The organism is Martelella sp. AMO21009 (assembly GCF_053484295.1).
Window position 1 is genome coordinate 1 of the sequence record NZ_JBAKFR010000016.1, and the last position, 106,558, is coordinate 106,558.

Here is a 106,558-nt window from a genome sequence, read left to right on the forward strand (position 1 = left end):
AAATCACACCAAAACGGAATCCCATACGATTCATTCATCGCGCCTGATGCTCTAACCGCCGCGCCTCCCGCGAGCACCATGCCGCCAGCGGCAAGGCCTGTGCCCACGGCTGCCCCTGCCCCGAGTTGCGGCCCGCCGGAAACGAGACCGGATGCAATGCCGGGACCGAAGATTCCAAGTCCGAGCAGAGACAGTGCCGCTAGCACGATGGCCATGGCCTCGTCGATGGTCGGCGTCGTCCCGCCGAAGCCTGCGGTGAACTGGCCGAACAGCGTCGAGCCAATACCAATGATGACCGCCAGCACCAGCACCTTGATGCCGGAGGAAACGACATTGCCGAGCACGCGTTCGGCCATGAAGGCGGTCTTGCCGAAGAGGCCGAAGGGAATGAGGACGAAGCCGGCGAGCGTCGTCAGCTTGAACTCGATCAGCGTGACGAAGAGTTGTACGGCCAGGATGAAGAAGGCGAGGATGACCAGCGCCCAGGCAAACAGCAGGCAGGCGATCTGGATGAAGTTCTCGAAGAAGGCCCAATAACCCATCAGGTCGGAGATGGAGTCGAGCAGCGGCCGTCCGGCGTCGAGGCCGGTTTGCGCGACGCGACCGGGCCGCATCAGGTCGGCGGCGGAAAAGCCGGTGCCCGAGGCTTTCAGGCCGAGGCCGGCGAAGCTCTCGAAGACGATGCGGGCGAGGTTATTCCAGTTGCCGATGATGTAGGCGAACGCGCCAACGAAGAGCGTCTTCTTGACCAGCCGCGCCATGATGTCATCATCGGCGCCCCAGCTCCAGAACAGCGCGGCGAGCGTCACGTCGATGACGATCAGCGTCGTGGCGATGAACGCCACCTCGCCGCCCAGCAGGCCGAAGCCCGAGTCTATGTAACTGGTGAAGACTCCGAGAAACGAATCTATGACGCCCGTGCCGCCCATGGGGTCACCGCCCCTCGTTCTGTTGCGAGGCAGCAGGCGCAGGCGCGCGGCCGAGGAAGCGATCGCGGGATTCCGCCCAGGCGGCGAGGCAATCCGCATTGCTGGTCGCCGCTTCGCCAAGCCGCTGGCATCGGCGGAGTGTCGTGCGGAGCGGATCGGCCGGCGGATGAAGGAACGGCGCGGCCCTGACCGGCGCAGGTTCATCCTCGCGGGTCATCTGGATCACCGACGCTGTAATGGCGAAGGCGACGAAGATGATCGCTCCGATCCGTGCGAGGTTTCTGCCCTCCATCGCTTCCTCCGTTCCGGCCGCACGCCGTCTCAGTTGTTGCCGTTGAACATCTGCGCGTTGCCGGGCTGGTAGCCCGAACCGGGCGTCAGGAAGCGCTCGCGCTGGATGCGCCCCTGTTCGGCGGCTGTCGCGCGCTCGGCCTCGATCAGTGCTTCCGACCGGCCATTGGCGGACAGCAGAGCCACGAGATCGGAAAGCTGCTGCGATTGGAGGGCAAGAAGCTGATTGCCGGCCTGCGTGGCCTGCAATGTGCCGGTCGCGCCCTGGCTCTGACCGACGAGCGCTGACATCTGCGTGCGGTTGGCGTCGATATTGCCGACGACGCCGGCCTGAACGCGCATCGCGTCCTGCAAGCCGCCCACCGTATTCTCCCAGCGCGACCGGGCGTCAGCGACGAGCTGCGTGTCGGTCACGGACAGCGAGATATCGCCGTATTTCTGCTGGAATGCCTGGTCGATGGTCTGTACGTCGAAAGCGATATTCTGCGCCTGGCTAAGAAGCTGCTGGGTGCGCTGGACATTCTGCTGGAGTTGCTGGAGCGAGGAATATGGCAGGCTCGCGAGATTGCGCGCCTGATTGATGAGCATCTGCGCCTCGTTCTGAAGCGAGGCGATTTGGTTGTTGATCTGCTCCAGCGTACGCGCAGCGGTCAGCACATTTTCGGCGTAGTTGGACGGATCGAAGACGATACGACCGAAGCCGAACTGCGCATGAGCCGGACTCGTCAGGACGGGCGAAATGGCTACGGGCACGGCGAGTGCCAACGCGATCACTGAGGCGCTGGCGATGCGGGGTACGGGAAAGTGTGTCATGGACGAATCTCCTCTTCGTTCGGGCTGGGATCGGGGTCCGTTGCGGTCGGAATGGAATTGTCCGCTTCGGTCTCTGGCGGGGCATCGGGAGACGGAGCGATTTCCCCTGCCGGCGCTTCCGGTGCGAGATTGGTGAGGTTCGGGATCAGGTCGGCCGCCCAGTCGACGCCGCGCTGGCGCAGCCAGGCGGCGAGGAAACCGTCACGCCCATGTTCGGCGACGAGTTCGGCAATGCGGGTCTGATCGGATTTGGCGGACGCGGCGCAGAGCGCGAGCCCGACTTCGGACAGGCCCAACTCGAACAGGCGGTTGCCCCTACGGCTCTGGCAGTAGTAGTCCCGCTTGGGCGTGGCCCGCGCCAGGATCTCGATTTGCCGGTCGTTGAGGCCGAAGCGGCGATAGATGGCGCTGATCTGCGGTTCGATGGCGCGTTCGTTCGGCAGCAAGAGGCGTGTCGGGCAGCTCTCGATGATGGCGGGCGCGATATTGCTGCCGTCGATGTCGGACAGGCTTTGCGTGGCGAAGATGACACTGGCGTTCTTCTTGCGCAGTGTCTTCAGCCACTCGCGGAGCTGGCCGGCGAAGCCTTCATCGTCCAGCGCAAGCCAGCCCTCATCGATGATGAGCAGTGTCGGACGGCCGTCGAGCCGGTCACCGATCCGGTGGAAGAGATAGGCGAGCACGGCCGGGGCCGCGCCTGTGCCGACCAGCCCTTCGATCTCGAACGCCTGCACGTCCGCCGAACCGAGATGTTCTGTCTCGGCGTCGAGCAGCCGGCCATAGGCGCCGCCGACGCAGAACGGACGCAATGCCTGCTTCAGGTCATTCGACTGGAGCAGCACGCTCAGGCCGGTGATGGTGCGTTCCTCGACCGGCGCGGAGGCGAGCGATGTCAACGCCGTCCAGAGATGCTCCTTCACCTCGGGGGTGATCGCGACGCCCTCGCGCATGAGGATGGCGGTAATCCAGTCCGCCGCCCAGGCGCGCTCATAGGTGTCGTGGATGCGGGCGAGTGGCTGAAGCGCAACCGAAACCTCTTCCCCCTCCGTCAACCCCCCGCCCAGATCGTGCCAGTCGCCCCCCATGACGAGCGCGGCGGCGCGGATCGAACCGCCGAAATCGAACGCGAAGACCTGGCTTCGGTCATAGCGCCGGAACTGGAGCGCCATAAGCGCGAGCAGTACGGACTTGCCCGCGCCGGTCGGGCCAACGACGAGGGTGTGCCCGACATCGCCGACATGAAGGGAAAACCGGAACGGGGTCGAGCCTTCGGTCTTGCCGTAGAGCAAGGGGGGCGCATCGAAGTGCTCGTCCCGTTCCGGCCCCGCCCACACGGCACTCAGGGGGATCATGTGGGCAAGGTTGAGCGTCGAGACGGGCGGCTGGCGGACGTTGGCGTAGGCGTGTCCGGGCAATGAGCCGAGCCAGGCGTCGACGGCATTGACGGTTTCGGGCATGGCGGTGAAATCGCGGCCCTGAATGACTTTCTCGACCAGGCGCAGCTTTTCGTCGGCAAGGTGCGGATCGGCGTCCCAGACGGTGACGGTCGCCGTGACATAGGCCATGCCCGCCACATCTTGCCCAAGTTCCTGCAGGGCCATGTCGGCGTCGGCGGCCTTGTTGGCGGCATCGGTGTCGACCAATGCGGATTGCTCGTTGGTCATCACCTCTTTGAGGATCGCCGCGATGGATTTGCGCTTGGCAAACCATTGACGGCGGATTCGGGTGAGCAGCCGCGTCGCGTCCGTCTTGTCCATGAGGATGGCGCGCGTCGACCAGCGATACGGGAAGGCAAGCCGATTCATCTCGTCGAGCAGGCCGGGCGTCGTCGCGGTCGGGAAGCCCACGATGGTCAGGACGCGCAGATGCGCGTCGCCAAGGCGCGGCTCCAGCCCTCCGATCAAGGGTTGATCGGCCAACAGCGCGTCGAGATGCATTGGCACCTCGGGCACGCGCACGCGGTGCCGGTTCGTGGAAACCGCCGCGTGAAGGTAGGTCAGCGTCTCGCCGTCATCCAGCCAGCGGCATTCGGGCATGAATCCGTCCATGAGCGCCAGCACGCGGTCGGTGCGATCGATGAAGCCACGCAGGGCTTCCCACGGATCGACGCCCGTTTTGTCCCGACCCTCGTAGAGCAAGGCCTCGGTGCGGGCCGCTTCCTCGGCGGGCGGCAGATAGAGGAAGGTCAGGTAGTATCGGGACTCGAAGTGGCTTCCGTCCTCCTCGAACTGGGCCTTCCGCTCGGCATCGACCAGGGCCGAGGCCGCGTCGGGAAACGTGCTGTCGGGATATTGCTGCGCCGCCAGCCGAACGGCTTCGACAAAGATGCTCCAGCCGGAACCGAGACGGCGGAAGGCGTTGTTGATGCGTCCGGCAACCGCGACCAGCTCGGCTGCGACGGCGGAATCCAGATCGGGACCGCGGAATTTCGCGGTGCGCTGGAAGCTCCCGTCCTTGTTGAGCACGACGCCCTGACCGATGAGCGCCGCCCACGGCAGGTAGTCGGCGAGGCGCGTGTTGCGATTGCGATATTCGGCGAGATTCATCATCGGTCCGGCTCCTTCAGACCGCCAGGTGACCGGGAAGCTTGAGATGCCGTTGCCCGACCTCGACAAAGAGCGGGTCACGCTTTGCCGCCCAGACGGCCGCGAAATGGCCAATGGCCCAGATGACGATCCCGGCCAGCCAAAGCTGGAGGCCAAGCCCGACAGCGCCGGCCAGCGTCCCGTTCAGGATGGCGATGGAGCGCGGCGCGCCGCCAAGCAGGATCGTCTCGGTCAGCGCCCTGTGGACCGGGACAGTGAAGCCCGGCACGGCATCGAGTTGTTCGAAACTGCCCGCCATCAGACGAGCGCTCCGCCGCCGAAGGAGAAAAACGACAGGAAGAAGCTCGACGCCGCGAAGGCGATGGAGATGCCGAAGACGATCTGGATCAGGCGCCGGAAACCGCCGCCGGTATCGCCGAAGGCCAGCGTCAGGCCGGAGACAATGATGATGATCACGGCGATGATCTTGGCAACCGGCCCTTCGATGGATTCGAGGATGGATTGCAGCGGCGCCTCCCACGGCCTCGACGAGCCGGAGGCGTATGCGGCGGGCGCCACGAACAAGTTGAGATAGGTAACGGCCGCCGCCGTCGCGATATGGCGGCGAAAATGCAGGGCATTGCGGATCATTCGGGATTTCCTTCCGGTTCGGTTGCCAAGGGGATGGGATGCGTGATGCGGTAGTCGCCGTCCGGCCCGAGTCCTTCGACGCGAGCGAGTTCGGCGAGACGGCGCGAGGCGCCACGGCCGGCGAGGACGGCCACCAGGTCGATGGTCTCGGCGATCAGCGCGCGTGGCACTGTGACGACGGCTTCCTGGATGAGCTGTTCGAGGCGGCGCAGCGCGCCGATGCCGGTGCCGGCATGGATGGTGCCGATGCCGCCCGGATGGCCGGTGCCCCAAGCTTTGAGCAGGTCGAGGGCTTCCGATCCGCGAACCTCCCCGATGGGGATGCGGTCGGGGCGCAGGCGCAAAGAGGAGCGCACCAGATCGGACAGCGTCGCCACGCCATCCTTCGTGCGCATGGCCACCAGGTTGGGCGCGGCGCATTGCAGTTCGCGGGTATCCTCGATGATGACGACGCGATCGTCCGTCTTCGCCACCTCGGCGAGCAGCGCGTTGGTCAGCGTGGTTTTGCCAGTGGAGGTGCCGCCGGCAACAAGGATGTTGGCGCGGGTGGTAACAGCATCACGTAGCATTGTCGCCTCGTCGGCGATCATGATGCCGGCGGTCACGTAATCGTCGAGCGTGAACACCGCAACGGCGGGTTTGCGGATGGCAAAGGTGGGCGCAGCCACCACCGGCGGCAAAAGCCCCTCGAACCGTTCGCCGGTCTCAGGCAGCTCGGCCGAGACGCGGGGACCGCGGGCATGGACTTCCACGCCGACACGATGCACGACTAGGCGGACGATGCGCTCACCATCGGCAGGCGACATAGTCTCGCCGGTATTTGCCAGCCCTTCGGAAAGACGGTCGATCCAGATGCCGCCGTCCGGGTTCAGCATGACCTCGATGACGGCGGAGTCTTCAAGAAACCGCGCAATGGCGGAACCGAGCGCGGTGCACAGCATGCGTGCACCGCGTGCGATCGCTTCCCGTTTGTGGTGTGTGGCAGTCATCTCGGCCCCGCTTTCGACGGGGCGCAACAGACGGTCCCCGTATCGGAGTCGATTAAAAGAACTGATTTTTTGCTGGTTCAACAGATATTTACGCGGGTGCGGTCGTCGGCTGCGTTAGGCGGAAAATAGGATGGACAGTTTCATGGAGTGGATTGCGCGAGGTCAGTTCTCACGCGTTTTATTGAACATGTCTCGACCGAACCTTCACGATGAGATTGCGGCGGTAACCACTCTGTGCAGGGCCTTCGAGTTGGGCGAGCTCACGCCTACACTTCTGAAGCAGTCACATCACACTGCATTCCTGATTTCTCCTCTCAGGATCGTCGCACGGGTTCAAACCTCTGAGCCAGCCGACGCGGCCCAACAAAGAGCAATCAGGGAAATTGCCGTCGCACGTCATCTTGCCGACCACAGCGCGTCTCTTGCCATTGACTTCCCGGAGAACACTATTACCTGATAGTTATCATTTGATAGTTATTTGGATGCACAATGGTCGAAGGCGACGCCTACAAACTCCATGAATTGGCCGATCTTGTTCATGCCGTGGCAAGACAGCTTCCCGCGCCAGACAATCTCGAACCGGGACCCTGCACCCCGGTAGAGATCAGCGTGATGCGTTTCGTCGGCAGGAATCCTGGCTCCTCTGCGCGCGAAGTGGCGAATGCCTGCCGCCTGCCGTCCAGCAACTTCAGTCGCGTGCTTAAAGGGCTGGTGGCGAAAGGCCTTCTGGAGAGGAAGTCCGACGAACGGGACGCGCGCATCATTCGCCTCCATCCGACCGTCTTGGCCAAGGAGAACGCAAAGCGCATGCGGGAGGCGTGGAGTGAAGCGCTACACGGCGCGGCGCTCGACCATGAAACGCTCACCAAGGTGACACGAGCCCTCGGACGCATCGAGGCGCACCTCGCCTCCGCCCGGTCGAATGCTGCGTCGGGGGATGGCGCCACACATAAACAGCGCAACGAGCCTGATGAAGACGAGGAAAGGAGAATTGCCGATGCCCCATGATCTTTATTTCAACGAGTCCTCCCAAGGCGTGCAGTCCTCGATCCGTGGTCTATACGGGACACCAACAGCGCCCCTGCCATTTCTCAAGGGCGTCGTAGTGCGCGCTTTTCTGTTAGAACGTCCGCAGGGCAACATCATCATCTACAACGCACCCGGCATTAGCGAAGCCGCAGGAGAAATCCGCGAACTGGGACATCCCGATCGACTCTTTCTGAACCATCACCATGAGGCGATGTACGGCATGCCCGATCTGGATGTGCCCGTATGGGTGCATGAAAGGGACCGTGCGAGAACGGACATGCAGATTGCCGGCACGTTCTCGGAGCGACGGAAGATCAACGATGATCTGGAGATCATTCCGACCCCGGGCCACACGCCAGGCACCACTATGTTCCTCTGGGACAATGGGGAGCATCGCATTCTGTTCCCGGGAGATTCTCTATGGGTTCGGAGTGGTGAGTGGCAAGCTGTCCTGCTTGGGGACAGCGATCGTTCTGCATATCTCGAGAGCCTCGCCCTCCTGAAGGAGGTGGAGTTCGACATTCTCGTTCCATGGGGCGTCGAGGAAGGGGGACCTTACGGCTACGCTGTCTCCCGAAAAGAAGCCACGGATAATATCGATAAGATCATGGCGCGCCTCAGGGCGGGCAAGCGTGCTTGATCGCGGCTGGCTGGAATGATTGCAGTAGGGTCGAAAGCCGACATTATTCACTCTCACGCTCGTCATCGCCCATAGCTGCGCTTTCAGAAGGGAGCATGTCGCGCGACAGTTCCTTGAGAAACCTGTCTCCTGTGGCGAGGCGTCTGCCAAGGGACCGCATGAAGCCGTCGAACCGTACCTCGGCTGCACGGCGGAGGCTGAGGTGCGGCAATTGCAAGCGTTTGGACCAACGCCGCCGTAGGATTTCTCCCGTTGAGCAGTCCTAAAGGGTGTGAAAGGCTTTGGTTACGATAACTCTGAAGTCGCATAACAGTTATCCCTCAGAATTTCGCGAAAGCCCTGTCTTGCGACTGACTTTCCAACGAGCTTCGTAAACACCCGCTCCAGACTTTTGATCCCGTCATTCTGAGTCCAGCGGTGAGAGGCAACTGGTTTCCCACGGAGCGCAAGGCGAAAATAGTCCTGCGACGAAGTCGACAAATATCCGCACCTTCGGCGAGAGATGTCGCGCCGAGGGGTAGAGCACCATTATGGGAGGCCCGTCCGCCGCGACAAACTCTTCGAGCACGGGCCTCAGACGGCCCGAGGCGATAGCCGGCGCCGCGAGGTAAGCGTGAAGCTGAACAAGGCCCGCGCCATTCTCAGCCGCCTCGACGAGCGCCTCGGCGTTGTTGACTTTCAAAGGGCCGGAGACAGGCAAATCATATGATGCTCCGCCAGCCTCCCCGGCGAACCGCCAGGGCGAGGGTCGCGCGCCGGGCGTGGGGACAAACGTGACGCAGCGATGCCGGGCAAGATCCTCAGGCATCTCGGGCGTCCCCATCTCGGCGAGATAGCCGTCGGACGCACAGACCGTGTAGCGCAGAGTCGTCAACCTTCGACCGATAAGGCTGGAGTCCGGCGGCGTGCCGATCCGGACGGCGGCATCATAGCCTTCGGCGACCAGATCGACATGGCGGTCTTCGAAAAGTGCGACGAGTTCAACCTCCGGATGATCCGCAAACAGCCTGGTAAGTGCGGGCAGGATGTGGAGCCTTCCCAGCGCGACCGGAAGGGAGACGGTGAGCCGGCCGCGCGGCAGACCGGCCCTCCGCGACATCGCGTGCTCGACATCTTCGAAGTCGTCGAGAATACGCTGGCAATGCTCCAGGAAAACCTGCCCCTCCTCCGTCAGCGACAGCGAGCGCGTCGTGCGGTGGAACAGGCGAAGCCCGAGATGCGCCTCAAGCCGGGCGACGCTCTTGCTGACCGCCGACCCGTGAACCCCAAGCGTCTTGCCTGCGCGCGCGAAGCTGCCCTGCTCGGCCGTGCGCACGAAGGCGGATATGCTTGCCAGACGGTCCATCGTCGTCTCACCGTTAGTTGTCGGAGGCGTCGGTTACCTTGCCGCCGTAGAGTCTGTCGATCAAAGCGCCGAGCGGCATCCCGGCGGCGATGTCGCGCTCGATCTCTGCTTCGTAAGCGGAGATCGCCTCGCAGCGCGCTACGATTTCCTCTGCCCGTTCCCGCGGCACAAAGCAGATGCCCGTCTCGTCGGCGATTACCAGGTCTCCTGCAGAGACCGTCAGGCCGGCAAGGCGAACGGGGCCGTTGATCTCCTGGGTAATGCTCCGCCACTTGCCGGTAACCGGACTGACGTCGCGGGACCAGATCGGGAAGTCGATGCTTCGCGAGTGGGCAAGGTCACGAACGCCGCCGTCGACCACAGCGCCCGCGAGCCCCTCTCGCTCGGCGATGGTAGCCATTAGGCCGCCCATGTTAGAGATGCCCTTCACGCCCTCGATCAGCAGGACGTCTCCCGGCGCCGCAGCGGCGATCCCGAGAATCTCGGCCATGCGCCACTCGCGATTGACGGCGTTGGCGTGGGCCGAAACCGTCTGTTCGGTGTTGCGGACGGTCACGACGCTGCCGACGATGCGTCGATCGGGCAGCGATGCCCGAAGTACGGAGGTGGGCAGCGCACCGAGCAGCCCGAGTTCGTCCAGCACGTCCGATACGGTGCTCGACAGGTCATCGATGCGCTCGAAACGCGCGATGACTTCCGGCGATACGCGTACCGGCATCTCGTTGGTCGTGATCCACGGAAAGCGTGCATCGCTGTCGTGGCTGGAAATAATATCGCTCATGTCTCAGTTCCTCGCCAATTCTCCGTGTCCCCGCAACCAAGGGAAGAGAGTGCTCTCATGCGCGTCGGTCGGCTGCGGCTGAAACAGGTCGGAGAGCTTCGGCATGTCATCGATGAGGCTTCGATCAATCGCCGCCGCATCCGGAAAATCGACCTCCACCAGATTGCCGCCCGGGTCGAGCAGGTACATCTGGACTTCGCCGCCTGGCAACTCGTAGATATGCGAGCCGAAGGTGTCACGCTCGAAGAGGTCGCGCTCCTTTGCCTTGCGGTAGATCGCATGGAAGCGGTCGAGGTCCATCACCCCGATCCCGAAATGATTGCGCCTCAGGTTCGTCGTTTCGTGCCATTCGGTGATGTGGATGCTGATCGTGCCCAGCTTGAGCCAGACGGTCGGCCCGATCAGCTTGGGATTTGGCATGTGTCGGATAGCATCGGAACCGAACAAGTCGACATACCAATCGATCGACTGCTGCAAGTCCTTAGCCACGACCGCCACATGTGTCAGCTCAACGTCTTCCATACTAAATCTCCTCTCATTACTATCGCAGAATTCGAACGTTTTGTTCAGATGCCCTTGGACAAAAGCGGGGTCAGCGGCGTCAGGATCGGCGGCTCCGCGAGCAGGGTTCCGATCCGGTCGACAATCGTCCTGAAAGGCTCGGCCTCGGCATGGCGCTGCCTTGCTTCCAGATCGTCATACGCCTCAATCAACCAGATTTCGTCGGCACATTCCGGAGAACGCAGCACCGTGTACACACGCGTCCCGCGATCCGGCACGGCAGCGGCGACGAATGGTTCGAGGGCGCGCACCAGTTCGTCCGCCTTGCCTTCCGCCGCCGTGAGCCGTGCGACGAGAACCGTCCCGGCGATCGCCTTGTCGCCGCCATAGGGGCGCACCTTGTCGCCCGGCCGGCGCAGGCGTCCAAGCAACAGCTCGGGCGGGGGCGTCGGACCATCGGCTGCGAAAAGTTCGGGTTCTTCCGTGAACAGGCCGCGAACACGGGCTTCCCATTCATCGAGATAGGCGAGACGCTGCTCTTGGCTGACATGGGCGACCGCCCAGGCAACGAACGGCGCCATCGCGTCAAGCCCGACATAGTTTAGAGCGCCGCTCTGGATCGCCTCGATACGTTCGTAGTGCCGGCTGGGCCCGCCCCCTTCGGAGGCCGCGGCGCCCCGAACGTCACGCCAAGCAGCGCGCGCTTGCCGGCCAGCCCCCCGCGACCGTAATCGCCGATCTCCGGGTGGTCGTTGCTATAGAACTTGTCGTAGACGAGAACCCGGTCGAACCATCCCTTCAAGATGGCCGGGAAATGAAAAAAGTAATAGGGGAACAGAAATATTACCGCGTCCGCCCACTCAAGTTTGGCGATTTCCTGGAGAATGTCGGGCGCGTAGCCATCCTCCTTCGAGGGTTGACGCTGCCGGTTCTGGTAATCGGTTCCTGAGCCGGGGCCGCCGGGCGGCCGGGGTGCCGAAAAATCGGCATCGTCGGTGATCGCCTTGAAGCCCATCGCGTAAAGGTCGGAGACGCGGGTCTGGTGACCTTCATCATTCAGCGATTGTAGGGCGCGCTCAAGCATCGCGTTCGCAAATGAGTTCGCGTCGTGATGAGCATAGATAATGAGAACGTTCATAGGCTGTTGCTCCTCCCGCTATTGGCCATGAGCGGTTATCACTTGCGCTGCCCCGGGAGAGAAGCGTCCTCAATGGCAATGCAGTCGAGCCGAACTTTCCGCAATCGCCGAAAGGGCTGGCCTTTCGAGAGTTTCCGGCACGAGTGACGTGCCGCCGACCGAGCTTCCTTTCCGCCCATCCGAAGCAATATTGCTCACTGTGTCACACAGGGAGGTGGAGATAATGACAGGAAGACATAGCGGGGTAAGTCGAGGCATACCCACAGCGCGCAGCGTCGATCATATCGGTTTGAACGTCGCCGATCTCGACGCGTCGGTGGCCTTCTTCATCGATGTGCTCGGAGCCGAACTGCTTTTCCGCACCGGCCCGTTTGAGGATCCCCACGGGGACTGGATGACGGTCCATTTCGGCGTTCCCGCGCGTGCCCGCGGTTACTTGGCAATGCTTCGGCTCGGTCCGTGGACCAATGTCGAACTCGTTACATTTGAAGCGCCAGGCCTCAGCCGCGCCGAACCGGCCGACGGCGATGTCGGGTCGGCGCATCTCGCGATCTATGTCGACGATATGGACGCCGCGCAGCGTTACCTTGCTGCCCAGCCAGGCGTCCGGCTACTCGGCAAACCGACCGTGCTTGAGGGCGATCTGCCCCATGCCGGCACGACGCTGCTATTCGCCGCAACGCCGATCGGCGTCCGGCTCGAACTGATTTGCCGCGCCGGCCCGCTGCCCTACGAAACCGCCACGAGCGCCCGCCTCGCAGGTCCCGCCGCGCATTGGAACGATTCCGCTGAAACGGAGAACTGAAGCATGCCGATCACCGTACCACAGTTGATGAAGGACGCGCCGATGACGATCGTCTCGTATAAGGCTGATCGCGATGCGCTACGCCAGATTCTTCCGCCCGGGCTCGATCCTCATCCGGAGGGGCGAGTTGTCCTCAATATGTGGGACCAGAACGTTCCGGGCAGCAGCAGCGGTTTCGGCAGCCCGGGACCCGTCAGCGTCACATACCTGGCCATCGAGGTTGAAGGACACGACAGTTGGACAGCGGACGGTACGATATCCGCGCCGGGGCGGTACTTCGCCGGTCAATGGATCAGCGATGCCGACGGCGGCGGTTTCCGCGCCTATGCCAGGCAGGAGGCCGGCGTCGGGGCGCATACGGGTGAGACCATCTATGCCCGCGACGGCGAAGTGCTGACCGCAAAGCTGAATATCGAGGATCGTGAGTGCATCGCGCTCTCCGCCAGCATCGGTGAAGACAAGCTCGGCACCGTCGGCGGTCATTTGAACTATTTTTGCGATCGCAATGCGATGGGCGAAACGGGCAAGCGGGAAATCGCGCACATCGCCGTCCCGTTCGTCTTTGAACTGTTCCCAGCCGAGGTGAAGGAGATCGTCTTTAAGCCCAATGACGTCTTCCGCTTGCTGGGCGGACGATCCGCAATGGACCTCGCCCCACTCATGCCGCTCGCTATGGATTCTGTGATGTACGGTCTTGCCTCCTGGGCGCCATTCCGTGTCGTTGAGACCTGGCCGTCGCGCAGCTGAATAACCCTTTCCGATATGACAATAGGAGGAGATTAGGAATGGAACTGGATCTTTCCGGCCGCGTGGCCGTGGTTACTGGCGGCGGATCCGGTATCGGACTGGCCGTGGTCAAGCGTCTGCTTGGCGAAGGGGCTTTGGTCGCCGCGGGCGATCTCGACGTGACGGGCCTGCGTGACCTTGTCGACCCCGCCAGCCTGGTGGCGGTCGAGACCGATCTGGGATCGGCCGAGGGACCGAAGGACCTCGTCGACGCCGCCAGGCGCAATTTCGGCGGGGTTGAGATCGTCATCAACTGCGTGGGTGTGGCTCCAACCCGTGAAGGATTTCTGTCGCTGACCGACGATGATCTTCAACGCACCATGGACGTCAACTTCATGAGCATGCTGCGCATTTGCCGGGCAGCGTTGCCGGACATGGTCGCGAATGGACGCGGCGCGATCGTCAGCGTCGCCTCGGATGCCGGACGGATGCCCGATCCTTTTTTCGTCGACTACGCGCTCTCGAAGGCGGCGATGCTCAACCTGTCGAAGACGATCTCGATCGAATTCGGTCCCAAGGGCATCCGCTCGAACGTCGTGACTCCCGGCCCGGTGCGGACGCCGATGTGGGACCGTCCAGGCGGATTCGCGGATTCGCTGGCGGAGATGTTCGGGGTTGACCGCGAAGCGGCGATTGAGCGTTTTGCCAAGCAGGAGCGCAAGCTTGCGCTCGGACGGCTTGGCGATCCCGACGAGGTCGCCGCGCTCTGCGTCTTCCTCGCCTCCGACCGCGCAGGATTCACCACAGGCTCTGACTATGGCGTCAACGGAGGATCGATCACCACGGTGTGACACGGACGCGCCAGCGTCGTGCGGAGCCCCTGACGGCGCGTTACTCGCGGGAGCGTTTGCGTCTCGTCAAGGGCGGCGCCGCAGTCGACACGAAGGCGTCAACGCCCGATTCGACAGGGTTTGCCGAGATGCCGGGCAGCTGACACCGAAGGTCTATTCGATCAGCGTTTCATTCCACACTGTCGCGGGTTTGCCGCCGCGCGATTTCGAACCGAAAAGAGGATGCAAATGGACTATATCGACAAGCACGTGGTAATCGTCGGCGGAAGCTCGGGACTGGGACTGGGAATTGCGGCCGCGGCTCTCGAAAGCGGCGCCAAAGTGACCATTGCCAGCAGGTCACAGGATCGTCTGGAGCAAGCGAACAAGGATCTTGGCGGCCGCGCGCGCACGATTGCATTTGACGCCGGCGACGCGGGATCGGCTCAACAAGCCTATGCCTCATTGGGGCCAATAGACCATCTTGTCACGACAGCTGCCGATCTCTCCTACGCGCCGATCGGCCAAATCGCATTGGACGATATTACGAAAATGCTGGCCGGCAAATTCTGGACGCCGGTGCTGGCGGCGAGATCCGCCGCCCCGATGATCTCAGCAGGCGGCTCGATCACATTCTTTTCCGGGCTGGCCGCTTACCGACCACAACCCGGCATGGCGATCGTCGCCGCGCTGAACGCAGGTCTTGAGGGTCTCACCAAAGCGCTCGCTGTGGAACTCTCGCCTTTGAGGATCAATGCGGTCTCTCCGGGTGTGGTCGAAACACCGGGCTGGGCGTTCTTGCCGGCGACCGACCGCAAGTCGTTCTTCGAAGGCCGGGCAAAGACGCTTCCGTCGCGATATGTCGGAACGCCGTCCGATGTGGCCAAGGCGACGCTTGCCCTGATGTCAAATCGCTATGTGACCGGGACCGTTCTGCACGTAGACGGCGGCGGCCGTCTGGTCTGAACCCATAAAGCAAGGAAAGAGAATTGCTCTGAAGTTTCGGGCGGCCGGGCGCGCCGAATACCGGACGCCACGCTCGCCTGCCAATGCCCGACTGCAATGGATGGCCGACAGGCTCGCGACACCGTTCGAAACGTTTCGAACGGCGACGTCCGCCAGCTGGACATAATGCTCATAGGGAAATTGCTTCTTGAAGCAACGTAAGCTGACGAGCCAGTGTCGACAGCACCGTGTTCGGCTACGATCAGCCGGAGGGCGGAACGTCGCCGTTGCCATTGCCGCGATGCAACAACCTTCAGCAAGACACCAGAGTTGCAGATGTGTGCCAGGACTATCATAAACGCACATCCAGGCTGGTTCTGACCGAATGGTCCTGAATGCAAGAACCAAACGGGGCGGCCGTTGCTGCCGCCTCTGGCCCTTTTTCTCAAATAAGGCCCACTGGCGGCGGGATCGGCTGCAGAGCTATGGGTCCGGCAGATAGGCAGCCGCCCCTTCTTGAATGATCTGCTCTTCGCTGAGCAAGCGATGCCAGTGGGAATATAGCACCATCCGCTCGCGCGGCAGGCCGCGTTCATGGCGAAGCAGGCGGTGGATCTTGCAAAACGCCTTGTGTTCGCATCCGCCCCAGAAAAAGGCTGATGACAGATTGGCGGGCCATGTGACGTTACGGACCGCTTCCTCCAAAAGCGAGGTCGTTCCAGCGGGCCTGCCGTGACGGAAAAGCCAGTTGACCGCGATGCCGGGTGGACAGACGAGTTGCTGTACCTCAGCGGGACCCTCGACTTCGATGAACGCTTGGCCAGTCGCCCCCTGATCGAGCGCTTCCATCATGCGCGCAATGCCGGGAAGCGCGGTTTCATCGCCGGCGAAGACGAAGAACTCCGCCGGCTCGAGACCGTTGGCGGCGGGGCCGACCATGCCGATGATATCGCCGCGAGCGGCTTCCATGGCCCAGCGCGTTGCAGGCCCAGCCTGCGGATGAAGCGCGAAATCGATCGTCACCTCCCCTTTTGTAGCATCGATTGCGCGAATGGTGTAGACGCGCGTGTCGAGCTTGCGGCCTTCCGGCCAGACGATATGGCCATTGGCATCAAGGCCCGGCCATTCCGGCCGCAGCGTTCCCTTGGGCTGGAAGATGAGCCGACAGTGAAGCTGGTCCATGCGGTCGAAACGGTCAAGGTTCTCACCGGTAAACACGATGCGCAGCATATGCGGCGTGATCAGGGATGTGCGAGTGACCGTTACAACGCGCAGTTCGTCGAAAGGGGTCAGTCCGGTGTCGTCGCCAGACCATTTGATGATCGGCTTCTCGCTGGCGGCAATGAACGAGATCGGGCCATAGAGTGCGTATTTCAGGCGATTGAGCGATGCTTCGTCATCCGCTTCAACAGTCAGAAATAGTTTGCCGGGTCCGATTGCAAGCATGGCCAGGCCGATATCCGTGACGACCCGACAGCTCTCGCTCTGCCGGATGACTTGCATGTCGTGGGTGGCGATGGATTCCATGATCGGTTCGAAGAAATCATCGATCCCGGGAAAGTCGACCTCTGCCGTCGCCCGCAATCGCCGGCCTAATGACCCTTTCAGCGCCATGCCTCAAACCTCCGGGCCGGCCCAGAGCGGACCTTCGATGGGTGCGCTCATGAAGCGCTCATTGATTTCGGCCAGCGTCTGCGCCGGATCGATCTCCGCGCAAAGCTCGGGATGCTGCCATTTCGCGGCGCATTCGATGAACAGGATATTGAGCGGCGGCGCGGCGATCAGCCCGGTCCAGATGCCATAGACCCGCTTGGCGCGAACCGCATCGAGCTCGGAGAAGCCCGTCCGGCCGATCAACCGCTCCAGCCCCTCGCGGCCCACTTGCGGGTCGATGCCGGGGCCGATCGCCGGTCGGCCGCCGGCAGACCAGCCGCCGCCGGAGGCGATATAGACGTCGAACGGCGTCGACAGGAGATGTTCAAGCTGCAGCTTCTGATACCAGGCCTCTGTCACGCCCGGCAGGGTCTGGCCGCCGGCAAGCGCCAGAAGTTCGCCCCAGACGGTGGTGCCCGCCGCCCAGCAGCAATCGTCGACCGTTGACATGATTTCCAGATAGGTCGTCACCGGCGCGGCGTCCTTGAGGCAGGCACGGACGCGGTCAAGCTGACTGTCGACGAATGAAAGATAGTCCTCGGCGCGCGCGCCCTCATTCAGTATCTCGCCCCACATCCGCATATGCCGGCCAAGCGTTTCGACCGGTCCCGGCCTTGGCGCGCCATCAGGTTCCGCATTGGTGGCAAGGTCGGAGAAGACGACCGGAATACCGAGTTCCGTCAGGCGCTGGACCAGAATGTCGTCTTCCCCCAGAGGCGTCATGTAGAAATTGGATATGACGAGATCCGGCTCCAGGCTGACAATGCCTTCGAGCGAGATCGTGTCCGGCCCCTGCTTGCCGACCTCTTCGATCTGGTGCTCACCGATCAGTTGGGCCTGGAGCATCGGCGCATCGATCCGATCCACCGCCGCCCAGCCGACCACGCGCGCTGCCGGATCAGCGACGAGCATAGCCATGCTGATGATGTCGCGCGCCTCCAGCAGAACAATGCGCTTCGGCACGGCGGGCAACACCGCGCTACGCCCGGTCATGTCCGTCACGGTGACGGGAACGGTAGCCGTTGCGGGCCGAAGAGACGTCAGGCCACTCAACAGCAGGCCGCCACAAAATGAGCGTCGATCAAGCATCATATTTCTCACCATTTGTAGTTCAGACCGGCCAGAAACTGACGACCATCGCCATACTGGCAATAAAAGCCGGTGCTGCAGCTCGCATAATAGTCTTCGTCAAAGAGGTTGGTGATGTTGAAGGTCGCCTCAAGCCCCTTCAGTTTCTCGTTGCGGGCGCCGAAATCATAACGCAGCGCCGCGTCCACCAGCGTATAGCCATCGACCTTCACCGTATTGGCATCATCGGCATAGCTTGGGCCGACGAAGCGCAGGCCTGCGCCGGCGGAAAAGCCTTCCAGCGCACCGGACATGAAGGTGTAGTTCGCCCAGACGGAGCCGTAATAGTCCGGCACGGCCTGCGGCCGGTTGCCTTCATTTGCAGCAATGAACGTCTTTTCATATTCGGTATCGAGAAGTGTCAGCGCCGCGATCAACTCGAATTCCTCCGTCAGGTTGCCGCGCGCCTCGATTTCGAGCCCGCGCGAACGGATCTCGCCCGCCTGCCGGCTGAAGCCCAGGGCATCCGGTACAAGCGCGTTCTGCTGGGTGATGTCGAACGCGGAAATGGTGAACAGCGCGTCCCATCCGACCGGCTCATACTTGATGCCGATCTCGTACTGCTCCGCTTCGCTCGGCACAAAGGGCTGACCGGCGGCATCGACGCCGATCACCGGTTCGAACGATGTCGAATAGCTGACATAGGGCGAGATGCCATTGTCGAAGGCATAGAGAAGGCCGGCCTTGTAGGTCGTGGCCTCGTCAGTCTGGCTGGAGGTGGTACCGGCCAGACGATTGGTGGCCTCCTGCTCGGTCCAGTCCTGGCGAATGCCGAGAACGGCGTGCAGACCACCAAGGCTCATCTGGTCCTGCAGATAGATGCCCGTCTGCTGAAGCGTCTGCTTGCTGTCGATGATCGTCATCAGCGGGGCAATCGGCTGGCCGTAAACGGGGTTGACCACGTTCAACGCGGGTGCTGCGCCATATTGATACTGCCAATCGCTATCCGAGTGCTGGTAATCGAAGCCAAAGAGCATTGTGTGTTCGACGGCGCCGGTATCAAACTCGAATGTCAGCCGGTTGTCGGTCGAGACGCCGCCGACCTGCTCGATCGAACGCAGCGCCTGACGGGGGATATCCCCATTGGCATCCAGAGGCGCCGCCATCTGCAGCGAACGGAAATCGATATCGACATCGGAGTAGCGCAGCGCGGACTCGAACTTCACGCTGTCGTTGAAATAGTGCTCGAAATCGTAGCCGATGCCATATTGCTCGCGATTGAAATAATCATAGTTCGGATCACCGATATTCACGTCGCGCCCGAGATAGGGCTGGTATTCCTCCGGCGCCAGAAAGGTCGGATAGATCGAGTTGAAGTAGCCGCCCTCAGGCGTGTTCTGGTAATAGCCGGAAATCGTCAGCGACGTATCCTCGTCCGGTTGCCAGGTCAGAGATGGCGCGAAGCCGTAAACCTCTTCATCGACATCATTATAGCGCGTGCCGGAGGACCGCCCGACGCCGGTGAAGCTGTAGAGCAGGCTGTCATCTTCCGTCAGTGAACCACGTGAGGTGATGCCGCCCTGGACCCGGCCGAAAGAACCGCTCTGCAGGAAGACCTCATTATAGGGCTCGGCAGAGGGCACGCGGCTCACCTGATCGACAAGCCCGCCGGGGCTCATCTGGCCGTAAAGCACGCCGGATGGACCCTTGAGGACGTCGATGCGGTCAAGCAGGTAGGGATCGATGGCGACCTGGGCAAAGGCCTGACCGCGCGGCAGCTTCAGCCCGTCCAGATAGCTGACATAGCTCGTTGCCGTCCCGAACGCGCCGAAACCGCGCATGAAGATCGAGTTGTAGCGGGTATTGGCATCCCGGTCGGAAAGAACGCCGGCGGTGTAGCGCAGCGCCTGGCTGACCGTCTGCGGGCTCTGTTCGTCCATCTGCTTGCGCGTCACCGTGGTCACCGATTGCGGCGTCTCGATCACCGGCGTCTCGGTCTTCATCGCCGCCGATGTGTCCCGGACAAAGACTGAGTTACCGGATTCCGCCTGCAGATCCGCTTGGGTTTCAACCGTCACCGGCTCCAGGGTAGTCGTGTCCTCCTGGGCCATAACGGGTCCTGTCAGCGCAAGAAAGCTCGTGGTGGCGGAAAGCAGGGCAAGCCTCGGGGCCTTTTTCATCGGGTAATCTCTCTCTGTCCGAAAATCCTTCTCTAAATCCGCCTAACAAAACGGGACGATTGCGTCCAGTTATAATTATGACTTTTACTCATATTTATTGTCGTTGCATCATCGCAACAGAACGGTTGCGTTTGGTTTCCGCGAACCGGTAGAACCGAACGGATCAGACATGATCCGTTTCAGCGTGAAAGAAGGCGATGAGCAAAGAAACAGACCGCACCGACGCCGCGACGGCAAAGCGCGCCCCCCGCTCCCGCGGCGGACGCCCATCCAAGGCGGAAGCGGCGCAGCTTGAACGGCATATTCTCGAAACGGCCGCGAACCTGTTCGCCACCCAGGGCTTTTCGGCAACGTCGATGGAGCAGATCGCCAGCGCCTGCGGCGCGGGCAAGGACACGATCTACCGCCGCTATCCGTCGAAGACCGCCCTGTTCAGCGCTCTGATGGCCGGGCTTCAGGCAGAGGTTCTGGCTGATCTCGAAGCCGCCCTGCGCCAGGACGGCACGGCGCTTGAGCGCCTACGGGACTATGCGCGCGCCATCCTCGGCGCCAATCTGCGACCGCAGTTGGTCGCCCTTAACCGCGTCGTGCTCAGCGAGCCTTCCGCCCTTCGCAAACGCAGGCCGGATACTGACGACCCGATCATGCAACGCCTGACCGGCCTTGTGGAAGAGGCCCGGAACGACGGCACGCTCGCCTCTGGCGATGCCCCATTCCTGGCAACCCAGCTTCTCTATGCCACCTCGATAAGGCCGCTGATGTCAAAGCTTTTAGGCGAAACCGATTTTGAAGAGAAAGCAGCGCAGGACGACTATTTCTGTCGCGCCTGGGATTTGTTTCTCGACGGTGCAGCCCGGCGGGTCTGAGCGTATTGCCCGAACCGGCGAAAGGGTTCAGGCCTTTTCCTCTGCCCGGGCCAGAGCGATTTCCGCTTTTATCGCGCTGGTGAAATAGCGATCCAGCCAGGCGCGCGGCTGCGGGTCTGCGCATATCAAGGCCGATCTCAACGACCGCGAATGGATTATCACGGATGACCTGGCGGATGTCTCCGCCCTCGCCTACGAAACCATCTTTCCGGGACCTGCAAGCAAGGACCGTCGAATTCCACCGAGAAAGCGGTCGCGCAATGGTCTGGTGAACCTCGAAACCCGCCGGCGCTTTTCAGATCGTTCAGTGCAAACAGTCCGGTTGGGTCAACTGGGGTTCGAACGGCGAAAACGAATGCCCGGAACTGCCGGTCGGCGTCGACATCAAGACAGCATATGGTCCGTTCGCAGAACGCTGGATGCAGATCGCCGACCAGCTTGAGACCACCGTGAAGGTCAGTGTTGAGGCTCTCTAGGCAAAACCCGAACGAATCTGCAGACAGTCTCGGCGATAACCATATCTCGTGATGACCAGCCCCTCACAAGCCCCCATTCTACTTCCACCGCTCCAGCCATTCGGGCGCTCGCCTTTCCCGCTTCCACGACGACAACTCGTCGTTCAGGTCGCGGCGGCCAGCTCTAGCATTGGATCGGCGGCTTCAACCGCCTTTTCAAAGAGGTTGCGGAGAAAGTCAAAGGGGGTGTCAGTTTCAGCGCGCATTAGGTGACCCAATGCTCGCGTTTGCCCAAAGCGATATGGATCGACTTCAGTTCGGTGTATTCTTCAACGCCGTAGACGCCGGTTTCTCTGCCGGTTCCAGATTGCTTGAAACCGCCGATTGGCAATTCAGGCCCACCAGCGATGGTTGTATTCACCCAAGTCCGCCCCGCTTCGACCCGCCGCATCGTTCGCACTGCTTTGTCCAGATCCTTTGTCCAGATGCTTGCAGCCAGACCAAAGTCGTTGTCGTTTGCAATTTCGATCGCTTCGTCCAGCGTATCAAAGGTGGTCAGGGTCAAGACGGGGCCGAAGATTTCATCACGGGCCACGGTCATCGTGTTGTCGACGCCAGTCAGAAGCGTCGGTGTCACAAATTGCCTGTTCGGCGCGCTATAGGCCTCTCCTCCGCACGCCAGAACAGCGCCGCCTTCGACACCTTGGCGGATATATTCCAGCACCTTTGCCATGTGCTCCGGCGTGACCATGGCGCCGACCTGGGTTGCGGGATCGAGCGGATCGCCAAGGCGTACACGTGCGAACTTTTCAAGAAGCAACGCCTCAAGCCGCTTGGCAACGGAGCGTTCCACGATCAGGCGACTGCCACTGACGCAGCACTGACCCGCGTTGAACAACAGCCCAAAGACGACGCCGTCGGCCGCGTCGTCCAAATCGGCATCGGCAAACACAATCTGTGGGTTCTTGCCGCCAAGTTCAAGGCTCAGCTTTTTGAGGTTGCTGGCCGATGCCAAGAGCACCTTGCGGCCAACTCCAATCGAGCCGGTGAAGGACAAAACGTCGATGTCCTTATGTTCGATCATCGCTTGCCCGATATCCGAACCATACCCCGTCACAACGTTAAAAACGCCGTCTGGCAGACCCGAGGCAGTCAGGATTTCTGCCATGATCAACGTCGAGGCCGAGGTAAACTCGGACGGTTTTGCGACGATCGTGCAGCCTGCGGCCAGCATATAGGGGATGCGCTCTGCAAGAATAATGAACGGAAAATTCCAGGGTGTGATCAGCCCGATCACACCGATAGGCTGCCGCGTGACAAGGCCCAGCATGTCGGGACCGAGGTTGTTAAAGGCATCGCCCTTGAGCGTCCGCGCAACGCCGGCGGCATATTCGTAGTGGTCTGCCGCACCACCGATTTCAGACCGGCTTTGTGAAATCGGCTTGCCGGTTTCCAACGTCTCCCAATAGGCGATTTCCTCAAGCCGATCGCGAATACCCGCCGCAGCGCTGAGAAGAACTCTTGCGCGTTCCGCACCCGAAATTTCGGACCAAACACCAGATTTGAACGCCGTACGGGCTGCGGAAACGCCTACATTAAGATCCTCCAGTGTGCACTGAACAATCCGTGTCACAATTGACCCATGCGCAGGGCTGGACCGCTCTATCCAGTTGCGATCCGCCTTTTCAAACCAAGCGCCATCAATGTAATAGCCAAACTCGCGGGGTGACGCGGGGACTTTCGAATAAGCTTGCATCTCTCGCCTCTCTGGAAGATGGTTCGTGTGAGTGGTTCAGAAGGCGCCGGCCTGTTTGACGAGGTCGGCCCCTTTTTCCCCGATCATGATTGTGGGTGCGTTGGTATTGCCGCTTGTCAGCACCGGCATGATTGACGAGTCGATGACCCGCAGTTTGTCGATGCCATGCACGCGCAGTTTTGCGTCGACCACCGCGCCTGCGTCATTGCCCATTTTGCAGGTGCCGACAGGGTGGTAATCACAGCAGGCATATTGGCGAATATAGCGCATGATCTCTTCGTCGCTCTGTGCAGCGCCACCGGGCAACCTTTCGTGGGCGATCAAGTCGCGTATCGCGGGCTGCGCGAGGATTTGGCGAATGGTGCGGATCGATTCAATCGCCTTCGCCTTGTCCACCTCATGCCCAAGATAGTTTGGATCAATCAGGGGTTCGTCAAAGGGGTTGGCGCTGCGCAACGTAACCTCGCCGCGTGACTGCGGGCGCAGGAATGTGCTGTTCACGGTGAAGCCGTGACCATCAATCTGGGTCTGACCACCACGGACAACGGTCGCTGGCGCGACGTGGATTTGCAGATCGGGCCGCTCGGCACCTTGGCCTTTGTGGAAACTTGCACCCTCGACGATCACCGAAGCGGCGGGGCCCTTTCGCGTCAAGAGCCAGCGCGTCCCGTGGATCGCCGCCCACGGAAGACGGTCGTGCCCATCATAGCTTGTGCGGGCCTGCATCTGGACGTGCACGTTCGCGTTCAGATGGTCGTGAAGGTTCTGCCCCACGCCTGGCAGGTCGTGAACAGGCTCGATACCAAGCACGCCCAGGCTCTTGGCGTCGCCAATTCCCGACAGCATCAAGAGCCGCGGCGAATTGATTGCCCCGCTCGACAGGATGATCTCGTTTGCTGCTGTGTATACCTTGCGCGTGGTTCCGTCCGCGACCTCGACGCCCGTCGCCGTGCCGCGCTGCGTCAGGATACGGGTCGCACGCTGGCCGGTCAGAACCGTCAGGTTCTTGCGGTGCCGAATTGGGCGCAAGAACGAAACCGAGGTAGAGCGCCGCAAACCATCCCGGCAATTGACTTGATAAAAGCCAGTCCCGTACATCGTTTCGCCGTTGAAATCGTCATTATCCGGCAAGCCGAATTCGCGGTTCGCGGCAACAAAGGCGCGACTGATCGCGTGCGGGGCGATCTGATCCGAAACCCACAGCGGCCCGCCTTTGCCGTGGAATGGCTCGCCAAGGCGCGGGTTGTCTTCGGATTTCTTGAAATACGGCAGGATGTCGTCATAGGCCCAGCCCTCATTCCCGAGCGCGGCCCAGTTGTCGTAGTCCTCTTTTTGACACCGGATATAGATCATCGCGTTGATCGAGCTTGATCCGCCCAGTGTCTTGCCTTGCGGATACCAAACCTCGCGATCATCGAGGTGTTTTTGCGGCTTTGTGTGGAACCGCCAGTTTACGCCCGGCCCGAATAGCTTGCCCAGACCGCCGGGAATGTGAATGAACGGGTTCCAGTCGCGGCTGCCTGCCTCGAGCAACAGCACCCGAACTGAGGGGTTCTCTGTCAGCCGATTTGCCAAAACGCAGCCTGCCGAGCCGGCGCCGATGATAATATAGTCCCAAGCGTCCTCATTCATGGCGGGGTCCCCTATTTGCCGCGAAATATCGGGGTGCGCTTTTCTGCAAAGGCGCGCAGCCCTTCCATGCGGTCTTCCGTCTCGAAAGCTTCAACCGTGAGCCTGTGTTCAAAAGAGAGGCCTTCTGCGAGAGGAAGCTCGAATGCACCCTGCACCGCGCGTTTGGCATAGGGCGTGATTGCCGTAGACATTTGCGCAATCCGTGAGGCGATAGCGCTGGCACGCGGGATCAGTGCGTCGGGTTCCAACACCTCGCTCACCAAGCCTTTGCGCTCAGCCAGCACGCTATCGATCATGTCGCCGGTCAGGATCATTTGCATCGCAAAGGACTTGCCCACCGCGCGGGGCAACCTCTGGGTCCCGCCGTCGCCCGGAAAAGACCCCAGTTTGATTTCAGGGGCCGCGAATTTCGCCGCTTCGGAGGCCAGAATGATATCGCACATCAGTGCCAGTTCGAGCCCACCACCCAAGGCATAACCGTTTACGGCGGCAATCATGGGTTTGGGGAAATGCTGAATCGCAGCCCAACGGGCCAGCCGCTCTGGGTCGGCATAGGATGCAACACCTCGTTCCAGCATATCCGAGGCATCTGCTCCCGCACTGAATGCACGGCCTGCGCCGGTAAGGACAACGCAGCCAACAGCCGGATTGGTAGCGGCCTCGCCCAGTGCCGCCGCCAGTTCTCCCAAAAGTCGCTTTGACAGCGCATTCAACTTATCAGGCCTATTCAGCGTCAGGAGGAGAATCCCCTCGGCTGGCGTTTCTACCAGCAGAATCCCCGCCTGATCTTGTGCGGCTTTGGACATGGGTCCCCTCCTGAAATAGCTTGCTCAGACTGCGTTGCGATAGACGGTTTCGCCGGTAATTCCGGCGAGATCAAGCATATGGCCAATCTTAGCGATCTCATCGGCGGTCGGTTTAATCAGAGGAGGACGCACATGCGCAGCCTTTAGCTTGCCCAAGTGAACAAGAGCCTCTTTCATGCGATTGTGCATGTCGAGCAACGGCGCGTCATAGAATGCACGCACAGTCGGATATATTCGGTCATTGATGGCCCCTGCCTTTTCGAGGTCATTGGACTGCATCGCGCGGAACAAAGCCACTTGCAGATCCGCAATGACGCTGCCAGCGCCGGATAGAATACCCTCGCAACCAAGCGCTAGAGACCCGAGCAGCCATGCGCTGTGCGTGGTTAAGGTTTTGACCGGAGCGTCGAGGGCTTTAAGCTCGCGGATTTGTTGCTCATGTCGATTGCCGTCACCGATCTGATCTTTAACCGCTCGGATCGTCGGATAGGTCTCGCACAAGGACAACAGCGTCGAGAGCGAATAGGCCAAGTTTGACTGTTGCGGAAACTGGAAGAGGATGATCGGCAGATCCGAAGCTTGGGTAATATGGCCAATGTGAGAGTGGATCATTTCGGGCCGCATATCGCCGCCAAGGCTCATGAAATTCGGAGGAAAGACGAGCAGTGCATCCGCCCCCTCAGCCTGCGCGCGGGCGGCGATGCGTCCGGCTTCCAAACTGGAGTCGGTGTGAATGCCCACTGCCATCCCAACCCTGTCTTGCAGCTCTTCCTTGGTGACTGCCATCGCGCGGTACTGCTCGTCGATAGTCAGCGCGTGAACCTCTGCCGCATGGCCATTGATCGCGATTGCGGTGACGCCGTCGACAGAGAGAATGTCCTGCAGGTGTGCCCGGTACGCAGGCTCGTCAATGTTGAAATCGGCATCAAAAGGAAGAAGGCACGCCGGAATGACACCGTGCGGAATATAGGGCTTGCGGGAACTCATATCAGTCTCCTTGCGTGAGATTGTTTGGAAGGAGTGGAATGGGTGCGATGCCGATCAACAAGGACCGGCATCGTGGCTGCACGATTTAAAAGCCGGTGCCGAGCATCTCGTCGATGTTGGCTGCGTCGACTTGCTTGCCAGGCAGGATGACTTCGGCGTCAACGGTCTCGCCGGTCGCAACCTGGTAGGCGATCTGGATGCCTTCGGGTGCGACGTAGGGATAGGTGAAAGTCGCAGCGAGCTTGCCGGCCTTGATCGCCTCAAACGCGGTTTCCTGGCCGTCGATGCCCACAACCTCAACTTCGTCAAGGCGACCGGCTGCCTCCAGTGCTTGGATTGCGCCAAGTGCCATTTCATCATTGTGTGCGTAGACAGCCTGAATTTCACCAGGACCGAAACGCTGAAGCTGGTCCTCCATGAATTTCAGGGCGTTCTCACGAAGATAGTCGGCATGCTGGCTGGCAATGACCGTCAGACCGGAACCGGCAAGCGCCTCTTCGAAACCATCATGGCGATCCACAGTTGCCGATGCGCCCGCGGTGCCCTGGATTTCGATCACGTTGCCAGTCCCGCCAAGCGCGTCGACAAGAAACTGACCGGCTTGAACACCGATTGGCTTGTTCAACGCTCCCACGTGAACGGTCACAGGGACATTCACTTTGCGATCAATCGTGACGACCTTTACACCAGCCTCCATGGCATCCATCACCGCTGGCGTAAGAGCGTCGGATGTCAGCGGGCTGATCATCAGAACGTCAACACCGCGCGCCAGGAGGGTTTCGACATCGGAAACCTGCTTGGCAGAGTCGTTTTGACCATCTGTGACGACCAACTCGACGTTGGGATAGTTCTCTTCGGCAAAGCGTTGGTTGCCCTCGACCATGGCGACGCGCCAGGGATGGTTCATGGTGCCTTGGCTGAACCCGATGACAATTTTGTCCTCAGCCATGGCAACCGACCCCAGCCCTAGGGTCAGAGCCGCGGCGCCGAGCAGGAATTTGCCAAAAGTACGACGTGTTTGCATGATCTCCTCCATTTTAAGCAAACGTTTTCTTGGCTGTTCGCAGAACACTGCGATTTCATCCGACCTGATTGATCACGATGATCCTTTGCGTCTACGCTGCATTTCGTATAGAACAGCGCCGACAATGATCGCACCTTTGACGATCTGTTGAGTGAAGGGCGATACGCCGACAAGGTTCATGATATTGGCGAGCACCGCGAGGATTGCCGCACCGATAATCGTCCCGAAGATGCCACCTTCGCCGCCGAAGAGGCTGGTACCGCCGATAACCGTAATCGCGATTGCTTCCAGCTCAATCCCGGTGCCTGCGGTGGGCTCACCCACGGTCAGTCGCGAGACAAAGATCAGCGCCGTCAGACCGGCCAGCAACCCACTGATGACGTATACGCTGAAGGTGACGAATTTGACGTGTATGCCCGAAAGATGGGCAGCCTCTTCGTTCGATCCGACGGCATAGACCTGACGCCCGTAGGCCGTATAGCGAAGAACAAAGATCGAGATCAGCGCTACGATCAAAAAAATCCACGCCGGCACCGGGATACCCAGCGCATAGCCGCGCCCCAGCCACATGAAATCGGCGGTCCGATCCCCAAGTCCGATGGGCTGGCCATTTGCCGATGTCAGCGCAAGTCCGCGTCCCATCACCATCATGCCAAGCGTCATGATGAACGGGGGCACGCCGCCAAGCGTGATGCCCAGACCGTTAACCGCTCCCAGTCCTGCACCCAAAAGAAGAACCGTGAAAATCGTCAAACCAACGGACATACCGCCGGTTAGAAGCAGTGCCGTAACAACGGCGCAGACCCCGAGGATCGACCCGACCGACAGATCAATGCCTTTGGTCAGAATCACGAAAGTCATGCCCACACTTACGATGCCGAACAGTGCTACCTGGCGCAGCACATTCGTGACATTCGCCGCATTCAAGAAGGCAGGTGAAAGCAGTGCGGCGACGATGCAAAGCGCGACAAGCACCCACAGAAGTCCGGCACCCTTTGGGATCAAGCCGAGGAATGCCGACTTCTTGTCGCGACCCGTTTGTACAGTGATGTTTGTCATTTCTTCCTCCCTCGGGTGGCTCAAAGCGCTGGTGCAACTGTGAGCAGCCTTTCGATCGCGATCGCCACGCCGGCGTTCGCATTGGTTTGTGTGATCCAGTCCGCGGCGTCTTTTACTGCCGGGGTAGCATTTCCCATCGCTATGCCCACGCCGGCCCATTTGATGAGTTCAAGGTCGTTCTCCGAATCCCCAATTGCGGCGACACAAGCGCGCGATATTCCGCGTTCCTCTGCAAGGCACGCGATCGCTGAGCGCTTGGAAACGCCTCTACTGACGACCTCGACCAAGTGGGTGTCAGAGCGAACAAAATCCGCCTGGGCGACAAAACTTGTGCGCACCCCATCGATAAAACTGCCGGTTTCAGGGTCTTCAAGGCACAGCACTTTGTAGATCGGTCCAAGGTCCGGCGCGATACCACCGCGAAACACCGGCGATGTGCCCGTCGCATGGATTTCGCGTTTTACCAGGGGTCCGTCTGCACCTGCGTACCACTGCTCGGGCGTAAACCAGCAAGGGTTCAAACCCGCCCGATCCGCCTCAGTGACAAGCGTAGCGACCAAATCATCTGCCAGCGGAAACCCGCGCTGTACCTCGGAGGTGTTCCGCCCGATAGACCCGATCCACGCTCCATTGAAACACACGGCGGTAGTGGTCAGGTTCAGGCGCGCCATGATCGGTCTCAGTGCCTCTGGAGATCTGGCCGTGGCCGGAATGACGTCTATCTCCGCTGACCGGGCTTTGCCGATTGCGTCGATCACCTCAGGCAAAAGTCGGTGACCGTCCGTCAGGGTCGTCCGGTCGATATCGATGACTATCATCTTGAACTGCGACACGGATCAGCCCTCAGTGATAGGTTGCGTGCTGCATGATGACCTCTTCGCTTGCGTCATCGCACGCGAGCTCGGCCGTAATCTCGCCCTCGCGCATCACAAGTATCCGGTCACACAGCCCGAGGATTTCGGGCAATTCGGACGACACCATCAAGATGCCCATGCCGCGTGTTTGGGTAAACTCGACGAGAAGTTCGTAGATTTCCCGCTTGGCGCCGACGTCAACCCCGCGGGTGGGTTCATCAATCAGCAGGATGTCGCATTCGGCGTTAAGTTGTTTTGCGATAACGCATTTTTGCTGGTTTCCTCCCGAGAGAGTACCAATCCGCGTTGAGACATCCGGCGTCTTGACGCGCAGACGCTTTACGTAGCTATCGATTTCGCTTTTCTCTTTCCCGAGTCTCAAAACCTTGCTTTGGCAAAATTTGTCCAGCTTCGAGATCGTAATATTGAAGCCGACGGATTGGCCAAGAAACAGACCTTCTGTTTTACGATCCTCAGGCGCGAACCCGATTCCAAGCGAAATGGCTTGGCGGGGCGAAGAAATCGTTTTCTCAATACCGTGAATTTCAATGCGTCCGGCATCCAAAGCATCTGCCCCGACTATGGCACGCAGTAGCTCGGACCGTCCGGCTCCGGCCAGACCGCAAACCCCGAGGATTTCGCCCGCCCGCAATGAGAAAGACAGATCCTTGAGGAACTTGCCACGGCGCAACCCCGTCACCTTGAGGACCTCGTCCCCGAATTTCGGTTCACGGGTCGGAAAGAACTCGGTCAGCGGACGGCCAACCATGGATTGGATCAGCAAGGAGGTCGTCCAGTTTTCGATCGCATCAGATTTCATGACCTGTCCATCGCGAAGAACGGTCACGCTTTGGCAAATATCAAAGACTTCCTTCAGCCGATGCGAGATATAGATGAAAGAAACGCCTTCCGCCTGAAGCGAACGGATCGTCACAAAGAGCTTTTCAAGTTCGGCGTCCCCCAGAACAGCTGAGGGTTCGTCAAGTACGATCAGCTTTGCATTCTGAGAGATTGCGCGCGCAATTTCGACCATTTGCCGCTGGGCGACGCTAAGCTTGGCGACCGGTGTATTCGGCTCGATTTCGAAGCCGAGGCGCTTCATGCAGGCCGTTGCATCCTTCTTCAGGCGCGACCAGTCGACCGTGCTAAACCTGGTGCGCGGAAGCCGGTTCATATAGATGTTCTCTGCAACCGTCAGATGGGAGGCTTGGGAAAATTCTTGATAGATCACGGCAATTCCGCGTTCGATCATCTCGGCGGGCGATGAGTGCTCAGTCTGTACACCGTCGAACCAAATGGATCCACCGTCAGCGCGATAAGCACCGGAGAGGATCTTCATCAAGGTTGATTTTCCAGCGCCGTTTTCCCCTACCAGAGCATGGACTTCGCCGCGTCTGACTGTGAATGTCACATTCTGAAGTGCCTTGACCCCGGGAAAGGACTTCTCGATATCCGCCATGCGCAAGATTGCCTCGGCAGGGGCTTCGGATGCCATCGGCTGGCGTTGCCGCAACTGAGTAGAGTTTGACATTTCGTATCCTCCGCTTTGCAGGGTCCCAGGCTTAAAGCCGCGGAATCTGCATTCCTCCGCCGATGTTGTAGATATCACCAGTACTGAATGGAATGTCGCCGCAAGCCAGGGTTGCAACACCGCGCGCAATGTCTTCTGGTTCGCCCCAACGTGCCATGGGGCAGACACGGCCGCTTGAAACGGCCTCGGCATAGGCCTCGCGCACATCTTTGGTCATATCGGTCGCAATCAGTCCGGGACGGATTTCATGCACGCGGACCCCTTCGCCTGCCATGCGCACCGCAAGCTGCTGGTTTGCCATCGACAACCCCGCCTTCGAGATGCAGTACGGCCCTTTTTCGGGTGAAACGAGTTCCGCGTTAGCGGATGTGATGGTAATAATTGACCGCTCTTGAATGGGCTCTTTAGAGGCCAACATCCGACGCGCGACAGCAATGGATAAAAAGAAGGTCCCCTTGAGGTTTATGGAAACCAAGCGATCAAATGAATCTTCTGTCACCTGCAGAAGATCTCCGCGCACTGCCACCTGAATGCCGGCATTGTTTACCAGACAGCCCAGGGGACCATGGGTGCGTTCGATGTCGTCAAGAAGCCTGTCATGTGCACCGACTTGAGAAATGTCGCATTTATGAAAACTGGCAGCTTTTCCCTGTTTAGCGATGGCGTCTATCGCGATTTCTGCATCGCGATCTTCGATGATATCGATAATCGCTACGTCAAAACCGCGTTCGGCCAAAGCCAGGCTGATCGCTCGTCCGATGCCTCTGCGGCCGCCGGTTACAACGGCGGTTCCGCAGATAGCCTTTGGCTTGCTCATCACGTCTGTTTCGGTGGAGGCTTCGTGCAACATCACTATGCACCTTCATGACTGGAAGCAAAATCGCCAGGACAAACCACCGCGCACGCGTCAATGAGCCGCTCTACCTCCTCTTGAGTGTAGCCGAGCTCGCTCAAAATGGGGCGCGTGTGCTCGCCAATTTCGAGCGCAATCGTATGAACCTCAGGCACCTGCCCGTCGTACCGGTTGGGATGGTTCAGTAGGCGAACAGGCTTGCCACGTACATCGACCTCGCGAAATACGTTGCAATGTTGGAGCTGTGGGTCATTCGGCAAATCATCGTAATAATTGACGGGCGACCACCAGATGCCCTTGGCATCGAGACGCTTGGCAATCTCAGCCTTGTCGAAACGCTCGGTTGCCGCGCCAAGCGCGCGCGCATAATCGTCACGCCGCGCATAGCGATCGCATCCGATCAAACCGCGCAGCTCGTCGCTGTCTACGGCCTCCGCCAGCGTGGCGTCATCGCACAGCGAGATGATAATGTGTCCATCTTTGACGGGGTAGATGCCATAGGGAGCCGCGTGGAACCACGTTGCAAGGTTCTTTTCGCGGTTCAGCACCTCTCGACTCTTCTCGCCGGCAAAGTAATTCACAAGGGCTTCGCCCTGCAAATCCAGGCCCGAGTTAATAAGGCTGGCCTCGACCCGTGTTCCAACGCCATCCCGCATCCTGCGGATGATTGCGCCAAGAATGCCCATGGCCAGCAGCGCACCACCATGTTGGTCGACAATTGCCGCACCGACCGGCGTGGGGCCCGATTGTGGGTTGCCCGTTGCGCTGATCAAGCCAGAGCGGGCTTGCATGAGAATATCTTGACCCGGCATTTGCGCCATCGGACCGCTGGACCCAAAACCGCTTGCAGAGGCGAAAATCAGTTTCGGGTTGATTTCCTTGAGAGCGGAGTCGTCAAACCCGAGACGCGCAAACACACCCGGACGAAAGTTTTCCATTACAACGTCGGCGTCCGCGATGAGCCGCCGGGCTATGTCTTTGCCCTCTTGCGACTTCAGGTCGATCGCGATCGAACGCTTGTTGCGGTTGGCGCACAGATAAAAGCCACTGACGCCTTCGATGTAGACATCGGCGCCTGACCAATGGCGCTCATGCGCGCCGCCGATCGGCTCGACCTTGATGACATCGGCGCCCATGTCCGCAAGGTATTGAGCCGCAGCAGGCCCCTGCAAGAAGTGGCAAAAGCTCACGACTTTGATGTCTTTAAGCAGCATTGGGTCTCCTCCGTTTTCAAGAAAACGTTTTCTCAGACCTTCTATTTTCTGTCAATAGGAATTTTAGAAGCTCACGAAAACGCTGGTTTTCGCCGATAAATTCTAGTAATCGTTTTCTCAGTCACCAAGCTAGGAGACCTGAAACGTGCGGGAAAAACAGAATCAAGCCGCCCCTAAGCTCGTTGACGTCGCGCGTCTGGCAGAGTGCTCGATATCAACCGTTTCGCGCGTTCTTAATGATAACCCAAAGGTTGGTAAGAACGAGCGCGAACGCGTGCTAAAGGCGGTGGCGCATCTTGGATATGTCCCGAACGGCTCGGCACGAGCTTTACGCTCTTCCAAGACCAGACTTGTAGGCGCCATTATTCCAACGCTCGACCATGCAATCTATGCGGTCATGGTGAACGGACTAGAGGCCCGCCTGTCCGAAGCTGGGGTATCACTGATCATTAACACATCGGACTACGACGCCGAGAAGGAATTGAGGCAAGCACGTCTCCTTATCGAAAGGGGGGTCGAGTCGATAGTGCTGGTTGGGGCGCATCACAGTCCAAAGTTGACAGCGCTGCTCGACCGGGCGGGCGTCGGTTATGTCTATACCTACACAATCAATGCAAAAGACGAAGGTGCAGCAATTGGTTTTGACAACAAAAAAGGCGGTGCTGTTGGTGCTCGTTTTTTGCATGACCTTGGACACGTAAATGTCGCGATGATCGCGGGTGTCACCAAGGGCAACGACCGGGCAAAAGAGCGCATCGAAGGATTCCTCGCAGAGCTTGGACGACTTGGGCACGACACGACCAACGTTGCCATCGTAGAAGCACAGTACAAGCTTGAAAGTGGGCGGCATGCGATGAGCCAGTTGATGAAAATGCCGCATCGCCCGACTGCGGTTTTCTGTGGCAGCGACATTCTTGCGGCCGGCGCTCTGAAGTATTGCCGCGCAAACGACATTAAGATTCCCGAAGATGTTTCGGTGATGGGCTTTGACAATCTCGATATTGCCGAACTCACCACCCCAGAACTGACCACTTTAGAAGTTCCGGCGCGAGCTATGGGCATCTTTGCTGCGGAATATGCTTTGTTTAAATCAATAAAAACATCTCATGAACTTAGTCGTGAACTTGATCTACGGTTAATAGTCAGAGGAAGTACTGGCCCCGCCTCCCCCCAAAACGGCTTGACTGGAGCTTTCACGCGGAATTCAACGCTAAGCTCCACTGAAGGCTGAACCATAACAATGACTAACGTCTTCACCGATACAATAAGATTCGCTTTGGGAGCCTGTCCCAGCATTCACGTTGCTTGTCGATTTGTGTCATCAGGTTGAAATGCATCGTGGTTGAGAATGTTGAGAATCGAGACAGAGGCACGGCATTTGCAACGACGACACGTCCAAAGAGTTCGTTTGAATAGACTCTGAGGACTGCGAAGCAGCTGGGATCGGCTTCTCAGGGGTCTTCGTCCGCCTTTGCCGGCGATATCCAGATAATCGATTCGGCCTGTGTCCGCGTGCATCAATATTGTGCCACCAGAAAAAGGGATGCCAATCGAAGCCTGGGGTGTGCCAGGGGGACCTGACAACGAGGATTCACGCCCTCGTTGATGCCGACGGACTGGTTATTGATCTGCGTTTGTCCGAGGGACAAACTGCTGACTGTCGCTAGAAGGCACCTGCGATAATCGCGCCAACATACGCCGCGATGAACTGGAATCACGCGACCTGAACGCCCTACGCACTCGCCTCGTCGATCCCGCGATTGATCTGACCGATCTCGCGCTCCGGAGCATCCATTTGCCGTTTCAGCTCCGACAGGCGGCCCCGTTGTGCTCCGGCATATCGCCGATCTCTATCATCTTGGCATCGAGCTTTTCCAGCATGTCCCGGAAAATCTCCGCATATTCCGGGTCGCCGGCGCGATTGTGCAATTCGAAGGGATCTGCGTCGCAGTCGAACAGTTCCCATTCGGACGGTTCATCACCGGCGGTCGCCCCGATCTGGTCGAGCGGCTCGTTGTACCAGTAGATCAGTTTGTAGCGATCGGTGCGGATACCGTAATGGGCAAACGCATTGTGAATGACATCCTTGTGCATCCAGTAGCGGTGATAGGCGACATCCTGCCAGTCCTCGCCTGCCCGGCCTTCGAACACCGGTCGCATGCTCGTTCCCTGCATGTAGGAGGGGACCGGTACGCCGGCGTAGTCGAGAAAGGTCGGCGCGAAATCGACGTTCATGGCGATCTTCCCGGAAATGCCGCCCGGTTCGATCTCGTCGGGATAGCGCACCAGAAACGGCATCTGCAGCGATTCCTCGTACATGAAGCGCTTGTCGAACCAGCCGTGCTCACCCAGGAAAAAGCCCTGATCGGAGGTGTAGATCACGATCGTGTTTTCGGCGAGCCCTTCTTCATCCAGATAATCGAGGAGACGGCCGACATTGTCGTCGATCGACTGCACCGTTCTCAGATACCGCTTCATGTAGCGCTGATACTTGAATTCGGCGAGTTTTTGCGGATCGGTAAAGGTGAAGTTTTCGCCGGTCTTCACATCGATCAGCGTCAGGCTTTCTCCCTCCGTCAGTTCCGGCACCTTGCGCATGTGCACATTCGGATGCTCGAACAGCAACGCGCCAACCTCCGAGCCGCCTTCGGGCTGCACAAGGCCGAGATCCTCATAGGTCATGTCCGAGCGCACCCGCATCTTCGCCTCTCTGGCCGCCGCCGCGCGGTTGGCGTAATCATCGGTGAAGCTGTCGGGCAGCGGCAGGTCTTCCTCAAACATGTCCTCGTGCTTGTGATCGCAGACGAAATGCCGGTGCGGCGCCTTGTGGTGGCACATCAGGAAGAACGGCCGCTCCCTATCGCGGGCCTTGATGAAATCGATGCTCATATCGGTGGTGATGTCGGTGACGTAACCCGGATGCACCTTCGGGCCACCGCGATCGATGAAGACCGGATCGTAATAGACGCCCTGCCCCGGTATCACCGCCCATTGATCGAAACCGGTCGGCTCGTGCGCCTTTCCCTCACCGAGATGCCACTTGCCGAAGATCGCCGTCTGGTAACCGGACTGTTGCAGGTGTCTGGCGACGTTCGGCAACCGGTTGTCGATATGGGTATCGAGCGTCGTCACCAGGTTCACGTGATTATAGGTGCCGGTCAGGATCGCGGCGCGGCTCGGCGTGCAGATAGAATTGGTGACATAGCAACGGTCGAGCCGCATGCCCTCATCGGCCAGCCGATCGAGATTGGGCGTATTGTTGAGCCCGCCGCCATAGGCCGAGATCGCACGGGCGGCATGATCGTCAGACATGATGAAGATGATATTGGGTCGCATGGAACTGCCCCTCTATGTCAGTTTTGGTCCGCGGCGAGCGCGATGCCGGCAAGCGACCGTCCCTCGCTGTCGAAGAAATGGGTGCGTCCCGACAATGCGATGCCGGTTTCGATACCGATCGGCGTGTTGGTGCCGCCGGGCACCCGCACCACCAGTTCCTGGCCCCATTCGGTGGCGACATAAACGAACTCGCTGTCGCCGAGACGTTCCACCACGCTGACCGTGCCGGTGAAATGGCCGCTGTCCGGCTCCGTGAGCGTCATTTGGTCAGCGCGCAGGCCAAGAACAGCAGTTTGCTCGGCTCCCGCGCCGGCAAGCGTGATGGCGCTTTTGTCCCTGAAACGGAATGTCAGGTTTTCCCCGCCTTCGAGATCGAGAAAGTTCATCTTCGGCGATCCGATGAAACCGGCAACGAAGAGATTTGCCGGATTCTCGTAAAGCTCCATCGGCGCGCCGATCTGTTCGACCCGGCCCTTTCGCAAAACCACGATCTTGTCCGCCAGCGTCATTGCCTCGACCTGGTCGTGAGTTACATAGATCATCGTGGAGCCGGCCAGTTGCTGATGCAGCTTGGCCAGTTCGAGACGGGTCGCGACCCTGAGCTCGGCGTCGAGGTTCGACAGTGGCTCGTCGAACAGAAAGACCTGCGGATGACGCACGATGGCCCGGCCGATGGCAACGCGCTGGCGCTGACCGCCGGAAAGCTGTTTCGGCTTGCGGTCCAGAAGGTCCTCGATCTGCAGGATCTTCGCCGCCTCGCTGACGCGTCTTGCCACTTCGGCTTTCGGCGTACCGTTCATCCGCAGTCCGAAGCCCATATTCTGGTCGACCGTCATGTGCGGATAAAGCGCATAGGTCTGAAATACCATGGCGACGCCGCGGTTTGACGGATCGACATCGTTGACGCGCTGACCGTGGATCTCAAGGTCGCCACCGCTGATCTCCTCGAGCCCGGCGATCATCCTGAGAAGCGTCGACTTGCCGCAGCCTGACGGGCCGACGAAGACAATGAATTCACCTTTTTCGATTTCGATGTCGACGCCGTGGACAACTTCGAGACCGCCATAGGATTTCTTGATGTTCTTGAGACTGACGCCAGTCATGTCTGGTCTCTCCCAAATAGCTCGGCAATCATCCCTTCACCGCCCCGGCAAGGCCGTCGATGAAGTAACGCTGCAGGAACAAAAACAGGATCACCACCGGAAGGATGGAGATTGTGGAAGCGGCGGTCATGCCGCCCCAATCTATGAAGTTCTCGCCGCGAAAGGCGTAGACGCCGACCGAGAGCGTCCGGATCGCAGGATTGGCGAGCGTCACGACCAGTGGCAGCAGGAAATCGTTCCAGGCGTAGAGCGTCTGCATCACCACGACCGTGACAACGATCGGGCGGGCAAGCGGCAGCATGACGTACCAGAATGTCTTGATGAAGCTGACGCCGTCCATCTTGGCGGCTTCTTCGAGTTCGTTCGGTATCTGACTGAAATAGCCGGCAAACAGGAGGACGAAGATGACGAAGGATCCGCCGCAGGTGGCCAGCATCACGCCCCATAGCGACTGGCCGAGCCCGATGCGGGTCAAAAGGTCGAAGATCGGGATGATGGTATAGCCCTGCGGCACGAAGATCGTGAACGCGATCAGCGCGAAGATCAGCCCGCGCCCGACGAACCGCCGGCGCCCCAGCACATAGCCCATCATCGACGAAGCAATGGTGACCAGAATGACCGAGCCAACCGTCACGAACACGGTGTTGAAGAAATAGGAGCCGATATTGGCCTCTTTCCAGGCGCGAACATAATTTTCGAACGTCGGCTGTCCGGGAATCAGCCCTTCATTGGCAAAGATCGCTGCGTTGTCCTTCAGCGACGCCGAGACCATCCACAACAGCGGATAAATCCAGACGACGCAAACCGCTGCCAGCACGACGGAGACCAGAACGCGGCGCATGCGCGGCGACAGCGCCGGCTGCCGGATAGCAACAGGGGCATCATGCGGCATTTGGCTTCTCCCTGTTGCGCAGGTGGCGAACCGCCAGCACCTGAAGAATGGTCAGCGACATGATCGCCAGTCCGAAGAACACGCCCGCCGCACTGGCATAACCGAGACGCGGTATGGCGCCTGCGGTGGCAAAGGCGTAGCGGAAGATATAGACCTCCATCACTTCCGAGGCGAAATAAGGTCCGCCCTGGGTCATCGACATGATCAACGGAAACACGTTGAGCGCGCTGATGGCCGAGATCAGCGCGATGACGATGGCAAAGGGCATGATCATCGGCATGATGACATATAACGTGACCTGCCAGCCCTTCACGCCGTCGAGCTTGCAGGCTTCGTAGAGTTCGGCGGGAACCGTCTGCAAGGCGGCTAGCCAGTAGACCATGGTGACGCCAACCCATTTCCAGACATAGATCGCCGCCAGCGTCCATAGGACCAGGTCCGGATCACCGAGAAAATCCAGCGGCCGCGACAGCAGACCGATATCCAGGATAGCCATGTTGATCGGCCCGTTGAACGGTGACAGCATGATCGTCATAACGATGCCGATGACGGCGACCGGCGTCACCACCGGCAGAAAGATCATCGTGCGAAAAAGGGCAGAGAGCTTCAGAAGCTTGTTGTTCAGGATGATCGCGATGATCAGCGAAATGATCATCTGCGCGGGAACGGTGCTGAGCGTGAACAGGAACGAGCGCCCGAAGGCGTTCCAGAAGAACGGATCGCGAAGCAGTTCGACATAGTTCGCGAGCCCGATGAATTTGGCATTGGCATCGAAGCCGGACCAGTTCAGCAGCGAGAAATATTCCGCCGCAAAAATCGGGTAGAGAATGAAGGCGCCGAAGATGAGCATGCCGGGAACGAGGAACAGATAGTCGACGCGGCTGTTCCAGATCCGTGCGCCCAGACGGCGCGTCAGACTGGATGACACGGTGAAATCGGACATGGGATAGTTTTCCTGACTGCGGACCCGCCGGCGGCGGCGGGTCCTTTTCGCCTGCTTCCAGCCTCAAAGCGCCTCGTAATCCGAAGCGACATAGTCCTTGGACGGGTCCCAGTTGGGGAATACGAGATCGTCACGGCTGACGTTCGCCCCATTTTCCTTCGCCGTCTTGAAGGCAGCATCCAGCGCCGTATTGGTGGCCGAGACAAGCCTGGTCAGTTCACCCTTGATGTCGGTTGTCTGGCCAGTGAACAGGCCCTGAATGGTCTGGGCGGCGTTCGGAGTCGGCTCCTGATAAATGCTGGCGACCGCCGCAAGCTCGGGGTTGCGCGCGAACGGGTTCGGCGAAATGCGGATGGTCTGCTCGAACATCTGCAGCGCCTTTTTCGATCGCGCCGACATGGTCGATTGTTCGACAGCCTTCGGAAAGATCGGCGGATCGGAGGAGCCAACGACATTGCCCCAAGCAACCTGGCCCTCTTCCGTGCCAAGATAATGGAAGATATCAGCGGCAACGGAAGCGTTCTTGGACTTCGAATAGATGAACATGGTGTTCGACGCCGAGGCCAGAGAGCCGACGATGGAGTAGCCGCCCTTGCCGGGGGTCGGTGCGATGCCGAAATCGAAATTCGGGTTCTCGCGCTCCCACTGAGGAATGTTCCACGGCCCCTGAAGGATCATGCCGGCAGCGCCCTGCGGCATCATCGCGCGCGCCTGTGGCGCATTGATGCTCATCACGCCGGGGAAAATCGAACCGTCCGCCTTCAGCGCCAACAGAAGCTCGATGGCGCCGACGATTTCGTCGGCGTCGAAGACCACCTCGCCGGTGCGGAAATCGACGCCATTGCCGATCGACGTATCGCCGCAGGCCAGCCCGTTGGTCTGCGCCAGCATCCGGCAGGCATCCCACCAGCGATTGACCTGATTGCCGCCGATGATGAAGCCGAAAGCGCGCCCGGCATTCATCTCGGTGACCTTGGCCGCCGCCGCGCGGAATGTATCCCAGGTAAACGGCGTTGCCTCCGGGTCATAGCCGGCATCATTCAGGTATTTCCGGTTATAGAGCGTGAAAGCCGAACTGACGCGCGCCGACGTGTATGGCAGACCATAGGTCTTGCCGTTGAAGACGTTCAGCCCTTCCAGAAAGGCGCCGGGCGGAAATCCCTGCTTCCAGGTCTCGATATCCGGGATGAAATCGTCGTAGGCCTGCACCCAGCCCTCGTTGACGGCGTAGGCCGGCGGCATGTTGAGCGGCAGGTTGAAGACGTCCTGTGCGGTATTGTTGCGGATGCCGAGCGGCAGGACCTGGTTGATCTCGTTCCAGGGCAGTCCGTCATAGACCACTTCGATATCGCGCGCGCTGGCGTATTCCGGAAAGAACGCCTTGTAGAACGTCGCCTTCTGATCGCCGCTGTCGAGCCAGCGAAAAGGACCATCGGCATTGATCGGCCCGATGGGGGCCGGAATATCGAATTCCTGCGCGAAAGCCCGTCCAGCGCCGGTCAGCGCCAGTGCGCCGAGTGCAGCGCTGCCTGCCAGGAACTGGCGGCGTTTCATCGTTGTCATTTGCGTCATAGTCTCCTCCCTTGGCGCAACCTGACCGGTTTTCCGGTCAGGACAGACCCGGCAACATAGATCTACCATTGACGAACATTCGCGCATCCTCAGGCGAGTCCGCAGCCAACGTATGACGCCAACCGCAAATCTCCTCCTGCAGGCGGCGCCGGTAAACCATTCGATGACGGTTACGCACTGACGGATATCAATTGAAGTTATCAAAAACAAATGCCATTCTTTACTGCAGTGATAATGGAATTTGATACCTATGCTGGACAGAATGAGCCTGCTTTTCCGTTTCCGCGCCATTGCCGAAGCGGGCAGTGTACGCAAGGCATCGGAGGTCCTGAACGTGACCCAGCCCGCGCTTTCGCGGTCGCTGGCGCAACTGGAGGATTTTTACGATTCCAAACTGCTGGAGCGTCATGCCCGCGGCGTTCGTCCAACGCCTTTCGGCACGAAGCTTCTTTCAACGATATCGCGGCTTGCCCGCGACTGGGAACTCGCTGAAGCGGAGCTTGCCGGCAATGATCCTGCCGCCGAAGGGCGGTTGCGCATTCATGCCGGCCCGTTGTGGTCTTCCGTCGTGCTGCCGACGATAACCTCGAAGCTGCATACGCAATATCCCAATCTGACGCTTGAAATGGCGCCCAGCGTAGCCGGTTCATCCCAGGCGCTGATCGACGGTTTGATCGACGTTTCCTTCGGCGGGCTTTACGCGGAAAGCGAACATCCCAACCTGGAGACGCGCGCTTTTTCCAAGATCTGCGATCGCCTCGTCGCCCGCTCCGATCATCCGATCCATCAATGCCGCGTCGATGATTATGAAGCCGTGCATTGCTACCCCTGGATCATCTATTCCGCCGATCCGATCTACGAAGCGGAGACGCTGCACGCCGTCATGGAACGCACCGGGCGACTACCGCAGATCAGGGTGCGATCAAGCTCTCTTCTGGCCATTTTCCGCCTTCTGCAGGACGGCGACTACCTCTGCATCCTGCCGGATGCCGCCGCCCTCGGCATTCCCGGTCGTCCGATCCTGACCGTGCCGATCGAGCTTGGACGGCGCAATTCCGATACTGGCGCGGTCTACCGCAAGGCGATCAGCCACTATCCGCCGCTTCAGGCGCTTATGGCGCTGTGCGCGGACTATTTCGAGACCATCGACCAACGCGTCGCATAGCCCTCATGCACCGGCAATCCGAGGCATGCGGGTGGGTTCGGATTTCATGATGCCTTGTATCATGGCATGAAGCATCCTGGCCTTGAGGTCCTGCGAAGCGGGATCTCCCCACAGATTGTCGATCTCGCCGGGGTCATCCTGAAGGTCGAACAGTTCGCCGAAACGGCCCTGACGGTAAACCGTGATCTTGTAGCGCCGGTCGACATAGGTCTCGACATGCGGCATCACCGGGTTGTGCCGGTTCTCGCATAGAATAAAATCCCGCGCTTCCGGTCCGCCCCGCCAGTTCGACCATTGCGATACGCCCTGCATTTCGCCGGGCACGGCAATGCCGGCGGCCTCCAGAAAGGTCGGCGCCAGATCGACAAGACTCTGCATATCGCCACTGACCGCGCCGGCCGCGACCCTGCCCGGCAGCCTGACGATCATCGGCAGGCGCAGCATGTCCTCATAGTGAAACGGTCCTTTGGCGATGAGGCCGTGCTGGCCGAGAAAGTGACCGTGATCGGTGGTGAATACCACCAGCGTATTCTCCGTCAGACCCATATCATCGAGCCTGTCCAGAATGCGGCCGATCTCGGAATCGAGAAAGCTTATCATTCCGAAATAGGTGGCCTTGTCCCTCTTCAGATCTTCTTCCGGATAGAGATGGCTTTCGCAGCCATGTGCCTGATAGGGATCATGCCAGTCTCCGAAATCCGGATTTTCCTCCTGTGTCTTGCCAAAATGCGGCGGGTTGCGGTCGTGCTCGCCGGACGTGACCCGATCGATTTCCATATCGTCCGGATCGTACATCGATGCCCACGGCTCGCTGACGGTGTAGGGTGGATGCGGATCGTGAAAGCTCGCCCATAGAAAGAACGGCTTTCCGCTGCGGCCATGTTCTTCGAGGTAGGCAATGCTGCGCTCGGCGGTCCACGTCGTATAGTGCATATCGGCGGGAAGCGCCCACGAACGGTCAAGCCGGGTATAGCTGCCCTTCTTGCCGGTGCGCGGCGCTTTCGCAGCATTTTCGCCCGGAAGCGGCTGGAAATAATCGCGCCAGTCTACAAGCCCCTTCTCCTCCATCCAGATCGCATAATGCTGGCCTGCATGGCTTTCATCGGCGTGGTTGCGGGCGAGTTCCAGGTGTTCGAACCCATACCAGGTACGGTTAAACCCCCTCCAGAAATCAAGGTCGCGCAGGATCGGCTGACATTCGAGCGATTCCGACTCCGGGGTACTCGCGAGCGGCTGAAAATGCGCTTTGCCGACCAGCGCGGTATTGTAGCCTGCGGCTATCAGGTGATCGCCGACGGTCGGGACATCCTCCGGCAGCTTGACCCCGATTGTCCAGGCCCCGTGATGCGATGGGTACTGCCCGGTGATGATGCTTGCCCGCGATGGCGTGCAGACTGGCGAGGGACAATAGGCCCGGTCAAATCGCGTTCCTTCCAGGCACAATCGGTCAAGGTTCGGTGTCTTCAGCCCTGGTTCACGAACCCCAAGCGCGTTGTAGTGTTGCTGATCGGTGGTGATCAGCAAAATATTCGGCCTTATCATAAACGCCTCCCATCCCGACGCCGCACCATAGCGAAATGCGGCGGCAGGAGCTTTCGAAAGGCGTAACCGCTTCATGCAACAATTTTATCGCTCGCAGGTCGGAAGTGTTTCGATCGGAATTCCGTCAAAGCGAAGGCCGAATGACATTTCCGGCATTCCAAGAAAGAGCTTGTGCAAAATCTCGCCATCAGAGGACCGACACAGCACCCCTCACCCGCTACAGGTCATGTCGTTGTCACCAACGTCGAAAGCACATCCACTATGTCGCGTTCTTTCCCCCGCTTCCCGCCCCATGACTGAGGGTAAAGAAGTGCGGATCGCTCGCGCTTCATAGATAATGCCGTGGCGAATGACGGCTGCATTTTCAGACTTTGCTGAAGGCGGCGACCAGCATATCGGCGACCGCTCGCACAGCAGTCGCGTGTTTCAGATCAGCATGGATCACCATCCAGACGGGCCTTGCTTCGGGTTGCTCCTCAGAGGCACGGACGAGTTCCTTGCAAGGTTGCGCCATAACACAAGGCAGCAAGGCCACTCCAAGACCTGCTCGGGCGGCGGCGAACTGACTGTGAAAATCCCCGGTCAAAAGGTCGAGCGGGCGATTTCCGGCAAACTCTTCCAGCCAGCGTTGCTGGGGCACATGCGCCAGTGTTTCGTCAAACGCGATGAACCGCCATTGCTGCGGATGCAGTCTGGCGATATCCGGCGTCGCATAGAGTGCGAATTCGACCGAACCAATGCGCCGGGCGATGTTCTGCCTTCCCTGCGGCTCGACCATCCGTACCGCCAGATCAGCCTGGCCGCTGTCGAGTGAGGCGATGTGCGAATTGGCAGATAGCACGATCTGCAAATCGGGGTGATCGGCGCGCAGGCCGCGCATGGCCGGGATGATGATCTCGGTGACCAGAACAGGAGGGGCGGTCAGCCGCACGCGTCCGGTCAACGTACCCTGCGCGGCATGAGTCAGGCGATCGATCCGCTGCGCGCCCTGCTCCATCTCGCGGGCTATTGCGGCGACCTCTTTGCCCTTCTCGGTCAAGGGTGTGGAACGCGCAAGCCGGCGCACGAGCGTTTGCCCTAGGCTTTCCTCCAGCGCGGAAATACGCCTGGACACAGTGGCGTGATTGACACCCAATGCCCGCGCCGCGCCGGCCAGCGAGCCTTCGCGATCCAGCACCGCCAGCACTTGCAGGTCATCCCAGTTCATCTGATAGATATTGCACAGATGGCGTGCGAGGTCATGCAGTTTTCATGAGGCTCTATGGCTGCGAGAAAGAGTCGATCAGAACAGGAGTACGAATGATGGTCCCCACATTTCCGCTTGGAGCCGATGGCCCGCAACTGCCCGCGATTGGTCTTGGTTGCATGGGCATGTCCGAATTCTATGGCGAGACCGACGATGCGCAATCGCTCGCCGTTCTGTCCCGCGCCCATGAACTGGGCGTGCGGATGTTCGACACGGCCGATATGTATGGCAACGGCCATAATGAGGAATTGCTGTCGCGTTTCCTGAGACAGGGCCACCCAGACACCTTCATCGCCACCAAGTTCGGCATTCGCAAGGCTCCGGGCGAATATGCCCGCAGCATCGACAACAGCCCTGAGTATATCAGGCAGGCCTGCGATGCCTCGTTGAAACGCCTGGGCGTTGAACAGATCGGTCTCTATTATGTCCACCGGGCCGAAGCGGGACGCCCCATCGAAGAAACGATGCAGGTGCTGGTCGATCTCGTGCAGGCGGGCAAGATCGCGCGGATCGGATTGAGCGAAGTCTCCGCCGATACCCTGCGCCGCGCCCATGCCGTGCATCCTGTGGCTGCCGTGCAGAGCGAATACTCGCTGACCACCCGCGATATGGAAGCCGAGGTGCTGCCTGCCTGCCGCGAGCTCGGCATCGCCTTTGTCGCCTATAGCCCCTTGGGGCGCGGGCTGCTGTCCGGCTCGCTGGATCGCGATAGCCTTGCCGAGAACGATTTCCGCCGCAATGCCCCGCGCTTCGGCGATGAGGCGCTGGCGGCCAATAATGCGCGGCTGGGCACCCTGCGCGCCATTGCCGACATGCGCGAGGCGACACCGTCACAGGTCGCGCTCGCTTGGGTGCTTGCCAAGGGAGCGTTTGGGATCCCCGGCACCAAGCGTCTGATCTACCTGGAACAGAACATCGCTGCCGCCAGCCTCCGCTTGTCCGCCGATGACATCGCCAGGCTCGACCGTGCCTATGCGCCAGGCAGTTTCTCCGGCGAGCGCTATACCGCCGAGGGCATGAAAGGAGTGAACGTATGAACGCGCCCGCCATGTCCCCCACACAGACCGGACAGATCGGCAATCACGCGATGAAGGGGATGACTGGCAAGGCACAGGAAACGATCCTGGCTTCGGGATGCGCCGCATATGATCGCTCTGACGCATCCCGAAGACCTTGGTGCAGCAATCTTGAAGCCAATGTGATAGCCTGCCTTGACGATCTCAAGAGCGTTGTTCCTATCCCGCAACAGGTGGGTTAAGGCGTGCAAAGCCTTCCTGCCGGCGGTAGGGGAAATGCGGATAAGGCGCGGTGACGGCACTCGCCTTATCCAGTTTGGCGATCTGTTCGGGTGTCAGGGCCCACCCGACCGCGCCGAGATTCTGGCGAAGCTGTTCCTCATTCCGAGCACCGATTATGACCGAGGAAACGGTTGGGCGTTGCAGCAGCCAGTTGAGCGCGATCTGCGCAACGGTCTTGCCGGTTTCCCCGGCGATCTCGTCGAGCGCATCGACAACGCGATAGAGGTGCTCGTCGTCCACCGGCGGTCCGAAGCTGGCGGTTTCGCGCAAACGGCTGCCTTCTGGCAAAGGCGAATCGCGCCGGATTTTTCCTGTTAGCCGGCCCCAACCGAGGGGTGACCAGACCATTGCGCCAAGGCCTTGGTCCTGCCCGAGCGGCATCAAATCCCATTCGTAATCGCGCCCGATCAGCGAATAATAGACCTGATCGGCGACATAGCGCGGCCAGCCATAGCGGTCGGCGACGGCCAGCGATTTCATGATCTGCCAGCCGGAAAAATTGGATACGCCGACATAGCGCACTTTCCCGGCGCGGACGAGCGTGTCGAGTGTCGAAAGAACTTCTTCGACAGGTGTGCCGGCATCGAAAGCATGAAGTTGCAACAAGTCAATGTAATCGGTCTGCAAGCGGCGCAGCGCATCTTCAACAACCCGGATCAGACGGAAGCGGGACGAGCCTGCATCGTTCGGCCCATCGCCCGTTGGCAGGCTGGCTTTGGTTGAAAGCAGCACTTCGTCGCGGCGCCCCTTCACGGCCTCACCCAACACTTCTTCGGAGGCGCCATCCGAATAGACATCGGCGGTGTCGAACAGGTTGACACCCGCTTCCAGGCAGATGTCCACGAGACGGCGCGCCTCGGTCGCATCGGACGTGCCCCAGTTGCTGAACAGGGGGCCAGCGCCGCCGAACGTGCCCGTGCCGAAGCTGAGGACCGGCACTTTGAGGCCGGATTTTCCGAGGGGGCGATAGTCCATGAGATTGCTCCTTACTGGATGGAATTGAAGGGGGATGAGGGCATCGCAGCCTCATGATTGCGAATGGCAAAAAGCGCGATTACGATGGCAAAAAGCGGGAACACTGCGGCCGCCAAGGGCAGGAAAGCCATGCCCGGACCGTGGTCGACAACCATGCCGCCCGCCCATGCGCCGATTGCATTGCCGAGATTGAAAGCCCCTATATTGAAACTTGAGGCAAGGCTCTGACCCGCGCCATCGGCTTTCGACAGCACCCACATCTGTAAAGGTGCGACGGTGGCGAAGCCGGTCGCTCCCAGCAGGCCGGTAAAGACAATGGCCAATGTCCGGATGTCCATTGCCCAGGCCATTGTCGCCAGGGTGATGGCAAGTGCGGCGAGCGTGCCGATGATCGCATGAATGAGGTTGCGATCCGCCAGCCGACCACCCACCAGATTGCCCGCGACCAGACCGCCGCCGAACACCAGAAGAACCGCCGAGACCGCGCTTTCATCAAAGCCGCTGGTTTCCGTCAGCAGCGGCGCGATGTAGGTGAAGACTGCGAAAACGCCCGCATAGCCGAGCACGGTAGTCAACAGCCCCAGCAAGACCGGAGGGCGAACGATTGCGCGTAGATCGACGCGCCAATCTGTCGATTCCGGGGTGCTTCGGTCCCGAGGCAGCAGCGTGACAAGAACGACCAGCGCGATCAGCCCGACCAAAGTCACTGCCCAGAATGTCGCGCGCCAACCGTAACTCTGACCGAGCCATGTGCCGAATGGCACGCCGAGCACAGTCGCGACCGTCAGACCGGTGAACATGATGGCGATCGCCGACGCGCGCTTGTCTTCGGCAACAAGGCTGGTCGCAACCACAGCTCCGACGCCGAAGAAGGTGCCATGCGTCAGCGCAGTCAGCACACGCGCCGCCATCAACCAGCCATAGCCAGGCGCGAGCGCGCAAGCTGCATTGCCGATGATGAAAATGACCATCAGCCCGACCAGCACTTGTTTGCGCGGCGAGCGGGCAGTGAGTGCAGTCAAAACAGGCGCGCCAACCGTGACACCGAGCGCATAACCGGAAATCAGCAAGCCCGCGGCCGCGATGGTGACGTCCAATTCGCGGCTGACTTCAAGAAGCAGGCCCATAATGACAAATTCCGTGACGCCGATTCCGAAGGCCCCGACCGTCAGAGCGTAGAGCGCTAGCGGCATGATAAATCCCAACTTCATTCAGTTCTGTTTCCTGAGAGATAGACGAGCGGTATTCGATGAAATAGACTGCCTAGTGGAATATCATTTGTGATTTGAGATCATCATGGCGCGCCTTGAAACCAACCGATCAGGCGAGATGGAAGTGTTTGTCCGCGTGGTCGAACACGGGGGATTTTCGCCCGCCGCTCGCGTTGCGGGCATGACGCCCTCAGCCGTCAGCAAGCTGATCGCACGGTTGGAGGCGCGGCTTGGTACGAGGCTGATCAATCGTTCGACGCGCCAACTTCAAATCACACCGGAGGGGTGCGCATTCTATGAAAGGGCGACGCGTATCCTCGCCGATATGGAGGATGCCGAGCGGGCGGCTGGCATTGGCGAGCAGGCCGTGGGCCGCGTGCGCATCAACACCAGTGCCTCATATTTCAACCATATACTCGCTCCAGTGCTGCCGGAGTTTCTGGCGCTGTATCCAGCGGTCACGCTCGATATCGTCCAAACCGATGCCGTGGTCGATCTTCTTGCCGAGCGCACGGATGTCGCCATCCGGGCCGGGCCAATGAAAAGTTCCAGCCTTGTGGCCCGGAAGCTCGGCGAGACGGCGTTGACCATCGTCGCATCGCCTTCATACCTGAAACGCTGTGGCGAACCGGGCAGCATTGCCGATCTCGAACAGCACAACCGACTTGGCTTTGGTTATGCACGCGCGGTTAATGGCTGGAAGCTATGGGAAAATGGCGAGGTCAGACTCGTACCAGCCACCGGCCAGGTACAGGCGAGCGATGGAGAAGGGTTGCGCCATCTGGCACTTTCGGGCGTTGGCATTGCTCGGCTTGCTCATTTCACGGTGCGCGCAGATATCGCTGCCGGGAGGCTCATACCGATCCTCCGTCATCTCGACATCGGCGAGAAAGAGGATTTTCACGCCGTCCATATCGGCCAGGGCGGTCCGCTGCCGTCTCGCGTCAGGTCGGTGCTGGATTTCTTGGCAAAACACGGACAGGTGTCGTGACGGCCTAATTCGGAAGGTTATGGCGTAGGTGTAGTTCTCGGTTTCAACGAGAGGATCTCGTTCGCCCTGGTCCAGAGGACGGCACTGCCTTGGTTCTTGGCGTGCATATTCCGTCCTGATCGGATGGACGGGCTACATCCGTGCCCCAGTAACGTGTCAAGCAGAGACGTTACTGGTCAGCCACTGCTCTGGAAATCCGACATCGGCAACGCCACCTAAGTGCAGAATGGTCGAGAGCCAGCGGCCGAGCGGCACGACGGAAGCAGAGCGGAAAGATGACGGTACAATTCGACTTCGATAACAGCTACGCGCGTCTCGGCGCCGCCTTCCACCGTCCAACCGTGCCGTCGCCCGTCGCCGCGCCGCATCTCCTGAAGCTGAACCGACGGCTCGCCGAAGAGCTCGGGCTCGACGCGGATCAGTTGGACAATGACGGGGCTGAAATCTTCGCCGGCAACCAGCTCCCGACAGGCGCCGAGCCGATCGCGGCCGCTTACGCCGGACATCAATTCGGAAACTTCGTGCCGCAACTCGGCGATGGGCGCGCCATCCTCCTCGGCGAGGTCGTCGACCGAGAGGGTCGGCGTCGCGATATTCAACTGAAGGGCGCCGGCCCCACCCTCTTCTCGCGCAGCGGCGACGGACGGGCAGCACTCGGCCCGGTCCTGCGCGAATATCTCGTCAGCGAGGCCATGGCCGCGCTCGGCATCCCAACCACGCGGGCGCTGGCCGCGGTCGCGACGGGAGAGCCAGTCTACCGGGAAACGGCCCTGCCGGGCGCGGTCCTTACGAGGGTCGCCTCCAGCCATATACGCGTCGGCACGTTCCAGTTCTTCGCGGCCAGGGGGGATGACGAAGCGGTTCGAAAACTCGCCGACCATGTGATCGACAGGCATTACCCCGATGCCGCGGTCGCTTCCAATCCCTACCGCGCTCTTCTGCAAGGCGTCTGCACCCGTCAGGCCGAACTCGTCGCACGCTGGATGCAGATCGGCTTCGTGCACGGCGTCATGAACACCGACAATATGTCGGTTGCCGGGGAAACGATCGACTACGGCCCGTGTGCCTTCCTCGATGCTTACGATCCCGCAACCGTCTTTTCCTCGATCGACCGCCACGGGCGTTACGCCTATGCCAACCAGCCCCGCATCGCGAACTGGAACCTCGCACGTCTGGCAGAATGTCTGCTTCCTCATCTCGATCCGGACGAAAACAAAGCCATCGAAGCCGCACAAGAAGTCCTTTCCGGCTTTGCCGACGCGTTCAACACCGCTTATGTCGACGGTTTTCGCGCGAAGATAGGTTTGCAGACACCGCAAAAGGAAGACGCCGCGTTGATCGAGAATCTTCTTGGGCACATGGCACGGCAGAAGGCGGATTTCACCCTGACCTTCCGCAATCTCGGCAAAGCGGCGGAAAGCGAGCAGGCCGACGGGGCGCTGCGCGGTCTCTTTGCTGATCCAACCGCCTATGACGGCTGGGCGGCGCGCTGGCGTCAACGCCTCGCGGTTGAACCGGGAGAGCCGGGTGAACGTCGTGTTGCAATGGATGCGGTGAACCCGGCGATCATTCCGCGCAACCACCTCGTCGAAGAAGCCCTTGCCGCCGCGATGGCCGGCGACCTGGCACCCTTCGAACGCTTGAACGAAGCACTGGCCACGCCCTTCGAGGATAAGGCGGAATTCGCCGATTATGCGGGCCTTCCGCCGGTGCCCGAGACGGCGTACCGAACCTTCTGCGGCACGTAAGCGCGCGGCCTGCGAGCGACGCAATCCTATTAGGCGGACCGGGGAGCGGCTCTTTCAATGGCGGTTATCGGGATCATTTCGGCTACGCACGGGATGCTGCGCCCGAGGCCTTGTCGGTGATCCAAGGCGTGCAGCACACGCCGGCGACATCGGCAAGCCGGAGATAATTTCTGGCCTTGCCGCCGAGCTCGCTCCGGTCACCGTCATTCGCGGCAATGTCGACGTCGCGGATTGGGCGCGGGCATTCGCACCGTGCCAGCACAGAAACGGTCGACTGCATTTTCTATCTGAACCCCGGAAGCGGCGGACCCAAACGCTTCACTCTTCCGACAATAATTGCGACCCGCCACTTTGAGGGAAACTCGATCCCTACTGTAACCTGCCTTTGCAATGACCCTTGGCGACTTCAGATGTCCAACTGTTATGACCGCGCATACCTTCTTTTCAAGCGTCTGTATCGCAGCAGCCGTCATCTTCTGGCTCTGATTTAAGGTCCCGATCATGAGCCGCTTCATGCCATCAACTCCCCGTTCGGACGGTCCGGCCCGCGCGCAAGACCGATGAATTAAAAACAAGTTATTCCATATTTGGAATGGACAATTCCAAATATGGGTGGTATGCATTTTGTCAAACGGAGGAAAGCAAGATGGCGACGCTGTCACTCAGGAACGTGCGTAAGTCGTATGGCGCGCACGATGTCATTCACGGCCTTGATCTTGATATTGGCGACACCGACTTCGTCGCGCTGGTCGGGCCGTCGGGTTGCGGCAAGTCGACATTGCTCCGGATGATCGCCGGTCTCGAGGAACTGAGCGGTGGGGAAATTTATATTGGCGAGGAGAATGTCGGCGAGAAAATGCCGAAGGATCGCGACATCGCGATGGTGTTTCAAAGCTATGCGCTCTACCCCCACATGACCGTGCGGGAGAACATGTCTTTCGCGCTCAACCTGCGCAAGATGCCCAAAGTCGAGGTGAACCGCGCCGTCGAGGAGGCAGCGGAAATCCTCGGATTGACCGAATTGCTCGAACGGCGTCCAAAGGATCTGTCGGGCGGACAACGGCAGCGCGTGGCGATGGGACGCGCCATCGTGCGCTCGCCCAAGGTTTTCCTTTTCGACGAACCGCTTTCCAACCTGGACGCCAAGCTGCGCGTGACCATGCGGGCCGAAGTCATCAAGCTGCACCAGAAGCTGGAGACCACGTCCGTCTACGTGACCCACGACCAGGTCGAGGCGATGACCATGGCTGACCGGATTGTCGTGATGCGCGCGGGACGGATCGAGCAGGTCGGAGCCCCGCTTGAGCTTTACGATTATCCCGAAAATGTTTTCGTCGCTCAATTCATTGGCACGCCAACCATGAATATCGTCCAGGGCGACGTTCGCGACGGGCGACTTTCGCTTTTCGGAGGAACCTGCGCGCTGGAGATGGAGGGACAGGTGCCCGACGGCCCGCTTCTGGTGGGGATACGCCCCGAACATATCGAGGTCCGCGCGCCGGGCGAAGGTGGGGTCGCTGCCACGCTCGACCTCGTCGAGCCGATGGGCAATGAGACCATGACGAGCTGCACGATCGGCGACACCGCAGTGCAGACCTGCGGAACACGCAGGATCGCATGGCATCACGGAAGCCCGGTTTCGCTCGAATTCGATCCGGAAAAGCTGCATTTCTTCGACCCGCAGACCGAAATCCGCCTCGGGCATATTGCGCGGCGCGTGACGGCGGGAGTGGTCTGAATGAATATCATCACCATTCTGGTCGACAGCCTGAACCGCGACGCGCTTTCGATCTACAACCCCGAAACCGAAGTTCAGACCCCGAACATCACCCGGCTGGCCGCCAGGGGAACGGTCTTCGACAATCATTTCGTCGGAAGCCTGCCCTGCATGCCCGCCCGCCGTGAAATCATGGCCGGGCGCAAGGAATTCCTGTGGCGTCCTTGGGGGCCGCTCGAGGTGTTCGACCCGCGCCTTGCAAAAGTGATGTCGAACGCGGGTTGGCGCACCGGGCTCGTCACCGATCACTACCACTACTGGGAAGAGGAGGCGAACGGCTATATCGAGCATTTTGACTCCGCCGAATATGTCCGTGGCCACGAGATGGACCGCTGGAAGCTCGCGGACATGTCGGGCCCGGTCCCCGCATGGGTAGAGCGCATGGCCGCTTTCCGCGACGAAACCTACACGCGCCAATACTGGGCCAATGTGAAGGACTTCCGCGACGAGGAGGATTACTTCCCCGCCAAGGTCTTCAAGGGAGCCGCCGACTGGCTGGACGAGAATGCCAAGGACGGTCCGTTCTGGCTCCATGTCGAGAATTTCGACGTGCATGAGCCCTTCGACGTCCCCGAGCCTTATGCATCCATGTACACGCAGGACGCCTCTGCCCGCGATCGCTACACCGTCTGGCCGCCTTATCAGAAATACGACGCATTGCGCGAATTCATGGCGCAGACCTCGACCGAGGAACTGGACTTTGTGCGCTCCCAATACCACGGCAAGGTGACAATGGCCGATCGCTGGCTGGGCCACCTCCTGGACCGGCTTGATGCGCTGGATTTGTGGGACGACACGGTGGTGATCTTCACGACCGACCACGGTCATGATCTCGGCGCGCGAGGCGTGTTCGGCAAGCAATATCCACATTGGGACTCGCATGCGAACATTCCCTTCGTGATGTGGCACCCCGATTTCCCCGGCAACGGGCGACACGAAACCCGGCTTTCCCAGACCGTGGACATTTTCGCGACCGTGGCCGATGCTGTGGGGGCGGAGGCGCCCGAGGCCAGTCGCCACAGCCGGTCCCTCATGCCCCTGATCCGCGATGAGGAGCCGGTGCGCGACGCGGTGCTTTATGGAACGTTCGGACAGGGCATCTGCATCACGGACGGAGACTGGACGCTGTTCAAGTCGCCCGTGCCTGATGCGCCGCTCCATGTCTATTCCACGATGATCGTGCGACCTCTGATCGTCGACAATCCGGTTGACGGGCGCGTCGGCACTCTGCCGTCGCAACCCGTGGAGCAGGGATATTTCGACCCCTCCGTTCCCTATCCGATGTGGAAGATGCCGATCACGATCGACCCGCGCAGCTATGAAGATTTCCTTTTCGATCGCAAGTCGGATCCGGCGCAGTCCCGCAATCTCTGGCAGGACAGGCCCGAGGTTCGCGACCGGATGCTGCAGCGCCTGCGCACGCTTATGGAGCAGGAGGGTGCGCCAGATGACCAATGGACGAGACTTGGCCTCGCACGGGACGCGCGAGCTGTCGAACCGGCGCAGTGACTTAAGGATGGGCTATGCTCGACGACAGGATATACTGGCATCGCAAACCGGCAACACGGGGAAGACGATGAGTATCGAAGAACGACCAATGACGCCCAATGACCGCATGCTGAAGGTGCTCGAATACCTCAGCGGGGCCAAACAATCCCCGGTGCGTCAGTCCGAGATGGCGCGCGATTGCGGCATCTCGCCGGCGACGTTGAGCCGGATCATCAACGTGCTCTCGGAATGGGGATATGTGCTGCGCACCAGCAACAACCAGGTCATCGGCAACTTCCGCTTTCAACGCAATGTGCAAATGAGCGAAGACTATCAGCGGGTGCTGAACCAGTTGGTCACCGAGATCGGGCGCAAATACGATGTGGTTGCGGAAGTCATCGTCAACGCCGGGAACGACCTGCTGTGGCAAAGTTCAACTGCCCCCAGCAACCGCAGCTTCAGCCTGCGTGCGCAACCGGGTTTCCGGCGTGGTCTGATGGAGCTTGACGTTCTGTCCCGGCTCTATCTTGCACGGCTGGACAACGAGCAGCTTCGCTCGATCTTCGACCGGGTCAATTTCTCGACGACCGGCGTCCATATGCGCCTTCTCAACGAGAGCGAGGCGCTGGACGTGATCGAGGCAGCGCGGCCGATGATCGTGGACGGCGATTTCGACGGCAACCGACAGGGAATTCGTCGCTACGCAACCTATCTCACCGATCCCAAGGGGAATTTCCTGCATCTGCTCTCGCTCGCGGAGCCCGCGACGCCCAAGCCGGACCGGGCTGCGCACGAGGTTGAAATATCGAAGATACTTCACGAGGCGCGTGAAAGCCTCATGAAGCATATGAGCCAGAAGAGCTCACAACATAGCAACCGTCTTAAAGCTCGGGAGGAGCTTGGCGGCTGATCGTTTAAACCGGAGGAAATATGAAAATCCTACACAGTTTCATGTCCGCGGCCCTTGCCGCGGCAATGGCGGGGCTTTGCCTGACGGCACCCGCTTTCGCCCAGGACGAAGAGATCAATGTGATGATGTTCTCTTTGCCCGTCACGCGCGGCATTGCGGATCTCGCCGACGAATTCGAAAAGGAGACCGGAATCAAGGTCAATGTCGAAGTCGTGGGGCAGAGCGTCTTCGAAAACCAGGTCATGCTGGCGTTCACGGGGCGGACCGGAGATCTCGACGTGGTTCACGTGCCTGCTATCCAGCTTCAGCGCTGGGTAGCCGCCGGCTGGCTTACGCCGATGGATGACCAGATTGCCCAAATGGAGGATGTCGACGGCTTCTTTCCCTCGGCGCTCTCCACCTACGAGGTGAATGGCAAGACCTATGCCCTGCCGATGTTCGTCGAGACTGGTCTGATGGCCTATCGCAAGGACCTGATCGATACGCCGCCCAAAACATGGGAAGAGACCCGCAAGGTCGCGGCCGAGGTCAACTCGGACGAAACCGCGGGGATCGTCATGCGCACCTCACCGGGACAGGGCTTCAACATGTTCGTCCTGCCGATGATCACGCGCGCCTATGGAGGCAAGTTCTTCAAGGACTTTCCCACCGACATGACGCCTGTGATCGACAGTCCGGAAAACCTCGAGGGGCTTGATCTCTACACCTCGATGTTGACCGAAAGCGGTCCGCCCGGCATCTCGAACATCAACTATCCCGAGGCCGTGGCTGCCATGCAGGCCGGCAATGTCGCGATATTTATCGACGGGACGTCGAATATCGTTCCGACGCTGGACCCGAAGGCAAGCAAGGTCGCGGACAAGATCGGCCTTGCGCCGGTGCCCGAGGGGCCGGATGGACGTTCGCCCGCGATCGCAGTCCATGGCCTGGGTATTCCTGCCGCATCGAAAAATGCCGAGGCTGCGGCGAAGTTTATCGACTGGGCGACCAGCGAGAAGGTGCAGGAGGAAATCGCGATCAGGGAATCTTTCCCGGATTTCACCCGCCCTGCGGTCGGCGACGATCCCGAAGTCGCTGAAAAATATGCCGAGATCAGCCCGGATCTCATCAAATTGCGTGCGGATTCGCTGAATGCCACGATCCCGAATTACCGGCCGCTGATCGTGGAATGGCCGGAAATCGGCGCGGCGATCGGCGATAACGTGAATTCGGCCCTCAACGGCATCCAGTCCAATGCTGACGCCCTCAAGAACGCGCAGACGGAAGTAGAGGCGATCCTCAACCAGTAGCCGTACGCGCAGGCCGCGCCCCTCGTCTCCCTTGTGGGGGGCGTGGCCGAATACCGGGATCTGAACGATCTGCTCATTGAAGGCGTCGCATGACGTCAAAAGGACCTTTCCATGCCCAACGACATCGCAACGAAGTCAGGCGTGAACCCGCGCAGCAATCGAACCAATTCGCTGCAAGCGCGCCGCCGCCGCGAGTACGTCCGGTTTCTCTATCCGACGATCTTCTGCGCCGTTCTGTTTTCCGTCGTGCCTCTGGCAGGCATGTTCGCGTTGTCCCTGACCGATTTCCACCTCATCAAGGGCTGGGGCGGGCACTGGGGGCTGCAGAATTTCGTTCGCCTGCTGAGCGATAGGCGCTTTCTCAACTCAATTTACGTAATGCTCGCTTTGAGCGTCGGCGGGGTTGTCGTACAGCTCGTGATCGGCACCGCCATCGCCGTGGGGCTCGATCAAATCGTGCCGAAGTGGAAAGTGGCGCGCGGTCTGTTCACCATTCCCTTCGCCGTGCCGCATGTCGCGGTCGCGCTGATCTGGCTGTCACTCTACACCCCGACGCTTTCGCCCATCAACGCGGCACTCGAGGCGCTGGGGCTGCCTCAGCCGGTCTGGTTCTCGACACAGACCGGGGCGATCGCCGCGATCGTGATCGCCGATACCTGGGCCAACTTTCCCTTCGTCATGCTGCTCATACTCGCCGCTTTGCAGGGAATTCCGCGCGATCTGAAGGAGGCGGCCGCGATTGACGGCGCGAGCCAGTTGCGCGCCTTCTTCGTAATTACGCTGCCGCTCCTGAAACCGGCGCTTCTGCTGGTCACGCTGTTTCGCTTCATCGAGACGCTCAAGCATTTTCCGCTGATCTACGTAATCACCAAGGGCGGTCCGGGACGCTCGACACAGGCCACGAACTATTATGCCTACGTTCAGTCCTTCGAGAATTCCAACATCTCTTACGGCGCCGCCATCTCGGTAACGCTGTTTCTGTTCGCCGCGCTCGCCAGCTACTGGGTCGCGCGCATCAATTCGAGGATCAACGCATGATCGATCGCCGTTCCGGATATCGTTTCGCGCTGGGCCGCCTGATGATGGTCGTCCTGCTGTGCTTCGCGCTTCTGCCGATGATCTGGTCGCTTCTGCTGACCTTCCGGCCCAAGCTCGCGCTCTTCGAGCCCATCTGGCAATCGCCGCTTTCCTGGTCGCTTGAAAACTTCCAGGCGCTGGCGCGCTCCGACTTTCCCGGCGCGCTTGTCAACAGCGCCATCACCGCGGGCGGTTCCACGCTGCTGGCGCTTGTCATCGGGGTTCCGGCCGGCTTTGCGCTTGCCAAGGGACGGCTGCGGGGGACGTTCGCGACGTCCTGGGCGCTGCTTCTCCTGCGCATGGCGCCACCCATCGGGATCGTTCTGCCGCTCTTTCTGGTCTATCTCAACCTGGGCCTGCTCAATACCCGGATCGGGCTGATATTCGCCTACATGTCGTTGACGTTGCCCTTTGTCGTCTGGTCGATGTGGACCTCGTTCGCGCAGATCCCCTCGGACCTGATCGAGGCGGCCGCGATCGACGGGGCGAACCTGCCGCAGATCCTGTGGAAGATCGTGCTGCCGGTCGCGCGCCCGGGCATCGTTGCGGCGGCGATCCTCGGTTTCCTGCTGGCATGGAACGACTTCTTCTTCGCGCTGATCCTGACCCGCGGCGAGACGGCCACGGCCCCGGTCGCGATCATGAATTTCGTATCCTATTCCAGCGTCGAATGGGGTTCGATCGCGCTGGCCACGATCGTGCTGACCCTGCCGATCGTGCCCGTGATCCTCTTTGCCAATCGTTACATCGTTCAATCACTCGGAGGCGCCGTCAAAGGATGAAACGCAGTCAGCCACAGGGGCAGAGGCCCAACATCGTCTTCATCATCACCGACCAGCAGCGCGTCGACACAATCGCTGCGACCGGCCACCCATGGATGGACACGCCCAATCTGGACCGGCTGGTGAATGAGGGCACCTATTTCAAGAACATGTATGTGACGGCCCCCTCCTGCTCCCCTTCGCGCGCCTCTCTTTTCTCGGGGACCTACCCGCACACCAATGGCGTGTTTCGCAATGACGAGACCTGGTCCTATTGCTGGGTGCAGACGCTGGCGGATGCCGGGTATCGCTGCGTGAATGTCGGCAAGATGCACACCTTTCCGGTCGAGGCGCCCTTTGGTTTTCACGAGCGCCACGTGACCGAGAACAAGGACCGCAGCGATCCGACCGTACCGTTCTATCTCGACAACTGGGACAAGGCGCTCTGGGCGCGCGGTCTGACCAAGCCCGATACCGAAACCTACAAGCATCGCCAGGATTACCGAACCAGTCTCGGAGCCTTCGTATGGGAACTGCCCGAAGACATGCACTCGGACAATTTCGTGCCGGACATGGCCTGTATGTGGCTTGATCGCTGGAACGGGAGCGAGCCGTTCTTCCTGCAGATCGGCATTCCCGGGCCGCACCCGCCCTACGACCCGGTGGCGCGATGGTTCGAGCACTATCTCGCCAAATCTGATCTGCCCGAGCCGATCCGCGAGGACATTCCCGATCTGATCGAGCCTGTGCGCAAGCTCAAACAGAAGCATCAGGATTCCCAATATGACGCGATAATCCACATCCCCGATCCGACGTCCGAGCAGTTGCACCGGCAGCGCGCCGCCTACTATGCCAATGTCTCGATGATCGACGAACAGGTGGGAAATATCCTCGCCGCGCTGGAGCGACGGGGCGTGCTGGACGAGACGATCGTGATCTTCACGTCCGATCACGGCGACTGCCTGAACGACCACGGCCTCTCGCAGAAATGGTCGATGTACGACCAGAGCGTGAAGATTCCGGCCGTGGTCTGGGCGCCCGGACGCCTGGCCGAAGGAAAGACGGTCGAGGGACTGGTATCGCTGATGGATCTCGGGCCGACGGTTCTTGAACTTGCCGGTGTGAAGGTGCCCGGATTCATGGAGGCGATTTCACTCAAGGGGCATCTGGACGGCAGCGGCGGCGAGGTGCGCGACGCAGTCTATTCCGAGCAGGCTCGCGACCTGATCGTGCAGGCGAGCGAGTTTCAGACGATGATCCGAAAGGATCGATGGAAGCTCGTGCATTACGTCGACTACACCGACGGACTGCTCTTTGACCTCGAGTCAGATCCGCGCGAGGTGGTAAACCTCTGGGACGACCCCGATCACCTCGCCATCCGGACTGCGCTGATCGAAGATATCCTTCGATGGCGGATTCTGAGCTCGACGCGAACGCAGTCCTACGTGCTCGAAGCCGCGACATAGTCCCGGGGGATCCATCCAGCTTGCCGGAGGTTCTGCGGTCTGGCCGAGCCGGTCAATGACGCTTCACCTCCCCCTTGCCGGTATGGCGGTCGATCCGCCTCTCCAGACCGCCCTCTACCGGCCCCTTCTCCAGACCGGGCACCCTGCGGCGGAGCTTTCTTCCAGCCGCAACCGGAGTCCGGTTGGTATTTATGCGGGTCGATGCAGGTTGAGCCATCGTCCGACGCGGCGCCTTTCAAAGCACTGTCGCCGATTTGCTGCGCGAGATGACCGGCTTTGTTGCCGAGACACTGATGGCGGCGGCAGTGCGCGAGAAGAATGCGTTCCGGCCGCAGATGAAACGCCAGGTGCGTCAAGCTGCGCGACCTTTGTGAACAGTGTTACAACGCGCTGTCTATTTCTGAAATACTGGGTTCACCACCACCGACGATAGTACATCCAATGCTTCGGATGAATTGCCGGACCAGGGCGCGACGCGAGGTCCGTCGTTTCATTGCGATGCCGGTCGGGGATGGAGAGCAGGCTTGCGTCAATTATCAGCCGGATTGACGGGGCGCGCCCCGATGGCGGGCGAACCGGGCTCAGGCGCAAGCTCGAACACGTGACGTGTCTGAAGAGGCTCATCCGTTACCGGACATTATAGAGCGCGTCCAGGAAAAGTGGATACCGGTTTTCCGTCCGGAGGCGCGTAAAAACAAAAAGATAGAGCATTTCCGGGTGAACCGGTTTTCACCGGAAATGTTCTAGTCTCCCCGCCGTCGCCGGCGTGGAGTTTCGGCCAAAGCCGGAGACAAGGCCGACAAGGATCGTAAACAGCCATATAAGGAGGGCAGAACATGAAAACAGCAGCTATTCTCGCAGCAGCGGCGACATTTGGACTGATGTCATCGGCGGCGGCATTTGCCGCGGACGGCAAGGTCATCGTCTACACCGCCGCGCCACAGGAACTCGTCGACAAGATGGTGGAGGGCTTCGAGGCAGAGTCCGGCATGCAGGTCGAACTGATCAAGGCCGGCGCCGGCGAACTCATCAATCGCCTGAAGGCGGAGAAGGGGCGCGAAACCTCGGACGTCCTGTGGTCGGTCGGCGGTGAAATCCTTCAGGCCAATCCCGATCTGTTCGGCGACTACCAGCCGGAAGGATCCGATCATATCGTTGAAGCCGTGCGCCCCGACGGCAAATGGACGCCTTTCACGGTGATCGCCACAAGCTTCGTCATCAACACCGACGAATTGAGCGAGGATGAATGGCCCAGAACCTGGGAAGACCTCGCCAAGCCGGAATACAAGGATCGGGTTTCGATCGCGCGCCTCGACAAGTCGTCGTCCGCCTACATCCAGCTCGCCACGGTCCTGCAGATTTATGGTCTGGAAAAGGGCTGGGATCTTTACAGCCGTATCCTCGACAACACCATGCTGTCAAACTCTTCGGGCGCCGTGCCGAAATTCGTCAATGACGGCGAGGCCTGGGTCGGCGTTTCGAACGAGGATGTCGGTTTGCGCTTCAAGTTCGGCGGCGGACCGGTCGACGTGATCTATCCGGCCGACGGGACGACGGCGCAGGCCGATGGCATGGCGATCATGGCAACGCCGGCGAATGAAGAAGGCGCGAAGGCCTTCCTCGATTACGCCCTGTCCAAGGAAGGCCAGGAAATCGTGGCATCGATCGGCCGGCGTCCCGTGCGTGACGACGTTCCCGCAAGCGATGCGCTGACGCCGCTCTCCGATCTGAACCTGATCAAATATGATATCGATTGGGCCTCCGAATATCGCCCAACCGCTCTCCAGGAGTGGAACGAAGTGATCATGACCAAGTGATTGCCCGAAGGGCGGCGTGGAGCATCTCGCAGTCAGGTGGAATCGCCTGGCGTCCGCAAAAAAGCTCTCGCGCCGCCCTTCGCATCATTCCGCGAAAATTTAAACTCAGGAACGGATCATGGCGCGCGTACGTATCACCGATCTGAAGAAGACCTATGGCGACTTCACGGCGCTGGAAAACATCTCTCTCGATATACCCTCCGGCGCGTTTTTCACCTTGCTGGGCCCCAGCGGCTGCGGCAAGACCACGCTTTTGCGCGCGATTGCGGGCTTCCATCTGCAGGATAGCGGCACCATTCATGTCGATGAGGAATCGATCGGCGACAAGCCGGCACATCTGCGCGATGTCGGCATGGTGTTCCAGGATTATGCCGTGTTTCCGCACCTCAACGTTTTCGACAATGTCGCCTTCGGTCTGCGCCAGCGCAAGATCGGCGGCGAGGCGCTGAAGAAACGCGTCGGCGAAATGCTTGATATCGTTCAGCTCGGCCCATTGGCCGAGCGTATGCCGCATCAGCTTTCCGGCGGCCAGCAACAGCGCGTCGGCCTGGCGCGCGCGCTCGTCATACGGCCCAAGGTGCTGTTGATGGACGAGCCGCTTTCCAATCTCGACGCCAAGCTGCGCGTCGACCTGCGCCGCGATATCCGCGACCTTCAGCGCGAATTCGGCATTACCACGATCTACGTGACCCACGACCAGGAAGAGGCGCTGGCGATCTCCGATCACGTCTGCGTCATGTATGGCGGCATCGCCCAGCAGGTGGCCTCGCCCTGGGATGTCTACAGCCGCGCGGCCAATCTGTTCGTGGCCTCGTTCGTCGGCTCGAACAACCGCATGAAAGCCGAATTCTCGGACGGCCGACTGACCATTGCCGGAGCGTCCTTCGCGCGCGCGACGTCCGGGGCCAATGGCCCGGTCATCGCCACCATTCGCCCGGAGAAGGTCGCGGTCGGCACGGATGGTCCAGACGCCTCCGTCAAGATGAGCGGTACCGTGCGCCATGCCATGTTTATAGGCCGCGAGCTCGAGATTTCCGTCGAGACGGACGCTGGCGCGATAACCGCCCTTGTCGAACCGCGGGAGGATGTGGTTCGGCTGCGGCCCGGAGACAAAGTCGGGATCTCTCTGCCCTTTGATGATTTTTCGGTCTATGAGGATCGCGAAAACGGGAGGCTGCTGTCATGACCGCCGTTCCGCTTTCCGAACCGCAGCGAAAAAGCTGGCGAAGGCTGTTCAATTTCTGGAATGTCGTCTTCGCGCTCTGCTTCGTCGTGATCGCGATCCTGCTGATCGCGCCGCTTTCCGAAGTCTTCATCGTCGGCTTCGTCGATCCGCAAAGCGGCAACTTCACGCTCGGCAATTATGCGCAGGTGCTTTCGCATCCCTATTATCTGGGCGCCTTGCGCAATTCGATGCTGGTCGGCATCGGCGGTATGATCGGCGCCTGTCTCGTGGGCGTGCCGCTTGCCTATTTCGTTGCCCGTTTCCAGGTGAAGGGGCGCAGCGTCATTTCGACGGTGGCCGTGCTGGCGCTGGTCTCGCCGCCATTCATCGGCGCCTATTCCTGGATTCTTCTTCTCGGAAACAACGGCTGGATCACCCGCCCGCTGCGCGATCTCGGCCTCGACATTCCATCGATCTACGGCACGTCCGGCATCATTCTGGTGTTCACGCTGAAGTTCTTTCCCTTTGTTTACCTGATGACCGAGGGCGCGCTGCGCTCGATCAACCGGTCGTTCGAAGAGGCAGCCGCCAATCTCGGCTGCTCTCCGCTGTCGCGCTTCTTCAAGGTGACGTTGCCGCTGGTATTCCCGGCGGTGAGTTCGGGCGCCATTCTGGCTTTCGTGCTGTCGATCGCCGATTTCGGAACGCCGGCGATCATCGGGCGGAATTTCCGGACGCTGTCGACCATCGCCTATAACCAGTATACGTCGGAGATGGGCGGAACGCCGTCGATTGCCGTCGCAATCTCGGTGCTCATGATCGTCATCTCGATGGCGGCAGTGGTGTTGCAGCGCTACTTTCTCAGCAAGCGGCGTTACGCCGGCGCGCTCACCAACCTGCCCGAACAGAAGAAACTCGTCGGCCTGCCGAACTGGCTGGTGCATGGCTTTTGCTATTTCGTCGTGGTGATGGCCTCGCTGCCGATGATCATCGTGTTCTACACGTCGATTCTCGCCACCAGCGGCCCGGTCTTTACCGGCGGGTTCGGGCTGTCGAGCTATGAGCGCGTATGGAACGAGTTGCCCAATGTCGTCGGCAATTCCTTCACCTTCGCCTTCGCCGCGGTTGCGATGATCACCATTACCAGCGCCTTCATATCCTATATCGTCGTGCGGCGCGAAACCTGGCTTTCAGGCCTCTTGGACGGGCTTCTGATGGTGCCCTATGTGGTGCCCGGCGTGGTGATGGCGATCGGCTTTGCGCTGACCTTCAACAAACCGCCGGTCGACCTTATCGGAACGGCGCTGATCATCATCCTGGTCGTGTTCATCCGGCGTCTGCCCTACGGCGTGCGTTCGACGTCGACGATCCTCAGGCAGATCAAGCCCTCGATCGAGGAAGCGGCCATCAATCTCGGTGCGCCGCCGGCGCGCGCCTTTCTCAAGGTAACGGTTCCGATCATGATTCCCGGCATCATCATCGGGGCAATGATGAGCTTCATCACCGCCATCAACGAATTGTCATCGACATTGCTGCTCTATACCGGGGCGACTGCCACCATGCCGATCAAGATCTACGGCGCGGTGCTGGACGGAGAATTCGGCCTGGCGGCGGCGCTGTCGACAATTCTGCTGGTGAGTTCCGGCATCTGCGTCTTCGTCGTCTTCCGGATTTCCGAAAGCCGCGAGGGGGCCTTCGTCTGATCGTCGTGCGGCCCCCTGCCCTCGAGTGCAATGTCTCCGGCCCGCCAATGGGGCCGGAGCGAAAGGAGTATCAATGCGGATCGAATGTCTTTCCATATCCAAGTATCTGAATTCCGATCGGCCAGGCGATGATGTGCCGTTCGTGCTGCCGGATCGCTGCTATGCGGTTTTCGATGGCGCCACCGATGTGAACGGTTCGCAGATAGGAGGTGTGGGGTCAGGGCGGTTTGCAGCGCTTACCGCTGCCGGCTCTTTGGCTTCTCTGTTCAGCCGGCACGCCCCCGGCGCTTTGTCGACCGACGAAATCGTGTCGGCCATCAATGACGATCTGGCGGCGGCATTGGCGAATGAGAGCGCGTTGCAGGGACGCAAGGTCGGGGCCTCGACCACCATGGCTCTGATGGAGACAGTCGGCGAAAACCTGCGCTTCACCCTGATCGGCGACAGCGGCATCCGCATCAATGGCGAGGAGGTGTTTCAGGGGCTGAAGCCGGTGGACGACATCATGTCCGCCGGACGCGTGGCGCTCTACTTCCTGCTTCGCGACAGAAATGACGGTTGCGATCTGGAAGCGGAGTCGCGGCGCGGCGTATTCCACGGTTTCGATGCGGCAACGCCCGGGCTGATTTCGGCTGATGAAAGCGCGGTTTTGATAGACCGCGCCGCCGACATGCTGAAAGGCAACCTCGACGACGATCTGTTGCAATATGTCGCGCCGATGCTGAAGGCGGGCATCGCCAAGGGCCAGTACCGTTATGCCAACGATCCGGATCACCCGCTTGGCTACGCGGTCATCAACGGCACGAGATCGCGCGGGCACGGCCTTATGAGCTTCGAGCGGCCGACCGTGTCGGTGCGTTCGGTGGAGCTTTTCAGCGACGGTTATCTCGAACTGCCCGACGAGGTTTCGCTTGCCGCATGGGAGGAGACGGCGGCGCGAATTGAACGGGAGGACCCGCTGAAAATCGGAAAATATCCCGGCGTGAAGGGCTCCAATGCCAGCCAGCACTTCGATGACCGTACGGTTATCGTATTGCGGCAGTAAGCTTTTTCGCGAGCCTGCGTAACCCCCGCCTCCGGTTATGATGGTCGGGTTTTCATGTCGCGGCCTGATGTCCGCTATAGTGCGGTAGACGTATCTCGACCGTTGTTCCCGCTCCCGCTGTTGAGCGCAGTTTAATATCGCCGCCGGACTGGCGGATGAAGCCGTAAACCGTGGAGAGCCCGAGGCCGTGCCCGCTGGAACCGCTCTTGGTGGTGAAGAAGGGTTCGAATACATGGGTCAGCACCTCTGGCGACATGCCGGCGCCGTCATCTGTGATCCGGATCCGGATGTCGCCAGTTGGCAAGGTGCCGGCGAATATCCGTATTTTCCCCTCCTCCCCGATTGCGTCGCGCGCGTTGAAGAGGAGATTGATAAGCGCATTTTCGAGCTGGCCCGGATCGACGAGCGCGATCAGCGGCGCCTCGCCTTCACCCGGAGGCCTTTCCACTTCCAGCGCGATGGCATCGCCGAAACTGTCTTCGAGGAGGTCGACCAGCGAGGCGATGACCGCGTTGATATCGGTCGGCACGGGATCGAGGGCGCGGCGGTGGCCGAAGGTCAGCAATTGCTGCACCATTGAAGCGCTTCCCTCGGCGGCTTCCAGAGCCTTCAGCACGCGCTTGCCGTTGAGCGATTCCGGATCGGTGGTCTCCTGGATCAGTTGAAGGTTGGAGGAGATTACCGTCAGGACATTATTGAAATCGTGAGCCACGCCGCCGGTAAAACGCCCGATCGCCTCCAGGCGCTCGGCTTCGGTCAGCCGCCGGCGCATCTCTTCGCGCTCCATCATCTGGGCCTTGAAAACGGAAAAGGCATTCGCGAGCGCACCGATTTCGTCGCGTCGTCCGCTGCCCGGCGCTTCGGCCGTCGGATCGCCCGCGGCAAGGCGGCGCATCGCCTCGGCGATGCCGGCAAGATCGCGGACGGCGCCGCGCACAGAGACATTGGCCACGACAAATGCCGCAGCCAGGGCGACGAGGCCGAGGGCGAGCGCGGCGATCTTTCCCAACAACAGCAGCCTGCGGGTGGTTTCCTGACGCGCGAGATTGGCGTGATCGAGCAGCCGGGTGTATTCGCGCGCGAGAGCGGTGATCTCGCGGGTTGCCGTTTCCGCCGCCGCGACCAGAAAGCGCTGGCGGGTCTCCACATCAATGACGGCCAGGCGACGATCGAACAGCGATGTCAGCAGCGAAAGCGCCATTGGCCGGTCATTATCGTCAAGAAGCCGGATATAGGCATCCCTCTGGCCTTCCACATCCGCTCGATCGGTCGAGGCGAGCGCCGTACTTGCGAGCGTCAGGGCGACGGCGATCATCGGCCGGCCGGTCGCTTGCGGCATCAGTTCGGATTTGATGAATTCGAGGTCCTGCGCATCGGTTCGCATGCCGGCATGGGCATCAATCGCTTCGGCGGCGGTTGCGGCGAGGTGTTCGATAATGCCCTCGAGGCGGTTTGCCTCCGCAATGATATCGGCGGCGACAAAGGGAGCCGGGGTCGTCTTTCCCGGCGACGTCAGCGACGGTATCTGCGCCGAAAAGCGTTGCATCTGGCCGCGCAGATCCGCCTCGGCCTGGTACAGCGCCTCACGGTCGGCGACCTCGTGAAACCGGCGTGCGGCGATCGTGAGATCGGAGGTCGTTTCGGTTATGGCGAGCATCCGCCGGCCATCAGCGATCGATTCCGCCTGCAGCCGGGAAAGCTGGCCGTCGAGATATTCGAGGCTGACGAGTGCGGCGCCTTCGACCAACAGAATGGCGCTGAAGACGGCAACCGACGTCAGGAGCAGCCGGCGGCGGAGGCTCCCCTTCGCCATGGCCTGTTTCTCGTGCGGTTTGGCCGGGGCCGTTTTATAATCTGCTGTCATGTCCTGCCGGCGCTAGTTCGCATTTCCGGTGGCGTCGATCCACCTGGCCGTCAACCGCTTGCGTTCGGACTGCGTGTCATAGACGCCGAAATCATAGTCTATAAGGCGAACAGGTCCGGCAATGGACGACGAAGACGGAAGGGTCGCGCCTGTGTTTGAGGGCAAAGGGTAGCCGAGCGCTGCCGCCGAGGCGGACTGACCGCCCGCGCTGAGCGAAAAACTGTAGAAATTCCGTGCGTTTTGGGGGTGCGGCGCGTTCTTCAGTATAGCCATCAGAACCGGCGCATAGCCGGTGCCCTCGCATGGCGCGATCAGTTTGACGGGATAGCCCTTTGTCGCGAGCGAAATGCCATCGCCAAGATTGACCACGGCAATCGCGAAATCACCTTCGGCCACCGCCTCGGCGGCCGAGGCTTCGGAGATAACATTGAGCGCAAGATTGGCCTGCAACCGTTTCAGATAGTCGAATGCTGCATCCTCGCCGAAAATCTGAACGAGGCTCGCCAATACGCGATAACCGGTCTCCGAGACAGTGGGGTCGCCCATACGGATTTCTGCCGAAAGTTCCGGACGCAGCAGATCGGCCCAGCAGGCCGGCTCGTTCAGTTGGCGTTGGCGCATCAACTCGGTGTTGACCACAAATCCCAGAATGCTGGCGTACAGGCCGACAAACCGGCCCCGCGATTGCTCGAAGGGACGACGCGCCCATACTCGCAGAGCATTGAGCTGAACGGCACCGGCTGTTTCGAGGACACCATCTTCAAGCAGTTCACTGTCTGGCGGCGCCAGAAGAATATCGCTCTTTTGCAACGCCTCGCGACCGGAGGCCCGAGGAAATATGCCGACGTCAAGCGGATTGGCGTCCATGAACGCGTCAGCCAGGGCCCTGCACTGGCGCGCGGGAAGATCGCAATAGACGTTCAAATCGCCGGATTTCGCGATGGTTGCGTGGAGACCGGCGAGCAGGGCCGTGCATAACAGGGCTTTCATCGCGATCCGCATCATTCTCCCTCCTGCGTATGCCGCGCTCCATCTCCGCGACATCTGGCCAGTATTCGAAGAGCATGTGAACCCGAAATTTCAGGAAAGCGGATAGAGCTGTAACTTTGTTCATACTGGCTTTGGTTTCGGACGAGTTGAAGTTACTGACAGCTTGCGCGCGCCATGCCTTCATGACAAGTTTTGCTCTGGATCATTGGAGGCTGGGCGGAGAAGACGGCGATGGAACTGATGGAGGCAGGGCGTGCCCGTATCGCTGTCGTCGACGACGATCCAGCAATTCGCGAGGTTGTCAGCGACATGCTTGCTTCCAGCGGTATGGACGCGGTGCGCTTTTCCTGTGCCAGCGACTTTCTGGCGCAACTGTCAACCGACAACAGCTTCGACCTGATCATACTCGATCTCCAGCTGCCCGATCGGGACGGCTTCAGCGTGGCCGCGAATATACGCACCAGCAGTTCGGTTCCCATCATCATGCTCACGGGCCGGGATGAGGAACTGGACCGTGTCATGGGGCTTGAAATCGGCGCGGATGACTATGTCGTCAAACCGTTCAGCGTTCGCGAGCTTCTGGCGCGGGTCAAGGCCATCCGCCGCCGGGCGCGCGGGGAATTCGTGAACGAAAAGCCGGTTCGGCAGGGCTATCGTTTTCATGGCTATGTCATGGATACCGAGCGCCGGCGTCTGACCGCACCGGGCGGCGCGGCAATCGCGCTGACGGTTGCCGAGTTCGATCTGCTGCATGCCATGGTGCAACGCCCTGGCCGTATTCTCTCTCGCGACCAGCTTCTGGAAATCACCCACCGCGCAGCAGATGATATCTTTGATCGCACGATCGACGTTCTGATCCTGAGGCTGCGGCGGAAGATCGAGCCGACCCCGACCAGCCCGCGCTTCATCAAGACGGAGCGCGGCCATGGCTATGTTTTCAACGCAACGGTCGAGGCGTTGTCCGACGCGTGAGCCGGAAACGCTCGGAATTTCCAGCTCCGCCGCGGGGACAGCCTAAAGACCCGCGGCATCCATCATTTCGTAGAAGAAGGTCACGCCGCGCACGCCTGCCGAGCGCAGCGGATAGAACGGCACCTTGGGAATCGAACTGCGGGCGATCAGCGCCAGTTCATGCGGCTGTTTCATCATCATGTTTGCGAGTTGATCGCCGACATAGCCCGACATCGCGACGCCGGCGCCGTTAAAACCGGCGGCATAGCCGATGCGCGGGGACAGCATGCCCGCCATCGGCAGGCCGTCGAACGAAAGCGCCACGTGACCGGACCAGCGATAGTCGATACCGATGCCGCGCAGGTCCGGGAAGATCAGATGCATCGCCTTTTCGAGCCGCCGAAACGCCGCCGGCGCCTCGACATGGCCAAGCGCCCCGCGCCCGCCGAAGACGATGCGACCCTCAACCTTGCGGAACCAGCGCATCATGCGCCGGGTCTCGGTGTAGCTGCGCTCGTGTTTCAGAAGCCGCCTATCCAGATCGGCGGGCAGCCGTGCGGTGGCGATCATGGCGCTGCGGAAGGGCACGATGCTGCGCGCGACCGCGCGATCAACTCCCGTCAGACCTGAATAGGCATTGGTGGCCACGACCGCTTGTCTCGCCTTCACCCTGGCTGCTGCGGTTGAGACGACGACGCCCGAGCCGATCTCGGCCACGTCCAAAGCCGGCGTATCGGCATAGAGGGCCACGCCCTGCGCGCGCGCCGCGCGCCACAAGCCCTGCAGATAGGCGAGCGGCTGAATGGTGCCCGCGCCGTCCTGCAGCACGCCCCCGACGAAACTGTCGCACCCCGTCTCATCGCGCACCGCTGCCCGGTCGAGGACATGCAGGCCGCGCTCGCCCAAATTCTGCGTCAGCCACTCGGCCTCGTGGCGCGCATGTTCGAAAGCCTTGGCGGAATGGGCGCATTTGAGCGCGCCGACGCGACGAAAGCCGGTATCGGCGATGGCGTGACGCTCGATCGTCTCGATCAGATGGGCCACGCTTGCATTGGCGATCGCGTGCATCCGGCGCGCGACATCCATCCCGTGCGCGGCGGCAAGATCGGCGAAACCGCGGCGGAACTTGGCGGAAACCACGCCGCCATTGCGCCCGCTGCCGCCGAGACCGACCGAGCCGGCCTCCAGCACCACGACGCTCAGGCCCTTTTCAGCAAAGGCGAGTGCCGCATGCAGGCCGCAATAGCCCCCGCCGATGATCGCCACATCGCAGGAGACGTCGCTGCCGAGCGCGGGAAAATCCTGCGGACGAAGCGACCTGTCCTGACGCCAGAGCGATGCCGGAAGCGAGGGCAGTTGCATTATCCGGTTCCGAATACCGCATCGGCCAGTTCGCCGAGGCTGTGGAAATGGAAATCGGGTTTGGTGAATTTGTCCGGCACCGGCGTGCCGCCATAGCCTTCCTGATCGAAGCGGCGTTCGATCCAGCAGACAGAATAGCCCAGTTCACGGGCGACACCGATATCGTGGTACTGGCTCTGCGCCACATGCAGAATCTCGTCCTGCTTGAAACCGAAAGCGGACTGGCGGCCCAGATTGTGGGAGAAGAACCGCGGATCGGGCTTGGCGCACTTTGCGTCGTCATAGGTAACCGAATCGTGGAACGGCCAGCCGAGACGATGGTCATAGGCGGTGAAGGAGGTCCGGTCGCCATTGGTCATGGCAACGAGGCGGAACCTGGTCCTCAAACGGGCCAGCGCCTCGGCGGAATCGGAAAAGGCCGGCCATTCGAGAACCGAGAGCTGAAAATCGCGCGCGGCGGCCTCGGCATTGACCAGGCCGAGTTCGGCCGCAACATACTTGTATACGTCGTAGAAGACCTCGCTGTTGCGGCCATAATGCCTGGCGCGTCCATCGAGATAGGGTTTGTAAATTTCGTCGTCGGACAGATTTGCCGTCGCCTCCCCGCCAATGCGACGAACGGCGTCGAGCACGCCCTTCTCGAAGTCGATGCAGGTTCCGACGATATCGAAAGTCAAAAGCTTGAAGCGGGAGAAGTCCATTGGAGGCTCATTCTTCGGGTTGCGTTCGGTTCGGATTTTTATCGACAGTGCGGCAAGTTCCACGGTTTGGGCAATTGCGAAATTCTCCTGCATACCATAAACTGAAGTTATGATCGGACTTCGCCGAAAACTCTCCTCACCCAGCGCCCTCTTCATTTTCGAGGCTGCCGCGCGCTATGAGAACTTCACCAGTGCGGCCAACGAACTCAACATCACCCAGCCTGCCGTCAGCCGAGCGCTTGCCACGCTTGAAAGTCATATCGGCAGCAAGCTTTTCCTGCGCGGAAAGCCCGGCGTCAGGCTCACGGACAACGGCAAGCTGCTCAGAAACGCCGTTGTTTCGGCATTTACCGAGATCGAACGCGCCCTGGACGAAATCGAGGAGCGGCGTACGGGCAAGACACAGGTCACGCTATCCGTCTCGACGGCCTTCACCACGCACTGGCTGATGCCGCGGATTACGCGTTTCCAGTCGGCCTTTCCGGATGTCGATCTGCGCTTTCAGCTGATCCCGGGGCCGGTCACCGGCGAGCTCGGCGACGTCGACATCGCCATGCGCTACGGCGCGCCAGGAAAGACGCCGGGGCGCTTCGTCATGCAGGAGGCTTATGTGCCTGTGTGCGCACCTGGCTATTACGACGACACTGCGCGGGAAGATGCGACACTAATCCTCCTCGAAAGCGACAATCCGGGCGACCCGCAATGGACGCCACCTGATTCCGGTCAGTCCTACCGCAATAAGCTGACATTTTCGGACTATTCCGTCGTGGTTCAGGCAGCCCTCGTTGGCCAGGGCGTGGCCCTGGGCTGGCTCAATATCGTCGCCCATTGGATGGGACAGGGACGTTTGGTTCCGGCCAGTTCGACCGTGGTGCTGCCCGGACGTGAATGCCGGCTGCAACTGCGGCAGGAGGACGGCCGCTCGCCCGTCGTGTCGGACGTGGCGGACTGGCTGCTGCAGGAGCTCCACGCCGACCTTTCGGCCATCAGCACAAGCCATCCCGAGCTCGATCTCGATTCCATCATGAAGCCAGGAAACGCGGCATGAACGTCAACACGGCCATATACGAGGCTTTCCAGGTGATCATGCGCGCCGGCACCGTTTCCGGAGCCGCGAAAATCCTTGGACGCAGCCAGCCGGCCGTTAGCCGGATGATCGACAAGCTCGAGGAAAATCTGGGGGTGAAACTGTTCGAGCGGCGCAAGGGCCAGGTCGTGCCCACCCATGCGGCTCATCTGCTGCTCGACGAAGTGGAAAAACTGTTCGTCTCGCTGTCCTCGCTCGACAATTTCGGCCGGCGTCTCGAAGAGGGGCTGGAAGGCGGCGTCGGCGCGGCCTGCCTGCCGGCGCTCGGGCTCGACTTCATGCCGGAAGTCATCGCGCGATTTTCCAAGACCCGCCCGCAGGCCCGGGTCGTGCTTCACGTGCGCATGTCGGTGAGCGTGGAGAAATGGGTGGCCACCCAGCAGGTCGATTTCGGCCTTGCCGAAACGCCGTTCCTGCTTTCCGGCTTCGAAACGAAAATCTTCGCCGATTCCAACTATGTCGCGGCCCTGCCCGTCGACCATCCGCTGGCGGAGAAGGCGGTGATCCGGGCGCAGGATATGCACGGCCAGAACCTGATCGCATGGACGGCCACGGTATCCGCGCGCCGGACCTTCGACGACGTCATTCAGGGCGCGGGCATCGCTCCGCGGCAGATCATCGAATGCACGATGTCCTCGCCGATGTGCAGGATGGTCCAGCGCGGGCTGGGAATAGCCATCGTCGATCCGTTCACGGCCTGGAGCCAGCGTCATCCGAACATTGTCTACCGCCCGTTCCTGCCGCAGATCGCCTGCCGGTTTGCACTGTTGCAGCCAAAGACGCGCGCACCCACGGCACTTGCCGGAGAATTGATCGGCCACGCCGAGGAACTTCGGGACGAAGCGCTTGCCGATATGCGTGACCACGGCGCCCTGTTATAAATTTCTTGCATATTGAAAGGCATATTTTGCATTTTGCTTGTATTGAACGATCGTCTTTCATGGTGGCATGGAACAAACCGTTCAACTCCGCAGCGCGCAGGATTGCTTTGACGTCGTCGTCATCGGCGGCGGCGTCAACGGCACGGCATCGCTCAGGGAATTGAGCCGGGCGGGCTATTCCACGCTCCTTGCCGAGGCTGACGACCTGGCCTCCGGCGCCAGCGGCCGCTCCTCCCGCATGCTTCATTGCGGACTGCGCTATTTTGAAACAGCGAATCCGGTCCGGGACTTTGTGGGCAACCCGCAGCACTTTTTCTCCGCTCTTTCGATGGCGCGCGACGCCATGGAAGCGCGGCGCGAGCTTGCGCTCGACGATGCGGTCGACACCCGGGCGATCGAGCTTTCCTTCCCCGCCTGGACGGACGGCCCCTTCCCCCGCTGGCAGATCAGCGCGGGGCTGCGCGTTCTCGGCCTGATCGGCCCGAAGGAACCGCCGCTCGATCGCCATGTCCGAGACGCCGGGGAGACTCGCCGTCATCCCGTCGGTCGGCATCTGCGCGACCCGGACAAAATCACAGGTATGGTCAGCTTCCGCGAATATCTCTTCGGCGCGCCGGAGCGGCTCTGCATCGACAATGCACTCGAAGCCGAAGCGCACGGCGCGGAACTCTGTCTGCAGACCCGCGCGGAAATCCGCGGGAAAGATGACGACGGCCTTTGGCGTATCGCGCTCGAGCACCAGAAAGATGGCACATGCCGTGAAGTGCGCGCTCGCAGCATTCTCAACATGGCCGGCACCTGGTCCGATGCGGTTGGCGATTTCGGCAAGCGCCTGATCTGCGGCACCAAGGGCGCCCATATCATCATTCGCCTTCCCGAAGGTTTTGAGAACCGCGGCATCGCCACCCTGCATCGCGGGGGGCATCCCTTCTACGGCTTGCCGCTGGGCGATGACCGGTTCTATTTCGGCCCCACCGAAACGCTTTTTTCAGGCGACGCCCGCGACATCCAGGCGGACAACGACGATATCGAATTCCTGTTGGGCGAAGCCAGGCACCTTCTGCCCGGCCTTGAACTGAAGCGCGGCGATATCGAGCAATGCTGGGCCGGCGTCCGCCCGCTGACCAGCGATCCGCGCTACCCCATGGGCGCACGCGCCCGCACCATCCACGATCTCGGCCCGCAAGGGTTCGAAAACGTGCTCGCGATGACGGGCGGACCCGTGATGAGCCATCGCAGCGCCGGCCGGCTGATGCTCGAACAGGTAAGAGCGCGTATCGGCGCGCCGCGCGGTGCAACCCTTTCGGCGCGCAAGGCGGAAGCGCCGGCGAAAACGCGCGTCGATCCGGTCATTGAGGCGGTAACGCGCGAACATGCCTTCGACCTGAATGGCGTTCTGTCGAAACGCACCGGCGCGACATGGAAATCGCTTGTCGGCCATGATGCCGCCATGCAGACGGCACAGGAAATTGCCCCTCACCTGTCCTGGGACGCGACCAGGACGGACAATGAGGTCTTTCAGTTTCTCGCCCGCCAGGCGAAGGAGTTCGGTGTCCCGGCGGCGCCGAGGTAAATCCGGAAGATACCGGACGTGTATAATGCCCTACTAACCACGACAAAATCACCAGAGGAGTTCGAAAATGAAAAAACTGGCTATCATCGCAGGCGCGATCGCGGTTCTCGCCGCATCCGCCAGCGCAAGCTTTTCCCAGGACGTGCAGAACGATCGCTTCAAGGAAGTGCTCGACCGCGGCACGCTGCGGGTCGGCGTCCAGGGCGCATTCAAACCCTGGGCCTTCCGTGCGCCCGATGGCTCGCTGCAGGGCATTGAGGTCGATCTCGCCCAGACCGTCGCCGACCACATGGGCGTCGCGCTCGAGCCGGTCGTGATCACGTCCGCAAACCGGATGGAGTTTCTCCAGCAGGGCAAGGTCGACCTTTTGATCGGCGCCATGTCGGACCGCCCCGACCGTCGCAAGATCGTCGGCATTGTCGAACCGTCCTACTGGACCTCCGGCCCGACCCTGATGGCCAAGGAAGGCGTGATTTCCTCCTGGGACGATATCAAGGGCAAGCCGGTCTGCGGCAAGCAGGGCGTGTTCTACAACAAGATCGCCGAGACGGAGTTCGGCGCAAAGGTGATCGCGTTCTCCGGCAATACCGAAGCCAAGCAGGCGCTCCGCTCCGGCAAATGCGTGGCCTGGGTCTATGACGACACCTCGATTTCCGCCGACCTTGCCAGCGGCGAGTGGGAGGGCTACGAAATGCCGGTCGAAACCGTCTTCTCCAATCCCTGGGGCGCTGCCGTTCCGCTTGAGGAAATGGATGGCATCTGGGGGACCTTCATGGCCGGCATGGCCTATAACTGGCACAAGGACGGTACCCTGATCGAGCTCGAGAAGAAGTGGGGCGTCAAGCCGTCGCCGTGGATTCAGAAGATGCACGACGAACTGCAATACGACGATAGCTACCTGGAAAATTAGGACGCATCGCCAACGGAGCGTCGGGCGATGCGGAGAAGTCGCCCGATGTTTCTGGCGAAGGTCCTGTTCGAGGCAAACCATCGGCCCGTGGGGCGGCCGGCCAGTCGTTAACCCGGTAAGACAGGAGAATGTCCTCCTTGCTAGAGATCACCGCACCGTTTTTTGAACGGCTGAACGAAACGGCAGGCATCAACTTCTCGCCGTTCTATGACCCCTATGACTGGTCGCGTTTCTTCGAGGGCATGTGGATTTCGGTCAAGCTGATATCGGCCATCATCGCCTTGTCGCTTGTCATCGGCGTCCTCGGCGCTGGCGCCCAAACCTCGAAATCCAGGCTTCTGCGGATCGTCGTAGCGGCCTATATCGAGATTTTCCGCAATACGCCGCCGATCGTGCAGCTTCTGTTTTTCTATTTCGGGCTTGGCGCAATCACGCCGCAGGTCGACATGGGCGGATGGTACGAACCCATCATCGGCGCATTCGGCTGGGCGGTGATCTCCATCGGCATTTTCGGCGGCGCCTACAATGTCGAGATTTTCCGATCGGGTGTCGAGGCGGTCCCGCACCACACCAAGGAAGCGGCTGAAGCGCTGGGCTTCTCCGACCTCAAGATCTTCATCTACATCACCTTGCCGCTCGCCTTCCGTTTCTGTCTGCCGGCGCTCACCAACAACATCATCAGTCTCGCCAAGACCTCCTCGCTTGCCTATGTGATCGCGGTTCCCGAAATCACCTATTCGCTCGCCAATATCTGGTCCGATAGCCTCAATGTTTCCGAGATGATGGTCCTGCTGTTTGTGTTCTACATCCTGCTCGTCGCCGTCATCGCGCAGATCATGTCGTTTCTCGAACGCAAGCTTGCGCTGAAAGGATACGGCCAATGATGTCCTATTCGATTGCCAGGCTGACCTGGCGTGCGCCCGTCATCGTCGGCGGCCTGTGCCTTGCCGCGACCCTCGCCACGACGTTCACCGCGGAAGCGCAGGATGCCGGTTCCGGCCAGATGTCTGCCTTTGCAGCGCTCGTCACGTGGATGCCCTTCATCCTGAAGGGTTTTCTTCTCAACCTCTTGATGAGCGTGCTGGCCATGGCGCTTGCGACCGTAACCGGGCTGTTCCTCGGTTTCATGCAGATCAGCCCCAGCGCATTCATCCGCCTGCCGGCAAAATTGGTGACCCATCTTTTCCGCAATTCGCCCTGGCTGGTGATCCTGTTCGCGATCATGCTTCTGGTGCCGTTCCAGGTCACGCTGCCGGGCGGCGAGAAAGTTCTGATTCCCGACTGGGTCAAGGCAACGATCGGCTTTGCTCTTCCGGTGATGGCGAACATCGCCGAAATCCTGCGCGGCGCGATTGCCTCCATCCCCTCCGGACAGTGGGAAAGCGCGGAAAGCCTGGCCTTCACGCGCGGCCAGACGCTGCGTCACATCATCCTGCCGCAATGCGTGCGCCGCATGCTGCCGCCTTGGATGAACTGGTATGCCCTGTTGACGCTGATGACGCCGATGGCAGCGATTCTCGGGGTCAGCGAGGCGCTCGGCAATACCCAGGCCGCCATGGAAGCCGCCGGTTCGCGGCCGGAATTCCTAATCCCGTTCTATCTCTTCCTGATGACGATCTTCTTTGTGTTCATCTATCCGCTTTCCATCTACACGCGCCGGCTCGAGCGCCGCTTCTCCGCCGGATCCTGACAAGGGACTGTCTCACATGAATGCTGAAAACAGCTGGACCCCTGACCAACCGATCATCTCGATGCGCAATGTGCGCAAGTCCTTTGGCGATTTCGAAGTCCTCAAGGGCATCGATCTGGAAGTGAAGAAGGGCGAAGTCATCTGCATCATCGGGCCGTCGGGCTCGGGAAAATCCACCCTCATCCGCACCATCAATGGACTTACCCCGGTGAACGCCGGCTCGGTTATGGTGGAAGGCCAGGAGGTTCATGACGAAAAGCTCGACAAGCTGGCCCTGCGCCGCAAGGTCGGAATGGTCTTCCAGCAGTATAACCTGTTCCCGCATCGCACGGTTCTGCAGAACGTCATGATGGCGCCGGTGCTCGTGCTGCGCGAGAACAAGGCCGAGGTCGAAAAGCGCGCCCGCGCGCTTCTCGAGAAGGTGCAGCTGCGCGACAAGGAAGGCGCCTATCCGCTGGAGCTTTCGGGTGGCCAGCAGCAGCGCGTGGCGATCGCCCGCAGCCTCTGCATGCGCCCCGACATAATGCTGTTTGACGAAGTTACCGCCGCCCTCGACCCGGAAACGGTCAACGAGGTGCTCTTCACCATCCGCGAACTGGCGGAGGAAGGCATGACCTGCGTGCTCGTCACCCATGAAATGGGCTTCGCCAAGGAAATTTCAGACCGAGTCTATTTCACCGATTCCGGCAGGATCGTCGAAAGCGGACCGCCAGCGGAGCTGTTTGACGCGCCAAAGGATCCGCGGACACGAGAATTCCTGTCCAAGGTGCTCTGAAGGTCGTCGACAAGACCGATCTCCGAGAAAATACCCCGTGGGAGAATAGAGATGAGCGACCAGAACCAGGGCGCGAAGCGGGATCCGCTGCTTCAGCCGCTGACCATCAAGAAACTGACCCTGCGCAACCGCATCATGAGCACTGCGCATGCCTGTGGGCTACAGAAGGACGGCTTTCCGCAGGAAGCCTACCAGGCCTATCACGAGGAAAAGGCGAAGGGCGGCATAGCGCTGTCGATGTTCGGCGGATCATCGAATGTCGATATCGACAGCCCGAACATCTTCCAGCAGCTCAATGTCGGTGTGGACGAAATCATTCCGCATCTGCAGCGCTTTTCCGAGCGCATGCATGCCCATGGCGCGGCGCTGATGTGCCAGATCACCCATCTGGGACGCCGGGGCGACCCTTATGCGCAGGACTGGCTGCCCGCCATCGGCCCGTCGCCGATCCGCGAAACCCTGCACCGCGCTATTCCGCGCGAGATGGACGAGCACGACATCAACCGCGTGATCAGGGCCTATGGCCAGGCCGCGCGGCGCTGTGAGGAAGGCGGGCTCGACGGGATCGAGACCTTGGCGTCCGGCCACATCATCGGCCAGTTCCTCTCGCCGAAGACCAACCACAGAACCGACCGCTTCGGCGGCTCGCTCGACAATCGCATCCGCTTCGCGCTGATGGTGCATGACGAAATCCGCCGCAATGTCGGCGATGATTTCATTGTCGGCATGCGTTTCGTGGTCGATGAGGGCATCGATGGCGCGCTCTCGGCCGAGGAATGCATCGAGGCGGCGCAGATTCTGCAGCGCGAAGGGGCCGTCGATTTCTTCAACGCGCTCTATGGTTCGATGGATACCGCCCGCGCCCTCTCGGAGGAGACCTTTCCCGGCATGGGATCCCCGGCCGCACCCTGGGTGAAGGCCGTGGGACATTTCAAGCGCGAAGTCGGGCTTCCGGTCTTTCATGCCGCAAAACTCTCCGACATGGCATCAGCGCGGTTTGCCGTTTCCGAAGGCCATGTCGACATGGCGGGCCTCACCCGGCCGCAGATGACGGACCCGCACATGGTCGCCAAGCTGATGCGCGGCGAGGAGGAGCGCATCCGCCCCTGCGTGGGCGCGGGCCACTGTCAATCGGCCTATCGACCGCGCTGTCTGCACAATGCCGCGACCGGCCGTGAGCTGACCGTCGGTCACGAAATCGCAAAGGCCGAGACGCAGCGCAACGCAATCGTCATAGGCGCAGGCCCCGCAGGACTCGAAGCCGCCCGCGTGCTCGCCGAGCGCGGACACAAGGTAAAGCTGTTCGAGGCCGCGCCGCAGCCGGGCGGACAGCTCCTGCTTGCCGCCAATGGCTGGCGGCGCGATCTCGTCGGCATCATCGACTGGCGGCTCACGGAACTCGAGCTGCTTGGCGTTCAGGTCGAATGCAACCGCTATATGGAGGCGGCTGATATTCTGGAACTCGAGGCCGATCTGGTGATCCTCGCGACTGGCGGCATTCCCCAGACGGCATTCGGCCCCGGCGAGGAACTCGTCCTGAGCGCCTGGGATATTGTCGGCCGGCAGGTCAGGCCGCAGGGCGATGTTCTCATCTGGGACAATACCGGCCGCCACCCGGCACTGCTCGCCGCTCAGACGGCGATGAACGAGGGCGCGCGGGTACAGCTCACCACGATCGACACCAATATCGGACAGGATCTCGTCTATCCGGAGATCATCCGCTGGCAGAAGGAATTCACAAGGGCGGGCCTGCGCGCCGATCCGCACCTGCGCCTCACCGAGGTCAGGAAAGCCGGCAATCGGCTGGAAGCGGTTCTGATGAACGAACTCACCCACGCTAGCGAGAAACGCGTCGTCGATCAGGTGGTCGTGGAAATGGGCACGATCCCGATCGACGATACCTTCGAGGAACTACGCGGCCGGTCCGGCAATGACGGCGTCACCAATCTGCATGCGCTCAAGAATCTGACGCCGCAGCCCATGGCCCGCGCAGGTTTCGAACTGCATCGCATCGGCGACGCCCAGGCCTCCCGCAACGTCCATGCGGCGATCTATGATGCCTTGAGACTGTGCTCGGTTTGCTAAGCCTGGCACCGAGTTGCAGCGGCGCTGCATTGGTTTTCAACAGGCAGATCGGAGTCTGGCAAGGCTATTCTACTTCTTCCGGCAAGCCAGCAAATTCGATCTCCCACCGCCCTCCGAAGCCCCCGAAGGCCACACGGTTTCAGGCGGCCGTCAATTGAAATCCGTTTCGAAATGGTAACGCGCATAAAACGACGGCGTAGTTTACCGCTTTCAACACCGTGATCGCCGGCCATACCGCCGGCGCCGAGGCATCGCAGATCCCCGTGACGGGGTCGCCTGGGGATCCGCCTCTTTTCGCGTTGTCAGCGCCGCTCGGCATTTGCCGAGAGGGCGGGCTCGGGAGACCCGCCTGCACCGCCTGCATGCACTGGGAGCACGGGGGCGCTTCCACGGAACCAGTCGATCGTCTGTTTGAGGCCGTCCGAAAGCTCGGTGACGGGTCTCCAGCCGAGCAGGGACAAGGCGCGGCCGATATCCGGGCGGCGGCGTTGCGGGTCATCCACCGGCAGCGGCCTGTCTTCCAGGTTAAGCTCCGTGGCTGTCAGCTCAGCCACTTTCTCGGCGACCTCCCGCACCGTATATTCGCCGGGATTGCCAAGATTCACGGGAAGGCCGGGATTTTCGGGGTGGTTCATCAACCGCACAAGACCATCGACGAGATCGTCGACAAAGCAGAAGGAGCGGGTCTGGCTGCCGTCGCCATAGATTGTCAGCGGTTCGCCGCGGAGAGCCTGCAAGATGAAATTGGAAACGATCCGCCCGTCGTCGGGCCGCATGCGCGGGCCATAGGTATTGAAGATGCGGGCGATCCGCGCATCCGCCTCGCCGCGACGCAGCCGGTCGAAGCAGAGTGTCTCGGCGGCGCGCTTTCCTTCGTCATAACAGGCGCGCGGACCGGTGCAGTTCACATTGCCCCAGTAATCTTCCTTTTGCGGGTGCTGCTGCGGATCGCCATACACTTCGCTGGTCGAAGCCTGTAGGAACCGCGCCGAATGTTTGCTGGCGAGCTTCAGAAGCTTGTCCGTCCCGATCACGCTCGTCATCAACGTATGGGTCGGATCCTGCTGGTAGCGCGGCGGCGAGGCCTGGCAGGCGAGGTTGTAGATCTGGTCGATCTGCCCGTCGATTTCCAGATCCGAGCAGATGTCGTGGGCGATGGAGCGGAACCGCATCTTGCGCGACAAATGCTTCAGATTTGCCTTGTCGCCCGAAACAAAGCTGTCGACGCAGATGACATAATGTCCCTCGGCTAGAAGGCGCTCGCAAAGATGCGAGCCAAGAAAACCGGCTCCGCCGGCAACTAGGATGTGTTTCGGTCGCCCTGTCATTTTCGGCATCGTTTTAAAGTCCTCAATTATGGGCTGCGGGCGCGGCGGCAAGGCACCGCCACGGCAGCGGCCCGCCATGTCATTGCAGAAGCTTGACCGACAGCAACCGGCTGGGCAGGCCACTGCGGGGATTTGCCCCCAGGGTGCCCAGCCTTGGTCGTCCTCGGCGAAGATGCTCCTAACCGGGCGTTGAAGCTTTTGTTCCCATTGATGAAGGCAGAGCATCTTTAAGGGTGACAGACGGAGCGGACGATCGGCCTGCGAGCGAGGAACATTCGAACCGATACGATCGTTTTCTTGGCAGCGCAGGCGCAATCGGCCGCACACGCTCTATCGCCTTCAGGCCATTCAGAGAAAGTGCATGGGAAAACGACAGACTGGCATATCCGATGTCCCGGAGGCTCATTCGCCGACCGCTCGCCGCGCGCCGCCGATCCGGCTCGATGGCCTGCAGCTTGACGAGAACCGGACCTTCCAGGAGCGGTTCTGGTCTGCTCAACGGTGCGCCTGGCTCGCATTTATCGGTTTTGTGCTGTTGGCGGTCCTCGGCTTCACCGGGTCCGGCGGCCCGTTCTCCGCCGCCACGAAGGGCAGCGGCGTGGCGACCATTCAGCTCCCGGCTGTGACGCGCTGGCAGACTTCCGACAGGATGGAGATCGATTTCAAGCAAGCCCTTGCTGGACATACCGTCCTGCTCAGCGCCGCTTTCGAGGACGCCTTTCAGATCGAGAGCATCCAGCCAACTCCGACCCGAACGGAGCTCGCAGAGGACGGTCATCGGCTTTTATTTGCCGCAAATGGCGATCAGCAGGGCTCTGTCGTCATCAATCTACGCGCCCAGTCGCCGGGCTGGAAGCGTTTTGCCATCTCCGTTGACGGTGAAGCGCCCGTCCGATTCTCAACATTGGTTCTACCGTGAGGTCACCATGGAAACCGTTATCCGCGGCTTTGCCATCTATATCGCCTTGCTCGCGATCTTGCGTTTCTCCGGCCGGCGCGCCGTGGCCCAGATGACGCCCTTCGACTTTGTCCTTCTGCTTATCGTCGCGGAAACCACCCAACAGGCGCTTCTCGGAGACGACTTTTCGATTACCAATGCTGTCATTCTCATCATCGTGCTGTTTACGATTGATATCGGTCTTTCCTACGTCAAGCGGTGGACGCCAAGGCTTGCATTGTTCCTGGATGGCACGCCGACCGTGCTGATATCCGACGGCAGACCCGACCTGAGAGCGTTGAAACGGTCCCGGGTGAGCCTGGAAGACGTTCTGGCGACAGCGCGCCAGCTTCACGGGTTGGAACGTCTCGACCAGATCAAGTCGGCGGTTCTCGAAGCGGATGGCGGTGTCAGCATCATTCCGCGATAGGCGAGTGCCTCTCGTCCGAAAGGCGCGATCTACGGCGGCTCCGGAACCTTTCTCCACCTCACCGGTTCGGGGTAACCCGCTGTGCGCAAGCGGCGGGTGCTGATCACATTGGATAAACAGCAGAGCCGGCGAAACAACCTTAGGAGTGACCATGTCCGATCATTCAAAAACCAAGAAGCGCATCGAAAAGGATGCCAAACCGCAATTCGCAAAGAAGCAATCCGGCGGTGACAGCGATGGCGTGGCCAGCGCCAAGCCGACCGTGATCACCGGATCGGAGGACGCGACCGTGCACCGTCTCTCGCCGAACAAGGCGGAGAAGCCGAAGAAGGATGAGCGGTAGACGGCACCGCTATCCGTCAGTCGAAACTAACGAAAGCCTTGACAAAGCCGTCGGGCCTGGCCTCCGCGTCGTTCAGCGCGTCGCCAAGACGATCAAGCGGATAGCTGTGGGTCAGGAGCGGCCAGGGATTCAGCCGTCCCGCGACCACGGCCTCGATCGCTTCCGTCGTGCCCTTGCGATAGGCTTCCGGCGCGCGTTCATGGGCGTTGATGACGTCGAGGCCGCGCCAGTTCCAGAGCTGCATGTTGATCTGCCTCGGACCGTCTTGGTGGTAGCCGGCGATAATCAGGCGACCACGCTCGGCGCAGAGTTCTGCGGCAAGATCAAGCGGCCACTGCTTTCCAGCGGTTTCAATGACCACATCGCAGAACCGGCCTTCGGTCATTTGGCTGACGGTTTCTATGATCTGCCAGTGGTCGTCCATGGCGATCGTCGTTGCCGCGCCAAACTGTTCGGCGAGCGCGAGCGAGGATTGCCGCCGGGAAATCGCAATCACCTTCGCTCCGGCATTGGCGGCAAGCTGCGTGAGCAGGGCTCCGAGGAAGCCGATGCCTATGATCGCCACCCGGTCGCCAGGCCGGATACCGCTGCGATGAAAGATGTTCACGACGCAGCCGAGCGGCTCGCCCGGCACGGGACGGCCATCCAGTTCCTTCGGCAAGGGGACGATTTCATCCACTTGGGCAATGTCGTATTCGGCATAGCTCGCATGGGAAAGTGTGGCCACCCGCTGGCCGAGCAGACCGGGATCGACATCCGCGCCGATGCTGTCGACAAGCCCCCAGCCTTCATGGCCGAGATCGCCCGGCGGCAGCGGAAACTCCATCCACTCCGGACCCGACCATGGCACCAGATTGGAAGCGCAGACGCCGCAACCCTCCAGCCGAACGCGCACTTCGCCCGCCTGCGGCGTCGGCAGCGGCCTCTCCTCGGTATGCATGCGCCCCGGTCCGGTCACCACGGCCGTCCGCATGGTGCTGCGGGCCGAAATGCGTTCCATGATGTCGCTCTGATCGTTCGGGAATAACGTCATCTCAACTCCTTTCCTGGTTGAGCCTTCGAACTGGAAAAGACGCCAAAGGTTCCGGAAGAAGCCGCGCCCGATGCTCAAGCTCGGAACAATGCGCCGCAAGGGAGGTTCTGAGGCTCCGATCAACATGGCGCGGCAATCGACAGCCTGCTCGCATCGCCCTCTATCAGCTGATACCGCTCGGCACATGCGGCCATTCGAGCGCCTTTTGGAAAAGCTCTGTCGGCAGGAACATCTCGGCCTCTTGGTGGTTGGCCGGATGAAGCGCAACCAACAGAATAACCGGAAGGACAAGCTCATGAGCAAGATGACAGCAGGTGACGTGCTGGTCGATCGCTTGATCGAGTGGGGCGTGGACACGATTTTCGGCATGCCGGGCGACGGAATCAATGGCGTGATGGAAGCCCTGAGAAAGCGGAAGGATGAGATCCGCTTCATCCAGGTTCGGCACGAGGAAGCGGCTGCCTTCGCCGCCTGTGGCTATGCCAAATGGACCGGTCGGCTCGGCGTCTGCCTCGCAACGTCCGGCCCGGGTGGTATTCATCTCCTCAACGGGCTTTACGACGCGAAGCTCGATGGTCAGCCGGTGCTCGCGATAACCGGGCTGCAGTTCCACGATCTTTTGCATACGCACACCCAGCAGGATGTCGAACTCGACAAGCTGTTCATGGACGTTTCCGTTTACAACACCCGCATCATGGGGGCAGCCCATATGGCCAATGCCGTGGATCTCGCCTGCAGGGCAGCGGTCTCGCGGCGCGGCGTCTCCCATGTGACGATACCCGTCGATATCCAGTCCGAACTGATCGCCACCGAAGAACGCTCGGCCCGCAACGTCCCCGGCCACGCCGAGGGCCAACCCGGTCCGACTATGCCGGTTCCGGCGGCAGAGGAACTGCAGGCTGCGGCCTCGATCCTCAACAACGGCAGGAAGACCGTCATTCTGGCGGGACAGGGCGCGATCGGCGCCGGCGATCTCCTCGAACAGGTCGCCGAGAAACTGGGCGCCCCGATCGTCAAGGCCTTGCTGGGCAAGGGCGCCGTCGCCGACGACAGTCCCTATACGACAGGCGGCATCGGCATGCTCGGCACCCTCCCCTCGCAGGAGGCGATGGAAAACTGCGACACGCTGCTGATCGTCGGATCAGCGTTTCCCTACATCGAATACTATCCCGAACCGGGCCGGGCCAACGTGGTCCAGATCGATCTCGATGCGACCCGGATCGGCCTGCGCCATCCGGTCGATTGCGGCCTTGCCGGTGACGCCCGTGCCGTGCTCCGGCATCTGGAGCCGCTCCTGCAAGTGCGGGAGGATCGCTCCTTCCTAGAGCAGGCGCAGAAGAACATGGCAGAGTGGCGTGACCTGCTCGAGGAGCGGGGCACGCGGAAGGATATGCCGATGAAGCCGCAGGTCGTGGCCCATGAACTCGACCGGCTGCTTGCGCCGGATGCGATCATCGCGACAGATTCCGGAACAGTGACCACCTGGGCGGCGCGGCATCTCACGCTCAAGCCCGATATGATGTTCTCGTGTTCGGGCACGCTTGCCTCGATGGCCTGCGGGCTGCCCTACGCCATCGCCGCGGCAATCGCCTTTCCCGAACGGCAGGTCGTGGCCTTCGTCGGCGATGGAGCGCTGACCATGCTGATCGGCGAACTCGCCACCTGCGCCCGTTATCGGCTCGACAATCTAAAGGTCGTCGTCATCAAGAACAATTCGCTCGGTCAGATCAAATGGGAGCAAATGGTCTTCCTCGGCAATCCGGAATATGAGTGCGAACTGCAGCCGATCGATTTCGAGATGGTGGCGCGCGGCTTCGGCGTCGATGGTTTCCGCATCGAGGAGCCAGGCGCGTGCGCCGCAACGCTCGCCACAGCGCTTTCCTCCCCGCGTACGGCGGTGATCGAGGCGATCGTCGACCCCCATGAACCGCCGCAGCCGCCGAAGGTGACCGCCAAGCAGGCAGCCCATTTCGCCCGTTCACTCGCCCGCGGCACGCCCGAACGCGGCAAGATTGCGCTTACCATCGGATCGGACACCGTCCGCGAGGTTCTGTGACCCCGCGGTTGGAACGCGGCCAAGACATGCTGGCGCGCCCGGGCGAGGAGAAACTTGCTGCCCGGGCGGGTCAGAGCGCACACACTGTTTCAAAGGATTTCAGCCGATGACCTTTCTCGGCTTGACGGCGGAAATGCTGGCGCGCATTCAGTTCGGCTTTACCGTCTCGTTTCATTTCGTCTTTCCCGCCTTCTCCATCGGCACGGCCTGCTATCTGGCGACCCTGAACGCGCTCTGGCTGTGGAAGCGCGACCCTGCCTATCTGAGGCTCTTCGACTACTGGAAAACCATCTTCGCCGTGGCGTTTGCCATGGGCGTCGTCTCCGGCATCGTCATGAGCTACCAGTTCGGCACCAACTGGGCTGTGCTATCGGAAAAAGCCGGCGCCATCATCGGTCCGCTGATGGGCTACGAGGTGCTGACGGCGTTCTTCCTCGAGGCGGGATTCCTCGGCATCATGCTGTTCGGGCGCAGCCGCGTCGGCGACGGGCTGCACATGGTGGCCGTCTGCATGGTGGCGCTCGGCACGCTGATCTCAGCCACCTGGATTACCTCTGCCAATAGCTGGCTGCACACGCCGGCGGGGTTCAGCCGCGATGCCGCCGGCCACTTCCTGCCGGAAGACTGGTGGGCGATCATCTTCAATCCGTCCTTTCCCTATCGCGTCACCCACACCGTGCTCGCGGCGCTGCTGACCACGTCCTTCGTCATCGGCGGGGTCGGGGCGTTTCATCTGCTGAAGAACGCCAATAACCGGCAGGCGCGGATCATGTTCTCGATGGCGATGTGGATGGCTGCGATCGTCACACCGATCCAGATATTTGCCGGCGACCAGCACGGCCTCAACACGCTGGAACACCAGCCGCAGAAGATTGCCGCGATCGAGGGCGATTACGAGACCCATGAGGATGGCATGCCGTTGATCCTGTTCGGCATACCCGATGACCGGGCGGAGGAGACACATGCTGCGATCGAGATTCCGCGGCTCGGCTCCGTCATCCTGCGTCACAGCTGGGACAAGACGATCAGGGGCCTGAAGGAATGGCCGCGCGACGAGCGTCCGCCGGCGCTGCCGGTGTTCTTCACCTTCCGCATCATGGTCGGTATCGGCTTCCTGATGCTGGCGATCGGCCTCTGGTCACTATACGCTCGCTATCGCGGCACATTCTATGAAAACCGCTTGCTGCAGAAGGTCGTGATCGCGGCAAGTCCCTCGGGCTTCATTGCCGTGCTGGCCGGCTGGTATACGACCGAGATCGGCCGCCAGCCCTACACCGTCTACGGCCTGCTCAGGACATCGGACAGCCTGTCGCCGGTCAGCGCGCCGGCCGTTGGCGCTTCGCTGATCGCTTTTATCCTCGTCTATTTCGCGGTGTTTGGCGCCGGCGTCTTTTACCTCCTGAAACTGATGCGGCGACCGCCCGAAACCGGCGACGACCATGACCTCAAGGAAGGACCGCTGCGATCCTCCGGCATCACGCCGGGTCCGGGCGAAGCGACCGGGGAGAACGATAAATGAGCTTCGATCTTGCTACCATCTGGGCCGCGATCATTGCCTTTGCCGTGCTTGCCTATGTGGTGATGGACGGTTTCGACCTCGGAACCGGCATCCTGATGCCCTTCTTCCGCAAGCGCGACGAGCGCGATCTCCTGACCACAACGGTTGCGCCCGTCTGGGATGGCAACGAGACCTGGCTGGTGCTGGGAGGCGGCGGGTTGATGGCCGCCTTTCCGGTCGTCTACGCCACGGTCCTGCCGGCGCTTTACATGCCGATCATCCTGATGCTGCTGTCGCTGATCTTCCGCGGCGTCGCGCTCGAGTTCCGCTGGAGAAGCGAGATCCGGCGCGGCTGGGACACCGGCTTCTTTGCCGGCTCGCTGGTGGCGGCCTTCATGCAGGGGATCGCGCTTGGCGCGCTGGTTCAGGGCATCCGCATCGAGGATGGCCAGTACGCCGGCGGCTGGTGGGATTGGCTGACGCCGTTCTCGCTCGTCACCGGCATTGCCCTGGTCATCGGTTATGCGCTTCTGGGCGCGACCTGGCTCAACCTCAAGACCGAAGGCCCGGTGCAGGCGCGGGCGCGCCGGCTTGCTGCGCCTACGGCCATTGCCATGATTGCCGCGATCGCCATCGTCTCGCTCTGGACCCCGTTCATCAACCGGGTCTATTTCGAACGCTGGTTCGGCTGGCCGACGGCCTTCTTCTCGGCGCTGGTGCCGCTCGCCGTGATTGCCTGCGCCGGGTGGCTCTGGATTGGGCTGGAGCGTGAAAAACATCTCCAGCCGTTTCTCGCGGCGCTGGGCCTGTTCGTCCTGAGTTATGCCGGCCTCGGGATCTCCTTCTACCCCTATATGGTGCCCGGCGCGCTTACCATCGAAGAGGCCGCCGCTCCGGATAGCTCCCTGCGCTTCCTGCTGGTGGGCGCGCTGGTCCTGATCCCGATCATCCTCGCCTATACCGCCTATGCCTACTGGGTTTTCAGAGGCAAGGTCGACCTCTCCGAGGGCTATCACTGATGCCCCGTCGGAAGTGGCTGAAGCGCCTGGGCTGGTTCGTCTGCTACTGGCTGATCGGCGTGGCGGCGATGCTTGCGCTCGGTCACGCGATCCGGCTGGTCCTGTCCTGATCGTGGTCTCATCATTTCTCGGAACATCGTCCAGTCCGTTCAGTTGGGCGGGCGAACCACATGCCAGGAAAGGACAAGATCATGACTGGACGACTGGACGGAAAGATCGCCCTGATCACCGGAGCCGGTACAGGGATCGGGGAAGCCATCGCACACAAATTCGCCAGGGAGGGCGCGAGGTTGCTGCTTGCCGGCCTGCCCGGCGATCCGATCGATGACGTCGCCGCCGCCATCCGCGACAAGGGCGGCGAGGCGGAAACCTTCCCCGGCGACCTTGGCGACCATGGGGTTGCCGAAACCTGTGTCGCGGAAGCCATCAAGCGGTATGACCGTCTCGACATCCTGATCAACAATGCGGGGGTGTTTCTCGAGGCCGCTGAGTGCCAGGACTACTCCGTCGAAAACTTCGACCGCACCATAACCGACAACGTCCGCTCGGTATTCCTGATGACCAAATACGCGCTTCCGCATCTGCAGGAGACGCACGGCGTCGTGATATCCGCCGGTTCGGAAGCCGGAGAGGTCGGCGAAGCGAACAACACGCCCTACGGCGGGACCAAGGGTTTCGTGCACGCCTTCATGCGCGGCGTCGCGTTCGAGCAGGGCAAATACGGCGTGCGGGCGAACTGCGTGTGCCCGGGACCGGTGGACACGGCCTGGACCCATACCAATACCGGTCCGATGAACGATCAGATGGAGAAGATGACGCTCGCCGGCACCGTGCTCGGACGCCGGGGCACGCCGGAGGAAATTGCGAATGTCTACGCCTTCATCGCTTCGGACGAGGCGTCAAACGTCACCGGCGCGCTATGGTATGTCGATGGCGGCACGACGATCGCCAAGGGCGGCCCCGGCCAGATGGTTCCGGACGAACTGAAAGCCGAGCCCGAGACGGATCTCGATCTCGGGCACAGCCGCGACGGTATGAAGGGCAAGGACGCCGTCAGCAAAATCTGAGGTCGTCGCCTCCGGCCTCCCGGGCCGGAGGTTTCCTTGCTTCATTCAGGGGTAGCCGAAACCACCGGGCCGCTGCCCCTTGCACTCAGTTCCTGCCGGAGCCCGGTTCGGCCATCTTGCGGTGCTGGGCCGCCAGCCTTTCGCTCGACACCATGCCGGAAGCGGCGGCCATGGCCTTGTTTTTCCAGCCCGCGACGACATCGCCCTCCCCTGCCCTCATCGCGTCGTAACCGGCCCTGGCGACCTTTTCCGGATCGTCCTTGTCGCCCTGCCCGATCGCGGTATCGGTAAGCCCGGCGCGTTCGAAGAACGCGGTATCGGTGGCGCCCGGCATTAGGCAGGTGACGGTCACGCCCGTGTCTTTCAGCTCCTCGCGCAGCGCAAAGGAGAAGGAATTCACGAAAGCCTTGGTGCCGTTATAGACCGCCTGGAAGCTTCCGGGCGTCAGCCCGGCAATCGAGCCGGTGAACAGAATCCGGCCCTCACCGCGTTCGCGCATTTGCCGGCCGAGTTCATGGACCAGCGTGATCGTGCCGCTGATATTGGTATCGACGACCTGTTGCGCGTCCTCCAGCGCCTGATCGAGGAAGCCGTGGCCGAGACCGCGTCCGGCATTGGCCATCAGCAACCCGACCGGGTTCCCGGTCTGCTCGATCGCATGGGCGAAGCGGGCGACACCCTCCCGCGTTGCCAGATCGACCTCCGCGGCATAGACCTTGACGCCCATTGCCGTCAGCTTGTCGGCGGCGGCCTGGATCTCTGGCTCGTTCGCCGCGATCGCAAGGTCGTAGCCGTCTTCCGCCGCGCATTTTGCCAGCTCGAAACCGATGCCCGACGATGCGCCGGTAATGACGGCAAGCTCATTCTTCTGATCATTGCTCATGGTTTCATGATGGCCTTGATGCAGCCATCCTCCTTGTTGCGGAACGTTTTGTAGAGCTCGGGCCCATCCTCCAGCGACGCCGTGTGGGTGATGACGAAGGACGGATCGATTTCGCCGCGCTCGATGAGGTCCATCAGCTTCGGCAGGTAACGCTGCACCGGGGTCTGCGCCATCTTGAAGGTTAGGCCGCGATTGATGGCGGAGCCCATCGGCACCTTGTCCAGAAAGCCGCCATAGACGCCGACAATCGAGACCGTTCCGAAATTGCGGCAGCAATGGATCGCCTGCCGCAGGACGTGCGGACGGTCGGTGCCCATGAAGGTCGCGACCTTGATCCGATCCCAGCGCGAGTCCCAGCTAGCCGAGGCATCGGCCTCTGTTCCGACAGCGTCGATACAGGCGTCGGCGCCGCGGCCGCGGGTCAGTTCCATGATACGGTCGTAGACGTCGTCCTCCCGGAAATCGATCGTCTCCGCGCCGCCTTTTCGGGCGAGCTCCAGTCGCTCGGGCACGGTGTCGATGGCGATAACGCGTTCGGCGCCGAGAAGGAAAGCCGAGCGGATGGCCATCTGGCCGACCGGCCCGCAGCCCCAGATCGCAATAGTGTCGCCACGCTGAATGTCGCAGTTCTCGGCCGCCATGTAGCCGGTCGGGAAAATGTCGGAGAGAAACAGGACCTGTTCGTCCGTCAGTCCCTCCGGCACCTTCACCGGGCCGACATCGGCAAAGGGGACGCGCAGAAATTCCGCCTGGCCGCCGCTATAGCCGCCGAGCAGGTGCGAATAGCCGAAGAGGCCGCCGGGGGAATTGCCCCAGAGCTTGCTGACCTTGTCCCTGTCGGGGTTCGAGCGTTCGCAGCCGGAGAAATATCCGCGTTTGCAGAAGAAGCATTCGCCGCAGGCGATCGTGAAGGGAACGACCACCCGGTCGCCGACCTTGAGATTGCTGTTGTCGCGGCCGACTTCCACGACCTCGCCCATCGCCTCGTGGCCGATGACGTCGCCATGGTGCATTTCCGGGATCGTGCCCTCGTAGATATGGAGGTCCGAGCCGCAGATGGCACAGGCCGTGACCTTGATGATTGCATCGCGGCCATCCTCGATCTCGGGATCGGGCACGGCTTCGCAGCGGATATCGTGTTTTCCTTGCCAACGCAGAGCTTTCATTGGGCGTCCTCCTGTTGGGGCCCCGGTTGCCGCGCGCTCGCCGCGCGGCCTTCCCGGTCGATCCCTGGTTGAGCGCCTAACTGAAGTCATCCCGTTTGGTTCCGGAATCTTCCGGTCGTTTGGACGACGGTGCGAACAATCCGCCGTTTCAATCGTTTGGGCACAGAATGACGGCGGTGTGACCGCCGCACCAACAAAGGAGACGGCAGAGATGAAAGCGATCCGCAACCACGATTTCGGGACGCCCGAGGTTCTGAAGCTCGAGCAGGTCGAGCGGCCGGAGCCGGCCGCTGGCGAGGTTTTGGTCAAGGTGCTTGCCGCGAGCGTCAATCCGGTAGACTGGAAGATCCGTTCCGGCGATTACGGCGCCGTTGGCGAGGACAGGCTGCCGATGATCCTTGGCCGCGATATCTGCGGAGACGTCGAGGCGCTTGGCGAAGGGGTCGGACACATCGCGGTCGGCGACCGCGTGTTCGCCTTCCTCGACATGGGCCGCGGCGGCTATGCCGAGTATGTGGCGGTGCCAGCAGAGCATCTCGCCGCCGTGCCGCAATCGCTGAGCGCCGAGGAAGCCGCGGCCGTTCCGCTTGCAGGCCTCACCGCTTGGCAGGGTCTCATCGATCACGGCGGGCTTCAGGAGGGCCAGCGCGTCCTCGTCCATGGCGGCGGCGGTGGCGTCGGTCATCTTGCCGTTCAGATCGCAAAGGCGAAGGGCGCCTGGGTGGCGACGACGGTCTCGCCCGAAGACATGGAATTCGCCCGCAAGCTCGGCGCCGATCAGGTGATCGACTACAAATCGGAAATCTTCGAGGACGTCCTCGATCCGGTCGATCTCGTGTTCGACCTGATCGGCGGCGAAACGCGCATGCGTTCGTTTGAGGTGCTGAAGGAAGGCGGCATCATGGTCTCCACGCTTGGCGAGCCCGACCGGGAAACCGCCTCGAAATTCAAGGTCCGCACCGCCGGCTACATGGCCAAACCCAACGGCGGCCAGCTCGCCGAGATCGCCGAACTCGTCGAGCGGCGCAAGCTGCGGATTTCCGTTCAGAACACCTTTCAGCTTTCCGAAGCGGCGAAGGCCCAGGCGGTTCTGGAAAACCAGCATACGCAGGGCAAGGTGGTACTGAGCGTGGCCTGAGAAATATCGGCGCCGACGCCCGCTCAAGGGGTGTCGGCGTCGCCCGTGGCGCTCGGCGGCACGTCTTCGATGGGCGGATGCCGGGTCGGCGCTTCGACCGGCGCTGCGTTGAACCGATAGACACCGACCACCGCCAGCAGCATCAGAACCGCCACCACGAGGGCCAGAGTAAGCGGGGAGAGACCGTTCTTGAACATGATTTATCCAATCCATAGCGCGTGTTTCGGCATTGGATGCCGTTTCATTGCTCATCAAACTTGAAGGACCTGCGAATGTTCCTGTTTCAGCGCGAAGCGCATAAATCGTCGCGACCGTCTGAAGGCGGTAATGGCAGGGCGAGGCTCGGATCCTTCCCATGTTCACTGGGGCGAGGACATCTTCGGTGAAAGACCAAATGGACGATGAGGTCTACATTCTGGAACAGGCGGGCCTTGTCTATGTCAGCGACCGGGACCCCGGCATCTCGCGCGAACGCCGCGGCCGCGGCTTCAGCTACAGGATGCCGGATGGCGCTCTGGTGCGCGACAAGGCAATGCGTCGGCGGTTGGATGCACTGGCGATCCCGCCCGCCCATGAACGCGTCTGGATCTGCATTCGACCTGATGGCCACCTTCAGGCGACCGGTTACGATGCGCGCGGGCGCAAGCAATATCGCTATCATCCGGACTGGCGGGCGCTTCGGGAGGAAAAGAAGTATGACCAACTCGTCGATTTCGCGGCGGTCCTGCCGCGGATCCGCCGACGCGCCCGCACCGATGCCGAACAGCTCGATGATCTTCCCCGCGCCGTTCTCGGCGCGATGACCATGCTTCTCGACGCCGCCCACCTAAGAATAGGCAACCGTTCCTATCTCGAGGAAAACGGCACCTACGGCGCCTCGACCCTTCTCAAGCGGCATGTGCGCTTCGGCGATCACCTGGAGCTGGAGTTTGCCGGAAAGGGCGGACGGCGGGCGCGCCGCCGGCTTCAGGCCCCGCGCCTGCAGCGTGTCCTGGAGCGGATCGCGGACCTGCCCGGTCGCCAGCTCTTCGGCTGGCGGGAGGAGGACGGCACGCCGCGGTCCGTCGATTCCGGACAGCTGAACGCCTATCTCGCCGAAATTGCCGGCGCGCCGTTCTCGGCAAAGACCTTCCGCACCTGGGGCGGGACCGTCGCCGCCTTCGACGTGGCGCAACAGGATATCCGCAACGGCGAGACGCCGCTCATCAAGACCATGTCGGAAGCTGCCGCGAGCGAGCTTTCCAACACGCCGACCATCTGCCGCAACAGCTACATCCATCCCGCCGTGCTGGCGCTTTCCAATGACGCTGCGGAGCGCCGCCTGCTGATGCGCCAGGCGGCGCGTCCGGCAAAACCGATCAACGGTCTGCGCGTATCCGAAAGCCGCCTCACCGCCTTTCTGAAAGGCGCGCGGCGGCTTTCGTAGGTCTCGGCGCTAGATAGCGGCGCCAATGCCCAGCAGCGCGAGCACGAGCAGGATCAGGAAGATCGCGATCGCGATGAAGAACAGGATTTTCGCGATTTTGGCGGCGGCGGCTGATACGCCGGTAAAGCCGAAAAAGCCGGCCACCAATGAGATGACCAGAAAAATCAGTGCCCATTTCAGCATTTAATACTCCCTCGATCGTTGAAACTCAGGTCCGGCTCTGGCCGCGAGGCAGGCTCGCGGTCGTCCGGCGGTCGGGCCTCATGCCCGCGAAACGAATTTGTTGAACCGGCTCGTCTCGCCGTCGCTTGTCTCTTCCTGATAGAGAAAGGCGAGGTTGTTCTCCTCGAACAGACGAAAGAATTCATCCCAGTCGACGGGTTTCAGATTGTCGTCCGGTTCGGCGAAATCGATCCGCAGAATGCCGCCTTCATCGCCGGCGGGCACAATGCTGGGTCGCCCGTTCCGGTTTTCAACCCAGCGGCGAATCTCGTCGTGGTTCGTGGTGGTTTTTGATTGGGTCATGATGTGCTCCTTTCAAAAAGCGTTCAGCGCAGCAGCCCCTGGCCGCCATCCACCCAGACCGGCGTGCCGGTGACGTGCCTGGCCTTTTCTGAGATCAGGAAAGCGATGACGGCTGCAACATCTTCGCTGCGGCCGGGCGCGCCGCCCGTCAGCGGTATGTTGCCTTCGGGCCATTCGCTTTCGATGCCGCTCTTGTCGGCACGGCGGATATTGGTGTTGTCGTCGATCTCGGTGTCGATGGCCCCGGGGCAGACGGCGTTGATGCGGATCGATGACTTTCCCAGCTCGGGCGCCAGTTGCTGGACCATGGCAAGCTGCGCGGCCTTGGTGGCGGTGTAGGCGGTGGCGCCGGGCGAGGAAAAGGTGCGCGTGCCGTTGATCGAGGAGACCACGACGATCGACCCGCCGCCGGCCGCCCTCAGGTGCGGTACGCTCGCGCGGATCGTCAGAAACGTGCCGCGCAGATTGATGGCGATGGTGTGGTCGAACTCCTTCGGCTCCAGTTCGTCGATCGGAGCCCAGACGCCGTTAACGCCCGCATTGGCGACGACGGCGTCAAGCCGGCCGTGTTTCGAAACCAGTTCGTCCACGGCCGCGGCCATCTCCTTTTCATGGGCCACGTCGGCGGAAAGCTCCATCGCCGTGCCGCCATTGGCTTCGATTTCCACTACCGTTTTGCGGTTCTCCTCCGGCGTGTGGCCAAGGACGCCGACGACATAGCCATCGGCCGCCAACGCCAGTGCCGCAGCCTTGCCAATGCCGGAACCGGCTCCGGTGACCAGCGCTACTGAATTTACCATGGGTCGTTCTCCTGTTGTTTTGTCCGGCCCTGGAACGCCGGGGAAGTCGCGGCCATTGCCTGCGGCCCTAACCGACGCGTCGCGGTATTGGTTCCCGAAAAAGCGTGGGAGAGATCGGCGAAGCGGCTTTCCCCTCGGAACAAACTCCGGACTGACCGGTTGGGGCGCAAACCCGTTTCCAGAAAGAAAGGCGGTAAAATGTCCCTATCCAACCTTCTGTGGCTGTTTGCGGTGGCCGCCGGCCCGGTGCTTCTTGGCCTCGCCTTTGCTTACGGCATTGCCCGCCAGCGCCGTCTTACCAACGCAGAACAAAAACGAAGCGACGAGGCCACTCGAGAGCTCTTCGACTCCGATGACGCCGATAGCGCCGACGAAACGGGGCGTGCGGAGCCCCGGCGGCTCTAACCGGTGTGCGGCGCCGGCTCCGCGGCGAAGTAGCGCTCAGACCTTTCGACAAGAAAGACCTCGGGCTCCGGGTTCTCAAGGATGGAGAAACCAGCGCTTCTGAGCATGGCTTCCACGGCCGCCTTGTTGGGGATGAACCAGTTGGTCGGATCGTCGGCGTAGCGTTGTTCGACGAAGTGGAGTTTCGGAAAGTCCGGCCAATCGAACAGCGCCTGCTCGTCGAAGGAGTAGTTTTCCGCAAGCTCCGCCGTTTGCTGGCTGCCGCGCTGCAGCGACTGGAACAGCATCTTGTCGCCTACCACCGTTTCATGGAGCAGATCGAGCGCCAGAAGCGGGTGACGTAGGTGGTAGAACACGCCCATGAACAGCACTAGGTCGAAGGTCTCATTGAGTTGGCGCAGATCGTAGACCGACATCTGGCGGTATTCGATGTCGACGCCGTATTGTTCAGCGGCATAGCGAGCCTGCGCCAGATAGCGTTCGTCGGAATCGATGCCGAGCACGCGCCCTGCATTGCGACGCTTCATCTCCAGTGCGTAGAAGCCGGCATTGCAGCCGATATCGAGGACGCTGCGGCCCTCCAGATCGTCGGGAAGCACGTGGCTGAAGCCGGCCCACTTCATCGACGGAAAGTCGCCGAGGAAATGGTCGGGCGCCGTATCTATGCCGTTGATCCGCAGATTGTGGAACCATGGCCCGAGCGCCGCAATATCGGCTTCAGTCTTGTTGCGATCGATTGTCGTCATCGTGTTCCTCCTTGTCATGATCAGACCGCTGAGGATGCGGTCGCCCACGCCTCGACGCGCCGTCCCTTCAGGCTGGCGAGCGCCGCGATCAGTTCCTCCGCTCGGGCGCGGCCGGTGTGGTCCGCCATCACGCGCCGGCGCGCCGCATCGGCGATTTCGGCCAGGCGCCTGTCATCGGTTTCGGTGAGTGCCGCGACAACGGCATCGCTGTCGGGGGCGAGAAGGATCGCTTCGCCGTCCGGCAGCAGTTCCTCAAGGCCGGGCCAGATATCGCTGATTACGGGCGTTCCGCAGGCGGCGGCCTCAAACAGCCGCACGCTCGGCGACCAGCCGGCACGGACCATATCCTGGCGGGTGACGTTCAGGGTAAAACGCTGGCGGCTGTAGAAATCGGCATGCTCGGCCGGCGGCACGTGTTCGATCCGCTCCACATTGTCCGGCCACTCGATCGAGGCAGGATACTGTGCGCCGGCGACGACGAATTTCTTCTCCGGCAGTCTACGCGCCGGTTCGATCAGCAGGCGTTCAAGCACCGGTTGGCGGTCATCGCTATAGGTGCCGAGATAGCCGAGATCCCATTGCTGTGGCGCGCCTGTCGGCCGATAGAGATCGGGATCGACCGAGCAGTAGAGCGCCTCGGCGCGGTGCGCGCGGTAATCGGTTTCCAGACGCTCCAGATTGGCGCCGCCCGAGAAGGAGAAATAGATGTCGAACAGCGGCACCTGGTCGCGGCTGATGTATTCCTCATTGTCCTCCTGAAGACGCCGCAGTGTCACCGGCGTGTCGATGTCGTAGAAGCACAGCCGTTCGGGTTGCAGGGCGGCGACCGCCGCGATCACTTCCGCCCCGTGTGGCACGTAGGAGCCGATGATGACCGCATCGGCCCGCCGGATCGCGTGGCCATGACGGTCGACGAGGTCCTGGGGCGTGTCGAAATAGTCGAGCTCGCAGAAATCGGGATGGGGCATATCCCGGTTGGCCGAAAACCACGGGCGCTCGCATTCCAGGAACAGGGTCCTGTGGCCGAGCGCACGGGCGCCGCGCAGCAGCGAGCGGAAGGTCGTGGCATGGCCATTGCCCCAGGATGAGGAGAGCGTCATGCCGATGACGACGATGGTCATGGGCGTATCGGTTGCGGGGTTGGTCATGCGGCGTTTTCCTTTGCCTTGAAGTGGTCGCGAAAGGCGCGATCGACGATTTCGGCGCGGTCGGCATAGGTGTGGTCGCGCAGCACCCGCTGCATCGCCGCCCTGCCGATCGCGCGTGCGCGGTCATGGTCAAGGCCGGCCAGCAGATCGGCAACGTCGCGGCCGTCGCGCGCCACCAGTATTTCCGCGTCCGGCTCCAGGAACGTCTCGATCCCTTTCCAGTCGTCGGTGATCAGGCAGGCGCCCGCGCCGGCGGCCTCGAACACCCGCGTCGCCGGTGAAAAGCCGGTTTCGGCCATGCTGGCGCGGGCAATGTTGAGCACCGCCATGGGCGTGACATTGAAGGTGTTGTGATCGCCTGTCGGCACATGGCCAATGGCCCGCACGTTCGACGGCATCGCCTTCGATTCCCAACCGGAGCCGCCGAGGATAAATTTCCTGTCCGGAAGGCTCTCCGCCGGTTCCAGCAGAAAGTCTTCCACGCGCGCCTCGCGATCGGGCAGCCGGTTGCCGAGAAAGCCGAGGTCAGCCTCGAAACGCGGGTCTGGCGGAACGGGATGATGGGTATCGGGATCGAGCGCGTTATAGACCGGCAGGCAGGCGCGCGCGCCGAGCCCGCGATAGGCGTCGACCACCGGGTCGCCACCGCCATAGGTGCAGACCATGTCGAGCGCCGGAAGCGATTTCCTGAGCGGATGGTCGGGCGCTGCAGCGAGCTCGGCAAGCGTCGCTGGCGCGTCGACGTCCCAGAATATCTTCAGCGCGTCCTTGCGGACCGAAAACAGGAGCGCCTCAAGCAGGGCCTCGTCCATAAAGCCGACGCCGCTTGCCTTGATCACCACATCAGCCGCGCTTGCCTTTGCCGCGGCCTCGCGCATGGCGGACAGCGTTCCGGAATAGACGACGACATGGCACCAGTCCGGCGGTTCGATGTCGCGGTGCGCCTGCCGGTCCAAAACATCGGGCTCGTAGAAGGTGATATCGTGGCCAAGACCGGCAAGCGCCTTCAACAGGCCCCGGTAATAGGTCGCCGCGCCGTTCCAGTAGGACGACAGCAGGCTTGATCCGTAAAATGCGATCTTCATCTGGAAACTGCTCCTTCCGCGATCGCCGGCTGATTGCCGCCGATCTGCTCGATAATGGTGAGAAGTTCGTCGACGCGATGTTCGCAGGTGTGACGCGCCCTGATGGTTTCGTATCCGGATTTGACGAGCGACGTCGCAAGGTCCGGATCCAAGAGGACGGCGCGGAGCTGGCTGCGCATCTTGTCTCCGCTTTCCGCCTGCAGGTAATCCGTTCCCGGCCGGAACAACCCCTCCGCGTCGCGCCACGGCGCGCAGATCAGCGGTATGCCGCTTGCAAGCGCCTCGAACACGCGAATGGTAGGGATTCCCGGAAGAGATTCGACATAGGGCCGGCGCGGGATATGCACCGTGACCCGGTGACGCGCGAAGGCGAGCGGCACATCGGCATTGGCGATCCAGCCGCGATAGTCGATCCGGGTCTTTGCCAGCGCCTCCAGCGCTTTAGGCGGGTAACGCACGCCATGCACGGTTCCGGTGAGGCCAAGCGCGCGCGCCGGTTCGATCAGATATTCGTTGAGCTCATTCGACCGCTCGCCGTCGCCCCAGTTGCCGATCCAGACGAGATCGCGCGACGGGTCTTCGTCCGGCAAAGGGTGGAACAGCGCTGTGTCAGCCGCCTCGTGCCAGACAAAGACGCGGCTGCCCCAGCCGGCCTTCAGGTATCGCTCCTTCAAGGTCGCGCCAAAGGCAAGCACGCCGTCATAGCCGTCGAGATCGAGGCTGGCGATTTCGGTCTCGGCCGAGACGGCGCGGTGATGGGTATCGTGAAACAGCAGGAGGAACTTGCCCCCTTGCCGCCGCAGCCTTCCGAGCTTTGCGACCAGCGCCGGATCGGTCCATTCGTGAACCACCACGACATCGGCATCGCCGATCAGCGCTTCGTGGTCAGCATCATCGTCGTAAGTCTCGCTTTGATGATGCGGAAAGTGATCGTGAAAGCGGGCGAGCGCCGCCGGCCCCTGATCCGCAAGCAGATTATCGCGGCTCCAGCTCTCCCCCTCCTCAAGCGCCAGTGCCGTATGACCGCGCCGCATGAGCGCGCGCATGACGCCGCGCAGAAAATGGGCGTTGCCGTGGTTCCAGTCGGAGACAAGCGAATGGGTGTAGAAAATAAAGCGCATATTACCTCACCGTCCGGCCAGCTACGGCCGTGCTCAGGAGTTCCCGGTAGAGCGCCGTCATGGCGGCGGCCTGCGATTGCGGTGCGAAGTGAAGGCTTCGGTCCATCGCCCGGCTGGCGATCTGCTGCCGCAGAGGGGGATTGCCTGCCAGATGATTGATCGCATGGGCGAAGGCCTGCGGCTCGTGCGGATCAGCGAAGACCGCCGCGCCGTCCCATAGTTCGCGGTAGGTGGGGATGTCGGCGAGCACCAGCGCCGCGCCTGAACCCGCCGCTTCGAGCGCCGCGAGCCCGAAAGGCTCATAGAGCGACGGCGAGGCGAAAATCGCGGCCTGCGCCATCAGCGCCATGGTCTCGTCGTAAGGCAGCGGGCCGCGATTGATCGCATGTTCGATCCCGGTTTCGCTGCCATCGGGGCCACGAGCGCTGCCGGCAAGCACCACCGGCCACCAGACGCTGCGGGCTGCCTCATCCAGCGTCCGCGCATTCTTGGCTTCGTCCCACCACCGCCCGGCGGCGAAGACGAAGTTCTGCTTCGGCGCCGGGGCCGGCGCGGCGCAGAGTGCATTATGAACAATCTTCAGGGCAACAATCTCGCCATAGGTTCTGAACAGCGCGGCGGCATGACTTCCGCTCGGCGCGACCACGGCGTCGGCATTGTCGAAACCGGTGCGGTTGAGGCGCCTGTGCCAGGCGAGCATGTCGTTTTCCTCGCCCGCCCGCATCGCCTCGAACCATGTCGGCAGGCAGGAATGGCTGACCGCCACGACCGGCACATCGACCTCGAGACTGGCAGCCTGCGTCGGCAGGTTGACCTGAACGATATGGGCGTCGAACGCCTCGCAGGCCTCGGCGATCGCCTTCGGAACATCGGCCAATTCGTGCCCGTCAGTCACCATCCAGTCCAGCGGCATGTCGAACCAGCGCAACCGGCCGATGCGTTCGGCCTCGGCAACCTGCTCGGGCTGAGGCGCGGGTCCAAAGCCGGCGAAGCAAATTTCAACCCCGTTTTTCTTCAGCTGTTCGCCGAGCGCCATCGCATAGCGCCAGAGACCGCCGACCGCGTCGACCGTCATCAGTACCCGCAGCGGTTCGTCGTTCCCGTGCTGCGCAACGTTCGCCCTTTGGCCGGCCGCGCCATCGCGCTGGACCCAGACATCTCTCGGATCCTGTTTCATCCCGCGGCCCTCCGGCGCTGTTCACGGTCACCGCCGGAAAGCCGGTTTTCACGAAGCCAATCGGCGAGCGCGCGGATGCCCCGCCGCCATTCCGTCTGCGTCTGCCAGCCGGTTTCCTCGGTCAGCCTGCGGGTGTCGGCAACGAAATAGAGCTGATCGCCCTCGCGCCAGCCCTCATGACGCACATCGACCGGATGACCGACGATGCGGCCGATTTCGCGCAGCAACTGGAGAAGGCTCACAGCGTTTTGCGGTCCGCCGCCAAGGTTGAAGACCCGTCCCGGCATCTTTTCGATCCGCGACAGGAGCAAACGATAGGCGCGGACCGCATCGCCGATTTCTAGAATGTCGCGAACCTGCTTGCCATCGCCGAAGATGGTGATCGGCTCGCCGGAAAGCGCCTTCAGCAGAAAATGCGCGACCCAGCCCTGATCCTCGGTTCCGAACTGCCGCTCGCCGTAGATGCAGCTCATTCGCAGCACGCCGGTCGGAATGCCGTGGCTGCGCGCATAGTCTAGCACGTACTGATCCGCCGCACCCTTCGAGCAGCCATAGGGTGTGTGAAAATCCAGCGGCCGGGTTTCCGCCACGCCGTGGTGGCGCAGGATTTCGTCCAGCGGGGTGTAGCGGTCTTCCTCTTCGGCAAGGCTGATGTCCTCAAGGCTGCCATAGACCTTGTTGGTCGAGGAAAAGATCACCGGGGTGCGTCGGCCCGACCTGCGAACGGCTTCCAGAACATTGATGGTGCCGCGCGCGTTGATCTCGAAATCGTCGAGCGGATGGGCGAGGCTCGTCGTCACCGCCGTCTGTCCGGCGAAGTGAAACACCGCACTCGCGTCCGCAAACGCGTTTTCGATTGCCGGCAAGTCGCGCACATCTGCCAGGAACGGATGGGCGCGGTCGCCGTGCCGATCTTTCAGCCAGTGCAGGTTCTGGTCCACCCCCAGCCGGCCCAGATTGTCGAGGATCACCACATCTTCACCATCCGAAAGCAGGCTGTCGGCAAGATTGGCGCCGATGAAACCGCAGCCCCCTGTAATCACCACGGGGCGGATGCCCTCATTGATGGCGGGCGCAGGAAGATCGGCAAACTCGGCAAGGCGTTGCGGACCGCCTTCCGTCAGCAGCCTCGCCAGCAATTTCGGGCGGTTGGAGCGATCGACGACGCCGAGATGGTAGTGCCGCGGGTCGAACCAGTGCCCCTCCTGCACGGCGACGTCTCCCGGGATGTCGCGCCAGCCATACCAGTAGAGCCTGTCGGCGCTGGATTTCATGGTGTCGACGAAATGGCGGACCTGCTCGAGTTCGCCGTTGCGCCATGTGGAATAGCCGGCCTCGGTGATCCAGATCGCCGCGTCTTGATTGTAGCGCTCGACGACGTTGCGCATCTCGCCCATATGATGGTCCCAGCCGGCCCAGGTATTCTCCTCGCTCTCCCAGGTGCCGGGAAAACCGTGAAAGCCGACGGCATCAACAACGCCCAGCACGCCGCGCTCGCCCATCAGGTTCAGCCAATAGGGATCAAACGGGCTCGGGCCACCAAGGACGGTTTTCCAACCGCGTTTCTGCGCCCAGTAGGCCGCGCCGCCCACCATTTCGCAAAACATCTGGAAGTCGGTGTCGAGCCGCCAGTCCCAGTCGAGCAGGTTGTTTGGCTCGTTCCATAGTTCGATATGCTCGAAGTGGCGGCCATAGCGGGTCAGCACATGATCGACGAAATCGGCATAGGCTTTGAGATCATGAGGCGGGCCGGAGGTCTTGCCGGTGCGCGACATCGACGGCGGCGTATAATGAATGCAGGGCAGTAGGTCGATCGCCGGGCCGATTTTCGGGATCAGCCAGTCGAACCATTCCTCTCCGCCCGGAGCGAGGTACTCCGCCCAGGAAACATGGGTGCGCAGGAAGCTTGCGCCGGAGTCGAGCAGGCCCGGAAGGGTCTCCTCCGTCCACTCATATTCACCCGGCCGGAACCATTCGACAAATCCGTAGGGTTTCTGGTGAAAGGGACGCCCGCTCACGATACCAGCCCCCGCGATTCGAGTTCATGCCGCATCTGGCCGGCATTGTCGACAACCGCCTCGCCGCGGACCCAGGCCGTGAATTCGTCAAGCCCGTCTTCAAGGAAGCCTTCGGGGGCAAAGCCGAGCAGGGATTGCGCCTTGGAAATATCCGCGAAGCAGTTGCGGATGTCGCCCTTGCGCACCTTGCCGAGGATCTCCGGCCGGATATCGGGCCGATCCATCGCTTCTGCCAGCAGTGTGGCGACATCGGCGACGCGGTAGGCGCGGCCGCTGCCGATATTGATGACTTCGCCGCCAATGCCGGGCGTTTCAAGCGCGAGACGAAACGCGGTGGCCACATCGCCGACATGGACGAAGTCGCGGCGCTGTTCGCCGTCCTCGAAGATCAGCGGCGCTTCTCCGGTGGCAAGGCGCGAAGCGAAATTCGCCAGAACGCCGGTATAGGGGTTGGAAAGCGCCTGCCCCATGCCGAACACGTTGAACAGCCTGAGAGCGACAGTCTCGACGCCGTAAGCCTCGCCGAAGATCAACGCCTGGCGTTCCTGGGCGTATTTCGTCAGCGCGTAGATCGAGGCGAGATCAACCGGCTTGGTCTCGTCGGTGGCGACCGGCCGCAGCGCTTCGCCGTCCTCAGCGCGCACTTCCCAGTCGCCCATCGCAATGTCGCCGGGCTTGCGCCGCGCGGTTGAGACATGTTTGCCCTCGCGATCCTCGTAGCGGCCTTCGCCATAGACGCTCATCGAGGAGGCGATTACCAGCTTGTTGATGTTCCGGCCGATCATGGCCTCCAGCAACACGGCCGTTCCGAGATCATTGGCGCCGACATAGCGCGCGATCTCATACATCGATTGACCGACCCCCACCTCTGCGGCGAGATGAATGACGCCGTCGACATCCTCAAGCGCCTCATCGAGCGCCGCGCGGTCGCGGATATCCGCGCGGACAAGTTCGGTCGCGTCATCAACAGTTACGGGACCGCCTTGATGAACCTGATCAATCAGGGCGTCATAGATTTTGACCTGATAGCCATGGTTGACGAGTTCGTGGGAGACATGCCGGCCGATGAAACCCGATCCACCGGTTACAAGAATTTTCGTCATGGTTCACCTGCTGAAATGTTTTGATGCTTTTGGGTTTGAAATCGGGCTCCCAACTGCAAAGGCGGGTAATTGTTCCTGATGTATTTCGAACAGCTGAAAAGGCCGGGGTTCTTCTTCTGGAACATTCGGGAAATCGCGCGGTTTGAAGAGCGCTTCGCCGCCGCTCCCGGCGCCAGGAGAAACCGCAAACCTCGGAGAAGAAGGCATGAACATCAGCCAGACAACAACGAGCCTCACCGCCACCAGGCCGGCCACGACAAAGCCGCGTGTCGGTTTTCTGGGCACCGGCTGGATCGGCCAAAACCGGCTGAAAGCGATCGCGAACACGAAGCTGGTGGAAATCGCGGCGGTGGCCGATGCCAATGATAAAACGCTTGAGCAAGCGCATAAGCTTGCGCCGACGGGCATTGCGTGCAGCTCGCTTGACGAGCTTCTTGCCTGCGATCTCGATGCCGTGGTGATCGCCACGCCGAGCGCCAGCCATGCGCGCGAGGCTATTGCAGTGCTTGAGGCCGGCAAGGCAGCCTTCGTCCAAAAGCCGCTCGGACGGACAGCGGCCGAGACCGCCGACGTGATTACGACCGCGGAGCGGAACGACCGGCTTCTCGGCGTGGATTTTTCCTACCGCGCCACGGAAGGGTTGGAGGCGATAAGGCGGATGATCGCAGGCGGCGAACTCGGCCGCGTCTTTGCCGTCGACCTTGTCTTCCACAATGCTTACGGCCCGGACAAAGCCTGGTACTATGACCGGTCGCTTTCCGGGGGCGGCTGCGTCATCGATCTCGGCGTCCACCTCGTCGACACCGCGCTCTGGTGCCTTGGCTTTCCTGACGTGAGCTCCGTTCAGGGCCGGCTGTTCCGGAACGGGGTTGCTCTCGCAAGAGGCTCGGACGAGGTTGAAGACTCCGCCATCGCCGATATTGACCTTGCCGGCGAAGCGCGGGTCTCGCTGTCCTGCTCATGGAATGCCCATGCCGGAAAGGATGCCGAGATTTCCGCTCGGTTTCATGGCAGCGACGGCTCGGCTCTCTGGCGAAACATCGATGGCTCCTTCTTCGATTTCGCCACCGAGCGGCATCAGGGCACCAACCGTGCGATTGTCGGTGAAGAGCGCAGCGATTGGTCCGGAGGCATGGCCAGTTGCTTCGCCCGGCGCTTATCGCAGGGCTACGGCTTTGATCCGGACATTCGTCATGCGCTCGCCGTCGCTGACGTGCTGGACAGGATCTACGGCAGGTCTTGAGGTTTGGCGGCCTGGTTTGAACGGAGGTCGCACCAGGCTTTCGTCAGCAAGTGCGGGCCGGGAACCGCTCAGTCAGCGCCGAAAAGATCGCGGGTGAAGACCTTCTCCGTCACATCGCAGATTTCGCCCGTCATCCTGTTGGCAAGGATCAGGCCGGCTTCGCTTTTGAACGCTTCCAGATCCCGGAGCACGGGAGAATTGAAGTAGGCGCTGCTCTGCAGCGTTGGCTCATAGATGAGAACCGGTATGCCCTTGGCCTTGATCCGCTTCATGATGCCCTGAACGGAGGACTGGCGGAAATTGTCGGAGCCCGCCTTCATCACCAGCCGGTAGATGCCGACCGACTTCGGCTTCAGCGCGATGATGCGCTCGGCGATGAAATCCTTGCGGGTGGTGTTGGCGTCAACGATGGCGCGGATAAGGTTCTGCGGCACCTCCGAATAATTGGCCAGAAGCTGCCTTGTGTCCTTCGGAAGGCAGTAGCCGCCATAGCCGAAGGAGGGATTGTTGTAATGGTCGCCGATGCGTGGATCGAGGCCGATCCCCTCGATGATCTGCCGCGAATCCATGCCGTGGGTGACGGCATAGCTGTCGAGCT

General features: G+C 61.1%; 98 protein-coding genes and 2 pseudogenes. 44 read left to right on the plus strand and 56 right to left on the minus strand.

Going from position 1 to position 106,558, the window contains the following annotated elements; translation table 11 throughout:
• The 7 genes from trbL to trbB form a co-directional block, all read right to left on the minus strand.
• On the minus strand, nt 1-929 hold a 929-nt coding region (trbL, locus tag V6766_RS16360; protein ID WP_448468229.1), incomplete at its 3' end, for a P-type conjugative transfer protein TrbL.
• Nucleotides 930-933: 4 nt separating this feature from the next.
• Nucleotides 934-1,221, minus strand: coding sequence for a putative entry exclusion protein TrbK-alt (gene trbK-alt, locus V6766_RS16365; RefSeq protein ID WP_448468231.1), 288 nt, complete (start codon nt 1,219-1,221; stop codon nt 934-936).
• Between the two features lie 29 nt (nt 1,222-1,250).
• Nucleotides 1,251-2,033 carry a P-type conjugative transfer protein TrbJ gene (gene trbJ, locus V6766_RS16370; protein WP_448468233.1) on the minus strand — a complete coding sequence of 261 codons (783 nt, stop codon included), beginning with the start codon at nt 2,031-2,033 and terminating at the stop codon, nt 1,251-1,253.
• On the minus strand, nt 2,030-4,582 hold the full coding sequence (gene trbE / locus V6766_RS16375; protein ID WP_448468235.1) for a conjugal transfer protein TrbE: 2,553 nt from the start codon (nt 4,580-4,582) through the stop codon (nt 2,030-2,032). Before trbE ends, trbJ begins: the two co-directional genes overlap by 4 nt.
• A gap of 13 nt (nt 4,583-4,595) precedes the next feature.
• The gene (locus V6766_RS16380) at nt 4,596-4,877 is read right to left on the minus strand and encodes a VirB3 family type IV secretion system protein (RefSeq protein ID WP_448468237.1); all 282 of its coding nucleotides are present in this window, start codon (nt 4,875-4,877) and stop codon (nt 4,596-4,598) included.
• Complete coding sequence (locus V6766_RS16385) at nt 4,877-5,209, minus strand: TrbC/VirB2 family protein (RefSeq protein ID WP_448468239.1); 333 nt, start codon at nt 5,207-5,209, stop codon at nt 4,877-4,879. Before V6766_RS16385 ends, V6766_RS16380 begins: the two co-directional genes overlap by 1 nt.
• The gene (trbB, locus tag V6766_RS16390) at nt 5,206-6,198 is read right to left on the minus strand and encodes a P-type conjugative transfer ATPase TrbB (protein ID WP_448468241.1); all 993 of its coding nucleotides are present in this window, start codon (nt 6,196-6,198) and stop codon (nt 5,206-5,208) included. Before trbB ends, V6766_RS16385 begins: the two co-directional genes overlap by 4 nt.
• A gap of 130 nt (nt 6,199-6,328) precedes the next feature.
• Between trbB and V6766_RS16395 the strand changes: the two genes are divergently transcribed.
• The 3 genes from V6766_RS16395 to V6766_RS16405 are packed head-to-tail and all read left to right on the plus strand — an operon-like array spanning nt 6,329 to nt 7,867.
• Complete coding sequence (locus tag V6766_RS16395; RefSeq protein ID WP_448468243.1) at nt 6,329-6,655, plus strand: hypothetical protein; 327 nt, start codon at nt 6,329-6,331, stop codon at nt 6,653-6,655.
• Between the two features lie 32 nt (nt 6,656-6,687).
• Nucleotides 6,688-7,206, plus strand: coding sequence for a MarR family winged helix-turn-helix transcriptional regulator (locus V6766_RS16400; protein ID WP_448468245.1), 519 nt, complete (start codon nt 6,688-6,690; stop codon nt 7,204-7,206).
• Nucleotides 7,196-7,867 carry an MBL fold metallo-hydrolase gene (locus tag V6766_RS16405; RefSeq protein WP_448468247.1) on the plus strand — a complete coding sequence of 224 codons (672 nt, stop codon included), beginning with the start codon at nt 7,196-7,198 and terminating at the stop codon, nt 7,865-7,867. The genes V6766_RS16400 and V6766_RS16405 overlap by 11 nt, the downstream gene beginning before the upstream one ends.
• Nucleotides 7,868-7,910: 43 nt before the next feature.
• Here the strand turns inward: V6766_RS16405 and V6766_RS16410 are convergent.
• The 6 genes and pseudogenes from V6766_RS16410 to V6766_RS16435 form a co-directional block, all read right to left on the minus strand.
• Nucleotides 7,911-8,042 (minus strand): annotated as a pseudogene (locus V6766_RS16410) (CopG family transcriptional regulator); the annotation flags it as partial.
• Nucleotides 8,043-8,267: 225 nt separating this feature from the next.
• Entirely contained in the window at nt 8,268-9,212 is a 945-nt protein-coding gene (locus V6766_RS16415; protein ID WP_448468249.1) for a LysR family transcriptional regulator, read from the minus strand.
• Nucleotides 9,213-9,225: 13 nt separating this feature from the next.
• Nucleotides 9,226-9,993, minus strand: a complete 768-nt coding sequence (locus V6766_RS16420) for an RraA family protein (protein ID WP_448468251.1) — start codon at nt 9,991-9,993, stop codon at nt 9,226-9,228.
• A gap of 3 nt (nt 9,994-9,996) precedes the next feature.
• Nucleotides 9,997-10,515, minus strand: coding sequence for a VOC family protein (locus V6766_RS16425; RefSeq protein WP_448468253.1), 519 nt, complete (start codon nt 10,513-10,515; stop codon nt 9,997-9,999).
• A 44-nt stretch (nt 10,516-10,559) separates the two neighbouring features.
• Nucleotides 10,560-11,075, minus strand: coding sequence for a putative quinol monooxygenase (locus V6766_RS16430; protein ID WP_448468256.1), 516 nt, complete (start codon nt 11,073-11,075; stop codon nt 10,560-10,562).
• Nucleotides 11,076-11,095: 20 nt separating this feature from the next.
• Nucleotides 11,096-11,632 carry an NAD(P)H-dependent oxidoreductase gene (locus tag V6766_RS16435; protein WP_448468258.1) on the minus strand — a complete coding sequence of 179 codons (537 nt, stop codon included), beginning with the start codon at nt 11,630-11,632 and terminating at the stop codon, nt 11,096-11,098.
• Between the two features lie 223 nt (nt 11,633-11,855).
• On the opposite strand from V6766_RS16435, the gene V6766_RS16440 reads away from it, so the two are divergent.
• The 4 genes from V6766_RS16440 to V6766_RS16455 all read left to right on the plus strand — a co-directional run bounded on the left by V6766_RS16440 (nt 11,856) and on the right by V6766_RS16455 (nt 14,959).
• A complete protein-coding gene (locus V6766_RS16440; protein WP_448468260.1) occupies nt 11,856-12,437 on the plus strand; it encodes a VOC family protein in 582 nt (193 codons plus the stop codon).
• A gap of 3 nt (nt 12,438-12,440) precedes the next feature.
• Nucleotides 12,441-13,184: an acetoacetate decarboxylase family protein gene (locus V6766_RS16445; RefSeq protein ID WP_448468262.1), complete on the plus strand. Its 744-nt coding sequence runs from the start codon at nt 12,441-12,443 to the stop codon at nt 13,182-13,184.
• Nucleotides 13,185-13,222: 38 nt separating this feature from the next.
• Nucleotides 13,223-14,014, plus strand: a complete 792-nt coding sequence (locus V6766_RS16450; protein ID WP_448468264.1) for an SDR family NAD(P)-dependent oxidoreductase — start codon at nt 13,223-13,225, stop codon at nt 14,012-14,014.
• A 228-nt stretch (nt 14,015-14,242) separates the two neighbouring features.
• On the plus strand, nt 14,243-14,959 hold the full coding sequence (locus V6766_RS16455) for an SDR family oxidoreductase (RefSeq protein ID WP_448468266.1): 717 nt from the start codon (nt 14,243-14,245) through the stop codon (nt 14,957-14,959).
• A 462-nt stretch (nt 14,960-15,421) separates the two neighbouring features.
• On the opposite strand, the gene V6766_RS16460 is transcribed toward V6766_RS16455, so the two are convergent.
• The 3 genes from V6766_RS16460 to V6766_RS16470 all read right to left on the minus strand — a co-directional run bounded on the left by V6766_RS16460 (nt 15,422) and on the right by V6766_RS16470 (nt 19,839).
• Entirely contained in the window at nt 15,422-16,552 is a 1,131-nt protein-coding gene (locus tag V6766_RS16460) for a siderophore-interacting protein (RefSeq protein WP_448468268.1), read from the minus strand.
• A gap of 3 nt (nt 16,553-16,555) precedes the next feature.
• Entirely contained in the window at nt 16,556-17,584 is a 1,029-nt protein-coding gene (locus V6766_RS16465; RefSeq protein WP_448468270.1) for an ABC transporter substrate-binding protein, read from the minus strand.
• Between the two features lie 104 nt (nt 17,585-17,688).
• Entirely contained in the window at nt 17,689-19,839 is a 2,151-nt protein-coding gene (locus V6766_RS16470; RefSeq protein WP_448468272.1) for a TonB-dependent siderophore receptor, read from the minus strand.
• 197 nt (nt 19,840-20,036) lie between these two features.
• Here V6766_RS16470 and V6766_RS16475 point away from each other — a divergent pair, with 197 nt between their 5' ends.
• Nucleotides 20,037-20,705, plus strand: a complete 669-nt coding sequence (locus V6766_RS16475) for a TetR/AcrR family transcriptional regulator (RefSeq protein WP_448468274.1) — start codon at nt 20,037-20,039, stop codon at nt 20,703-20,705.
• A 720-nt stretch (nt 20,706-21,425) separates the two neighbouring features.
• On the opposite strand, the gene V6766_RS16480 is transcribed toward V6766_RS16475, so the two are convergent.
• The 10 genes from V6766_RS16480 to V6766_RS16525 form a co-directional block, all read right to left on the minus strand.
• Complete coding sequence (locus V6766_RS16480) at nt 21,426-22,916, minus strand: aldehyde dehydrogenase family protein (protein WP_448468276.1); 1,491 nt, start codon at nt 22,914-22,916, stop codon at nt 21,426-21,428.
• A 36-nt stretch (nt 22,917-22,952) separates the two neighbouring features.
• Nucleotides 22,953-24,548 carry a GMC family oxidoreductase gene (locus V6766_RS16485; RefSeq protein WP_448468278.1) on the minus strand — a complete coding sequence of 532 codons (1,596 nt, stop codon included), beginning with the start codon at nt 24,546-24,548 and terminating at the stop codon, nt 22,953-22,955.
• An 11-nt stretch (nt 24,549-24,559) separates the two neighbouring features.
• Entirely contained in the window at nt 24,560-25,354 is a 795-nt protein-coding gene (locus tag V6766_RS16490) for an enoyl-CoA hydratase-related protein (RefSeq protein WP_448468280.1), read from the minus strand.
• A gap of 24 nt (nt 25,355-25,378) precedes the next feature.
• Entirely contained in the window at nt 25,379-26,341 is a 963-nt protein-coding gene (locus V6766_RS16495; RefSeq protein ID WP_448468282.1) for a dihydrodipicolinate synthase family protein, read from the minus strand.
• A gap of 85 nt (nt 26,342-26,426) precedes the next feature.
• Nucleotides 26,427-27,365 (minus strand): substrate-binding domain-containing protein, encoded by a 939-nt coding sequence (locus V6766_RS16500; protein ID WP_448468284.1) that lies wholly within the window; start codon nt 27,363-27,365, stop codon nt 26,427-26,429.
• Between the two features lie 72 nt (nt 27,366-27,437).
• Nucleotides 27,438-28,424, minus strand: coding sequence for an ABC transporter permease (locus tag V6766_RS16505; protein WP_448468286.1), 987 nt, complete (start codon nt 28,422-28,424; stop codon nt 27,438-27,440).
• Between the two features lie 20 nt (nt 28,425-28,444).
• Complete coding sequence (locus V6766_RS16510) at nt 28,445-29,257, minus strand: Cof-type HAD-IIB family hydrolase (RefSeq protein WP_448468288.1); 813 nt, start codon at nt 29,255-29,257, stop codon at nt 28,445-28,447.
• A 10-nt stretch (nt 29,258-29,267) separates the two neighbouring features.
• Nucleotides 29,268-30,809, minus strand: coding sequence for a sugar ABC transporter ATP-binding protein (locus V6766_RS16515; protein ID WP_448468290.1), 1,542 nt, complete (start codon nt 30,807-30,809; stop codon nt 29,268-29,270).
• 31 nt (nt 30,810-30,840) lie between these two features.
• Complete coding sequence (locus V6766_RS16520) at nt 30,841-31,659, minus strand: 3-ketoacyl-ACP reductase (RefSeq protein ID WP_448468292.1); 819 nt, start codon at nt 31,657-31,659, stop codon at nt 30,841-30,843.
• Nucleotides 31,660-31,661: 2 nt separating this feature from the next.
• Entirely contained in the window at nt 31,662-32,876 is a 1,215-nt protein-coding gene (locus V6766_RS16525; RefSeq protein WP_448468294.1) for a CaiB/BaiF CoA transferase family protein, read from the minus strand.
• Nucleotides 32,877-33,021: 145 nt separating this feature from the next.
• On the opposite strand from V6766_RS16525, the gene V6766_RS16530 reads away from it, so the two are divergent.
• The gene (locus V6766_RS16530; RefSeq protein WP_448468296.1) at nt 33,022-34,107 is read left to right on the plus strand and encodes a LacI family DNA-binding transcriptional regulator; all 1,086 of its coding nucleotides are present in this window, start codon (nt 33,022-33,024) and stop codon (nt 34,105-34,107) included.
• Between the two features lie 572 nt (nt 34,108-34,679).
• Here the strand turns inward: V6766_RS16530 and V6766_RS16535 are convergent.
• The 5 genes from V6766_RS16535 to V6766_RS16555 all read right to left on the minus strand — a co-directional run bounded on the left by V6766_RS16535 (nt 34,680) and on the right by V6766_RS16555 (nt 40,722).
• On the minus strand, nt 34,680-36,212 hold the full coding sequence (locus V6766_RS16535; RefSeq protein WP_448468298.1) for a sulfatase family protein: 1,533 nt from the start codon (nt 36,210-36,212) through the stop codon (nt 34,680-34,682).
• Nucleotides 36,213-36,229: 17 nt separating this feature from the next.
• On the minus strand, nt 36,230-37,315 hold the full coding sequence (locus tag V6766_RS16540; RefSeq protein ID WP_448468300.1) for an ABC transporter ATP-binding protein: 1,086 nt from the start codon (nt 37,313-37,315) through the stop codon (nt 36,230-36,232).
• A 28-nt stretch (nt 37,316-37,343) separates the two neighbouring features.
• Nucleotides 37,344-38,207: a carbohydrate ABC transporter permease gene (locus V6766_RS16545; protein ID WP_448468302.1), complete on the minus strand. Its 864-nt coding sequence runs from the start codon at nt 38,205-38,207 to the stop codon at nt 37,344-37,346.
• Nucleotides 38,197-39,150: a carbohydrate ABC transporter permease gene (locus V6766_RS16550; protein WP_448468304.1), complete on the minus strand. Its 954-nt coding sequence runs from the start codon at nt 39,148-39,150 to the stop codon at nt 38,197-38,199. Before V6766_RS16550 ends, V6766_RS16545 begins: the two co-directional genes overlap by 11 nt.
• 63 nt (nt 39,151-39,213) lie before the next feature.
• On the minus strand, nt 39,214-40,722 hold the full coding sequence (locus V6766_RS16555) for an ABC transporter substrate-binding protein (protein WP_448468306.1): 1,509 nt from the start codon (nt 40,720-40,722) through the stop codon (nt 39,214-39,216).
• A gap of 250 nt (nt 40,723-40,972) precedes the next feature.
• Here V6766_RS16555 and V6766_RS16560 point away from each other — a divergent pair, with 250 nt between their 5' ends.
• The gene (locus V6766_RS16560) at nt 40,973-41,887 is read left to right on the plus strand and encodes a LysR family transcriptional regulator (RefSeq protein ID WP_448468308.1); all 915 of its coding nucleotides are present in this window, start codon (nt 40,973-40,975) and stop codon (nt 41,885-41,887) included.
• Between the two features lie 3 nt (nt 41,888-41,890).
• Here the strand turns inward: V6766_RS16560 and V6766_RS16565 are convergent, their stop codons facing one another.
• Both V6766_RS16565 and V6766_RS16570 read right to left on the minus strand, forming a co-directional pair.
• Nucleotides 41,891-43,429 (minus strand): sulfatase family protein, encoded by a 1,539-nt coding sequence (locus V6766_RS16565; protein WP_448468310.1) that lies wholly within the window; start codon nt 43,427-43,429, stop codon nt 41,891-41,893.
• Nucleotides 43,430-43,793: 364 nt separating this feature from the next.
• Nucleotides 43,794-44,636 carry a LysR family transcriptional regulator gene (locus V6766_RS16570; protein WP_448468312.1) on the minus strand — a complete coding sequence of 281 codons (843 nt, stop codon included), beginning with the start codon at nt 44,634-44,636 and terminating at the stop codon, nt 43,794-43,796.
• 92 nt (nt 44,637-44,728) lie between these two features.
• Here V6766_RS16570 and V6766_RS16575 point away from each other — a divergent pair, with 92 nt between their 5' ends.
• A complete protein-coding gene (locus tag V6766_RS16575; protein WP_448468314.1) occupies nt 44,729-45,712 on the plus strand; it encodes an aldo/keto reductase in 984 nt (327 codons plus the stop codon).
• A 198-nt stretch (nt 45,713-45,910) separates the two neighbouring features.
• On the opposite strand, the gene V6766_RS16580 is transcribed toward V6766_RS16575, so the two are convergent.
• Both V6766_RS16580 and V6766_RS16585 read right to left on the minus strand, forming a co-directional pair.
• Complete coding sequence (locus V6766_RS16580) at nt 45,911-46,948, minus strand: aldo/keto reductase (protein ID WP_448468316.1); 1,038 nt, start codon at nt 46,946-46,948, stop codon at nt 45,911-45,913.
• Between the two features lie 11 nt (nt 46,949-46,959).
• Nucleotides 46,960-48,141, minus strand: coding sequence for an MFS transporter (locus V6766_RS16585; protein WP_448468418.1), 1,182 nt, complete (start codon nt 48,139-48,141; stop codon nt 46,960-46,962).
• A gap of 103 nt (nt 48,142-48,244) precedes the next feature.
• Between V6766_RS16585 and V6766_RS16590 the strand changes: the two genes are divergently transcribed.
• Together V6766_RS16590 and V6766_RS16595 are read left to right on the plus strand one after the other, a co-directional pair.
• A complete protein-coding gene (locus V6766_RS16590; RefSeq protein ID WP_448468318.1) occupies nt 48,245-49,150 on the plus strand; it encodes a LysR family transcriptional regulator in 906 nt (301 codons plus the stop codon).
• Between the two features lie 275 nt (nt 49,151-49,425).
• The gene (locus V6766_RS16595) at nt 49,426-50,898 is read left to right on the plus strand and encodes a protein adenylyltransferase SelO (RefSeq protein WP_448468320.1); all 1,473 of its coding nucleotides are present in this window, start codon (nt 49,426-49,428) and stop codon (nt 50,896-50,898) included.
• A gap of 82 nt (nt 50,899-50,980) precedes the next feature.
• On the opposite strand, the gene V6766_RS16600 is transcribed toward V6766_RS16595, so the two are convergent.
• On the minus strand, nt 50,981-51,178 hold the full coding sequence (locus tag V6766_RS16600) for a hypothetical protein (protein WP_448468322.1): 198 nt from the start codon (nt 51,176-51,178) through the stop codon (nt 50,981-50,983).
• A 366-nt stretch (nt 51,179-51,544) separates the two neighbouring features.
• Here V6766_RS16600 and V6766_RS16605 point away from each other — a divergent pair, with 366 nt between their 5' ends.
• The 11 genes from V6766_RS16605 to V6766_RS16655 all read left to right on the plus strand — a co-directional run bounded on the left by V6766_RS16605 (nt 51,545) and on the right by V6766_RS16655 (nt 65,396).
• Entirely contained in the window at nt 51,545-52,636 is a 1,092-nt protein-coding gene (locus tag V6766_RS16605) for an ABC transporter ATP-binding protein (protein WP_448468324.1), read from the plus strand.
• Nucleotides 52,637-54,184 (plus strand): sulfatase, encoded by a 1,548-nt coding sequence (locus tag V6766_RS16610; RefSeq protein WP_448468326.1) that lies wholly within the window; start codon nt 52,637-52,639, stop codon nt 54,182-54,184.
• 67 nt (nt 54,185-54,251) lie between these two features.
• The gene (locus tag V6766_RS16615; protein WP_448468328.1) at nt 54,252-55,073 is read left to right on the plus strand and encodes a MarR family transcriptional regulator; all 822 of its coding nucleotides are present in this window, start codon (nt 54,252-54,254) and stop codon (nt 55,071-55,073) included.
• Nucleotides 55,074-55,093: 20 nt separating this feature from the next.
• On the plus strand, nt 55,094-56,362 hold the full coding sequence (locus V6766_RS16620; protein ID WP_448468330.1) for an ABC transporter substrate-binding protein: 1,269 nt from the start codon (nt 55,094-55,096) through the stop codon (nt 56,360-56,362).
• A 111-nt stretch (nt 56,363-56,473) separates the two neighbouring features.
• Entirely contained in the window at nt 56,474-57,400 is a 927-nt protein-coding gene (locus V6766_RS16625; protein WP_448468332.1) for a carbohydrate ABC transporter permease, read from the plus strand.
• On the plus strand, nt 57,397-58,221 hold the full coding sequence (locus V6766_RS16630) for a carbohydrate ABC transporter permease (protein ID WP_448468334.1): 825 nt from the start codon (nt 57,397-57,399) through the stop codon (nt 58,219-58,221). Before V6766_RS16625 ends, V6766_RS16630 begins: the two co-directional genes overlap by 4 nt.
• The gene (locus V6766_RS16635; RefSeq protein WP_448468336.1) at nt 58,218-59,666 is read left to right on the plus strand and encodes a sulfatase family protein; all 1,449 of its coding nucleotides are present in this window, start codon (nt 58,218-58,220) and stop codon (nt 59,664-59,666) included. The genes V6766_RS16630 and V6766_RS16635 overlap by 4 nt, the downstream gene beginning before the upstream one ends.
• 836 nt (nt 59,667-60,502) lie before the next feature.
• Complete coding sequence (locus V6766_RS16640) at nt 60,503-61,483, plus strand: extracellular solute-binding protein (RefSeq protein ID WP_448468338.1); 981 nt, start codon at nt 60,503-60,505, stop codon at nt 61,481-61,483.
• A 118-nt stretch (nt 61,484-61,601) separates the two neighbouring features.
• A complete protein-coding gene (locus V6766_RS16645; RefSeq protein ID WP_448468341.1) occupies nt 61,602-62,669 on the plus strand; it encodes an ABC transporter ATP-binding protein in 1,068 nt (355 codons plus the stop codon).
• A complete protein-coding gene (locus V6766_RS16650) occupies nt 62,666-64,351 on the plus strand; it encodes an ABC transporter permease (RefSeq protein WP_448468343.1) in 1,686 nt (561 codons plus the stop codon). The genes V6766_RS16645 and V6766_RS16650 overlap by 4 nt, the downstream gene beginning before the upstream one ends.
• 73 nt (nt 64,352-64,424) lie before the next feature.
• Nucleotides 64,425-65,396: a hypothetical protein gene (locus V6766_RS16655; protein WP_448468345.1), complete on the plus strand. Its 972-nt coding sequence runs from the start codon at nt 64,425-64,427 to the stop codon at nt 65,394-65,396.
• A 52-nt stretch (nt 65,397-65,448) separates the two neighbouring features.
• On the opposite strand, the gene V6766_RS16660 is transcribed toward V6766_RS16655, so the two are convergent.
• Entirely contained in the window at nt 65,449-67,209 is a 1,761-nt protein-coding gene (locus tag V6766_RS16660; RefSeq protein WP_448468347.1) for a sensor histidine kinase, read from the minus strand.
• Between the two features lie 63 nt (nt 67,210-67,272).
• Nucleotides 67,273-68,265, minus strand: coding sequence for an extracellular solute-binding protein (locus tag V6766_RS16665; RefSeq protein WP_448468349.1), 993 nt, complete (start codon nt 68,263-68,265; stop codon nt 67,273-67,275).
• Between the two features lie 216 nt (nt 68,266-68,481).
• Between V6766_RS16665 and V6766_RS16670 the strand changes: the two genes are divergently transcribed.
• On the plus strand, nt 68,482-69,222 hold the full coding sequence (locus tag V6766_RS16670) for a response regulator transcription factor (protein ID WP_448468351.1): 741 nt from the start codon (nt 68,482-68,484) through the stop codon (nt 69,220-69,222).
• A gap of 42 nt (nt 69,223-69,264) precedes the next feature.
• On the opposite strand, the gene V6766_RS16675 is transcribed toward V6766_RS16670, so the two are convergent.
• Nucleotides 69,265-70,563, minus strand: coding sequence for an NAD(P)/FAD-dependent oxidoreductase (locus tag V6766_RS16675; RefSeq protein WP_448468353.1), 1,299 nt, complete (start codon nt 70,561-70,563; stop codon nt 69,265-69,267).
• Nucleotides 70,563-71,264, minus strand: a complete 702-nt coding sequence (locus tag V6766_RS16680; RefSeq protein ID WP_448468355.1) for an HAD-IA family hydrolase — start codon at nt 71,262-71,264, stop codon at nt 70,563-70,565. The genes V6766_RS16675 and V6766_RS16680 overlap by 1 nt, the downstream gene beginning before the upstream one ends.
• Nucleotides 71,265-71,373: 109 nt before the next feature.
• Here V6766_RS16680 and V6766_RS16685 point away from each other — a divergent pair, with 109 nt between their 5' ends.
• The 8 genes from V6766_RS16685 (at nt 71,374) to V6766_RS16720 (ending at nt 80,265) form a co-directional block, all read left to right on the plus strand.
• Nucleotides 71,374-72,312, plus strand: coding sequence for a LysR substrate-binding domain-containing protein (locus tag V6766_RS16685; protein WP_448468357.1), 939 nt, complete (start codon nt 71,374-71,376; stop codon nt 72,310-72,312).
• Nucleotides 72,309-73,232 carry a LysR substrate-binding domain-containing protein gene (locus tag V6766_RS16690; protein WP_448468359.1) on the plus strand — a complete coding sequence of 308 codons (924 nt, stop codon included), beginning with the start codon at nt 72,309-72,311 and terminating at the stop codon, nt 73,230-73,232. The genes V6766_RS16685 and V6766_RS16690 overlap by 4 nt, the downstream gene beginning before the upstream one ends.
• 67 nt (nt 73,233-73,299) lie before the next feature.
• Complete coding sequence (locus tag V6766_RS16695; RefSeq protein WP_448468361.1) at nt 73,300-74,805, plus strand: FAD-dependent oxidoreductase; 1,506 nt, start codon at nt 73,300-73,302, stop codon at nt 74,803-74,805.
• A 67-nt stretch (nt 74,806-74,872) separates the two neighbouring features.
• On the plus strand, nt 74,873-75,715 hold the full coding sequence (locus V6766_RS16700; protein ID WP_448468362.1) for a transporter substrate-binding domain-containing protein: 843 nt from the start codon (nt 74,873-74,875) through the stop codon (nt 75,713-75,715).
• Nucleotides 75,716-75,852: 137 nt separating this feature from the next.
• Nucleotides 75,853-76,599, plus strand: coding sequence for an amino acid ABC transporter permease (locus tag V6766_RS16705; RefSeq protein WP_448468364.1), 747 nt, complete (start codon nt 75,853-75,855; stop codon nt 76,597-76,599).
• Entirely contained in the window at nt 76,596-77,405 is an 810-nt protein-coding gene (locus V6766_RS16710) for an amino acid ABC transporter permease (protein WP_448468366.1), read from the plus strand. Before V6766_RS16705 ends, V6766_RS16710 begins: the two co-directional genes overlap by 4 nt.
• A 16-nt stretch (nt 77,406-77,421) precedes the next feature.
• The gene (locus V6766_RS16715) at nt 77,422-78,180 is read left to right on the plus strand and encodes an amino acid ABC transporter ATP-binding protein (RefSeq protein WP_448468368.1); all 759 of its coding nucleotides are present in this window, start codon (nt 77,422-77,424) and stop codon (nt 78,178-78,180) included.
• Nucleotides 78,181-78,231: 51 nt separating this feature from the next.
• Nucleotides 78,232-80,265: an oxidoreductase gene (locus tag V6766_RS16720; protein WP_448468370.1), complete on the plus strand. Its 2,034-nt coding sequence runs from the start codon at nt 78,232-78,234 to the stop codon at nt 80,263-80,265.
• A 302-nt stretch (nt 80,266-80,567) separates the two neighbouring features.
• Here V6766_RS16720 and V6766_RS16725 read toward each other — a convergent pair whose 3' ends face one another.
• On the minus strand, nt 80,568-81,602 hold the full coding sequence (locus tag V6766_RS16725; RefSeq protein ID WP_448468372.1) for a UDP-glucuronic acid decarboxylase family protein: 1,035 nt from the start codon (nt 81,600-81,602) through the stop codon (nt 80,568-80,570).
• 352 nt (nt 81,603-81,954) lie between these two features.
• Here V6766_RS16725 and V6766_RS16730 point away from each other — a divergent pair, with 352 nt between their 5' ends.
• The 3 genes from V6766_RS16730 (at nt 81,955) to V6766_RS16740 (ending at nt 83,303) form a co-directional block, all read left to right on the plus strand.
• Nucleotides 81,955-82,512, plus strand: coding sequence for a hypothetical protein (locus tag V6766_RS16730; RefSeq protein ID WP_448468374.1), 558 nt, complete (start codon nt 81,955-81,957; stop codon nt 82,510-82,512).
• 7 nt (nt 82,513-82,519) lie between these two features.
• Nucleotides 82,520-82,960: a DUF421 domain-containing protein gene (locus V6766_RS16735; RefSeq protein ID WP_448468376.1), complete on the plus strand. Its 441-nt coding sequence runs from the start codon at nt 82,520-82,522 to the stop codon at nt 82,958-82,960.
• A 151-nt stretch (nt 82,961-83,111) separates the two neighbouring features.
• Nucleotides 83,112-83,303, plus strand: coding sequence for a hypothetical protein (locus tag V6766_RS16740; RefSeq protein WP_448468378.1), 192 nt, complete (start codon nt 83,112-83,114; stop codon nt 83,301-83,303).
• 16 nt (nt 83,304-83,319) lie between these two features.
• Here V6766_RS16740 and V6766_RS16745 read toward each other — a convergent pair whose 3' ends face one another.
• Nucleotides 83,320-84,336, minus strand: coding sequence for an MDR/zinc-dependent alcohol dehydrogenase-like family protein (locus V6766_RS16745; RefSeq protein WP_448468380.1), 1,017 nt, complete (start codon nt 84,334-84,336; stop codon nt 83,320-83,322).
• A gap of 295 nt (nt 84,337-84,631) precedes the next feature.
• On the opposite strand from V6766_RS16745, the gene V6766_RS16750 reads away from it, so the two are divergent.
• The 4 genes from V6766_RS16750 to V6766_RS16765 all read left to right on the plus strand — a co-directional run bounded on the left by V6766_RS16750 (nt 84,632) and on the right by V6766_RS16765 (nt 89,976).
• A complete protein-coding gene (locus tag V6766_RS16750) occupies nt 84,632-86,392 on the plus strand; it encodes a thiamine pyrophosphate-dependent enzyme (protein ID WP_448468382.1) in 1,761 nt (586 codons plus the stop codon).
• Between the two features lie 106 nt (nt 86,393-86,498).
• Nucleotides 86,499-87,911, plus strand: a complete 1,413-nt coding sequence (locus V6766_RS16755) for a cytochrome ubiquinol oxidase subunit I (protein WP_448468384.1) — start codon at nt 86,499-86,501, stop codon at nt 87,909-87,911.
• Entirely contained in the window at nt 87,908-88,909 is a 1,002-nt protein-coding gene (gene cydB, locus V6766_RS16760; protein WP_448468386.1) for a cytochrome d ubiquinol oxidase subunit II, read from the plus strand. Before V6766_RS16755 ends, cydB begins: the two co-directional genes overlap by 4 nt.
• A gap of 191 nt (nt 88,910-89,100) precedes the next feature.
• Nucleotides 89,101-89,976, plus strand: coding sequence for an SDR family NAD(P)-dependent oxidoreductase (locus tag V6766_RS16765; protein WP_448468388.1), 876 nt, complete (start codon nt 89,101-89,103; stop codon nt 89,974-89,976).
• An 85-nt stretch (nt 89,977-90,061) separates the two neighbouring features.
• Here V6766_RS16765 and V6766_RS16770 read toward each other — a convergent pair whose 3' ends face one another.
• Nucleotides 90,062-90,859, minus strand: coding sequence for an SDR family NAD(P)-dependent oxidoreductase (locus V6766_RS16770; protein WP_448468390.1), 798 nt, complete (start codon nt 90,857-90,859; stop codon nt 90,062-90,064).
• Nucleotides 90,856-92,025, minus strand: a complete 1,170-nt coding sequence (locus V6766_RS16775; RefSeq protein WP_448468392.1) for a zinc-dependent alcohol dehydrogenase — start codon at nt 92,023-92,025, stop codon at nt 90,856-90,858. The genes V6766_RS16770 and V6766_RS16775 overlap by 4 nt, the downstream gene beginning before the upstream one ends.
• A gap of 211 nt (nt 92,026-92,236) precedes the next feature.
• Here V6766_RS16775 and V6766_RS16780 point away from each other — a divergent pair, with 211 nt between their 5' ends.
• Nucleotides 92,237-93,163 carry an NADP-dependent oxidoreductase gene (locus V6766_RS16780; RefSeq protein WP_448468394.1) on the plus strand — a complete coding sequence of 309 codons (927 nt, stop codon included), beginning with the start codon at nt 92,237-92,239 and terminating at the stop codon, nt 93,161-93,163.
• A gap of 23 nt (nt 93,164-93,186) precedes the next feature.
• Here the strand turns inward: V6766_RS16780 and V6766_RS16785 are convergent, their stop codons facing one another.
• Nucleotides 93,187-93,360, minus strand: coding sequence for a hypothetical protein (locus V6766_RS16785; RefSeq protein ID WP_200337644.1), 174 nt, complete (start codon nt 93,358-93,360; stop codon nt 93,187-93,189).
• Between the two features lie 197 nt (nt 93,361-93,557).
• On the opposite strand from V6766_RS16785, the gene V6766_RS16790 reads away from it, so the two are divergent.
• The gene (locus tag V6766_RS16790) at nt 93,558-94,589 is read left to right on the plus strand and encodes a DNA topoisomerase IB (RefSeq protein ID WP_448468420.1); all 1,032 of its coding nucleotides are present in this window, start codon (nt 93,558-93,560) and stop codon (nt 94,587-94,589) included.
• Nucleotides 94,590-94,598: 9 nt separating this feature from the next.
• Here V6766_RS16790 and V6766_RS16795 read toward each other — a convergent pair whose 3' ends face one another.
• The 3 genes from V6766_RS16795 to V6766_RS16805 all read right to left on the minus strand — a co-directional run bounded on the left by V6766_RS16795 (nt 94,599) and on the right by V6766_RS16805 (nt 95,914).
• Nucleotides 94,599-94,772, minus strand: a complete 174-nt coding sequence (locus tag V6766_RS16795; RefSeq protein ID WP_200337643.1) for a DUF1328 domain-containing protein — start codon at nt 94,770-94,772, stop codon at nt 94,599-94,601.
• Between the two features lie 78 nt (nt 94,773-94,850).
• The gene (locus V6766_RS16800) at nt 94,851-95,114 is read right to left on the minus strand and encodes a hypothetical protein (protein WP_448468396.1); all 264 of its coding nucleotides are present in this window, start codon (nt 95,112-95,114) and stop codon (nt 94,851-94,853) included.
• Between the two features lie 23 nt (nt 95,115-95,137).
• Nucleotides 95,138-95,914, minus strand: a complete 777-nt coding sequence (locus V6766_RS16805; RefSeq protein ID WP_448468398.1) for an SDR family oxidoreductase — start codon at nt 95,912-95,914, stop codon at nt 95,138-95,140.
• A gap of 198 nt (nt 95,915-96,112) precedes the next feature.
• Here V6766_RS16805 and V6766_RS16810 point away from each other — a divergent pair, with 198 nt between their 5' ends.
• Nucleotides 96,113-96,319, plus strand: a complete 207-nt coding sequence (locus V6766_RS16810; protein WP_448468400.1) for a hypothetical protein — start codon at nt 96,113-96,115, stop codon at nt 96,317-96,319.
• On the opposite strand, the gene V6766_RS16815 is transcribed toward V6766_RS16810, so the two are convergent.
• Genes V6766_RS16815 through V6766_RS16845 form a run of 7 tightly spaced genes read right to left on the minus strand, consistent with a single transcriptional unit; the run spans nt 96,316 to nt 104,717 of the window.
• Entirely contained in the window at nt 96,316-97,065 is a 750-nt protein-coding gene (locus tag V6766_RS16815; RefSeq protein ID WP_448468402.1) for a TIGR04290 family methyltransferase, read from the minus strand. The two genes, V6766_RS16810 and V6766_RS16815, sit on opposite strands and share 4 nt — an antisense overlap.
• A gap of 20 nt (nt 97,066-97,085) precedes the next feature.
• On the minus strand, nt 97,086-98,213 hold the full coding sequence (locus V6766_RS16820; protein ID WP_448468404.1) for a CgeB family protein: 1,128 nt from the start codon (nt 98,211-98,213) through the stop codon (nt 97,086-97,088).
• The gene (locus V6766_RS16825; RefSeq protein WP_448468406.1) at nt 98,210-99,298 is read right to left on the minus strand and encodes a CgeB family protein; all 1,089 of its coding nucleotides are present in this window, start codon (nt 99,296-99,298) and stop codon (nt 98,210-98,212) included. Before V6766_RS16825 ends, V6766_RS16820 begins: the two co-directional genes overlap by 4 nt.
• Nucleotides 99,295-100,419, minus strand: a complete 1,125-nt coding sequence (locus tag V6766_RS16830) for a CgeB family protein (protein WP_448468408.1) — start codon at nt 100,417-100,419, stop codon at nt 99,295-99,297. Before V6766_RS16830 ends, V6766_RS16825 begins: the two co-directional genes overlap by 4 nt.
• 1 nt (nt 100,420) lies before the next feature.
• Nucleotides 100,421-101,596: a glycosyltransferase family 4 protein gene (locus V6766_RS16835; protein ID WP_448468410.1), complete on the minus strand. Its 1,176-nt coding sequence runs from the start codon at nt 101,594-101,596 to the stop codon at nt 100,421-100,423.
• Entirely contained in the window at nt 101,593-103,614 is a 2,022-nt protein-coding gene (locus V6766_RS16840) for an NAD-dependent epimerase/dehydratase family protein (RefSeq protein WP_448468412.1), read from the minus strand. Before V6766_RS16840 ends, V6766_RS16835 begins: the two co-directional genes overlap by 4 nt.
• Nucleotides 103,611-104,717, minus strand: a complete 1,107-nt coding sequence (locus V6766_RS16845) for an NAD-dependent epimerase/dehydratase family protein (RefSeq protein WP_448468414.1) — start codon at nt 104,715-104,717, stop codon at nt 103,611-103,613. The genes V6766_RS16840 and V6766_RS16845 overlap by 4 nt, the downstream gene beginning before the upstream one ends.
• A 205-nt stretch (nt 104,718-104,922) precedes the next feature.
• Here V6766_RS16845 and V6766_RS16850 point away from each other — a divergent pair, with 205 nt between their 5' ends.
• The gene (locus tag V6766_RS16850; protein ID WP_448468416.1) at nt 104,923-105,960 is read left to right on the plus strand and encodes a Gfo/Idh/MocA family protein; all 1,038 of its coding nucleotides are present in this window, start codon (nt 104,923-104,925) and stop codon (nt 105,958-105,960) included.
• Between the two features lie 68 nt (nt 105,961-106,028).
• Here V6766_RS16850 and V6766_RS16855 read toward each other — a convergent pair.
• Nucleotides 106,029-106,558: pseudogene (locus tag V6766_RS16855) on the minus strand (UDP-glucose 6-dehydrogenase); the annotation flags it as partial.

Coding starts and splice junctions, on each gene's coding strand:
- trbK-alt (WP_448468231.1), bottom strand. CDS start 1,221: ATGGAGGGCAGAAACCTCGCACGGATCGGAGCGATCATCTTCGTCGCC.
- trbJ (WP_448468233.1), bottom strand. CDS start 2,033: ATGACACACTTTCCCGTACCCCGCATCGCCAGCGCCTCAGTGATCGCG.
- trbE (WP_448468235.1), bottom strand. CDS start 4,582: ATGATGAATCTCGCCGAATATCGCAATCGCAACACGCGCCTCGCCGAC.
- V6766_RS16380 (WP_448468237.1), bottom strand. CDS start 4,877: ATGGCGGGCAGTTTCGAACAACTCGATGCCGTGCCGGGCTTCACTGTC.
- V6766_RS16385 (WP_448468239.1), bottom strand. CDS start 5,209: ATGATCCGCAATGCCCTGCATTTTCGCCGCCATATCGCGACGGCGGCG.
- trbB (WP_448468241.1), bottom strand. CDS start 6,198: ATGACTGCCACACACCACAAACGGGAAGCGATCGCACGCGGTGCACGC.
- V6766_RS16395 (WP_448468243.1), top strand. CDS start 6,329: ATGGACAGTTTCATGGAGTGGATTGCGCGAGGTCAGTTCTCACGCGTT.
- V6766_RS16400 (WP_448468245.1), top strand. CDS start 6,688: ATGGTCGAAGGCGACGCCTACAAACTCCATGAATTGGCCGATCTTGTT.
- V6766_RS16405 (WP_448468247.1), top strand. CDS start 7,196: ATGCCCCATGATCTTTATTTCAACGAGTCCTCCCAAGGCGTGCAGTCC.
- V6766_RS16415 (WP_448468249.1), bottom strand. CDS start 9,212: ATGGACCGTCTGGCAAGCATATCCGCCTTCGTGCGCACGGCCGAGCAG.
- V6766_RS16420 (WP_448468251.1), bottom strand. CDS start 9,993: ATGAGCGATATTATTTCCAGCCACGACAGCGATGCACGCTTTCCGTGG.
- V6766_RS16425 (WP_448468253.1), bottom strand. CDS start 10,515: ATGGAAGACGTTGAGCTGACACATGTGGCGGTCGTGGCTAAGGACTTG.
- V6766_RS16430 (WP_448468256.1), bottom strand. CDS start 11,075: ATGGCGCCGTTCGTTGCCTGGGCGGTCGCCCATGTCAGCCAAGAGCAG.
- V6766_RS16435 (WP_448468258.1), bottom strand. CDS start 11,632: ATGAACGTTCTCATTATCTATGCTCATCACGACGCGAACTCATTTGCG.
- V6766_RS16440 (WP_448468260.1), top strand. CDS start 11,856: ATGACAGGAAGACATAGCGGGGTAAGTCGAGGCATACCCACAGCGCGC.
- V6766_RS16445 (WP_448468262.1), top strand. CDS start 12,441: ATGCCGATCACCGTACCACAGTTGATGAAGGACGCGCCGATGACGATC.
- V6766_RS16450 (WP_448468264.1), top strand. CDS start 13,223: ATGGAACTGGATCTTTCCGGCCGCGTGGCCGTGGTTACTGGCGGCGGA.
- V6766_RS16455 (WP_448468266.1), top strand. CDS start 14,243: ATGGACTATATCGACAAGCACGTGGTAATCGTCGGCGGAAGCTCGGGA.
- V6766_RS16460 (WP_448468268.1), bottom strand. CDS start 16,552: ATGGCGCTGAAAGGGTCATTAGGCCGGCGATTGCGGGCGACGGCAGAG.
- V6766_RS16465 (WP_448468270.1), bottom strand. CDS start 17,584: ATGACCGGGCGTAGCGCGGTGTTGCCCGCCGTGCCGAAGCGCATTGTT.
- V6766_RS16470 (WP_448468272.1), bottom strand. CDS start 19,839: ATGAAAAAGGCCCCGAGGCTTGCCCTGCTTTCCGCCACCACGAGCTTT.
- V6766_RS16475 (WP_448468274.1), top strand. CDS start 20,037: ATGAGCAAAGAAACAGACCGCACCGACGCCGCGACGGCAAAGCGCGCC.
- V6766_RS16480 (WP_448468276.1), bottom strand. CDS start 22,916: ATGCAAGCTTATTCGAAAGTCCCCGCGTCACCCCGCGAGTTTGGCTAT.
- V6766_RS16485 (WP_448468278.1), bottom strand. CDS start 24,548: ATGAATGAGGACGCTTGGGACTATATTATCATCGGCGCCGGCTCGGCA.
- V6766_RS16490 (WP_448468280.1), bottom strand. CDS start 25,354: ATGTCCAAAGCCGCACAAGATCAGGCGGGGATTCTGCTGGTAGAAACG.
- V6766_RS16495 (WP_448468282.1), bottom strand. CDS start 26,341: ATGAGTTCCCGCAAGCCCTATATTCCGCACGGTGTCATTCCGGCGTGC.
- V6766_RS16500 (WP_448468284.1), bottom strand. CDS start 27,365: ATGCAAACACGTCGTACTTTTGGCAAATTCCTGCTCGGCGCCGCGGCT.
- V6766_RS16505 (WP_448468286.1), bottom strand. CDS start 28,424: ATGACAAACATCACTGTACAAACGGGTCGCGACAAGAAGTCGGCATTC.
- V6766_RS16515 (WP_448468290.1), bottom strand. CDS start 30,809: ATGTCAAACTCTACTCAGTTGCGGCAACGCCAGCCGATGGCATCCGAA.
- V6766_RS16520 (WP_448468292.1), bottom strand. CDS start 31,659: ATGTTGCACGAAGCCTCCACCGAAACAGACGTGATGAGCAAGCCAAAG.
- V6766_RS16525 (WP_448468294.1), bottom strand. CDS start 32,876: ATGCTGCTTAAAGACATCAAAGTCGTGAGCTTTTGCCACTTCTTGCAG.
- V6766_RS16535 (WP_448468298.1), bottom strand. CDS start 36,212: ATGCGACCCAATATCATCTTCATCATGTCTGACGATCATGCCGCCCGT.
- V6766_RS16540 (WP_448468300.1), bottom strand. CDS start 37,315: ATGACTGGCGTCAGTCTCAAGAACATCAAGAAATCCTATGGCGGTCTC.
- V6766_RS16545 (WP_448468302.1), bottom strand. CDS start 38,207: ATGCCGCATGATGCCCCTGTTGCTATCCGGCAGCCGGCGCTGTCGCCG.
- V6766_RS16550 (WP_448468304.1), bottom strand. CDS start 39,150: ATGTCCGATTTCACCGTGTCATCCAGTCTGACGCGCCGTCTGGGCGCA.
- V6766_RS16555 (WP_448468306.1), bottom strand. CDS start 40,722: ATGACGCAAATGACAACGATGAAACGCCGCCAGTTCCTGGCAGGCAGC.
- V6766_RS16560 (WP_448468308.1), top strand. CDS start 40,973: ATGCTGGACAGAATGAGCCTGCTTTTCCGTTTCCGCGCCATTGCCGAA.
- V6766_RS16565 (WP_448468310.1), bottom strand. CDS start 43,429: ATGATAAGGCCGAATATTTTGCTGATCACCACCGATCAGCAACACTAC.
- V6766_RS16570 (WP_448468312.1), bottom strand. CDS start 44,636: ATGAACTGGGATGACCTGCAAGTGCTGGCGGTGCTGGATCGCGAAGGC.
- V6766_RS16575 (WP_448468314.1), top strand. CDS start 44,729: ATGATGGTCCCCACATTTCCGCTTGGAGCCGATGGCCCGCAACTGCCC.
- V6766_RS16580 (WP_448468316.1), bottom strand. CDS start 46,948: ATGGACTATCGCCCCCTCGGAAAATCCGGCCTCAAAGTGCCGGTCCTC.
- V6766_RS16585 (WP_448468418.1), bottom strand. CDS start 48,141: ATGCCGCTAGCGCTCTACGCTCTGACGGTCGGGGCCTTCGGAATCGGC.
- V6766_RS16590 (WP_448468318.1), top strand. CDS start 48,245: ATGGCGCGCCTTGAAACCAACCGATCAGGCGAGATGGAAGTGTTTGTC.
- V6766_RS16595 (WP_448468320.1), top strand. CDS start 49,426: ATGACGGTACAATTCGACTTCGATAACAGCTACGCGCGTCTCGGCGCC.
- V6766_RS16600 (WP_448468322.1), bottom strand. CDS start 51,178: ATGCAGTCGACCGTTTCTGTGCTGGCACGGTGCGAATGCCCGCGCCCA.
- V6766_RS16605 (WP_448468324.1), top strand. CDS start 51,545: ATGGCGACGCTGTCACTCAGGAACGTGCGTAAGTCGTATGGCGCGCAC.
- V6766_RS16610 (WP_448468326.1), top strand. CDS start 52,637: ATGAATATCATCACCATTCTGGTCGACAGCCTGAACCGCGACGCGCTT.
- V6766_RS16615 (WP_448468328.1), top strand. CDS start 54,252: ATGAGTATCGAAGAACGACCAATGACGCCCAATGACCGCATGCTGAAG.
- V6766_RS16620 (WP_448468330.1), top strand. CDS start 55,094: ATGAAAATCCTACACAGTTTCATGTCCGCGGCCCTTGCCGCGGCAATG.
- V6766_RS16625 (WP_448468332.1), top strand. CDS start 56,474: ATGCCCAACGACATCGCAACGAAGTCAGGCGTGAACCCGCGCAGCAAT.
- V6766_RS16630 (WP_448468334.1), top strand. CDS start 57,397: ATGATCGATCGCCGTTCCGGATATCGTTTCGCGCTGGGCCGCCTGATG.
- V6766_RS16635 (WP_448468336.1), top strand. CDS start 58,218: ATGAAACGCAGTCAGCCACAGGGGCAGAGGCCCAACATCGTCTTCATC.
- V6766_RS16640 (WP_448468338.1), top strand. CDS start 60,503: ATGAAAACAGCAGCTATTCTCGCAGCAGCGGCGACATTTGGACTGATG.
- V6766_RS16645 (WP_448468341.1), top strand. CDS start 61,602: ATGGCGCGCGTACGTATCACCGATCTGAAGAAGACCTATGGCGACTTC.
- V6766_RS16650 (WP_448468343.1), top strand. CDS start 62,666: ATGACCGCCGTTCCGCTTTCCGAACCGCAGCGAAAAAGCTGGCGAAGG.
- V6766_RS16655 (WP_448468345.1), top strand. CDS start 64,425: ATGCGGATCGAATGTCTTTCCATATCCAAGTATCTGAATTCCGATCGG.
- V6766_RS16660 (WP_448468347.1), bottom strand. CDS start 67,209: ATGGCGAAGGGGAGCCTCCGCCGCCGGCTGCTCCTGACGTCGGTTGCC.
- V6766_RS16665 (WP_448468349.1), bottom strand. CDS start 68,265: ATGATGCGGATCGCGATGAAAGCCCTGTTATGCACGGCCCTGCTCGCC.
- V6766_RS16670 (WP_448468351.1), top strand. CDS start 68,482: ATGGAACTGATGGAGGCAGGGCGTGCCCGTATCGCTGTCGTCGACGAC.
- V6766_RS16675 (WP_448468353.1), bottom strand. CDS start 70,563: ATGCAACTGCCCTCGCTTCCGGCATCGCTCTGGCGTCAGGACAGGTCG.
- V6766_RS16680 (WP_448468355.1), bottom strand. CDS start 71,264: ATGGACTTCTCCCGCTTCAAGCTTTTGACTTTCGATATCGTCGGAACC.
- V6766_RS16685 (WP_448468357.1), top strand. CDS start 71,374: ATGATCGGACTTCGCCGAAAACTCTCCTCACCCAGCGCCCTCTTCATT.
- V6766_RS16690 (WP_448468359.1), top strand. CDS start 72,309: ATGAACGTCAACACGGCCATATACGAGGCTTTCCAGGTGATCATGCGC.
- V6766_RS16695 (WP_448468361.1), top strand. CDS start 73,300: ATGGAACAAACCGTTCAACTCCGCAGCGCGCAGGATTGCTTTGACGTC.
- V6766_RS16700 (WP_448468362.1), top strand. CDS start 74,873: ATGAAAAAACTGGCTATCATCGCAGGCGCGATCGCGGTTCTCGCCGCA.
- V6766_RS16710 (WP_448468366.1), top strand. CDS start 76,596: ATGATGTCCTATTCGATTGCCAGGCTGACCTGGCGTGCGCCCGTCATC.
- V6766_RS16715 (WP_448468368.1), top strand. CDS start 77,422: ATGAATGCTGAAAACAGCTGGACCCCTGACCAACCGATCATCTCGATG.
- V6766_RS16720 (WP_448468370.1), top strand. CDS start 78,232: ATGAGCGACCAGAACCAGGGCGCGAAGCGGGATCCGCTGCTTCAGCCG.
- V6766_RS16725 (WP_448468372.1), bottom strand. CDS start 81,602: ATGCCGAAAATGACAGGGCGACCGAAACACATCCTAGTTGCCGGCGGA.
- V6766_RS16730 (WP_448468374.1), top strand. CDS start 81,955: ATGGGAAAACGACAGACTGGCATATCCGATGTCCCGGAGGCTCATTCG.
- V6766_RS16735 (WP_448468376.1), top strand. CDS start 82,520: ATGGAAACCGTTATCCGCGGCTTTGCCATCTATATCGCCTTGCTCGCG.
- V6766_RS16740 (WP_448468378.1), top strand. CDS start 83,112: ATGTCCGATCATTCAAAAACCAAGAAGCGCATCGAAAAGGATGCCAAA.
- V6766_RS16745 (WP_448468380.1), bottom strand. CDS start 84,336: ATGACGTTATTCCCGAACGATCAGAGCGACATCATGGAACGCATTTCG.
- V6766_RS16750 (WP_448468382.1), top strand. CDS start 84,632: ATGAGCAAGATGACAGCAGGTGACGTGCTGGTCGATCGCTTGATCGAG.
- V6766_RS16755 (WP_448468384.1), top strand. CDS start 86,499: ATGACCTTTCTCGGCTTGACGGCGGAAATGCTGGCGCGCATTCAGTTC.
- cydB (WP_448468386.1), top strand. CDS start 87,908: ATGAGCTTCGATCTTGCTACCATCTGGGCCGCGATCATTGCCTTTGCC.
- V6766_RS16765 (WP_448468388.1), top strand. CDS start 89,101: ATGACTGGACGACTGGACGGAAAGATCGCCCTGATCACCGGAGCCGGT.
- V6766_RS16770 (WP_448468390.1), bottom strand. CDS start 90,859: ATGAGCAATGATCAGAAGAATGAGCTTGCCGTCATTACCGGCGCATCG.
- V6766_RS16775 (WP_448468392.1), bottom strand. CDS start 92,025: ATGAAAGCTCTGCGTTGGCAAGGAAAACACGATATCCGCTGCGAAGCC.
- V6766_RS16780 (WP_448468394.1), top strand. CDS start 92,237: ATGAAAGCGATCCGCAACCACGATTTCGGGACGCCCGAGGTTCTGAAG.
- V6766_RS16785 (WP_200337644.1), bottom strand. CDS start 93,360: ATGTTCAAGAACGGTCTCTCCCCGCTTACTCTGGCCCTCGTGGTGGCG.
- V6766_RS16790 (WP_448468420.1), top strand. CDS start 93,558: ATGGACGATGAGGTCTACATTCTGGAACAGGCGGGCCTTGTCTATGTC.
- V6766_RS16795 (WP_200337643.1), bottom strand. CDS start 94,772: ATGCTGAAATGGGCACTGATTTTTCTGGTCATCTCATTGGTGGCCGGC.
- V6766_RS16800 (WP_448468396.1), bottom strand. CDS start 95,114: ATGACCCAATCAAAAACCACCACGAACCACGACGAGATTCGCCGCTGG.
- V6766_RS16805 (WP_448468398.1), bottom strand. CDS start 95,914: ATGGTAAATTCAGTAGCGCTGGTCACCGGAGCCGGTTCCGGCATTGGC.
- V6766_RS16810 (WP_448468400.1), top strand. CDS start 96,113: ATGTCCCTATCCAACCTTCTGTGGCTGTTTGCGGTGGCCGCCGGCCCG.
- V6766_RS16815 (WP_448468402.1), bottom strand. CDS start 97,065: ATGACGACAATCGATCGCAACAAGACTGAAGCCGATATTGCGGCGCTC.
- V6766_RS16820 (WP_448468404.1), bottom strand. CDS start 98,213: ATGACCAACCCCGCAACCGATACGCCCATGACCATCGTCGTCATCGGC.
- V6766_RS16825 (WP_448468406.1), bottom strand. CDS start 99,298: ATGAAGATCGCATTTTACGGATCAAGCCTGCTGTCGTCCTACTGGAAC.
- V6766_RS16830 (WP_448468408.1), bottom strand. CDS start 100,419: ATGCGCTTTATTTTCTACACCCATTCGCTTGTCTCCGACTGGAACCAC.
- V6766_RS16835 (WP_448468410.1), bottom strand. CDS start 101,596: ATGAAACAGGATCCGAGAGATGTCTGGGTCCAGCGCGATGGCGCGGCC.
- V6766_RS16845 (WP_448468414.1), bottom strand. CDS start 104,717: ATGACGAAAATTCTTGTAACCGGTGGATCGGGTTTCATCGGCCGGCAT.
- V6766_RS16850 (WP_448468416.1), top strand. CDS start 104,923: ATGAACATCAGCCAGACAACAACGAGCCTCACCGCCACCAGGCCGGCC.